The 115,343-nt window shown below is 73.9% G+C and carries 97 protein-coding genes, 1 tRNA gene and 1 pseudogene; 43 read left to right on the top strand and 56 right to left on the bottom strand.

Annotated features, from left to right (window positions below; all coding sequences use genetic code 11):
• Positions 1 to 175: 175 nt before the first annotated feature.
• Positions 176 to 1,063 (bottom strand): YwiC-like family protein, encoded by an 888-nt coding sequence (locus H9623_RS00495; RefSeq protein WP_193718134.1) that lies wholly within the window; start codon positions 1,061 to 1,063, stop codon positions 176 to 178.
• 180 nt (positions 1,064 to 1,243) lie between these two features.
• Between H9623_RS00495 and H9623_RS00490 the strand changes: the two genes are divergently transcribed.
• Positions 1,244 to 1,870: a hypothetical protein gene (locus tag H9623_RS00490; RefSeq protein WP_193718133.1), complete on the top strand. Its 627-nt coding sequence runs from the start codon at positions 1,244 to 1,246 to the stop codon at positions 1,868 to 1,870.
• Between the two features lie 151 nt (positions 1,871 to 2,021).
• Complete coding sequence (locus tag H9623_RS00485) at positions 2,022 to 2,936, top strand: universal stress protein (protein WP_193718132.1); 915 nt, start codon at positions 2,022 to 2,024, stop codon at positions 2,934 to 2,936.
• A gap of 45 nt (positions 2,937 to 2,981) precedes the next feature.
• On the opposite strand, the gene H9623_RS00480 is transcribed toward H9623_RS00485, so the two are convergent.
• From H9623_RS00480 to H9623_RS00455, 6 genes are all read right to left on the bottom strand, one after another.
• The gene (locus H9623_RS00480; RefSeq protein WP_193718131.1) at positions 2,982 to 4,439 is read right to left on the bottom strand and encodes a sigma-70 family RNA polymerase sigma factor; all 1,458 of its coding nucleotides are present in this window, start codon (positions 4,437 to 4,439) and stop codon (positions 2,982 to 2,984) included.
• Positions 4,440 to 4,556: 117 nt separating this feature from the next.
• Positions 4,557 to 5,177, bottom strand: a complete 621-nt coding sequence (locus H9623_RS00475; RefSeq protein WP_193718130.1) for a pentapeptide repeat-containing protein — start codon at positions 5,175 to 5,177, stop codon at positions 4,557 to 4,559.
• Between the two features lie 44 nt (positions 5,178 to 5,221).
• On the bottom strand, positions 5,222 to 5,494 hold the full coding sequence (locus H9623_RS00470; protein WP_193718129.1) for a hypothetical protein: 273 nt from the start codon (positions 5,492 to 5,494) through the stop codon (positions 5,222 to 5,224).
• Between the two features lie 50 nt (positions 5,495 to 5,544).
• Positions 5,545 to 6,474: a ribonuclease Z gene (locus H9623_RS00465; protein WP_193718128.1), complete on the bottom strand. Its 930-nt coding sequence runs from the start codon at positions 6,472 to 6,474 to the stop codon at positions 5,545 to 5,547.
• Positions 6,475 to 6,550: 76 nt separating this feature from the next.
• Positions 6,551 to 8,647 carry an ABC1 kinase family protein gene (locus tag H9623_RS00460; RefSeq protein WP_193718127.1) on the bottom strand — a complete coding sequence of 699 codons (2,097 nt, stop codon included), beginning with the start codon at positions 8,645 to 8,647 and terminating at the stop codon, positions 6,551 to 6,553.
• Between the two features lie 70 nt (positions 8,648 to 8,717).
• Complete coding sequence (locus tag H9623_RS00455; protein ID WP_193718126.1) at positions 8,718 to 9,989, bottom strand: MFS transporter; 1,272 nt, start codon at positions 9,987 to 9,989, stop codon at positions 8,718 to 8,720.
• 112 nt (positions 9,990 to 10,101) lie between these two features.
• Here H9623_RS00455 and H9623_RS00450 point away from each other — a divergent pair, with 112 nt between their 5' ends.
• Positions 10,102 to 11,040: a GlxA family transcriptional regulator gene (locus tag H9623_RS00450; RefSeq protein ID WP_321575181.1), complete on the top strand. Its 939-nt coding sequence runs from the start codon at positions 10,102 to 10,104 to the stop codon at positions 11,038 to 11,040.
• Positions 11,041 to 11,128: 88 nt separating this feature from the next.
• On the opposite strand, the gene H9623_RS00445 is transcribed toward H9623_RS00450, so the two are convergent.
• Positions 11,129 to 11,365 carry a hypothetical protein gene (locus H9623_RS00445; protein ID WP_193718124.1) on the bottom strand — a complete coding sequence of 79 codons (237 nt, stop codon included), beginning with the start codon at positions 11,363 to 11,365 and terminating at the stop codon, positions 11,129 to 11,131.
• 137 nt (positions 11,366 to 11,502) lie between these two features.
• Between H9623_RS00445 and H9623_RS00440 the strand changes: the two genes are divergently transcribed.
• From H9623_RS00440 to H9623_RS00410, 7 genes are all read left to right on the top strand, one after another.
• Positions 11,503 to 12,381, top strand: a complete 879-nt coding sequence (locus H9623_RS00440) for an SDR family oxidoreductase (protein WP_193718123.1) — start codon at positions 11,503 to 11,505, stop codon at positions 12,379 to 12,381.
• A 167-nt stretch (positions 12,382 to 12,548) separates the two neighbouring features.
• Positions 12,549 to 12,881: a cupin domain-containing protein gene (locus H9623_RS00435; protein WP_193718122.1), complete on the top strand. Its 333-nt coding sequence runs from the start codon at positions 12,549 to 12,551 to the stop codon at positions 12,879 to 12,881.
• Between the two features lie 407 nt (positions 12,882 to 13,288).
• Positions 13,289 to 15,583 carry a heavy metal translocating P-type ATPase gene (locus tag H9623_RS00430; RefSeq protein ID WP_227747937.1) on the top strand — a complete coding sequence of 765 codons (2,295 nt, stop codon included), beginning with the start codon at positions 13,289 to 13,291 and terminating at the stop codon, positions 15,581 to 15,583.
• Between the two features lie 5 nt (positions 15,584 to 15,588).
• Positions 15,589 to 15,987 (top strand): hypothetical protein, encoded by a 399-nt coding sequence (locus H9623_RS00425; protein WP_193718121.1) that lies wholly within the window; start codon positions 15,589 to 15,591, stop codon positions 15,985 to 15,987.
• An 83-nt stretch (positions 15,988 to 16,070) separates the two neighbouring features.
• On the top strand, positions 16,071 to 16,685 hold the full coding sequence (locus H9623_RS00420; RefSeq protein ID WP_193718120.1) for a DUF305 domain-containing protein: 615 nt from the start codon (positions 16,071 to 16,073) through the stop codon (positions 16,683 to 16,685).
• A 110-nt stretch (positions 16,686 to 16,795) separates the two neighbouring features.
• Positions 16,796 to 17,371, top strand: a complete 576-nt coding sequence (locus tag H9623_RS00415; protein ID WP_193718119.1) for an alpha/beta hydrolase family protein — start codon at positions 16,796 to 16,798, stop codon at positions 17,369 to 17,371.
• Between the two features lie 218 nt (positions 17,372 to 17,589).
• Positions 17,590 to 18,402 (top strand): hypothetical protein, encoded by an 813-nt coding sequence (locus H9623_RS00410; protein ID WP_193718118.1) that lies wholly within the window; start codon positions 17,590 to 17,592, stop codon positions 18,400 to 18,402.
• A 117-nt stretch (positions 18,403 to 18,519) separates the two neighbouring features.
• Here the strand turns inward: H9623_RS00410 and def are convergent, their stop codons facing one another.
• Entirely contained in the window at positions 18,520 to 19,203 is a 684-nt protein-coding gene (gene def, locus H9623_RS00405) for a peptide deformylase (RefSeq protein WP_193718117.1), read from the bottom strand.
• Between the two features lie 203 nt (positions 19,204 to 19,406).
• Here def and H9623_RS00400 point away from each other — a divergent pair, with 203 nt between their 5' ends.
• Positions 19,407 to 20,174, top strand: coding sequence for a hypothetical protein (locus tag H9623_RS00400; RefSeq protein ID WP_193718116.1), 768 nt, complete (start codon positions 19,407 to 19,409; stop codon positions 20,172 to 20,174).
• A gap of 124 nt (positions 20,175 to 20,298) precedes the next feature.
• Here H9623_RS00400 and H9623_RS00395 read toward each other — a convergent pair.
• The 4 genes from H9623_RS00395 to H9623_RS00380 form a co-directional block, all read right to left on the bottom strand.
• Positions 20,299 to 20,371, bottom strand: a tRNA-Thr gene (locus tag H9623_RS00395).
• A 191-nt stretch (positions 20,372 to 20,562) separates the two neighbouring features.
• Positions 20,563 to 22,101, bottom strand: a complete 1,539-nt coding sequence (locus H9623_RS00390) for an alpha/beta hydrolase (RefSeq protein ID WP_193718115.1) — start codon at positions 22,099 to 22,101, stop codon at positions 20,563 to 20,565.
• Positions 22,102 to 22,215: 114 nt separating this feature from the next.
• A complete protein-coding gene (locus tag H9623_RS00385; protein ID WP_193718114.1) occupies positions 22,216 to 22,788 on the bottom strand; it encodes a hypothetical protein in 573 nt (190 codons plus the stop codon).
• A gap of 55 nt (positions 22,789 to 22,843) precedes the next feature.
• Entirely contained in the window at positions 22,844 to 23,860 is a 1,017-nt protein-coding gene (locus H9623_RS00380; RefSeq protein ID WP_193718113.1) for a LysR family transcriptional regulator, read from the bottom strand.
• A 71-nt stretch (positions 23,861 to 23,931) separates the two neighbouring features.
• Between H9623_RS00380 and H9623_RS00375 the strand changes: the two genes are divergently transcribed.
• Positions 23,932 to 25,176, top strand: coding sequence for an MFS transporter (locus tag H9623_RS00375; RefSeq protein WP_193718112.1), 1,245 nt, complete (start codon positions 23,932 to 23,934; stop codon positions 25,174 to 25,176).
• A gap of 144 nt (positions 25,177 to 25,320) precedes the next feature.
• Here the strand turns inward: H9623_RS00375 and H9623_RS00370 are convergent, their stop codons facing one another.
• On the bottom strand, positions 25,321 to 25,965 hold the full coding sequence (locus tag H9623_RS00370; protein WP_193718111.1) for a LysE family translocator: 645 nt from the start codon (positions 25,963 to 25,965) through the stop codon (positions 25,321 to 25,323).
• A gap of 302 nt (positions 25,966 to 26,267) precedes the next feature.
• On the opposite strand from H9623_RS00370, the gene H9623_RS00365 reads away from it, so the two are divergent.
• The 3 genes from H9623_RS00365 to H9623_RS00355 all read left to right on the top strand — a co-directional run bounded on the left by H9623_RS00365 (position 26,268) and on the right by H9623_RS00355 (position 28,948).
• Entirely contained in the window at positions 26,268 to 27,155 is an 888-nt protein-coding gene (locus H9623_RS00365) for an alpha/beta fold hydrolase (protein WP_193718110.1), read from the top strand.
• A gap of 112 nt (positions 27,156 to 27,267) precedes the next feature.
• Complete coding sequence (locus H9623_RS00360) at positions 27,268 to 27,639, top strand: YybH family protein (RefSeq protein ID WP_193718109.1); 372 nt, start codon at positions 27,268 to 27,270, stop codon at positions 27,637 to 27,639.
• Positions 27,640 to 27,709: 70 nt separating this feature from the next.
• Positions 27,710 to 28,948 carry a low temperature requirement protein A gene (locus tag H9623_RS00355; protein WP_193718108.1) on the top strand — a complete coding sequence of 413 codons (1,239 nt, stop codon included), beginning with the start codon at positions 27,710 to 27,712 and terminating at the stop codon, positions 28,946 to 28,948.
• Positions 28,949 to 28,990: 42 nt separating this feature from the next.
• Here H9623_RS00355 and H9623_RS00350 read toward each other — a convergent pair whose 3' ends face one another.
• The 5 genes and pseudogenes from H9623_RS00350 to tmk form a co-directional block, all read right to left on the bottom strand.
• Positions 28,991 to 29,677 carry a PAS and ANTAR domain-containing protein gene (locus H9623_RS00350; protein WP_193718107.1) on the bottom strand — a complete coding sequence of 229 codons (687 nt, stop codon included), beginning with the start codon at positions 29,675 to 29,677 and terminating at the stop codon, positions 28,991 to 28,993.
• A 140-nt stretch (positions 29,678 to 29,817) separates the two neighbouring features.
• Positions 29,818 to 30,075 (bottom strand): DUF6098 family protein, encoded by a 258-nt coding sequence (locus tag H9623_RS00345; protein WP_227747972.1) that lies wholly within the window; start codon positions 30,073 to 30,075, stop codon positions 29,818 to 29,820.
• 414 nt (positions 30,076 to 30,489) lie between these two features.
• The gene (locus H9623_RS00340) at positions 30,490 to 31,152 is read right to left on the bottom strand and encodes a hypothetical protein (protein WP_193718106.1); all 663 of its coding nucleotides are present in this window, start codon (positions 31,150 to 31,152) and stop codon (positions 30,490 to 30,492) included.
• 114 nt (positions 31,153 to 31,266) lie between these two features.
• Positions 31,267 to 32,403: a DNA polymerase III subunit delta' gene (locus H9623_RS00335; RefSeq protein WP_193718105.1), complete on the bottom strand. Its 1,137-nt coding sequence runs from the start codon at positions 32,401 to 32,403 to the stop codon at positions 31,267 to 31,269.
• 185 nt (positions 32,404 to 32,588) lie between these two features.
• A pseudogene (gene tmk / locus H9623_RS00330) lies at positions 32,589 to 33,209 on the bottom strand (dTMP kinase); the annotation flags it as partial.
• Between the two features lie 67 nt (positions 33,210 to 33,276).
• Between tmk and H9623_RS00325 the strand changes: the two are divergent.
• The gene (locus H9623_RS00325) at positions 33,277 to 34,008 is read left to right on the top strand and encodes an HAD-IA family hydrolase (protein ID WP_193718103.1); all 732 of its coding nucleotides are present in this window, start codon (positions 33,277 to 33,279) and stop codon (positions 34,006 to 34,008) included.
• Between the two features lie 21 nt (positions 34,009 to 34,029).
• Here H9623_RS00325 and H9623_RS00320 read toward each other — a convergent pair whose 3' ends face one another.
• Together H9623_RS00320 and H9623_RS00315 are read right to left on the bottom strand one after the other, a co-directional pair.
• Positions 34,030 to 35,127 (bottom strand): FUSC family protein, encoded by a 1,098-nt coding sequence (locus H9623_RS00320; RefSeq protein ID WP_193718102.1) that lies wholly within the window; start codon positions 35,125 to 35,127, stop codon positions 34,030 to 34,032.
• 66 nt (positions 35,128 to 35,193) lie between these two features.
• Positions 35,194 to 35,706, bottom strand: a complete 513-nt coding sequence (locus H9623_RS00315) for a MarR family winged helix-turn-helix transcriptional regulator (RefSeq protein ID WP_193718101.1) — start codon at positions 35,704 to 35,706, stop codon at positions 35,194 to 35,196.
• Between the two features lie 89 nt (positions 35,707 to 35,795).
• Here H9623_RS00315 and H9623_RS00310 point away from each other — a divergent pair, with 89 nt between their 5' ends.
• Positions 35,796 to 36,020 carry a hypothetical protein gene (locus tag H9623_RS00310; protein WP_193718100.1) on the top strand — a complete coding sequence of 75 codons (225 nt, stop codon included), beginning with the start codon at positions 35,796 to 35,798 and terminating at the stop codon, positions 36,018 to 36,020.
• 107 nt (positions 36,021 to 36,127) lie between these two features.
• Here H9623_RS00310 and H9623_RS00305 read toward each other — a convergent pair whose 3' ends face one another.
• Both H9623_RS00305 and H9623_RS00300 read right to left on the bottom strand, forming a co-directional pair.
• Positions 36,128 to 37,222 (bottom strand): Gfo/Idh/MocA family protein, encoded by a 1,095-nt coding sequence (locus tag H9623_RS00305; RefSeq protein WP_193718099.1) that lies wholly within the window; start codon positions 37,220 to 37,222, stop codon positions 36,128 to 36,130.
• Positions 37,223 to 37,384: 162 nt separating this feature from the next.
• Positions 37,385 to 38,419: a Gfo/Idh/MocA family protein gene (locus tag H9623_RS00300; RefSeq protein ID WP_193718098.1), complete on the bottom strand. Its 1,035-nt coding sequence runs from the start codon at positions 38,417 to 38,419 to the stop codon at positions 37,385 to 37,387.
• Between the two features lie 166 nt (positions 38,420 to 38,585).
• Here H9623_RS00300 and H9623_RS00295 point away from each other — a divergent pair, with 166 nt between their 5' ends.
• Both H9623_RS00295 and H9623_RS00290 read left to right on the top strand, forming a co-directional pair.
• A complete protein-coding gene (locus tag H9623_RS00295) occupies positions 38,586 to 39,374 on the top strand; it encodes an ABC transporter ATP-binding protein (protein WP_193718097.1) in 789 nt (262 codons plus the stop codon).
• Positions 39,374 to 41,956 carry an ABC transporter permease gene (locus tag H9623_RS00290; RefSeq protein ID WP_193718096.1) on the top strand — a complete coding sequence of 861 codons (2,583 nt, stop codon included), beginning with the start codon at positions 39,374 to 39,376 and terminating at the stop codon, positions 41,954 to 41,956. Before H9623_RS00295 ends, H9623_RS00290 begins: the two co-directional genes overlap by 1 nt.
• A 64-nt stretch (positions 41,957 to 42,020) precedes the next feature.
• Here the strand turns inward: H9623_RS00290 and H9623_RS00285 are convergent, their stop codons facing one another.
• Complete coding sequence (locus H9623_RS00285) at positions 42,021 to 43,370, bottom strand: MFS transporter (RefSeq protein ID WP_193718095.1); 1,350 nt, start codon at positions 43,368 to 43,370, stop codon at positions 42,021 to 42,023.
• Between the two features lies 1 nt (position 43,371).
• The gene (locus tag H9623_RS00280) at positions 43,372 to 43,899 is read right to left on the bottom strand and encodes a MarR family winged helix-turn-helix transcriptional regulator (protein ID WP_193718094.1); all 528 of its coding nucleotides are present in this window, start codon (positions 43,897 to 43,899) and stop codon (positions 43,372 to 43,374) included.
• A gap of 155 nt (positions 43,900 to 44,054) precedes the next feature.
• On the opposite strand from H9623_RS00280, the gene H9623_RS00275 reads away from it, so the two are divergent.
• Positions 44,055 to 45,200, top strand: coding sequence for a glycerol dehydrogenase (locus tag H9623_RS00275; RefSeq protein WP_193718093.1), 1,146 nt, complete (start codon positions 44,055 to 44,057; stop codon positions 45,198 to 45,200).
• Between the two features lie 95 nt (positions 45,201 to 45,295).
• On the opposite strand, the gene topA is transcribed toward H9623_RS00275, so the two are convergent.
• The gene (gene topA, locus H9623_RS00270) at positions 45,296 to 48,133 is read right to left on the bottom strand and encodes a type I DNA topoisomerase (RefSeq protein ID WP_193718092.1); all 2,838 of its coding nucleotides are present in this window, start codon (positions 48,131 to 48,133) and stop codon (positions 45,296 to 45,298) included.
• A gap of 192 nt (positions 48,134 to 48,325) precedes the next feature.
• Positions 48,326 to 49,327, bottom strand: a complete 1,002-nt coding sequence (locus tag H9623_RS00265; protein WP_321575180.1) for a phosphatase PAP2 family protein — start codon at positions 49,325 to 49,327, stop codon at positions 48,326 to 48,328.
• Between the two features lie 225 nt (positions 49,328 to 49,552).
• Here H9623_RS00265 and H9623_RS00260 point away from each other — a divergent pair, with 225 nt between their 5' ends.
• Together H9623_RS00260 and H9623_RS19170 are read left to right on the top strand one after the other, a co-directional pair.
• Complete coding sequence (locus tag H9623_RS00260; protein ID WP_321575179.1) at positions 49,553 to 50,380, top strand: response regulator transcription factor; 828 nt, start codon at positions 49,553 to 49,555, stop codon at positions 50,378 to 50,380.
• A 3-nt stretch (positions 50,381 to 50,383) separates the two neighbouring features.
• Positions 50,384 to 52,285 (top strand): sensor histidine kinase, encoded by a 1,902-nt coding sequence (locus tag H9623_RS19170; protein ID WP_321575178.1) that lies wholly within the window; start codon positions 50,384 to 50,386, stop codon positions 52,283 to 52,285.
• Positions 52,286 to 52,362: 77 nt separating this feature from the next.
• Here H9623_RS19170 and H9623_RS00250 read toward each other — a convergent pair whose 3' ends face one another.
• The 3 genes from H9623_RS00250 to H9623_RS00240 are packed head-to-tail and all read right to left on the bottom strand — an operon-like array spanning position 52,363 to position 58,381.
• Positions 52,363 to 55,848: an ATP-binding protein gene (locus H9623_RS00250; RefSeq protein ID WP_193718091.1), complete on the bottom strand. Its 3,486-nt coding sequence runs from the start codon at positions 55,846 to 55,848 to the stop codon at positions 52,363 to 52,365.
• Positions 55,848 to 56,585 (bottom strand): DUF4194 domain-containing protein, encoded by a 738-nt coding sequence (locus H9623_RS00245; RefSeq protein ID WP_193718090.1) that lies wholly within the window; start codon positions 56,583 to 56,585, stop codon positions 55,848 to 55,850. Before H9623_RS00245 ends, H9623_RS00250 begins: the two co-directional genes overlap by 1 nt.
• Positions 56,582 to 58,381 carry a DUF3375 domain-containing protein gene (locus H9623_RS00240; RefSeq protein WP_193718089.1) on the bottom strand — a complete coding sequence of 600 codons (1,800 nt, stop codon included), beginning with the start codon at positions 58,379 to 58,381 and terminating at the stop codon, positions 56,582 to 56,584. Before H9623_RS00240 ends, H9623_RS00245 begins: the two co-directional genes overlap by 4 nt.
• 287 nt (positions 58,382 to 58,668) lie before the next feature.
• On the opposite strand from H9623_RS00240, the gene H9623_RS00235 reads away from it, so the two are divergent.
• Positions 58,669 to 59,394, top strand: a complete 726-nt coding sequence (locus H9623_RS00235; RefSeq protein ID WP_193718088.1) for a hypothetical protein — start codon at positions 58,669 to 58,671, stop codon at positions 59,392 to 59,394.
• On the opposite strand, the gene H9623_RS00230 is transcribed toward H9623_RS00235, so the two are convergent.
• The 7 genes from H9623_RS00230 to H9623_RS00200 form a co-directional block, all read right to left on the bottom strand.
• Positions 59,334 to 59,909, bottom strand: a complete 576-nt coding sequence (locus H9623_RS00230) for a hypothetical protein (RefSeq protein WP_193718087.1) — start codon at positions 59,907 to 59,909, stop codon at positions 59,334 to 59,336. The genes H9623_RS00235 and H9623_RS00230 overlap by 61 nt on opposite strands.
• Before the next feature lie 84 nt (positions 59,910 to 59,993).
• Positions 59,994 to 60,500: an AAA family ATPase gene (locus tag H9623_RS00225; protein ID WP_193718086.1), complete on the bottom strand. Its 507-nt coding sequence runs from the start codon at positions 60,498 to 60,500 to the stop codon at positions 59,994 to 59,996.
• Between the two features lie 155 nt (positions 60,501 to 60,655).
• Positions 60,656 to 61,993, bottom strand: a complete 1,338-nt coding sequence (locus tag H9623_RS00220) for a S1 family peptidase (RefSeq protein WP_193718085.1) — start codon at positions 61,991 to 61,993, stop codon at positions 60,656 to 60,658.
• Between the two features lie 222 nt (positions 61,994 to 62,215).
• The gene (locus tag H9623_RS00215) at positions 62,216 to 63,169 is read right to left on the bottom strand and encodes a LysR family transcriptional regulator (RefSeq protein ID WP_193718084.1); all 954 of its coding nucleotides are present in this window, start codon (positions 63,167 to 63,169) and stop codon (positions 62,216 to 62,218) included.
• Positions 63,170 to 63,318: 149 nt separating this feature from the next.
• A complete protein-coding gene (locus tag H9623_RS00210; protein ID WP_193718083.1) occupies positions 63,319 to 63,747 on the bottom strand; it encodes a VOC family protein in 429 nt (142 codons plus the stop codon).
• 153 nt (positions 63,748 to 63,900) lie between these two features.
• Positions 63,901 to 65,481: a DUF7059 domain-containing protein gene (locus H9623_RS00205; RefSeq protein ID WP_193718082.1), complete on the bottom strand. Its 1,581-nt coding sequence runs from the start codon at positions 65,479 to 65,481 to the stop codon at positions 63,901 to 63,903.
• 53 nt (positions 65,482 to 65,534) lie between these two features.
• Positions 65,535 to 66,113, bottom strand: a complete 579-nt coding sequence (locus H9623_RS00200) for a hypothetical protein (RefSeq protein ID WP_193718081.1) — start codon at positions 66,111 to 66,113, stop codon at positions 65,535 to 65,537.
• 260 nt (positions 66,114 to 66,373) lie between these two features.
• On the opposite strand from H9623_RS00200, the gene H9623_RS00195 reads away from it, so the two are divergent.
• Complete coding sequence (locus tag H9623_RS00195; RefSeq protein ID WP_193718080.1) at positions 66,374 to 67,093, top strand: TetR/AcrR family transcriptional regulator; 720 nt, start codon at positions 66,374 to 66,376, stop codon at positions 67,091 to 67,093.
• 22 nt (positions 67,094 to 67,115) lie between these two features.
• Here H9623_RS00195 and H9623_RS00190 read toward each other — a convergent pair whose 3' ends face one another.
• On the bottom strand, positions 67,116 to 68,105 hold the full coding sequence (locus H9623_RS00190; protein WP_321575177.1) for a LacI family DNA-binding transcriptional regulator: 990 nt from the start codon (positions 68,103 to 68,105) through the stop codon (positions 67,116 to 67,118).
• Between the two features lie 119 nt (positions 68,106 to 68,224).
• On the opposite strand from H9623_RS00190, the gene H9623_RS00185 reads away from it, so the two are divergent.
• The 4 genes from H9623_RS00185 (at position 68,225) to H9623_RS00170 (ending at position 73,936) form a co-directional block, all read left to right on the top strand.
• Positions 68,225 to 70,063: an HAD family hydrolase gene (locus H9623_RS00185; protein WP_321575176.1), complete on the top strand. Its 1,839-nt coding sequence runs from the start codon at positions 68,225 to 68,227 to the stop codon at positions 70,061 to 70,063.
• Positions 70,064 to 70,218: 155 nt separating this feature from the next.
• On the top strand, positions 70,219 to 71,181 hold the full coding sequence (locus H9623_RS00180) for a cell division protein FtsQ (protein ID WP_193718078.1): 963 nt from the start codon (positions 70,219 to 70,221) through the stop codon (positions 71,179 to 71,181).
• Positions 71,181 to 73,004 carry an ABC transporter ATP-binding protein gene (locus H9623_RS00175; protein WP_193718077.1) on the top strand — a complete coding sequence of 608 codons (1,824 nt, stop codon included), beginning with the start codon at positions 71,181 to 71,183 and terminating at the stop codon, positions 73,002 to 73,004. Before H9623_RS00180 ends, H9623_RS00175 begins: the two co-directional genes overlap by 1 nt.
• The gene (locus H9623_RS00170; RefSeq protein WP_321575175.1) at positions 73,001 to 73,936 is read left to right on the top strand and encodes an energy-coupling factor transporter transmembrane component T family protein; all 936 of its coding nucleotides are present in this window, start codon (positions 73,001 to 73,003) and stop codon (positions 73,934 to 73,936) included. Before H9623_RS00175 ends, H9623_RS00170 begins: the two co-directional genes overlap by 4 nt.
• A gap of 72 nt (positions 73,937 to 74,008) precedes the next feature.
• Here H9623_RS00170 and H9623_RS00165 read toward each other — a convergent pair whose 3' ends face one another.
• On the bottom strand, positions 74,009 to 76,312 hold the full coding sequence (locus H9623_RS00165) for a sodium-translocating pyrophosphatase (RefSeq protein ID WP_193718076.1): 2,304 nt from the start codon (positions 76,310 to 76,312) through the stop codon (positions 74,009 to 74,011).
• Between the two features lie 221 nt (positions 76,313 to 76,533).
• Between H9623_RS00165 and H9623_RS00160 the strand changes: the two genes are divergently transcribed.
• The 4 genes from H9623_RS00160 (at position 76,534) to H9623_RS19875 (ending at position 84,199) form a co-directional block, all read left to right on the top strand.
• Positions 76,534 to 77,232 carry an RNA polymerase sigma factor gene (locus tag H9623_RS00160; protein WP_193718075.1) on the top strand — a complete coding sequence of 233 codons (699 nt, stop codon included), beginning with the start codon at positions 76,534 to 76,536 and terminating at the stop codon, positions 77,230 to 77,232.
• Positions 77,229 to 78,716: a hypothetical protein gene (locus H9623_RS00155; protein WP_193718074.1), complete on the top strand. Its 1,488-nt coding sequence runs from the start codon at positions 77,229 to 77,231 to the stop codon at positions 78,714 to 78,716. Before H9623_RS00160 ends, H9623_RS00155 begins: the two co-directional genes overlap by 4 nt.
• A 134-nt stretch (positions 78,717 to 78,850) precedes the next feature.
• Positions 78,851 to 82,315 carry a bifunctional lysylphosphatidylglycerol synthetase/lysine--tRNA ligase LysX gene (gene lysX, locus H9623_RS00150; RefSeq protein ID WP_193718073.1) on the top strand — a complete coding sequence of 1,155 codons (3,465 nt, stop codon included), beginning with the start codon at positions 78,851 to 78,853 and terminating at the stop codon, positions 82,313 to 82,315.
• Between the two features lie 276 nt (positions 82,316 to 82,591).
• Positions 82,592 to 84,199: a M15 family metallopeptidase gene (locus tag H9623_RS19875; protein WP_321575174.1), complete on the top strand. Its 1,608-nt coding sequence runs from the start codon at positions 82,592 to 82,594 to the stop codon at positions 84,197 to 84,199.
• Between the two features lie 7 nt (positions 84,200 to 84,206).
• On the opposite strand, the gene H9623_RS00140 is transcribed toward H9623_RS19875, so the two are convergent.
• Both H9623_RS00140 and H9623_RS00135 read right to left on the bottom strand, forming a co-directional pair.
• A complete protein-coding gene (locus tag H9623_RS00140) occupies positions 84,207 to 85,061 on the bottom strand; it encodes an alpha/beta fold hydrolase (protein WP_193718072.1) in 855 nt (284 codons plus the stop codon).
• Between the two features lie 13 nt (positions 85,062 to 85,074).
• A complete protein-coding gene (locus H9623_RS00135; protein WP_193718071.1) occupies positions 85,075 to 85,860 on the bottom strand; it encodes a DUF998 domain-containing protein in 786 nt (261 codons plus the stop codon).
• A gap of 141 nt (positions 85,861 to 86,001) precedes the next feature.
• Here H9623_RS00135 and H9623_RS00130 point away from each other — a divergent pair, with 141 nt between their 5' ends.
• Complete coding sequence (locus tag H9623_RS00130) at positions 86,002 to 86,604, top strand: SigE family RNA polymerase sigma factor (protein ID WP_193718070.1); 603 nt, start codon at positions 86,002 to 86,004, stop codon at positions 86,602 to 86,604.
• Entirely contained in the window at positions 86,601 to 87,773 is a 1,173-nt protein-coding gene (locus H9623_RS00125; protein ID WP_193718069.1) for a hypothetical protein, read from the top strand. The genes H9623_RS00130 and H9623_RS00125 overlap by 4 nt, the downstream gene beginning before the upstream one ends.
• Before the next feature lie 10 nt (positions 87,774 to 87,783).
• Here H9623_RS00125 and H9623_RS00120 read toward each other — a convergent pair whose 3' ends face one another.
• Positions 87,784 to 88,557 carry a TetR/AcrR family transcriptional regulator gene (locus tag H9623_RS00120; protein ID WP_193718068.1) on the bottom strand — a complete coding sequence of 258 codons (774 nt, stop codon included), beginning with the start codon at positions 88,555 to 88,557 and terminating at the stop codon, positions 87,784 to 87,786.
• A gap of 136 nt (positions 88,558 to 88,693) precedes the next feature.
• Between H9623_RS00120 and H9623_RS00115 the strand changes: the two genes are divergently transcribed.
• Both H9623_RS00115 and H9623_RS00110 read left to right on the top strand, forming a co-directional pair.
• Positions 88,694 to 91,579, top strand: coding sequence for a DEAD/DEAH box helicase (locus H9623_RS00115; protein WP_321575173.1), 2,886 nt, complete (start codon positions 88,694 to 88,696; stop codon positions 91,577 to 91,579).
• Positions 91,576 to 92,418, top strand: coding sequence for an SWIM zinc finger family protein (locus H9623_RS00110; RefSeq protein ID WP_193718067.1), 843 nt, complete (start codon positions 91,576 to 91,578; stop codon positions 92,416 to 92,418). Before H9623_RS00115 ends, H9623_RS00110 begins: the two co-directional genes overlap by 4 nt.
• Positions 92,419 to 92,500: 82 nt before the next feature.
• Here H9623_RS00110 and rlmC read toward each other — a convergent pair whose 3' ends face one another.
• Positions 92,501 to 93,628, bottom strand: a complete 1,128-nt coding sequence (gene rlmC / locus H9623_RS00105; RefSeq protein ID WP_193718066.1) for a 23S rRNA (uracil(747)-C(5))-methyltransferase RlmC — start codon at positions 93,626 to 93,628, stop codon at positions 92,501 to 92,503.
• Positions 93,629 to 93,678: 50 nt separating this feature from the next.
• Entirely contained in the window at positions 93,679 to 94,443 is a 765-nt protein-coding gene (locus H9623_RS00100) for a putative protein N(5)-glutamine methyltransferase (RefSeq protein ID WP_193718065.1), read from the bottom strand.
• Positions 94,444 to 94,493: 50 nt separating this feature from the next.
• On the opposite strand from H9623_RS00100, the gene H9623_RS00095 reads away from it, so the two are divergent.
• Positions 94,494 to 95,873, top strand: a complete 1,380-nt coding sequence (locus H9623_RS00095; protein ID WP_193718064.1) for a M18 family aminopeptidase — start codon at positions 94,494 to 94,496, stop codon at positions 95,871 to 95,873.
• A 228-nt stretch (positions 95,874 to 96,101) separates the two neighbouring features.
• Positions 96,102 to 98,762 (top strand): DEAD/DEAH box helicase, encoded by a 2,661-nt coding sequence (locus H9623_RS00090; RefSeq protein WP_193718317.1) that lies wholly within the window; start codon positions 96,102 to 96,104, stop codon positions 98,760 to 98,762.
• Between the two features lie 31 nt (positions 98,763 to 98,793).
• Here H9623_RS00090 and H9623_RS00085 read toward each other — a convergent pair whose 3' ends face one another.
• The 10 genes from H9623_RS00085 to H9623_RS00040 form a co-directional block, all read right to left on the bottom strand.
• Complete coding sequence (locus H9623_RS00085) at positions 98,794 to 99,192, bottom strand: Rv3654c family TadE-like protein (protein WP_193718063.1); 399 nt, start codon at positions 99,190 to 99,192, stop codon at positions 98,794 to 98,796.
• The gene (locus H9623_RS00080) at positions 99,189 to 99,506 is read right to left on the bottom strand and encodes a TadE family type IV pilus minor pilin (RefSeq protein WP_321575172.1); all 318 of its coding nucleotides are present in this window, start codon (positions 99,504 to 99,506) and stop codon (positions 99,189 to 99,191) included. The genes H9623_RS00085 and H9623_RS00080 overlap by 4 nt, the downstream gene beginning before the upstream one ends.
• Positions 99,507 to 99,597: 91 nt before the next feature.
• Entirely contained in the window at positions 99,598 to 99,810 is a 213-nt protein-coding gene (locus tag H9623_RS00075) for a DUF4244 domain-containing protein (protein ID WP_193718062.1), read from the bottom strand.
• A 175-nt stretch (positions 99,811 to 99,985) separates the two neighbouring features.
• Complete coding sequence (locus H9623_RS00070) at positions 99,986 to 100,465, bottom strand: hypothetical protein (RefSeq protein ID WP_193718061.1); 480 nt, start codon at positions 100,463 to 100,465, stop codon at positions 99,986 to 99,988.
• A 261-nt stretch (positions 100,466 to 100,726) separates the two neighbouring features.
• Positions 100,727 to 101,686, bottom strand: coding sequence for an alpha/beta fold hydrolase (locus H9623_RS00065; protein WP_193718060.1), 960 nt, complete (start codon positions 101,684 to 101,686; stop codon positions 100,727 to 100,729).
• A 187-nt stretch (positions 101,687 to 101,873) separates the two neighbouring features.
• Positions 101,874 to 102,467: a type II secretion system F family protein gene (locus tag H9623_RS00060; RefSeq protein ID WP_321575171.1), complete on the bottom strand. Its 594-nt coding sequence runs from the start codon at positions 102,465 to 102,467 to the stop codon at positions 101,874 to 101,876.
• The gene (locus H9623_RS00055) at positions 102,464 to 103,123 is read right to left on the bottom strand and encodes a hypothetical protein (RefSeq protein ID WP_321575170.1); all 660 of its coding nucleotides are present in this window, start codon (positions 103,121 to 103,123) and stop codon (positions 102,464 to 102,466) included. Before H9623_RS00055 ends, H9623_RS00060 begins: the two co-directional genes overlap by 4 nt.
• Positions 103,120 to 104,277, bottom strand: a complete 1,158-nt coding sequence (locus H9623_RS00050) for a TadA family conjugal transfer-associated ATPase (protein WP_193718059.1) — start codon at positions 104,275 to 104,277, stop codon at positions 103,120 to 103,122. Before H9623_RS00050 ends, H9623_RS00055 begins: the two co-directional genes overlap by 4 nt.
• Entirely contained in the window at positions 104,274 to 105,038 is a 765-nt protein-coding gene (ssd, locus tag H9623_RS00045) for a septum site-determining protein Ssd (RefSeq protein WP_193718058.1), read from the bottom strand. The genes H9623_RS00050 and ssd overlap by 4 nt, the downstream gene beginning before the upstream one ends.
• Before the next feature lie 154 nt (positions 105,039 to 105,192).
• Entirely contained in the window at positions 105,193 to 106,812 is a 1,620-nt protein-coding gene (locus H9623_RS00040; RefSeq protein ID WP_193718057.1) for an FAD-dependent oxidoreductase, read from the bottom strand.
• A 165-nt stretch (positions 106,813 to 106,977) separates the two neighbouring features.
• Here H9623_RS00040 and H9623_RS00035 point away from each other — a divergent pair, with 165 nt between their 5' ends.
• Genes H9623_RS00035 through H9623_RS00020 form a run of 4 tightly spaced genes read left to right on the top strand, consistent with a single transcriptional unit; the run spans position 106,978 to position 110,418 of the window.
• Positions 106,978 to 107,760 (top strand): helix-turn-helix domain-containing protein, encoded by a 783-nt coding sequence (locus tag H9623_RS00035; protein ID WP_193718056.1) that lies wholly within the window; start codon positions 106,978 to 106,980, stop codon positions 107,758 to 107,760.
• Between the two features lie 27 nt (positions 107,761 to 107,787).
• On the top strand, positions 107,788 to 108,168 hold the full coding sequence (locus H9623_RS00030) for an ArsR/SmtB family transcription factor (RefSeq protein WP_193718055.1): 381 nt from the start codon (positions 107,788 to 107,790) through the stop codon (positions 108,166 to 108,168).
• Complete coding sequence (locus tag H9623_RS00025; protein WP_193718054.1) at positions 108,165 to 110,111, top strand: heavy metal translocating P-type ATPase; 1,947 nt, start codon at positions 108,165 to 108,167, stop codon at positions 110,109 to 110,111. Before H9623_RS00030 ends, H9623_RS00025 begins: the two co-directional genes overlap by 4 nt.
• Positions 110,104 to 110,418 (top strand): hypothetical protein, encoded by a 315-nt coding sequence (locus H9623_RS00020; protein ID WP_193718053.1) that lies wholly within the window; start codon positions 110,104 to 110,106, stop codon positions 110,416 to 110,418. Before H9623_RS00025 ends, H9623_RS00020 begins: the two co-directional genes overlap by 8 nt.
• Positions 110,419 to 110,530: 112 nt before the next feature.
• Here the strand turns inward: H9623_RS00020 and H9623_RS00015 are convergent.
• A protein-coding gene (locus H9623_RS00015) for an IS3 family transposase (protein ID WP_193718052.1) occupies positions 110,531 to 111,690 on the bottom strand; the annotation gives its coding sequence in 2 pieces (ribosomal slippage) (positions 110,531 to 111,409 and positions 111,412 to 111,690; 1,158 coding nt in all).
• A 46-nt stretch (positions 111,691 to 111,736) separates the two neighbouring features.
• Complete coding sequence (locus H9623_RS00010) at positions 111,737 to 112,315, bottom strand: hypothetical protein (protein WP_193718051.1); 579 nt, start codon at positions 112,313 to 112,315, stop codon at positions 111,737 to 111,739.
• 319 nt (positions 112,316 to 112,634) lie between these two features.
• On the opposite strand from H9623_RS00010, the gene H9623_RS00005 reads away from it, so the two are divergent.
• Positions 112,635 to 115,343: hypothetical protein (locus H9623_RS00005; protein ID WP_227747934.1), on the top strand; the 2,709-nt coding region annotated here is incomplete at its 3' end.

Here is a 115,343-nt window from a genome sequence, read left to right as displayed (position 1 = left end):
CAACGACTCTATCCGGGACCAACGGGGCCGACCCCACGGATATGCCCTTGTTCGCCAGGGGCGTGAAGCGGGCGTCGCTCCGTGACCTTCGCCGGGGCAGGTGCGGGTCCCGCCAGGCTGTCCGTTGCGTCCACCGATGCCCGTCAGGCGAGGTCGGTCTGCCCGGAACGCGAGGTCAGGAGCCCGCAGCGGCCGACCCGGCGACCATGAGCGTGGCCGGCAGCGCGAGGGCGACCACGAGGAGGAGGACGCTCGCGGCGACCTCCCCCATCCCGAACTGCAACGGCTTGGCGTCGGTCCTCGGCACCCACACCGCACGCGCGGTCAGCCCCGCGAAGAGCACGACCGCGGGCCACCACGCCAGGCCGGCCGCGGCGAGCGCCACGGCTGCGACGACGCCGGCCACCACGTGGTAGACGGCCGACGCCACCAGGTAGGAGCGCTCGCCTCGTTCCCGGATGAGCGTCTTGACGTACAGGATCGTCCCCGCGAAGTAGGCCAGCACGAGCACGAACAGGGCCCACACCTGGGGCCAGCCGATCCCTGCGAGGCCCGTGACGCCGTCGGGCAGGGTCACGCCCGGCCACGGGCCCGGCGCGGGCCCCACCCCCGCCGCGAACGCGACCGGCAGCATGAGGCACGCCGCGAGGACCGTGGCCCCGTCGTTGAGCAGCGACCGCTCGCGCCGCCGGTACGAGCTCCACAGGCTGACCGCGACGAGCGGGAGGAAGAGCGCGACCCAGGCGAGGAGGTCGGGCCGCAGGAGCAGGACCGCGACGGCTGGGACGACCGTCGCGATCCCGTAGGCCCGCACGGGCGGCAGGTAGCGCGGCCGGAAGCGGGACTTCAGCCACAGGCCCGCCGCGAAGAACGCGAAGTAGCCCACGAACCACAGCACCGCGAGCGGGACGTGCACCCACGCCGGCCCTCCGAGAAAGACCCCGACCAGCAGCGGCACGGCAAGCATCGCCCACGCGCCGTGCTGGTCGGGCACCCAGCCGGGGCCGCGGCGTCGTCGACGCGTCGTGGTGCGCCGCTCAGGTCGCGTGCTCCCCTGGGTCATGCAAGGAGCGTGGCACGCGTCCCCGCGCGCAGGAAAGCCGTCCCGGGGGGCGGACCACACGTTCCGCCGACCGGACGGCTGTCCCTCGACGTGCGGGAGAGCGCTGTCACCAGCATCGTTGACCCCAGGCCCCCTGAGCGCAGCCTCGGCCCCGGGGGACATGTCGGACGAGGGAGGACGATGCACAAGCCGGACGAACCAGCAGGAGCCCACGAGTCCTGGGAGCAGATCGTCGCCCGCTTCGCCCGCTTCGCCGGCGTCGTCGGAGAGATCACGGACCCGCTCACGTGGGGGCTGGACCTGGAGGAGGAGACCGTCACCGGGTCGGGCAGCGAGCACCGCGACCCCACCGAGGAGCGGTTCCTGCGCGCCTACGTGTCGTTCGTCGGGGAGGCGGTCGACGTCGAGACGCTCCGGGTCGGCACGGACGACGCGCAGCACGTCGAGGACATCGTGCGGGCCGCTCTCAGCGGGGCGCTCGCCGCGCCCCTGCACAGCGACGTCCCCGACGGCACCGAGGGCCCGACGGGGGCGGACTTCGCCGACGCCTACCAGGACTATCGGTCCGCGATGCGCGCGATCGTCGAGGAGGTCGACCTGGCTCCTCTCCAGCACACGGCCTTCGTGGTCGACGACGTCTCGCACCCCTGCGTCCGGGTCGCGGTCCGGGCCACGGTAGCCGTCTACGTTCCGCTCGCCGACCGGGCCGTGATCGTGTCCGGACCGGCCGACCTCGTGGACCGCGTGGACATCTCCACCGCACCCATCCAGGGCCTCCTGCACGGTGACGGGGAGACCCGGTTCTGAGCCCTGCGCGTCCTGTGCCGGAGCTGACGGTGCCTCGTGACCAACCAGACACGCCCAGGCGTGACGTGGCTCGCCGGAACGGCCAAGATGGAGGTGCGGACGGTGCACAGGAGCACTGGACGGTCGTCGAGCGAGAGAGCAGGTGACGTCGATGAGTGACGTGGTCGTCGGTGTTGACGGGTCGGTCCGGTCCCAGGAAGCCCTCGACTGGGCCCTCGTCGAGGCGGCTTCCCGGGGAGTGCCCCTCACGGCGGTCCTCGCGTGGGAGCCGTCCTGGAAGGACGGTCCGCGCGCGTCGGAGCCCGCCGACTTCAGCCACCTGGCGGACCTCAAGCAGGACCAGGTCCTCACGCTGCTCGACGAGGCGCGGCACCGCACCGGCGTCGACGCCGTGACGCACGCGGAGCAGGTCCAGGGCTCGGCCGCGACCGCGCTCCTGGCGCGCGCGGAGCACTCGGAGATGCTCGTCGTCGGGAGCCGTGGGCTGGGGCGGCTCGGCCGGCTCGTCCTCGGGTCCGTGTCGTCGGCCGTGGTGCAGGGCGCAACCCGGGTGCCGGTGACGGTCGTGCGCTCCGCGGGGGACGGTGGCGAGGACGACGCCGCAGCGGCCCCCACCGGCGTCGACGAGCCGCCGCGGGTCGTCGTGGGCGTCGACGGCTCCCGCACCTCGGTCCATGCCCTGCGCCACGGGCTCGAGGTCGCCCGCCGCACGGGTGCGGTCCTGGACGCCGTGTTCTGCTGGCAGATCGTGACCCTGGCCCCGCTGCCCGACTCGTGGGGGTGGACGCCACCGGTCGACGACTACGAGAAGTTCGCGGCCGAGCAGCTCGACCGCGCCCTGGAGGCCGCGGGCGTGGACCTGCCCGAGGACCAGCTGCGTCGCAGCGTCGTGCACACCCACCCCTCCAAGGGGCTCATCGAGGCGGCACGGGGCGCGGAAAGGCTGGTCGTCGGCAACCGCGGGACGGGTGGTTTCGACCGGCTCCTGCTGGGCTCGGTGAGCCGTCAGGCCGTCGAGTACGCGACGTGCCCCGTGACCGTCGTCAGGCGCCCCGCCGACGCGTGAGCCCGGCGCGCCGGTCCGCCCCCGGGACGGGCGGACCGGCGCGTGTCAGGACCGGGGCCCCCTCCGGCGCCCCGCGGCCCGACGGCGTCGCTCACCCCGTGCCTTCGGCGTCGGGTCGAGGAGCGGCGCCCCCCTGTCGGAGGCGACGGGCGGGTCGAGCGGGAGCGTCGGGTGGACGGGCACGACCGGGCTCGTCGTGAGGGGGCGCAGGACGACGGGGCGCACGACGGCGAGGCTCGCCACGGGCTGGTGAGGCGTCGCAGGCCGCTCAGGCCCCGGTGGCTGCGCCTGCCCCTGGGAGGCGCGCACCGCCGAGCGGTCGCCCGCCTCCTCCCGATCCGCTGCGCCGTCGCCCTCGCCGGGGACGACCTCGGACGGGAGCGCCGCGGGACCCGCCCCGTCGACCTCCGCCACGAGCCCCGGACCTGCGGCCGCCGCGACCTGGGACACCACGCCGGACCACCCCTGCCCGAGCTGCTCGGCGACGACGAGATCGCTCGCCGACCACGGCTGGGTCGCCGCGACGGCGCTGGCCGACACGGTGACGGCCGCCGTGACGAGCGCGAGGATCGCCCCGCTCGAGAACCCTGTCGCCGCGAGCCCGCCGACGCCCACGGCCGCCGCCCCCGACCCGGCCCCCGGGGCGAGGGCCATCCCGGACGCGAGCGCCGTCGTCGGGCCGACGAACGTCCCGACGGCAGCCACCGACCCCGCGCCGCCCAGCGCGGCAGAACCGTTGCCCAGGACGGCCGGGACCCCCAGCACCAGCGGGACGAGGAGGAGCCCCAGGCGCGACGCGACCTGGTCGACCTCCTCGACGAGGATCGAGCACGACAGGCAGCCCGTGAGGTGCTCCTCGAAGCGGTCCTCGTGCCGCGCGCTCAGGGCACCCCGGTTGTAGTCCCCCATCTGCTCGGCCGCCCAGCGGCACTCGACCGGGACCGCGGCCGCGTTGACGTGGGCCTGCAGCCACGAACGACGCAGCCCTTCCTTGGCGCGGTAGGTGAGCGCCGACACGGACCCCGCGCTCAGCCCCAGCAGGGGCGCGACCTCACGGGCGTCCATGCCCTCGACCTGCGTGTACCAGAGCACGGCCTGCCACCGCTCGGGCAGCGCCTTGAACGCCGTGACCGTGACCGAGCCCTCGACCACGACGTCCGCCATGTCCACGGGGTCCACGACCTCCGGCACCTGGTCGACGATGATCGGGTCCGGGGAGTGGGACCACGTGATCGCGACGCTGCGCACGGTCTGGTAGAGGTACGGGCGGAAGGGGCCCGTGGGCCCGTTGCCCGACCGGATCGCGTGCAGGTTCCGCAGGAACGACTCCTGGACCAGGTCGTCCGGGTCGTACGACGACGTGACGCGCCGAGCAGCCCCGCGCCCCGCCCCGGAGTGACGGTTCCACAGCACCGCGTACGCGTCCTGCGAACCCTGACGGACGGCGTCGACGAGCTCCTCGTCGGCCATCGCCTCGAGATCGGTCTCGTTCGTCGTCGACATGGGTGTCCTTCCGCGGCACGCCCCGGACCTCAGGCGTGAGGTGCCTCTCAGGAGGAGAGACACTGCCTCGCGACCGGCATGACGCGAGCGCCCCGCATATCACCCGGACCGCGCCGCTCAGGCGGTGCGCACGTCCAGGCCCAGGGACTCGGCGACGACGAGGGCCTGCGCAGGGTCGACGACGGCCCCCTGCACGACGCTCGCGAGCGGGTCGAGGGACCTGAGGTCGCTGCCCCGCAGGTCCGCGCCCGTGAAGTCGGCCCGGTGCATCGAGGCGCCGGCCAGGTCCAGGTCCCGCAGCGTGGCCCCCTGGCAGCGAGCGCCCGTGAGGTCCGCCTCCCGGAACCTGGCGCCCGTCACCGAGGCTCCGCGAAGGTCCGCTCCCGTCAGGCTCACGAACGACCAGTCGCCTCCCACGACCTCGAGGAGGCCGAAGCTGCACCCGGTGAACACCGATCCCACCGTCTTGCAGCGCGTGAACGTGGCGTCGAAGAACGAGCACCGCGAGAACGTGCAGTTCGTGAACGCCGAGTCGGTGTGGGTCGACGCGTTGAAGCGCACGTTGCTGAACGTGCACCCGACGAACGTCGCGCCCGTCGTGGTGATCTCCGACAGGTCGCAGTCGGTGAGCTCGACGCGCTCGAACGTCTCCCGGTCGACGTCCCGGCCGTACCAGTCCTCGCGGTCGACCGACGAACCAGGGGGCGGGGTGGGGGTTCCGTGCGTGCGATCGACCATGGTGGGGACGGTAGCGGGAGGTACCGACGCGGCGGTCCCCGCGACTACCTCCGTCCGAGCCCCCGGCGGACCGCGTAGATGACGAAGCCCGCCCCGGCGAGGCCGACGAGCCACCCCCCGGTGCCGAGCACGGGACCGCTGGTGCAGTAGGACGCACCGGGCGTGAGGGAGTCGACGCACCGGCCGGACTGCACGCTCACCGCAAGGAAGGACACGACCGCGGCGACCACGGCGAGGAGCAACCAGCCCCAGCGCAGCCGGCGTGGTGCGTCGTCGGGCGCGTCAGGGTCGTCGGGCGCGTCGGGCTCAGCGGGCATGGTCCGAGGGTAGCCGTGCCCCGGACGCCGCAGCACCGGCCCGGCCGGGTTCAGCGGGCGCGCGGCGGGACCTGCACCCGGTCGAGGTCCTCGGCGACCGTGAGCTCGCCGTCGAACACCGTCCGGGCCTCGGCCCAGAACTCGGCCGGGTCCTGGTAGCGCTGCGAGAAGTGCGTCAGGACGAGCGACCTCACCCCGCACGAGGCCGCGACCGTGGCCGCCTGGAGTGCGGTCAGGTGACCGAAGGCCTGGGCCAGGTCGCGGTCCCGGTCGAGGAAGGTCGACTCGATCACGAGCAGGTCGACACCGCGGGCGAGGGAGAACACCGCGTCGCACAGGCGCGTGTCCATGACGAACGCGAACGACTGGCCGGGCCGCGCGACGCTCACGTCCTCGACCCGGACGGTCCGCCCCTCCCCCGTCACCACGACCCCGTCCCGCTGGAGCGCGCCGACCGCCGGCCCGTGGACCCCGGCGTCGGCGAGCAGCTCCGGGACCATGCGTCGCCCCGCGGGCTCGTCGAGCCGGTAGCCGAACGCCTCGACGCCGTGGTCGAGCCGCTCGGCCCGCAGCGTGAAGCCCGGGTCCGGGCGCACGGGCGGGACGACGCCGTCGGCCGACAAGGGCTGGAGCACCAGGTCCGCGCGGTGGTGGTAGGACGTCGCGTCGAGCAGGTGCTCGACCCACGTGGCACCCGACGCCGGGAACGACACGGGGATCGTGTGCGGCACGCCGTCCAGGCTGATCCGCTGCACGACGCCGGCCAGCCCGAGGCTGTGGTCGCCGTGCAGGTGCGTGATCGCGATCCGCGTCAGGTCCGTCGCGGACACGCCCGCCCGCAGCATCTGCCGCTGCGTGCCCTCGCCCGGGTCGAGCAGGACGGCCTCGTCGTCCCAGAACAGGACGTAGCCGTTGTGGTTCCGGGTGCGGGTGGGCACCTGGCTGGCGGTGCCGAGGACGGCGAGCTCGCGGCGGGACATGAGCGCACGGTAGCCGCCGGGCGTCGCCTCGGCACAGGATGACGGCGCGGCCCACGCCGCAGCGACGGACCGCGCGCTACCTGTCGCGGTCGCCGCGCTCCCCCGGCGCCCCGCGGAACGCGAAGATCAGCACCCGGATGCTCAGGACCGCCCCGATGAACAGCATCGTGGCCCCGAAGACCGAGTACCAGCTCAGGTCGTTCGTGAGCTGGGGCCCGTTGTCGGCGACCAGGAGGAACACCCCGCCGACGACGCTCGCCGCCGCGATGACGGTCGAGATGACCTGCTGCACGAGGCTCGTCACGAAGGTCCGGTCGCCCGCGTCGGCGAAGACCCGGACGTTGACGGTGAACCTCCCCGCCTCGAGGTCCGACGTGATCTTGTTGAGCCGCCGGGGCAGCCGCTCGATCGAGGGTGCGAAGGCCAGGAGCTGCGCGCCCGCCTTGGCCCGGATCTTGCGCAGGCTCACCATGTTGCGCAGCAGCTCCTCGCCCTCGTCGCGCGCCGAGGACACCAGCTCGAACGACGGGGAGAGCAGGTGCAGTGTCCCGTCGAGCGCCGCGATCGTGCGGAAGGCCGCCGCGACCTGCGACGGCACGCCCATGCCCGCGTCGTTCACGAGCCGGAACATGGCGGCGAAGAGCGATCCGCTGTTCGCGGTCGCGCCCCCGCGGAAGCGGAGGATGAGGCGTCCCACCTCACGCTCGAACCGGCGCTCGTCGAAGCTGTCGGGCTGGTCGAGCAGCTCGACCAGGGCGTCGGTCGCGGCGATCGAGTCGTCGGCCTCGACCGCGAGCAGCAGGGCGGCGAGCGCGACCCGCTCGGCCTCGTCGAGGCGCCCCACGGAGCCGAAGTCGAGGAGCCCCAGCGAGCCGTCGTCACGCAGGAGCACGTTGCCGGGGTGCAGGTCGGCGTGGAAGACGCCCGTCACCACGATCTGGTCGAGCGTGACGCGCAGCAGGCGGGCCGCGATGTCGTGGCGCGTACCGTCGTCGAACGTCGCGAGCAGGTCGCCCGCCTCGCCCACGGCCGTCCCGTCGAGCCTGTCCATGACGAGGAGCGTCGCGCTCGACAGCTCGGGGTGCACGCGCGGGATCTCGACCAGGGGCACGTTGGCGTCGGGGTCGTCGTCGTGGTGCGCGCCGGGCATCGCGTGGCGGTGCGAGCGCCGGATCGTCGCGAGCGCGCCCTGCACGTTGAGCGTGTTCTCGAGCTCGATCGTGTAGTCGAGCTCCTCACGCAGCGACGCCGCGAAGCCCTCCGCGAGGTCGAGGATGCCGAGCGACGGACCCCACGACGTGTCGCGCTGGAGGCGGCGGGCGATGCGCAGCACGATCCGCAGGTCACCGAGGACCTGGTGGCGGGCCCCGGGGCGCTGGACCTTGACCACGACCTCCCGCCCGTCGAGCAGGGTCGCGCAGTGCACCTGCCCGACCGACGCCGACGCGATGGGGTCCGGGTCGAAGTGCGCGAACACCGTGTCGACCGGGGCCCTGATCGATCCCGAGACCACGCCCTCGACCTGCGACCACGGCACGGGCGGCGCCTGGCTCTGGAGCCGGGACAGCTCCTCGACGTACACCGCGGGCAGCAGGTCGGACCGCGTCGAGAGCATCTGGCCCAGCTTCACGAACGTGACGCCCGCGTCGCTCAGCGCCGCGCGCAGCTCGCGCGCCACGGCCCGCTCCTCGGACTCGGTGGTCCGCTGGTGGCTGCGACGACGCGCACCACGGCCGAAGAACCCGCCCAGCCCGTGCCGCAGCATGATCCCCATGATCTGCAGGTAGCGGAACAGGTCCTTGGACCCGCGGCGGAGCTCGACGACGGCGCGCCACGGCGTGGGGATGCTGCCCGTGGGGACCAGGAGCTCCAGGACGAGCAGCAGCCCGAGCCCGATCACGAACGACCACGCCCACGCGAGGACCACGATCACCAGCACGACGCCCGGGTGGACGGTGAGGGTGCCGTCCTCCTGCAGCACCCCGAGCTGCTGGAAGCCCTCCGTCAGGCCCCAGGACCCGAGCGAGACGACGAGGACCGTCATGAGGATCGACCGGATCCACCCGACCGGCACCCCCAGCACCCTGCGAGCGGTCGCCGCGAGCAGGAGCACCATGACGCCCGTGGCGAGCGCGCCGAACAGCGCCGTCCCGATCGAGGAGAGGATCTGCATGGCCCCTACTCTCCCGCGCGAGGGAGGTGAGTGCAGGAGGAACTGTCGTCGTGGACCGCGCGGGCAGCGGTCAGGCCGTGAGCGAGCTCGTCGAGGCGCCGTGGCGCCCGCCCGCTGCTGCCGCACGCAGCGCGGCCCAGACGAGCAGCGCAGCGCTCAGCACGATCCCGGGCAGGTTGGAAGCCTGCCAGCCAAGAGTCTGGAAGACGACGGCCGCGCCGAGCGACGCGAGGACGGAGGCCGAGCCGGTGACTCCTTCGGCGAGAGCCTGCAGCCTGCTCCCGGCACCGCGCTCGTAGCAGCGCAGCAGGAACGCGGAGCCCGCGAGAAAGAGCAGGTTCCAGCCGATTCCCACGAGCGTGAGCGTGAGGATCATCGGCAGCGCGCCGTCGCTGGTCGCGCCGAGGACGGCGCCGGCGAGCATCACGGTCGCGCCGACCATGGTGGCGGTCGACGGCCCCCAGCGGCGCAGGAGCTCACCGCTGAAGACGGCCGGCGCGAACATCCCCACGAGGTGCCACTGGATCATCGCGGTCGACGTCGTCTCGGAGTGCCCGGCATGGGTGCTCGCCAGCGGGCCGATCGCCATCACGAGCGTCATCAGCGCGGCCGCGACGGGCAGGATGACGAGCGCCGCCACGAAGTCCGGGTTCTTCAGGGCGGTCGCGATGCTGAGGGGGCGCACGGGCGAGGCGGCAGGCCGGCCGTCGGAGGCCGCAGCCGCGGCCGCCGTGGGCTCGCGCGAGATGCTGAGCGCCAGGGGGATCGCGGTGGCACCGATGGTCGCGACCAGGAGGTACGAACCCACGAACTGGGTCTCGAAGGCGTGCGACGCCGCGAGGGCCGTGAACGGCCCGGCGAAGGCGGCGACGAGCCCGCCGTACATCACGGTCGAGAGGGCGCGTTCCTGCTTGCCGTCCGGAGACAGGTCGGCGGCGAGGAAGCGCACGTACCCGCCGGTCGCCGTGTACGCGCCGACGAGTGCGGTTCCCACGCACAGCAGCAGGAACGAGTCCTGCAGGACGGCCAGCGCCGAGAGCAACCCGCCGACCACAGCGAGCCCGGCCCCGGCCGCCATGACCCGGCGGTAGCCCCAGCGGGCCACGAGCAGCCCGGTGAGGACGGCCGCGAGGAGCCCGGCCGCGACCATGAGGGTGAGCGGGAGGGTCGCGAGCAGCGGGGACGGCGCCAGGGCGAGCCCGGCCAGTGCGGTGAGGGTGAGATCCACGCTGAGCACGCCGTAGAAGAGGGCTTGCATGCTCACGAGCCGGGCGATGTCGGCCCGGTGGTGCCGCTCTGTCGAGCGGTTCTCGGTGGGGGTGGCGAGCGGGGTTGCGGACACGGTTCTCCTTGTGGTGAGCGGGTGGTTCTCACTCTCGTGTGCGGCATCCGCCGAGGCCAGTGGCTGAAATGCCACCTTTCGATAGGATCTGGCCATGAGTCCCCACCGGGTCGTGGTCCTGCTGCTCGACGAGGTGCTGCCGCTCGACCTGGGCATCCCCCTGCAGGTGTTCGGGCGCGAGGAGCTGCCGCACTACTCGGTGCGCACGGCGTCGCTCGGCGGGCACCCGGTGGTCATGCTGGGCGGCACGAGCGTGACACCCAGCGCCGGCCTCGAAGCGCTGGAGGGTGCCGACACGGTGATCGTGCCCGGCTCCGCTCACGCCGACAGCCCGCTGGCTGCAGAAGTGCTCGGGGCGCTGCGCTCGGCGCACGCGCGCGGGGCGCGCATGGTGTCGATCTGCTCGGGCGCCTTCGCTCTGGCGCAAGCGGGCGTGCTCGACGGGCGCAGGGCGACGACGCACTGGCAGAGCTGTGCGCAGCTCGCGGCACAGCATCCGTCGGTCGACGTCGACCCGGACGTGCTCTACGTCGACGAAGGCAGCGTGCTCACCTCGGCGGGCGTCGCCGCCGGAATCGACCTGTGCCTGCACATCGTGCGCCGCGACCTGGGTGCGAGCGTGGCCAACCGGGTGGCACGAAGCCTCGTCGCCGCTCCGCGCCGGGAAGGCGGACAGGCGCAGTTCATCGAGCGCCCGACGGCGCCCGCCGGCACCGACCCCCTGGCACGCACGCGGGAATGGATGCTGAGCTCGCTCGCCGAGCCCCTCACGGTGTCAGCCATGGCGGCGACGGCCCGCACCTCGGTGCGCAGCTTCTCGCGCAACTTCGCCAGCCAGACAGGCCAGACGCCGTTGCGGTGGCTGCACGCGCAGCGCATCGAGCTCGCGCGCGAGATGTTGGAGACGAGCGACCTGAGCATCGACGAGATCGCCGAGCGCAGCGGTCTGGGCAGCCCCGCGAACTTTCGCACCCACTTCAAGAGGGCGACCAGCCTCTCGCCGCAGCGCTACCGCGTGGCGTTCACCGAGCGGTCGGAGACCCCGGCCTGAGGTCGGGTCGGCCCTGCCGGGCCACCGGTGCGGGGCGTCCGTTCTTCCGGGACGAGGTACGGACGCCGAGGCTTCGGGCTCCGGGCGGCTACGCCGTCTCGCCGTCGGCCCGGCGCCTGCCGGGCGTGGAGCGTTCGAGCGCGGCCCGGTAGACCCGCAGGCGTTCGACCTGCAGGTCGGAGAACAGGGGCGCGTCGACGTCCTCGACGGGCTGGGTCCGGAGGAAGTCCAGGATCTCGGTCTCGGTCTCGTCGATCTCGGCGAGGCGTTCGCGGTCGGCGTCGGAGAGGAGCTGCCAGACGTCGACGAAGGTGGGCGCTTGCATCACCCCATGCTCTGTCACGGACCTGTGGAGCGCGCGTCGACAGGCCGACGCGTGACGCCCTTCACACGATCTCCCAGGATCGGCGGACCGTGCGAAATGACCTGGAGGCCGCTCGCCGGAGTCGTTACGGTCGCCGCATGACGACCCCTCACCTCCCCCTCGCCGGCCGCACGGCCCTCGTGACCGGGGTCTCCCGGCGCAAGGGCATCGGGTACGCCGTCGCCCGGGAGCTCGCGCTCCAGGGCGCCAGCGTCTTCACCCACCACTTCGCACCGCACGACGCCGACCTGCCCTGGGGCGGCGACGACCTCGGCGCGGTCGCCGACGGCGTCCGGGCGGCGCTGCGCGGCGACGCCGTGTCGGGCTCGGCCCACGCCGACCTGCGCGACCCCGCCCAGGTCGACGGGCTGTTCGACGCCGCCCGCACGCTCACGGGCTCGGTCGACGTGCTCGTGTGCAACCACGCCCGCAGCGGGGGCGACGGCTCGATCCTCGACATGAGCGCCGAGACGCTCGACGCGTTCTGGGAGGCGAACACCCGGTCGACCCTCCTGCTGACGCGGCGGTTCGCGCTCCAGCGCACCACGACCCCCGGCGGCCCCTCGGCCCGGCCGGGCGAACGCGCGAGCCGCCAGGGGCCCGCCGACCCGGCGACGGCGCCCAAGGTCTTCTGGATGACGTCGGGCCAGCAGGACGGCCCGATGCGCGGCGAGGTCGCCTACGCCACCTCGAAGGCCGCGCTCGCCGGCGTCACCGCGACGGTCGCGGCCGAGCTGCTCGACCGGGGGATCGTGCTCAACACGATCAACCCCGGCCCGGTCAACACCGGGTACCTGGACCCCGGGTCGACCGACCGCCCCCTCGCCGAGCTCGACGCGCTGCGCGACGCGACCCCGTTCGGGCGCTGGGGCGAACCGACCGACCCTGCCCGGCTCATCGCGTGGCTCGCCGGCCCGGCAGGGTCATGGGTCGTGGGCCAGGTCCTCACGACCGACGGCGGGTTCGGGCTCCAGTAGGCCGCGCCGGACGCGACCCTCGCGCCACGCCGCGGGCGGCCCGCGCACCACCAGGGCGCGCCGACCGCCCGCGGTGCGCGACGGCGTCGGGCAGACGTGCACACCGGGCGAACCGGACGCCCTGCGGCCATGATGGAAGCCCCGCCACCACCCGAACGGACGCCCCCATGACGAACCTCGACCTGCTCACCGACGCCCACCTGACCCGCGCCCGCGACGGCGACAACGGCCGCAGCGCGGAGGTCGTGCTGCACGACGGCGTCCTGCGCCAGACGATCATCGCGATCCTCGCCGGCGTCGAGCTGGGCGAGCACAACTCGCCCCCGGCCGCGAGCATCCAGGTCCTGCGCGGTCGCGTGCGGGTCACGGCGCTCGAGGGCGACGAGGAGGTCGGGCCCGGCGAGCTGCGCGTCCTCACGCACGAGCGACACGCCGTCACCGCACTGGAGGACTCAGCCTTCCTCCTGACGACGGTGACGAGCGTGCCCGCGGCACAGTGACAACCGTGCCTGCGGCGCAGTGACAACCGTGCCTGCGGCGCGGTGACGAGCGCCGGCTAGCCCCGGCCGGCGGGCCGCCCGTGCCGCCGCCCGGCGGCTGCCTTGGCTGCTGCGAGCCGCCCGAGTCTGCGGGGAGGCTATGAATCGGGGCGGCGAGTCCGGCGGCAAGTCCGACGGCGGGTCCGATGCCAAGCACGGGGTTGCGGTCGTTCCCGGGCTCATGACGACCTCAACCTCGTGCTCGGCACCCGAGGCGCCCTCCACTCCCCTTGACGGACCGGGAATGCTGCGGCAGGATCGTGAGTTGTCGATACCCCAGGGGGGTATCGCCGAGCGAAGGCTCGCCCGGCGCGACCGACCGCCCGGCGCGACCGACCGCCCGGCGCGATACGAGGAAGGACGGGACGATGAATCCCATGGACCACGACGAGCACGGTGGCCACTCCGGCAACGACCAGCCAGGAGACGGCCGACCGGACCGTGCCACGCCGGTCGGCCGCACCGAGCACACCGCGGCGGTCGCGGCGCCGGGGCACGAGCACCACGACGCGCACGCGGATCACGACATGGCGCACGCGGGCCACAGCAACCACTCCGACCACACGGGCCACGCCGGCCATGACGGCCATGACGGCCACAGCGGCCACGACATGGCCTCGATGCCCGGCACGGACCACTCGGGCCACGCGGGCCACGGCGACCACTCGGGCCACAGCGGCCACTCGGGCCACGTCGCGATGTTCCGCCGCCTGTTCTGGATCATGCTCGCCCTCGCGGTCCCGACGGTCCTCGCGAGCGAGATGTTCGCGTCGATCATCGGCTACTCGCTGCCCGACGTCCCGGGTATCGCCTGGGTCTCGCCGGTCCTCGGCACGATCATGTTCGTCTGGGGCGGCCGGCCGTTCCTCACGGGCGCGGTCGACGAGCTCAAGGCCCGCAAGCCCGGGATGATGCTGCTCATCGCGCTCGCGATCACGGTCGCGTTCGTCTCGTCGTGGGGCGCGAGCCTGGGGATCCTGTCGCACGAGCTCGACTTCTGGTGGGAGCTCGCGCTGCTGGTCGTCATCATGCTGCTGGGCCACTGGATCGAGATGCGCTCGCTCGCGCAGTCGTCGTCGGCCCTCGAGTCGCTCGCTGCCCTGCTGCCCGACGAGGCCGAGCGCTTGGGCGGCGACGGCCAGGTGACCACGGTGTCCCCGACGGACCTCGTGGTGGGTGACGTCGTCGTCGTGCGTCCGGGCGGGCGCGTGCCCGCCGACGGCGTGGTCTCCGAGGGCACCGCGGACGTCGACGAGTCCATGATCACGGGCGAGTCGCGCCCGGTGCGCCGGACGGTCGGCGACCACGTCGTGGCCGGGACGGTCGCGACCGACCAGGCGCTGCGCGTCACGGTCGACGCGGTCGGCGACGACACGGCCCTCGCAGGCATCCAGCGCCTCGTGGCGCAGGCGCAGGCCTCGTCCTCGCACGCCCAGCGCCTCGCCGACCGCGCCGCGGGCTGGCTCTTCTGGTTCGCGCTCGGCGCCGCGGTGCTGACCCTGGTTGCGTGGAGCGTCTGGGGCACCCCGGAGAACGCCCTCATCCGGACCATCACGGTCCTGGTCATCGCGTGCCCCCACGCGCTGGGCCTCGCGATCCCGCTCGTGGTGTCCATCTCGACCGAGCGCGCGGCCAAGGCGGGCGTGCTCGTCAAGGACCGCATGGCGCTCGAGCAGATGCGCACGGTCGACGCCGTCCTGTTCGACAAGACCGGCACGCTGACCAAGGGCGAGCCCGTCGTGACGCACCTCGTCGCTGCGTCGGGCAGCGAGGACGACCTGCTCGCGCTGGCCGCGGCCGTCGAGGCCGACTCGCAGCACCCGCTGGCCCGCGCGATCGTGAACGCCGCCGCGGACAGGGACGTGCGCGTCCCGCGCGCCGAGGACTTCCGGTCCTCGACGGCCGTGGGCGTCTCGGGTCTCGTGGACGGTCGCCGGATCGCGGTGGGCGGCCCGTCGCTCCTGCGGGAGCACGGCCTGTCCCCCCTGCCCGACGCCGCCACGTGGGAGGGCGAGGGCGCGACGGTCCTGCACGCGCTCGGGCTGGGCGACGGAGCACCCCGGGTGCTCGGCGCCTTCGCCCTGGCCGACGAGATCCGGGCCGAGTCCCGCGAGGCGATCGACGCGCTGCACCGTCGGGGCATCCGGGTCGTCATGATCACGGGTGACGCGCAGGCCGTGGCGCAGTCGGTGGCCGACGAGCTCGGTATCGACGAGGTCTTCGCCGGGGTCCGCCCGGGCGACAAGGGGGCCAAGGTCTCCGAGCTCCAGGCACGCGGCCACAAGGTCGCGATGGTCGGCGACGGCGTCAACGACGCCCCCGCGCTCGCGCAGGCGGACGTGGGCATCGCGATCGGCGCGGGCACCGACGTGGCCATCGCGTCGGCCGGGGTCATCCTCGCGAGCGACGACCCGCGCTCGGTCCTGTCCGTGATCGAGCTGTCCCGGGCGAGCTACCGCAAGATGAAGCAGAACCTGTGGTGGGCGGCCGGGTACAACCTGGTGTCGGTGCCTCTCGCGGCGGGCGTCCTGGCCCCGGTCGGGTTCGTCATGCCCATGGCCGTGGGTGCCCTGCTCATGTCTCTGTCGACCGTGATCGTGGCCCTCAACGCGCAGCTCCTGCGCCGCCTGGACCTCGACCCGGCTCGCGTGGCAGCGTCCTGATCCCCGTGCGCACCCTCCTGCGGCTCTCGCGAACCTCCGGCCCCGCCCGGCGGTTCGCGGTGCTGCTCGGGACGGCGCTGCTGCTCGGCGGGTTCGTCGGGATGCACCAGATGTCGGGGAGCCCCGTGGCCCACGGCTCCGCGCACTCGGTCACGGACCCGGCGACCGCCGCCGTGGGCGACATGGGCGGGGAGGGGGAGGCGCCGTCGGGCACGGGGCACGGCGAGCTCGAGGCGATGTGCCTCATGGTGCTCGTCGCGATGGTCTCGCTCGGTGGCCCGGCGCTGTGGCGCCGCCTGCCCGACGGCGTCACGCACCGTGCGCGCGTCGTCGCGCCCTGGTGGCGGCTCGGGTGGGCGCTGCGCCCGCCGTCGCTCGTCGCGCTCGGGATCAGTCGGAGATAGGCGCTCGGCCCTGCCGGGGCCGCAGCACACCATCACGGCCGCGAGGACTCTCGCGGCCCACCGACTCATCCGAGGGACGACTCATGAACAAGAACACCCTGACCCGGGCCGCGATCGGCCTGACGCTCGGCTCCACGCTGGTCCTCGCGGGCTGCTCCGACACCGGCGACGACGGCATGGAGGGCCACGACATGGGCGGCGGCGCCGAGACCATGCCCGACGCGGGCGCCGACCCCGCCGCGGAGGCCAACGACGCGGACGTCATGTTCGCGCAGATGATGATCCCGCACCACGAGCAGGCGCTCGTGATGTCGCGGATCGTGCTGGACACGGAGGGCGTGGACCCGGCCGTCGTGGATCTCGCGACCCGGATCGAGGGCGCGCAGGAGCCCGAGATCACGACCATGGAGGGCTTCCTCGACGAGTGGGGCGCCGAGCCCATGGGCGACCACTCGGGCCACGAGATGGACGGCATGCTGAGCGACGAGGAGATCCGGGCGCTCGAGGACGCGGACGCCGCGACGCTCTCGCGGCTGTTCCTCGAGGGCATGATCGCGCACCACGAGGGCGCCGTGGACATGGCCGAGGCCGAGCTCGCGGACGGTGAGAACCCGCAGGCCCTGGCGCTGGCGCAGGAGATCGTCGACGCCCAGGAGGCCGAGATCGCGGAGATGCAGGAGCTCCTCGCGGCCCTGTAGCAGCTCCAGCCAGGTGCCGACCACGGGGTTGAGGTCGTTCTGAGCCGACTGACGACCTCAACCTCGTGGTCGACCGCTGGCAAGTCCCTGGTCGCTGCGAGACTGGAGCCATGACGGGATCACCAGCTCCGGCGGTCGGCGGCCTCCTCCTCACCCCGGGGGCCGGCGCCGGCCGCGACCACCCGACGCTCGTCGCGGTCGCCGACGCCGTCGCGCCGCTGCCCGTGCGCCGGGTCGACTTCCCGTACCGGATCGCCGGCAGACGCATGCCGGACCGGGCGCCGGTCGCGGTCGCGCACCTGGTCGAGGAGGCCGGGCGCTTCGCGACCGAGGCGGGGTTCGCGCCCGACCGGCTCGTGCTCGGCGGCCGGTCGTACGGCGGACGCATGTGCTCGATCGCCGTGGCCGAGGGTCTGCCCGCGGCCGGGCTCGTGCTGCTGAGCTACCCCCTGCACCCGCCGGGCAAGCCCGAGAAGCTGCGCGTCGACCACTTCCCCCGGCTCGGTGTCCCGGTGCTGTTCGTGTCCGGCACGACCGACCCGTTCGGTGCGCCCGAGGAGTTCGACGAGCACGTCGCGGCGATCCCTGGACCGGTCACGCAGGTGCGCCTGCCCGGGGCCCACGACGTGCGGAACGACCACGCGGCGGTGAGCGACGCCGTCGTGCGGTGGCTCGCGACGCTCTGAGCGGCGCGGCTCGCTCCGGGAAGCCACGCGCGACGTCCTGACCTGGGCAAAGGGACGGACCCCGAACCATCTGGCAGCGCTTCCACCGAGCCGTGGGAAGCGGTACCTTGGGCGCGCCCACGTGCCCGACACGAGACGTGAGTCCGACACGTCCGCGGCCATGAGGTGCCTGCCCCGCTCGATCCGAGCCCGGGGCCGCTCCCGAAAGGTCCTCCTTGATGCGCGCAGTGCCCGTCGCCCTCCTCACGACAGCGATCCTCGCGGCCACCCCCGCGATCGCGTTCGCCGGGTCCGACTCCCCCACCCCCTACACCGTGACCGCGGACGGCGTGACCCTGCCGACCGGCCGCGTGTTCCACGAGCACGACCACGTCAACTACCGGGCCACCGCGCTCGACGGGACGGGCGGACGCGACTTCAACCTCCACCTCGAGTCGGGGAACGGCCGGTCGACCGCCACGCACATCGGCGCCGGCTCGCTCGACTTCGCCGACGCGGCCGCCGCGTTCCCCACCGGCTACTGCGTGACGTGGGTGCAGGTCGCGGGCTTCGACGAGCACTTCGGGGAGGGCCGGCAGGAGCCCGTCTGCACGCCGGCCCCGGCCACCCCGGTGACGCGCCCAGCCCCCGTGCCGCGGCCCGCACCCGTGTCGCCCGGCGTCGCGGTGCCCGACGGCGGAGCCCCCGTCGACTCCCCCGTCACCGAGCCGTCGCCCACCTCGCCCGAGACGCCGGCCACCCCCGGGACGACTCCCGTGACGACGCCCGACGACGAGGGGCTCGCGGCCACGGGTCCGGCGCCCGAGGCCACCGCGGTCGAGGTCCCCGACGCCACACCGGTCGCGAAGACGCTCGTGGACACGTCGACCGAGGCGGCGCCCGTCACCGCGGACGGCTCGGCTGCCTCGGCGCCAGAGGGTGGCCTCGCGGCGACCGGGTCGAACGCGCTGCTGCTCGGCGGCGGCGCCGTGGTGCTGCTTGCCGCGGGAACCGGGGCCGTGCTGCTCGGCCGCCGGGCCCGGAGAGCCTGACCGCCGCTCCCCCAGGACGAGACGGGTGGTCCCGTCCGAGACGCGCCCGTACGCGTGCGGCGCAGACGCATGTCTCGGACCGGACCACCCGTCTCGTGGGAGCCCTGCCGGAACGGATCAGCGCAGCGGTTCCGCCGGGTACTCCACAGGCTTCTCACCCAGCGCCTCGGACATCGCGCGACGCTCCTCGAGGACGCCGGCCCGCTCCTCGTGCATCTCGGCGATCACGGCCTCCTGCGCCTCGGGCGTGAGGTGGTCGAAATAGAGCGTCCCGTCGAGGTGCTGCGCCTCGTGCTGGAGCGCCCGCCCCAGGAAGTGCTCGCCGACGAGCTCGACGGGGTTGCCGTGCTGGTCGAACCCGCGCACGACCGCCTTCACGGGGCGCGCGAGCGGTGCGTAGGCGCCGGGGATCGAGAGGCAGCCCTCGTCGCTCACCTCGACCTCGTCCTCGGGACCGTCGAAGACCTCGAGCACCGGGTTGACGACGTGCCCCACGTGGCGGTCCTCCTCCTCGTCCTCGACGTCGTACACGAAGACCCGCAGGTCCACGCCCACCTGCGGCGCCGCGAGCCCCACGCCCTCCGCGACGAACATCGTCGTGAACAGGTCGTCGACGAGCTGCGCGAGCTCGGGCGTGCCGAACGCCGTCACCTCGCGGGCCGGGGTGTGCAGGACGGGCTCGCCGATCTCGGTGATGCGCAGGATGGTGCCGCGCTCGACCTCGGGGGCGATCTCCGGGAAGGACTTGACCGGCTGGCCCAGGACGTAGGTGACAGGGCGACGACGGCCGATGGTGAACATGGGCCAAGCGTAATTGGTGGGGTGCGCGCGGCCCGACCGCGCTACGTTCGTCACGCGAGGCGGTCCGGCAGTGCAGAGAGCACAGCCCAGCCGCCTCGTTCTTCGCCCGGACGACCCGACAGACGTTGCGATCCCGCATCGGTCGGGTCTCCTGACCCGCCCCGCGCGTACCCTGGACTTGGACCCGCAGAAGGTGGTGCGACATGAGAATCGGTCGTGGTGTCCTGGTCAGTGCGTCGCTCGTGACGCTCGTCCTCGCCGGGTGCGCAAGCCCCGGTTCCCCGGACGGACCGACGTCGAACGTCCCGTCCGCGAGCACGTCCACCCCGCGCGAGACGACGCCCTCCCCGACCGACGGGACGTCCGGGACCTCCGACGCTCCCGGCACCGGCGAGACGACGCGCTCGGCGGAACCGCCCGGCACGGCCGAACCCTCCGGGGAGGCCGCAGCACCGCCCGCCTTCGAGAGCCTCGTCATCAGCACGTCCGGCCTCGGCCCCCTCACGATCGGCGTGCCCCCCGAGTCCAATCCCGGCGCCGCGATGATCCGCTGGTCCCCCGACGAGTGCGCAGACATGGGCGGTGGCGACCCCGGGCGCTGGGTGACGACGTACCCCCTGATCGACGGCACCTACCCCCTGGGCGTCGCGACCGACGACTCGGGAGTCTCCTGGATCGACGTGCTCAAGGCCGGACCTCGCACGGCGGAAGGGGTGGGCATCGGCACCGACCTCGCGACGCTGCAGGCCACGTACCCGGACCTGGTCCCCGGGACGCCCGGTCCGCTGTCGAACGTCTGGTGGCTCGCCGACCCCGACGGGTACCTCGTGTTCGAGACCCAGGGCGACGAGGACGGACAGCAGCCGGCAGGGACACCCGAGCAGGTCATCCTCATGCGGGTCCTGTCCCCCGCCGCCGACCCCGACTTCGCGACGGCGAACTCCGACTGGGTCGCGGGCGGATGCCTGTAGCCCTACCGGGACAGGAACGCATGGTCGGGGTTCGGCCCCCATCTGGCCCCCTGACCGCTGGGAGCGACGGAGCGACGGAGCGCAGAAGGCCCGAAACCGTCGAGGTTCCGGGCCTTCATGTCTGAGCCGCCTATCAGAATCGAACTGATGACCTTCTCATTACGAGTGAGACGCTCTACCGACTGAGCTAAGGCGGCGCGTACCGGACATCACGCCTTGCGGCGCTCCGTTTCAGCAAGCGTCGCAACTGTACCCAACGCGAGGGCGTCACGACAAACCGGCCTCCGCGACGCCGTCGGGCCGCCTGCCCGCGGCCCCCGCGAGGCGCCCGCCGACATGCCCGCCAGGGCGCCCGGCCGAGCCCGCCCGAGCGTCTCCCGGACGAGCCTCAGCAGACCTTCCCGTCCTGCGGAACCTCGCCCGCGACCAGGTACGCGTCCACGGCGTCGCCCACGCACGCGTTGGAACGGCCGTAGGCCGTGTGGCCCTCGCCCTCCCAGGTGAGGAGCGAGGCCGAGTCGAGGGTCTTGGCGAGGCCCTCGGCCCAGACGTACGGGGTCGCGGGGTCGTTGGTCGTCCCGATCACGACGATGGGGGCCGCGCCCTCGGCGTGCAGGTCGAACTCCTGCTCCACCACGGGGTAGGCCCAGTCGACGCAGGACATGCCGCCGTAGGTGAAGAACGACCCCATGGTGGGGGCGGCCTCCTCGATCTGGGCGGCCTGCTCGGCCATGACCTCGGGGTCGGGGTTGCCGCGAGCGTCGAGGCAGTTGATCGCGCGGAAGGCCTCGGCGGAGTTGTCGCTGAAGGTCCCGTCGGGGTTCCGGCCGTTGTACAGGTCGGCGAAGCTGAGGAGCGTGGTGCCGTCGCCGTCGCTGAGCGCGCTGTCGAGGCCCGCTGTCAGGGCGGACCAGCTCTCGTTGTTGTAGAGCGGCAGCGCGATCCCGTAGAACGCGAGGGTCGAGGTCAGGCGCCGGTCGCTCGTCGTCCTCAGGGGGCGCTCGGCGACCTGGTCGAGGAACTCCTCGACCTGCGCCATGCCGTCGTCGACGGACCCCGTGAGCGGGCACCCCTGGCCGCCCTGGCAGTCCTCGACGTAGGCGCGCAGCGCGTTCTCGAACCCGACGGCCTGCTGGGCCGAGATCTCGTCGGAGGTGAGCGTGGTGTCGATCGCGCCGTCGAGGACCATGCGCCCGACCTTCTCCGGGAAGAGCCCCGCGTAGGTGGCGCCGAGCTGGGTGCCGTAGGAGAAGCCCAGGTAGTTGAGCTGCGGGTCCCCCAGGACGGCACGCAGCATGTCCATGTCGCGCGCGGCGCTCTGGGTGTCGACGTTGCCGAGGAGGTCGCCCGTGTTCTGGGCGCACGCGTCGGCCCAGGCCTTGAGGTCGGCGGCCATCTCGGCGCGTCCCTCGTCGCTGTCGTCGTACGCACGGGACAGCGAGACGTCCTTGGCCGCGTCGTCGAGGCACACGACGGGGGTCGAGGACCCCACGCCGCGCGGGTCGAACCCGATGACGTCGTACGCCTCGCGCACCGGGGCGCCGATGGAGCCCGCCGCGCTCGTGACGTAGTCGATGCCGGACCCGCCGGGACCGCCGGGGTTGGTCAGCAGCGACCCGATCTTCTCGCCCGACGCGGGCAGGCGCTTGAGCGCCAGCTCGATCTTCCCCTGCGCCGGGTCCTGCCAGCTCAGCGGTGCGGTCGCGGTCGTGCACTCGAAGCCGCCCCCGCAGTCCTCCCACACGAGGCTCTGCCCGTAGAACTCGGCGAGCTCGGCCGGCACGTCCTCGCCGGTGCCCGTGGGCCCCGTGGAGCCGGTCTCCGCCGGGCTCTGCACCTTGGGTGAGGGGGCGCACGCCCCGAGCAGCAGGGCGAGGGCGAGCGTCGCAGCGGACAGCGCTGTGGTGCGGCGGGAGGGCTTCTTCACCCGGCAACGGTAACGGGTCGGGCTGGGCCGGGGAGCCGTTTGCGGCGCCCGGCCCAGCCCTTTCACGCGAACTTCACGGGCGCCGATCCGCGGCGTCGCCGAGCGGGCGGACGGTCAGGACTGCGTGACCCACGCGGCCTCGCCGACCTGCCCTGCGGCGCTGCGCGGGGCCAGCACGACCGTGCCGTCCTCACCGAGCCGGACCGTCACGTCGGCGGACTCGTCGACGCCCTCCGGCGCCTGGACGACCGTGGTCCAGGCGCGCAGGTCCATGGTGCAGGGCTTGCTCGCGTCGAGCTCCTCGAAGGTCACGACGACGTCGCTCCCGTCCAGGGTCGCCTCCCCGTCGGCGATGCGCGGGCACGTGCTCGACCCGAACGTCACGACGTACAGGTAGCCGTCCTCCGCGGTCCAGGCCGCGCCCGTGCCGCCGTTCGTGGGCGCGTCGATCCCGGCGGGGAGCTCGATGCCGTTGGCGCCCGCCTCGATCGGGAGGTCGGCCGCGTCGATCGGCGTCTGCGCGGTCTCCGACGAGTCGTCGGCGGGCGTGGTCTCGTCCGTGGTGCTCTCCTCGGCGCCCGGCGTGCCCGACGAGTCCCCACCCGAGTCGGTGGCCGTGCCGCACGCGGCGAGCGCCAGGACGGCGACGAGCGAGAGGGCGGGGGCGAGGCGGCGCAGGGAAGTCATGGGGTCTCCTTCGTGCTTCGGTGCGGGCGCCGCGGTGGCGCACCCGTCACTCACATCATGTCGTGGGGTGCGGGAATCTTGCGGCGCGGCGCGCGTCGGTCGTGGACGCGGCGTGACGCTCCGCCGTCGGGTCCGTGGCTCGCACGGCCGGCGCGGCGGCGTCGAACCCTTCGTCGAACCCGGCGCGGAGCATCGCGACGAACGCCGCGAGAGTGGGCGAGGTGTTGTCGGGGGACCAGGCCGCGCCGATGTCACGCGTGGTGACGGGCTCGTCCAGGCGGAGCTCGACGCCGTCGTGCACCGGGTGGCGCGCGGGCGGCAGGACGCTCACGCCGAGCCCTGCGGCGACCAGACCGCGCACGGTGTGCAGGTCCTCGCCCTCGAACCCGATGGTGGGGCGCACACCGGCCGCGGCGCACAACGCGTCGACCGTGCCACGCAGGCCGTAGCCCCGCTTGAGGGTGATGAAGGTCGAGCGGGCGGCCTCGCGCAGCGTGGCGCTGGGGCGGTCGGCGAGCTCGTGCCCGGCGGGGACCATGAGGACGACGGGTTCCTGGAAGAGCGTGAGCGTCAGCAGGCCTGCGGGCGCCGGGACGAGGCGCGACACGAGCGCGATGTCCACCTCGCCCGCGGCGAGCGCGGCCAGGCACGAGCGGCGCGCGCCCTGCGTCATGGTGAAGCGGACGGCGGGGTGTTCGGCGAGGAACTCCTTGATGAGGCCCGGGACGACGGACTCGCCGAGCGAGGTCTGGAACGCGACCGACAGGGTGCCGCGCGCGAGCGCCTCGCTCGAGCGGACGGCGTCGACGCCTGCGCCGAGCGCCGCGAGCGCCTGGCGTGCGTGCGGCAGGAGAGCGCGCCCCGCGGCGGTGAGCCGGATGCCGCGCCCGTGCTTCTCGACGACGGGTACGCCCAGCACCTCGCCCACGCGCGCGACCGCCCGGGACACGGTCGGTTGCGGGGCCCGCAGCATCGCGGCGGCGAGGGTCACCTGCTCGACCTCGGCGACCGCGACGAACGCGGGCAGCAGCGGGAGCAGGCGACGGGTCTCCTCGTCCAGGGCGGCATCCATGCCCACAGCGTATGCATCAGCACCTCACCATGCATTGGACGCAAGAGTCCGGGATTCCTACGGTCGAGCCCATGACGACCCTCGGCGCGGGAACGGCCGCAGCACCCGCCCTGCCCGGCCCGCGCGCGCCGTGGACGGGTCACCGGAAGGGCTCCCAGGGGTACCGCCGGACGGTCGTCGCGCTCGTGTGCGCGGGGGTCGCGACGTTCGCGCAGCTCTACTCGCCGCAGGGGATCCTGCCCGCCGTCGCGGCCGACCTCGGGGTCTCGGCCCCCACGGCTTCGCTCACGGTCTCGGCCGCGACGCTCGGCCTCGCGCTCGCGGTCCTGCCCTGGTCCGTGGTCGCCGACCGCGTCGGCCGCGTCCGCGCCATGCGGGCCGCGCTGGTGGCCGCGAGCGCCCTGGGCGTCCTGGTGCCGTTCGCACCGACGACCGAGCTCCTCGTCGCGGGCCGCTTCCTCGCGGGGGCGGCCCTGGGCGGGGTCCCTGCGCTGGCGGTGACGCTGCTGCACGAGGAGATCCGGGCGGCGCACACGGCCGTGGTCGCAGGGCTGTTCGTCGGCGGGGCGTCGGTGGGCGGGCTCGCGGGCCGGGTGCTCGCGGCGTCGGTCGGGGAGGTCGCGGGCTGGCGCGTGGGCCTGGCCGTGGTGTCGGGGCTGTGCGCGGTCGCGGCCGTGGTGTTCGTGGTGCTCGTGCCGCGGGCGCGGGGGTTCGTCCCGGGCGGTGCGAGCCTGCGCGAGGTCGGTGCGCTCGTGGTCGCGAACCTGCGCGACCGTGGCCTCCTCGTCCTGTACGCGAACGGCGCGCTGGTCATCGGCGGGTTCGTGACGACGTACAACTACCTGGGGTTCCGGCTCGAGGCCCCGCCGTACCTGCTGTCGCCCGCGGTCACGTCGCTCGTGTTCTTCGCGTACCTGGGCGGGACCGTGTCGTCACGGCTCGCGGGCAGCCTCACGCTGCGGTGGGGTCGCCGCCGGGTCCTGGCCGTGGCGGGCGGCGCGATGGGTGCGGGGGCGCTCCTGACGCTCGCGCCGCAGATCCTCGTGGTCCTGCTGGGCCTCGTGGTCCTGACGGCGGCGTTCTTCGGGGCGCACGCGGTCGCGTCGGGGTGGGTCGGGCACCGGGCGGTGGTGGGGCGGGCGCAGGCGACGTCGCTGTACAACGTCTTCTACTACGCGGCGTCGAGCCTGCTGGGGTGGCTCGGAGGCGTCGCGTGGGTGCAGGCGGGGTGGACGGGCGTCGCGCTGTTCGTCGCGGCCGCGACGCTCGCGGCACCGCTGCTCACCCTGGGGTCGCGGTCGCTGCGGTCCGCGTGAGGCACGTCGCGGGCCCGACGGCGCAGCGCACCTCGGAGGCTCGTCGCGCCTCTCCGTGCCGACCCGTGCCTGCCCGTGCCTGCCCGTGCGAGGCCTCGGGCGAGGCGGACCCGGGCGGCGAGCGACGACGTCGGGCGTGCGGCCTCACGCCGTCGCCGGGGCCGGGGCGTCGATCGCGAGCCGTACCCCCACCGCACCCAGCAGGGTGCCCGTCGCGCGGCGCTGCCAGCGCATCCACGTGGGGCGCGAGCGCAGGAAGACCGCGATGCTGCCTGCCGCGAGGACGATCGCCGCGTTGACGGCCATGCTCACCCCGATCTGCACGCCGCCCAGCACGAACCCCTGCCCCATGACGCTGCCCGCGGCCGGGTCGATGAACTGCGGGATGAGCGCGAGGTACATGATCGCGGCCTTGGGGTTGAGCAGGTTGGTGAGCAGCCCCATGCGGAACAGCGTGGCGCGCGAGTCGCGCGGGAGGTCCTGCGCCTCGAACGGGGAGCGCCCGCCCGGGCGCAGCGTCCTCCACGCGAGGTAGAGCAGGTAGCACGCGCCCGCGACCTTGAGGCCGACGTACAGCCACGGCACCACGACGAAGACGGCCGCGAGCCCCAGGTTCGCCAGGGTCATGTAGACGACGAAGCCGGACGCTGTCCCCGCGAGCGAGACCATGCCCGCCTGCCACCCCTGGCTGATGCTGCGCGAGACCAGGTAGACCATGTTGGGACCGGGCGTCAGGACCATGCCCAGGGCGACGGCCGTCATCCCCAGGACCGCTGCCGTACCGACCATGTGCGCGGCCTCCTGTCGCGATGCGCCGCCGTGCGCGGCCGTCGAGCTCGTCCTCCTCGGCATTCTGCCCCCGGCGCACGGTGACCACCACCCCTCTCGGGGCCCGAGCCCCGCGAGCGCGCGACGGCCGGACGCGGGAGGGACGCTCGCCGTGCACGACTGCGCACCGCGCGGCAGGGTGGGAGGGGCAGGGGCCGATGAGTTCGGGCGGCGCGGCGGGTCTTCGTCCCGTACGCGGACGACGACCCGCAGAGACGGCCGGCACCCACGCCGCCCCGCTCACCCGATCGAGAGGCACGACCGTGACCGACATCGAGACCCGGACCCTCGAGGCGCCCGGGGCGACCATCACCTACGACGTCCGGGGGAACCTCGCCGACGCGACCCCCGAGGCGCCCGTGCTGCTGCTCATCGGCTCCCCCATGGGGGCCGAGGGCTTCGGCACCCTGGCCTCGCACTTCACCGACCGCCCCGTCGTGACGTACGACCCGCGCGGCGTCTCGCGCAGCCCGCGCACCGACCCGTCGACGCCCGTCACGCCCGACCACCACGCCGACGACCTGCACCTCGTGATCGAGGCCCTGGGGTCCGGGCCGGTCGACGTCCTCGCGAGCAGCGGCGGGGCGGTCAACGCCCTCGCGCTCGTCGCGGCCCACCCCGAGCAGGTGCGGACCCTCGTGGCCCACGAGCCGCCGTCGGGCCCCGCGCTGCCGGACCGCGACGCGGTGCTCGCCGCGATCCAGGCCGTCTCGAGGACCTACCAGGAGCGAGGCTTCGGCGCGGGCATGGCGCACTTCATCGCCCTCACGAGCTGGGAGGGGCCGTTCCCGGACGACTTCGCCGACCAGCCGGTGCCCGACCCGGGCGCGTTCGGCTTCCCCGCCGAGGACGACGGGTCGCGCGACGACGCCCTGCTGGGGCAGAACCTCCTCAGCGGCACGGGCTACGAGCCCGACTACGACGCGCTCTCGCGCGCGTCGACCCGGGTGGTCCTCGCGGCGGGCGAGGAGTCGGGCGAGCAGATGGCGGCCCGGTCGGCGCGTGCCATCGCCAAGAACATCGGGACCGAGGCCGTCGCGTTCCCCAGCAACCACGGCGGCTTCCTGGGCGACGAGTACGGCATGCCGGGCGACCCCGACGGGTTCGCGTCCGCGCTGCGCACGGTCCTGGAGGGCACGGACATCCGCTGACGGGCGGGCCGGGCGTCCCGAGCTGCCGGGAGCGCCCGGGAGCGCCCGGCCGGCAGCCCCCCGGCCGCCCCGACCGACCGACCGACCGACCAACCGACCCTGAGGAGGACACATGGACCGCGACAGCGTCATGGCGTGGGTCGGCGCCTACGAGACGGCGTGGCGCGCGGAGGACCCGCGGGCCGTCTCGGCACTCTTCACCGAGGACGCCGCGTACGCCCGCTCCCCGTACGACGACCCGCTGCGCGGTCACGACCAGATCCGGGACTTCTGGCTCGCGGACGCCGGGCAGACGTTCACCATGACCGCCGAGCCCGTCGCGGTCGACGGGCTCGCCGCGGTCGTCCGGGTCGAGGTCCGCTACGGCGGGCCCGACCCCCAGGAGTACCGCGACCTGTGGATCCTGCGGTTCGCGGACGACGGCCGCGTCGAGGACTTCGCCGAGTGGGCGTACTGGCCGACCAAGCCGTACACGGCGGGTTGAGCCGGGCAGCGGGCCGGGCCGCCGAGCGCAGCCCGCGACGCGTCCCCCGTCGCGTGCGAGGATCGCGAGCATGAGCGCCGACGCTCCCCGCGCCCCGCGCACTCCCGGCACGTGGGGAATGCGCGCGGACGTGCTGCGCCACGGGCAGGGCCACGACTCGGACAAGGTCGGCTACATCGAGCTGTTCTTCGACCTGGTGTTCGTGTTCGCGGTGACCCAGCTCTCGCACTCGCTCATCGCGCACCCCGACGGCACGACCCTGGTCCAGACGCTCATCCTGGGGGCCGCGGTCTGGTACCTGTGGATCGACACCACGTGGGTCACCAACTGGCTCGATCCCGAGCGCCACCCCGTGCGGACCCTGCTGATCGTGATGATGCTGCTGGGGCTGCTCATGTCGAGCGCGATCCCCGAGGCGTTCGGCGAGAAGGCGCTGCTGTTCGCGGGGACGTTCGTCGCGATCCAGGTGGGACGCTCGGCCTGGACGGCGTACGCCCTGCACCGGCACTGGCCGGAGAACGGCACGAACTTCGTGCGGATCACGGTGTGGCAGGTCTGCTCGGGCGTCCTGTGGATCGCGGGGGCGCTCGTCCCGGACGACTCGTGGCGGCTGCTCCTGTGGGTCGCGGCCGTCCTCGTCGACTACACGGGGCCGCGCGCCCTGTTCCGGGTCCCGGTCCTGGGACCGACGGACCCAGCGACGTGGGTCGTGCGCGGCGGGCACATGGCCGAGCGGGTGGGCCTGTTCATCATCATCAGCCTGGGCGAGTCGATCATCGTCACGGGCACGGCGTTCGGCGACCTCGAGCTGACGGGCACGGTGCTGCTGGCGTTCCTCGCGGCCTTCGCCTCGACCGTCCTGATGTGGCTGCTGTACTTCGACCGCTCCGAGCGGCGCGCCACGGCGTACTTCGCGGGGTCGGACTCCCCCGGCATGATCGCGCAGACCGCGTACACGTACATCCCCTACCTGATCGTGGTCGGGATCGTGCTGACGGCCGTCGCGGACGAGATCGTGCTGCTGCACCCTCTGGGCCACGAGGGCTCGGGCCACGCCGAGCCGTGGACCGCAGGGCTGATCTGCGGCGCGGGCACGGTCTACCTCGTGGGCAACACGCTGTTCCGGCGCGCGACGGGCGGCCCGTGGTCGCTGCCGCACGTCGCCGGGGTCGTCGCGCTGGGCCTGCTGTACCTGACGCACCCTGTCCTGTCACCGCTCGCGATCAACTGGGTCTCGAACGGGGTGCTGCTCGCCGTGATCCTCGGGGACGTCGCGGTGTCGCGGCGTGCGGTGCGCACGGAGCGCTGACCGGCCCCGGACCACACGCCTCCCGCCCGACGCCGGAGCACCCTAGATCGTGTGGCTCGCCTGGGGCGAGTGGTGAGGTGCCTCGAAGAAGTGGTCCAGGTCCTCGCGCGTCAGCGACGCACCGTCGGACCCGCTTCCGAGGCTTGCGAGGAGACGGGCCGCCAGGTCTCGCACAGGCTCGTTGGTGATGCTCGAGTGGTGCCGCAGGATCTCGAACGCCTCGTCGTCCGCGAGCCCGTAGACCACCATGAGCGCCCCCTTGGCCTGCTCGATCGTCGCCCTGCGCATCGCGGACGCGGAGACCGCCCGGGTCGCGTGCTCCTGGGCCAGGGCCTCCTGGGACTCGGTGAGGTCCATGAAGTACCCCGTCACACGGGTGACCCGACCAACGGGGTCGTCGATCTCTCCCTGGCCCACGATCCCCAGGACCCGGGTCCTCCCGGCCGCGTCCACGATCCGGTGCACGACGCTGAACGGCGCACCGGTCCGTACGACGTCGGCGAACACGCCCGCGACCCGGGTCACGTCGTCCGGATGCTTGTGCGCCAGCATGAGCTGCGTCGTCGGGACGACTTCCCCGGGTGCGAACCCGTGCATCGCGAACAGCTCCTCCGACCACCACCACCGCCCCGTCGGCACGTCGAGCGCGAAGCGCGCGACCGGCTGGCGACCGCCGGCCAGGAGGACTACCTCGAGGTCTCGGTCGTCGCTGTTCTCGTCCTGTGCCATGGCCACGACACTCCCCAGTACACCCGGGGCTGCCCTCCCCGGGATCCGTTCTCCTGATGCTAGGCCCGGCCGGGCAGGGCGCAACCGCACACGGTCGGGCCGTCGGCGTGGGGGCGCACGGGGTGCCGGGGTGGCGTCCCTCACCGGTCGAGCACCGCCTGGTAGAGCCGCGTCGCGTCGTGCACGACCTGGTCCGTGAGCCGGGCCACGGGCCGGACATCGCCGAGCAGCGGTTCGCAGTCCGGCCCGCGGCCCACGACGACCCCGGTCAGCACCCAGGCGTAGTGCTTCTCCTCGGCGAGGTGCGCGTACCGCTGCAGCTGCCGGGCGACCCACTGCTCGGGTGGTCGGGCCCACCACGGCTCCGGGTCGAGGGGGTTGGCCGGGATCCCCGGCAGGCGGCACCCGCTCTCGTGGTCGACGCGAGCCTGTGTCGCGTCGACCGCGGGCCCCCCCGCTGCACCGCACGTACAGGGGGACGCCCTGCCCCGTGAGCTCGACCAGCTCCTTCAGCGACTCGACCGTGAACACGGCGGCTAGCTCGACGGGCACAGGAGGGCGATGCGGGCACCGTCACGAGAAGGTGGGGACACACGGGCTTCGATGGGCATGACGGGACGACTCCTCGGACGAAGGATGCGTGAGCCGACTGCCTGACCCGTTGCGCCACCGACCCTACCTGCCCGCCCGACGACCTTCCATACGGGCAGGAAGGGGGCACAAGCCGCACCACGCCCGACGGCGCCGCACCCCTCCGGTGGCGAGCGGCGGCGTCGGGCAGGGACCGGGACGTGGCCCGGCCCGCCCGACGATCAGTCGCGACCCCGCCGCGACGCCTTCCGCAGGGCGGGGACCACCAGGGCCACCCCGACCCCCGCCACGACCCAGGCCCATCCCAGGGCCGGGTACGCCGGTGCGAGGACGTCGGAGAGCCCCGCGTCGGCGAGGCGCACGCGCGTCGCCTGCGACTGCGCGAGCGCCGGCACGACGCCCACCGCGACGAGCACGATCCCGAGCCAGCGCGCCGTCGCCGTCCCGTCCAGGACGTCGCGCGCACCCCGGGACCCCTGCCGGGCCAGGAGGAAGGTGAGGAAGCACGCGGTCCCCAGGAGCGCGGAGAACGCGATCAGGTCGATCGTGTCGAGCGGCCGGTGGGAGTAGACGTCGGTCCAGGGGATGGCCGTCCCGTGGACGGCCGTCGTGACCATCGCGTCGACCTGCTCCTGAGCGACCGAGGAGAGGCGCGAGGCGTCGACCACGCGCACGTCGACCAGGCCGAGCGGTCGCGTGAAGCCGTTGACCAGGTGGATCACCGCGACGCCCCAGAAGATCACGGCCCCGGTCAGGGCGAGCGCGCCACCCTTCTCACCCTCCCTGCCGCGCGGGCTGCGCGGCCTGCCGGGGCCGCGGCGTGCGCGGGCGCCACGACCCGCCTCGCGCCGCTCGGTGGTCCGGGTCGAGCCGTCGTCGGACATGGGTTCGCTCTCGTCGAGGGGTGGGTCGCCACATCCTCCCGGACCGCCCACGCGCCGTCCAGCCCGCCCCCGGGCCTCGTCCTCGATGTGCGGCGCGCGACGTGCCGCGCGGGCTCAGCCCTGCGGACGCAGCGCGATGGCCATGGCCTCGAGCGCGAGCAGCGGCGCCACGTTCCCGCCGAGGCGCTCGCGCGCGACGCCGATCGCGTCCATGCGGCGCACGGTCTGCTCCGGGGTCGAGTCCTCCGCGAGCGCCTGCACGGTCTCGGCGAGCTCGGCGTTGACGAGGTCCACGTGGGCACCGAGCTGCACCACCAGCACGTCGCGGTAGAGCGAGAGCAGGTCGAGCATCGCGCGGTCCAGGACGTCGCGCTGGTGTCGGGTCGCGCGACGCTTCTGGTCCTTCTCGAGGTCCGTCACCTGCGACCGGAGCCGGGGCGGCAGCGTGCCTCCCGCCTCGACGCCCAGGGCTCGCAGGAGCTCGGCCTTCTCGACCGCGTCCCGCTCCTCCGTGGCGGCCTTGGCCTCGGCCTGCGCGACCTCGACGAGCTCACCCGCCGCGACCACGGCGTCCCCGACGCCCCGGATCCGGCGGGCGATCGACAGGACCGAGGACCGGCGCTCGCGCGCCTTGCCGTCCCGGGCCAGACGTCGGGCGAGGCCGATGTGGCTCTGCGCGGCGCGCGCGGCGGCCTCCGCCACGACGGGGTCCACGCCGTCGCGCCGGACGAGGAGCTGCGCGACGGCCTCGACCGGGGGCACCCGCAGGGCCACGCCCCGGCAGCGGGACCGGATGGTGACCAGGACGTCCTGCGGGCTGGGCGCGCACAGGATCCAGACCGTGCGCGGCGGCGGCTCCTCGATGGACTTGAGCAGGACGTTGGTGGTGCGCTCGGCCATGCGGTCGGCGTCCTCGACGATGATGACGCGCCAGCGCCCCTGCGACGGGCGACGGCTCGCGACACCCAGCAGGTCCCGGACCTCGTCGATCGTGATGGTGACCTTCTCTGTCGCGACGACCGTGACGTCGGCGTGCGTGCCCGCGAGGGTCGTGGTGCACGCCTGGCACACCCCGCACCCGCCCTGCTCGCACTGCAGCGCGGCCGCGAAGGCCCGCGCGGCGTTGGACCGCCCCGACCCCGGGGGGCCCGTCAGGAGCCAGCCGTGCGTCATCGCGGCAGGGTCGGTCGCCGCGGCCGAGAGGACCTCGACCGCGTGCTCCTGCCCGACGACGTCGTCCCAGACGGTCACGGTGTGCTCGTCCCGGTCGCGTCCGCGGCGACCGTGCCCGTGGCGGGGCCGGAGGCGGGGCGGCTCGCGGGAGGCGTGACCGGCAGGTCGGCGAGGCCGGGCGTGTAGCCGATCGCGGAGTCGGAGTCGTCGAACCCGTCGTCGGGCAGCGCCTCGACCGTGTCCTCCGCCTCCTCGACGACGGGCGTGAGCTCGAGCCGGGCCGCGAGGTCCACCCGGATCTGGGCCTGGATGTCCTCGATCGAGCCGGCCGCGTCGATCACGACCCACCGCTCGGGGTCCGCCGCGGCCCGGGAGAGGTACGCCTCGCGCGTGCGGCGGTGGAAGTCGATCCCCGCGCTCTCCAACCGGTCCGGCTTCCCCTCGATCCGCTCGACCGCGACCGCCGGGTCCAGGTCGAGCAGGACCGTGACGTCCGGCATGAGCCCCTGCACGGCCCACAGCGAGATGAGCTCGACCTCGTCCACGCCCAGCTCACGACCACCGGCCTGGTAGGCGACCGACGAGTCGAGGTAGCGGTCCGTGACGACCACGGCCCCGCGCTCGAGCGCGGGGCGGACCAGGTGCGCGACGTGGTGGGCGCGGTCCGCCGCGTAGATCAGGGCCTCGGTGCGGGCGTCCATGTCCCGGCCGTGCAGCACGGCCTGACGCAGCTCGGCCCCCAGCTCCGTCCCCCCGGGCTCGCGCGTCAGCACGACCTCGCGGCCGGTCAGCTCGCCCAACCACTCCCCCAGGAGGCGGGACTGGGTGGACTTGCCGACGGCGTCGCCGCCCTCGAACGAGATGAAGTAACCGGGTGTGCTCACGCGCCCACGATAGTCGGGCCACCTGACACCGGTCCGCCCCCGCGACACGGCCGGTAGCCTCGGTGGCATGTCCGTCCTCCCCGTACCCGGCCCCGACCTCCCCGAGTCCCCCGCGCTCCCGACGCCCGGCGCCGCGTTCGCCGACCGGACCTTCGACGCGATCCTGTTCGACATGGACGGCACCCTGATCGACTCGGTGCCCGCGGTCGACCGGAACTGGCGCCGCTGGGCGCACGAGTACGGCCTGCCGGACGCGGACACGTTCCAGGTCGAGCACGGGACGCCCGCGCGGACCTTCATCGCGCGCCTCCTACCGGCCGACCAGGTGGAGGCGGCGTACGACCGCATCCACGACCTCGAGCTGAACGACACCGAGGGCGTGCGCATCCTGCCGGGCACGGTCGACGCCTTCGCGTCGATCCCGCCCACGCGCCAGGCGATCGTCACGTCGTGCACGCGACCGCTCGCGGCCGCCCGCATCGCAGCATCGGGCCTCGAGCCGCCCGCGGTCGTCGTGACGGCGGACGACGTCGCGCACGGCAAGCCGAGCCCCGACCCGTTCCTACTCGGGGCCGAGCGCCTGGGCGTGGACCCGGCCCGGTGCCTCGTGGTCGAGGACGCCCCCGCCGGGGTCACGGCCGGACGCGCGGCAGGGTGCGCGGTGCTCGTCGTCGAGGGCACCCACACGTTCGAGCAGCTCGCGGGCGGCGCCGTCGTGCCCGACGCGGGAGCGAGCGGGCTCGACCGGGTGCGCTTCGTCGTCGGGCAGGACGGGTCGATCCGCGTCACCGACGCCTGAGCGTCCGCAGCACCCGACGGGCTACGACGCGTCGAACGCGTCGGCCGCACGCCGGAGCGAGAGCACGGTCGCGCCCGCGACGAAGAAGTCCTCCTCGGACGTGCTGCGGGCGTCCCGGACCGCCCGCCGGAGGCCCTCGGTCTTCTCGTGCAGTCGCTCGAGACCGTCCTGGTCGACACGGCCCGCGGCCGACGAGCGCACGGCCTCCGCGAGCTCCCACAGGGCGTCACGCACCAGGGGGCGCAACGGCTCACCGAAGGCGAGGTCGTCGCGGTCCTGCGTCTCCCAGCTCGTGATGAGCCGTGTCAGGTCCGTCACGACCCCCGACATCGTCGACAGCGCCTCGGACTGCTCGCGCTGCGCGCGCGTCGCGTCCGCGTAGCGTCGCGCGCGCCGGTTGGCCCGGGCCGCCTCACGAGCCTGGTCCGCCGACTGCCGGGAACGGTCGACCACCGGGCCCAGCAGCAGCCGCCGCTCGTCCCACTCCTCGTGCGTGGGGGCCACGTCCCGGTCGAGGCCGTCCGCGAGGTGGTCGAGCTGGTCGGCCAAGGCGTTCTTCAACCGTTCGAGCGCCACGTCCGTGGCGACGAGCGGCAACGGGGGGAAGAGGAGGTTGATGAGGATGCCGATGAGAGCTCCGACGACCACCAGTCCCGCGTACGCGCCCATGTAGCCGATCTTGTCCGTGTTCCCCACGATGAGGACGAACAGGGCCGACGTGACCGCCCACGAGCCCATCTCCCCGAGCGCGACCCAGCCCGCGGCCAGCGTCGCCAGGGCGACCACGATCGCGATCGACAGCGCACTGGGAGCGAGGAGGAAGTCCGCCGCCCGCGCGATGACGACGCCGACGAGGATGGCGCCCACGGCCTGGAACGAGTCCCGGACGGAGCGTGCCACGGTGCTCGTCGTCGCGACCACCGCCCCCAGGGGCGCGTAGTAGGGATAGTCCGAGAACGGCTCGGGCATGGCGATCCCGACGACCCACGCGATGCCGGCCGCCACGGCTCCCCGCAGCGCCATGCCCCACCTCGGGTGCAGACGCCACTGCCGCATCGCTTCGGCGGCGAGACGCCTCGGACGCGGCACGGGCCGGTCGGTCGGGCTGGGGGTGGTCATCCGGACACCCTAGGCACGGGCCGCGGCGGTCGCAGCGGGTCGGGCCCCGTCAGCGGCGGACCGCCCTCAGATCACACCGGCCCGCAGGCCTGCGGCCACGACCTTGGAGGCTGCCGCGTGCACGTCCATGAGCTCGTCGATCGTCAGGCCCGTCGCAGCGGTGATGGCGGGGGGCACCTCCTCCGCCCTCGCCCGCAGCTCGCGCCCGGCCGGGGTGAGGGTCACGTCGACGACGCGGCCGTCGTGCTCGTTGCGGGACCGGGTGAGGTATCCCGTGGTCTCGAGCCGTCGGACGAGCGGCGAGAGCGTGCCCGGGTCCAGGTGGAGCCGGTCGGCGAGCGACGTGGCCGTGGTGCGCTGACCGGTCGCCGCGTCCTGCCACAGGGCCAGCATCACGAGGTACTGGGGATGCGTGAGCCGCAGCGGCTCGAGCAGCGGCTTGTACATGGCGACCATGGCCCGGGCGCCGGCGGAGAGCGCGAAGCAGACCTGGGACTCGAGGGCGAGCGGGTCCGGGCCCGGCGCACGCGCCGCTGCCGACGGTGCGTCGGGCGCGGCGCTCTGGATCGAGGTGGTCATGTCGTCATCGTAGCCAGATCTCCCCTATGCTTGGTACACCAATCATTGGTGCACCATGCATTTGCACCGGTTCTCGTGAGGAGAGGCGCATGGCCGACAAGCAGCGACGACGCCCCCTGGGCCTGCGCATGACCGAGACGTTCCTGCCGATCTTCGGCCCCGCCCAGGTCGGGAAGCAGGGCTCGCCCGGGCGCGGCGTCTCCGCGGCCGAGGCCGAGCGCGACCGCGAGCTCAAGACGCGCTTCGAGTACGTGACGGGCCCCGACGGCCGCAGCTACGTCGTCGAGCACACGGACGAGGCGACCGCGGGCTGAGCCCTCGCCCTGCCGAGAACGGGGTTGCGGTCGTTCTGCACGTCAGAACGACCGCAACCCCGTTCTCGGCACCGGTTGGAGCCGGCAGCCCGGTCAGCCCACCCGGGTCACTCGCCCGGGTAGACCACGCCCACCTGACGACGGACCTCGTCCATGGTCCGCATGACCTCGAGCGTGCCCTCCCACGTCATGCGGGGGCTCTCGGTCAGGCCGGCCTCGAGGCAGCGCGCGACCTCGGCCGCCTGGTACTGCTTGCCCTCACCGCGGAATCCCTCGTAGCGCCACTCGGCGCCGTCGTGGCGGACCACGCGGAACGACGTCGGGGCGTAGAACGTGCCCTCGACCTCGATGCGCCCGGCCGTCCCGGAGATCGCCGCGACGTTGGGCGTCTGCGACCACAGCGTGGTCGACAGCGTGGCCAGGGCCTGCCCGTAGCCGAGCGTGATGCCGAGCTGGCCGTCGACCCCCGTCTCCGTGAGCGCCCCGACCGCGGTGACCGACGACGGCGCCCCCAGGACGTCGTGGGCGAACGACACGGGGTACACGCCCAGGTCGAGCAGCGCGCCGCCTGCGAGCCCGGGCGCGTAGAGCCGGTGCTCGGGGTCGAACGGGAAGAACTGGCCGTGGTCGGCGGTCACGTTGACGATCTCGCCGATCTCGCCGCGCGCGATCACTCCCCGCAGGGCCGCGACGTGCGGCAGGAAGCGCGTCCACATGGCCTCCATGACGAACACGCCCGCGGCCCGCGCGGCGTCGAGGATCTCGCGCGCCTCGGCCTCGTTGCGCGTGAACGCCTTCTCGACCAGGACGTGCTTGCCCGCGGCGATCGCCAGCAGCGCGTGGTCGCGGTGGTGCGAGTGGGGCGTCGCGACGTACACGACGTCGACCTGGGGGTCCTCGACGAGGTCGGTGTAGTCGGTGTGGGTCGTGTGGATGCCGTGCTCGGTCGCGAAGTGCTCGGCCCGGGCACGGTCGCGCGAGCCCACGGCCACCACGCGGGCGCGCGTGTGGTCGCGCACGGCCTCGGCGAACGAACCCGCGATGTTGCCGGCGCCGAGGATTCCCCAGCGCACGGGGGGCGCCGTCCGAGGATCGGGCACGACGCCGGAGATCACCTCGGGGAGGTCGGCGGCGGTCGCTGCGAGACGGGGCAGGGAGTCGGGGCGGTCGGTCGGTGCCGCGGTGCGGGCGTCGTTGCTCATGGGCTCACGCTATCCCCGTGAGAGCGCTACCACGGGTCATTGCCCGAGGTGTGGTCGCAGGACGCGACCAGGTGGCGCGCTCTCGAACCCCCCGATCGAGGTCGTCCCGCCCGCCAGGACGACCTCGCCCCGTCCTCGACCCCGCCCTCGGCCCGCGACCGTTCACTCGCCCGGGTATACGACCCCGAGCTGCGCCCGTGCCGCGTCCATGACCCGCATCAGGTCCAACGTGTCCTGCCACGTCATGCGCGGGCTCTCCGGCACGCCGGCCGCGACGCACCGTGCGACCTCCGCGGCCTCGTACTGCTTGCCCGCCGGCACGAACCCGTCGTACTCGCGCCGCGCCCCGTCGGCCCACACCACGCTGAACGCCGTGGGCACCATGAACCGGTCCGCAACCTCGATCCGGCCCCCCGTACCCGCGACCACGAGCGACGTCGCGGACCGCGCCAGGACCGACGAGGACAACGTCGCCGTCGCCCTGTCCCCGTACCGCAGCACCACGGTCGACTGGGCGTCCACCCCGGTCGGAGCCAGCAGACCGACCGCCGTGACGGCGTCGGGCACGCCCAGGAGGTCCATGGCGAACGCGAGCGGGTAGACCCCGATGTCGAGCAGCGCCCCACCCGCGAGCTCGGGCGCGAAGAGCCGGTGCGACGGGTCGTACGCCGCGGCGGACCCGTAGCCCGCCGTGACCGACCTGACCTCCCCGACCTCGCCCTGCGCGATCAGTGCCCGGATCGCCGCCACGTGCGGCAGGTGCCGCGTGAGCATGGCCTCCATGACGAACACGCCCGCGGCCCGCGCCGCGTCGAACACCTCGCGGGCCTCGGCCTCGTTGCGCGTGAACGCCTTCTCGACCAGGACGTGCCGGCCAGCGGCGATCGCCAGCAGCGCGTGGTCACGGTGGTGCGAGTGCGGAGTCGCGACGTACACGACGTCCACGTCGGGGTCGGCGACCAGCGCCTCGTACGAGCCGTGCACGGCCGCCGAGGGGGCGTGCCGCTGCACGAAGTCCCGCGCACGGTGCTCGTCCCTCGACCCCACGGCCGCCACGTGCCCCTGGGTGAAGACCCGCACCTCGTCCGCGAAGTCCGCCGCGATCCTGCCCGCGCCGAGGATCCCCCAGCGCACGGGCGGGGCGTCCCCCGGGGAGGGCACGGCGTCGAGCACGTTCACCACGGCGTGAGAGACCATGCCTCCACGCTACTGCCGACCGCCGGTCCCGCGGCCGGGCGCGGCCCGCGGGCGGACGCACAGAGCCGACGGGCGCGACCCGCGGGCGGCCGCACCGCGCCGACGTGTCGCACGTCGTGCCCGTCCGGGGTCAGGATGGAGACTCGTCGACCGAAGGGGGCCTCCGATGGAGCCCACGGCTTCCCCGACCAGCCCGCCCGGGTCCGCCCGGCCGGGGGACGCGCCTCCCGGGGCTGCGGCGTGGGCCCGCGGCCTGGTCAAGACGTACGGCCAGGGCGAGACGGCCGTCCGCGCGCTCGACGGCGTCGACGTCGACTTCCGGTCGGCCGAGCTCACCGCGATCATGGGCCCCTCGGGCTCGGGCAAGTCGACGCTCATGCACTGCCTGGCCGGGCTCGACGCGCCCACGTCGGGCAGCGTCGTGATCGGCGGGACCGAGGTGAGCCGGCTGTCGCAGCGCCGTCTCACGGCCCTGCGGCGGACCCGGATCGGGTTCGTGTTCCAGTCGTACAACCTGGTCCCGACGCTCACGGCCGCGGAGAACATCACGCTCCCGCTCGACATCGCCCGGGTCCCGGTGGACCGGGCCTGGTTCGAGGAGGTCGTGTCCGCGGTGGGCCTGGGCGACCGCCTGCACCACCGGCCGTCCGAGCTCTCGGGCGGGCAGCAGCAGCGGGTCGCGTGCGCGCGGGCCCTGGTGTCGCGGCCGTCGGTCGTGTTCGCCGACGAGCCCACGGGCAACCTGGACTCGCGCTCGTCCGCCGAGGTCCTGGGCTTCCTGCGGCGCTCGGTCGACGAGCTGGGGCAGACGGTCGTCATGGTCACGCACGACCCGCGCGCGGCCTCGTACGCGCACCGCGTCCTGTTCCTGACCGACGGGCGGATCACGGCCGACCTCTCCGCACCGACGAGACGCGACATCCTCGACGCGCTCGGTCAGGCGGAGGAGGACTGATGCTGCGGGTCGCGCTGCGCGGGGTCCGGGCGCACCTGGTCCGCTTCCTGCTGTCGACGCTCGCGGTCATGCTCGGCGTCGCGTTCGTCGTGGGGACGTTCACGTTCCGCGCGATGCTGTCCTCGACGTTCGACGAGATCATCGCGACCACGCTCGTCGCCGACGTCTACGTGCGCGGCACGGAGGAGATCGACGACACGACGAGCGCGGGCACCTCGTTCGGGACGCCCCACAGCCCTGTCCCGGTCACGCTCGCGGACACGGTCGCGGGGGTCGACGGCGTCGCGCGCGCCGTGCCCGACGCGTCGGGTCCGATCGTCCTGGTCGCGGCCGACGGCACGGCCGTCACGACGTCGGGCCCCCCGAGCATCGGGATCGCGGTCGGCCCCGACGAGCCGACCGTGACCCTCGCGAGCGGCGCCTGGCCCGTGGGCGGCGCGCAGATCGCCCTGGAGGAGAGCGCCGCGTCCGCCGCGGGCCTGACGACGGGCGACACGACGACCGTGGTCCTCGCGGGCGCCCCGCAGCCCGTCGCGGTCACGGGGATCTTCGCGATCGAGGCCGCCGCGGCGGGCACCATCCTGGTGGGGCTCGACCCCGCCACCGCGCTCGCGACCTACGCGCCGGACGGCACGGTCCCCACGATCTCCGTCTACGCCGCGGGGGACGTGACCGAGCAGGACCTCGCCGAGCGCGTCGCGCGGGTCCTCCCGGCCGGCACCGAGTCCGTCACGGGCGAGGCCGTGCGCGAGGAGGCCCGCCAGGGGGTCGAGGAGATCCTCGGGTTCATCGAGACGTTCCTGCTCGTCTTCGCTGCGATCGCGCTGTTCGTCGGCGCGTTCATCATCGCCAACACGTTCGCGATGTCCGTGCGCGAGCGTCAGCGCGAGTTCGCGCTGCTGCGGGCGCTCGGCGCCTCGCCCGCGCAGGTGTTCGCGTCGATCGTGGCGCAGGCCGTCGCGGTGGGGCTGCTGGGCGCGGCCACGGGCGTGGTCCTGGGACGGGTCCTGGTCAGCGCGCTGCGCGCGGTGTTCGGCTCGACGGGCATGGAGCTCTCGGGGCGGGTGCCCCTGAGCGCGACGTCGGTCGTGGTCGCGATCTCGCTGGGCGTCCTGGTGAGCGTGATCGCGGCCGCGGTCCCGGGCCGCCACGCGGCCCTCACCCCGCCGGTCCAGGCCATGCACGACGACGTCGCACCGGACCGCGGGACCGGCACCCGTGCGGTGGTCGGGCTCGTGCTGGTGGTGGTCGGCGCCGGCCTGCTCGTGCTGGCCTCACGGCTGGGCAGCTCGGCGTCGGCCGACCCGACCGGGTGGGCTCCGGTCGACGACCTCGACCCCCGCGTCGTGCTCGCGGTCGGCGCGGGCGCGGCCCTCGTGGGGGTCCTGGTGCTGTCCCCCGCGATCGCGGGGGCCGTCATCACGGTGCTCGCGGTCCCGGCCGTCGCCGCGATCCGCCCGCTCGGGCGCCTGGCCCGCGGCAACGTCACGCGCAGCCCGCGCCGCACCTCCAACACGGCCGGTGCGCTCCTGATCGGGATGGCGCTCGTGAGCGCGACCGGGGTCATCGCGGCCTCGACGCAGGCCTCGGTCCGGTCGATCGTCGACGAGCAGATGCGGGCCGACTACGTGGTCCAGGCCGCAGCCGCCACGGGCGCGCTCCCGCCAGGGGTCACCGATGCCGTGACCGGGCTCCCCGCCGTCGGGCAGGCGCTCGCGCTGCAGCTCGGGACCCTCGACGTGGACGGCCAGGCCAGCGGCGCCACGGTCGTGCCGCCCGGGTTCTTCACCGAGGCCCTCGACGCGCCCGTGGTCGAGGGCGACCCCGACCGGGCGCTCGACGACGGGGAGGCCGTGGTACGTCGGGCCGCGGCCCGTGACCACAGCTGGGAGGTCGGCGACGCGCTCACCCTCACGAGCGACGACGGCGCACGCACCGTGGAGGTGCGCGTCGGGGCCGTCGTCGACACCCAGGTCATCTCGTCCGACGTGGTGCTCGCCGACGCGACGTACGCGAGCGTGGGCGCACCCGAGATCCCGACGTGGGCGATCTACGTCACGGCCGCTCCCGGCACCACGACCGCCGAGCTGCGCGATGCGCTCACCGACGCCGTCAAGCCCTTCCTCGTGGTCTCGGTCCTGGACCGCGAGGAGCTCGCGAACGCGGCCGCGGCCCAGGTCGACCAGGTCCTCGTGATCCTCTACGCGCTGCTCGGGCTGTCGATCGTCATCGCCCTCCTGGGCATCGTCAACACGCTCGCGCTGTCCATCATCGAGCGCACGCGCGAGATCGGGCTGCTGCGTGCGGTGGGCCTCGGGCGCCTCCAGCTCGCGGGCATCATCACGATCGAGTCCGTGCTGACCGCGGTCTACGGGACCGTGCTGGGCGTGATCACGGGCATCGCGATCGCGGCGGCCCTGCCGGGGGTGCTCGCCGAGCAGGGGCTCTCGAGCCTCGCGATCCCCTGGGGGCAGGTGCTCGCGGTGCTGGGGCTCGCGGTCGTGATCGGGCTCGTGGCGAGCGTGTGGCCGGGCATCCGGGCCTCGCGCCTGCCGGTCCTGGAGGCCGTCACGGTCGACTGACGCGCCTGCGCCCCGGCGCTCGGGGGCCCGGCTCGCGCGTCGGGGCGCCGTCACGTCCACGTCGCTACCGCGCCTCGACGGGCGACTGCGTGACGGCCGGGGTCCGGTAGCGACGCAGGGGAACGTTGCGCCACGCGACCAGCCCGACGGCGACGCTCGCCGCGAGACCGCCCGCCACCAGGGCGACGGGCGCCGAGGTCAACGACGCGAGGACCCCGCCGCGGAAGTTGCCCACCTCGGGGCCCGCGACCCCCACGACGTGCTCGACCGAGGACACTCGGCCGCGGAACTCGTCGGGAGTCTCGAGCTGGACGAGCGCGCCGCGCGTCACGACCGACACCGTGTCCGCCGCCCCCGCGACCGCGAGGCACGCGAGCGCGAGCCACAGCGGTCCGGCCAGCCCGAAGCCCGCGAGCGCGACTCCCCACGTCGCGGCGGCGGCGAGCTGCAGCGCGCCCGACCGCAGCGCGCGCGTGACCGCACCGGACAGCAGCCCGGCACCGATCCCGCCCACCGCGACCGCCGAGAGGAACAGACCGAGGGTCCGCGGGTCGCCGTCGAACCGGATCTCGTTGACGAGCGGGAACAAGGAGACGGGCATCGCGAGCACCGTCGCCGCGACGTCCGTCGCGAACGAGCCCCGCAGGGTCGGCCGCTTCCAGACGATCGACCAGCCGCCCGCCGCGGCCCGACGACGACCGGGCCGTCCGTGGTCCGCCGGTCCGCCGCCCGGCACCTCGACGGGCGCAGGCACGGGTGCAGGCACAGGCGCGGGTGCAGGTGCGGGGCCGGCGTCCGACGCGGGATGCGTGGGCACCGGCGGGAGCGGCGGCAGCCGCACCAGCCCGAGCAGGGCGACCACGGCCGCCGCCACCTGCACGCCGTAGGCGGCCGCGAGGTCCCAGCGCGCGACGACGAGGCCTGCCAGCGCCGGCCCGACGAGCATGGCGACCTGGAACGCGAGGTTCTGCAGCGCGAGCCCGGCCGCGACCTGGTCGGCGGGCAGGAGGCGCGGCGGCACCGTCCGGCGCGCGGGCGAGCCCAGCGCGTTGCACGCCGCACCGAGGCTCACGAGACCGAGCAGCACCCACACGGACCGGTTGCCCGCGAGCGCCTGCGCGGCGAGGCCCACCGCGGAGAGCACCTGGCCGGCCGACGCGAGGCGCATGATCGTGCGGCGGTCGTGCACGTCGGCGAGGTGCCCGCCGACGAGGCCGAGGGCGAGGAGGGGCACGGCGGTCGCGAGGCCGATCGCACCGGTCCACACCGGGCTGTGCGTGAGCTCCCACACCTGCAGCAGCACCGCGACCGTGGCCACCTGGAAGCCGAGGCCGCCGACGGCCGAGCCTGCCCACAGGTCGCGATAGGCGGCACTGGTGCGCAGCGGGCGCAGGTCGAGGAGGTCGTCGCGCACGTCAGGGAGTCTCGGGTCCCGGCGCGCCGGGCGTCTGCACCGGGTGGCCCGCGGCGTCGAGCCGCTCGACGAGCCGGGCGCGCAGGGACCTGCTCGCGAGGACGCGTTCGAGGTCGGCGACGACGGCGCTCAGCGCGTACGGCAGCTCGTCGTCGATCTCGGCGATCGACTCCTCGGTCGCGCGCCACTCGGCCTCGAGGAGAGGGACGAGCGCACGAGCCTTGTCGGTGAGCGCGACGCGGCGCGTGCGGGCGTCCTCGCCGGACTCGGTCTGCACGAGTCCTTCGCTGCGCATCGCGGTGACGGTCTGGCTCATGGCCGAGTGGGTGCGGCCCAGCGACGCGGCGAGCTCGCGGATGGTCAGCGGCCCGGTGTGGGCGAGTCGGATGAGCGGGTAGACGAAGCGCGGTCGCACGCCGTCGACCCCGCGGTCGGTGTAGACGGCGCCGATCTCGTCGTCGAGCCGGCGCAGCAGGGCGTGCAGGGAGTCCCAGCGTCCGGGGACGGCGGTCGGGTCGATGGACGTCACAGCACTGTTATAACAGCACTCATACAAATCTGTCGAGGCAGTGCTCCGACAGGCGGTGGACCGCTCCTCGACATAGCGTCGAGGAGTCGACGGTCCGCCGGAGCGATCCTCCACGCGCGGCCGCGACGTCCCTGTCCCTACCCGAGGAGGTCCCCATGTCCGAGGTCCCGATCCGCACCCTCATCAGCCCCCTGCGCTACGTGCAGTCGCGCGGCGCGCTGTCCCGGCTCGGTGAGTTCGTGGCCCCGATCGGCACCAAGCCGCTGATCGTCACCGACGACGTGGTCTGGGACATCGTCCAGGACACCGTCGCCGAGTCCTTCCAGGCCGCGAACCTGCCGCGAGCACGTGAGGGCTTCGGCACCTACGCGACGGCGGCCGAGGTCGACCGGCTGGCCCGGCGCATCCGCGAGACCGGCTCCGACGTGATCGTCGGGATCGGGGGCGGCAGCACGATCGACGCCGTCAAGGCCGCCGGGCACCTCGAGGGGATCCGCTGGGTCTCCGTACCGACCGTGGCATCGACCGACGCGCCGTGCTCCGCCCTGTCCGTCATCTACACCGACGAGGGCGCGTTCGAGGAGTACCGGTTCTTCCCGCACAACCCCGACCTGGTGCTCGTCGACACCCAGCTCGTGGCCGACGCGCCGGTCAGGTTCCTCGTCGCGGGCATCGGTGACGCGCTCGCCACCTGGATCGAGGCGCGCGCCGTGGCCCAGGCCCACAAGACGACCATGGCGGGCGGACTGCCGCTCATCACGGGCACCGCGCTCGCCGAGCTCTCGTGGAAGATCCTGTGGGAGAACTCGCTCGCGGCGATCGAGGCCGTCAAGGAGCACCTGGTCACGCCCGCGGTCGACGCCGTGGTCGAGGCCAACACCCTCCTGTCCGGGCTGGGCTTCGAGTCGGGCGGTCTCGCGGCGGCCCACGCGATCCACAACGGGCTCACGGCCGCGCCGCAGACCCACGGCCTCACGCACGGCCAGAAGGTCAACATCGGGTCCCTGACCCAGCTCGTGCTCGAGGGCGCACCGTCGCAGGAGATCCGCGACTTCGTCGAGTTCACGACGCGCGTCGGGCTGCCCAACACGCTGACCGAGATCGGGCTCACGACGGCCGACGTGGGCGACCTGCGCCGGGTGGCCGAGGCCGCGACGGCACCGGGAGAGACCATCCACGCCATGCCGTTCGAGGTCCGCGTGCCCGAGCTCGTCGACGCGCTGCGCTCGATCGAGGGCCTGTCGCGCTCGATCCGGGCGGACGCCGGGCTGCCCGAGCCGGTCAAGCACACGCACCACTGAGGACGCGAACGTCGAGGCCCCGGCCTGCTCCCTCCAGGGGCAGGCCGGGGCCTTCGACGTGCGCGGGCCCGGCACGGTCCGCCGGGCAGCGACCGCTACTTCTTCTCGGCCGGCGCCTTCTTGGCCGGCGCCTTCTTCGCGGCGGGCTTCTTGGCGGGGGCCTTCTTGGCCGGGGCCTTCTTCTTCGCCGGGCCCGCCGCGCGCTTCTCCGCGAGGAGCTCGATGGCCTGCTCGGGCGTGATCGACTCGGGCGTCACGTCGCGCGGCAGCGTCCGGTTGGTCTCGCCGTCGGTCACGTAGGCGCCGAAGCGGCCGTCCTTGATCACGATGGGCTTGCCCGACGTCGGGTCGTCGCCCAGCTCGCGCAGCGGCGGCGTGGCGGTCGTGCCACGACCGCGCTTGGGCTGCTTGTACAGCTCGAGCGCCTCCTCGAGCGTCACCGTGAACATGGCCTCCTCCGACGGGAGGGTGCGCGAGTCCGTGCCCTTCTTGAGGTACGGACCGTAGCGGCCGTTCTGCGCGGTGATCTCGACGCCCGTCTCCGGGTCCGTGCCCACGACGCGCGGCAGGGACAGCAGGCGCAGCGCGTCCTCGAGCGTCACCGACTCGAGCGACATGGTCTTGAGGAGCGACGCCGTGCGCGGCTTGGGCAGCGCGGCCTTGGCCTTCTTGAGGGCGGCCGCCGAGAGCCCCTCGTCGAACGTGGGTTCGGGGAGCTGCTCGGTCACGTAGGGGCCGTAGCGTCCCGCACGGGCCACGATCGGGTGCCCCGACCCGGGGTCCGTCCCCAGGATCCGGCCGTCGTCGGCCCCCGCGGCGAGGAGCTCGCGCGCCTTCTCGACCGTGAGCTCGTCGGGGGCGAGGTCGTCCGGGACCGAGGCGCGCGGAGGGTTCTCCCCCTCCTTCACCGGCACCGAGAGATCCTCGACGTAGGGTCCGTAGCGCCCCACCCGGAGCTGGATGCCCTCGCCGATCGGCACCGAGTTGATGTCCCGCGCGTCGATCTCGCCCAGGTCGTCGACGAGCTGACGCAGCCCCTCGCCCTCCTCGCGGCCCGTGCCGTCACCGAAGTAGAACCGGGTCAGCCACGCGACGCGGTCCTTGTCGCCCGCCGCGATCGCGTCGAGGTCCGCCTCCATCTCCGCGGTGAAGTCGTAGTCGATGAGCCACTCGAAGTGCTCCTCGAGCAGGCGGATCACGGCGAACGCGACCCAGCTCGGGACGAGCGCCTGGCCGCGCGGCAGCACGTAGCCGCGGTCCTGGATGGTCGAGATCGTCGACGCGTAGGTGGACGGGCGGCCGATCCCGCGCTCCTCGAGAGCCTTGATGAGACTGGCCTCCGTGTAGCGCGGCGGTGCCGACGTCGAGTGCCCGTCGGCCGTGAGGTCACGGCCGTGGAGCAGGTCGCCCTCGGCCATCTGCGGCAGGCGGGCGTCCTCGTCGTTGCGACGACGCCCCGACTTCGCGGGCGCGCCCTCGGCGGACTCGCTCGCGTCGTCGGTGCCTTCCTCGTACGCGGCGAGGAAGCCGCGGAACGTGATGACCGTGCCGGATGCCGCGAACACGGCCTCGGGGGCCGGGCCGCCCGGCTCGTACGTCGTCCCGGCCAGCGGTGCCACGGCCTGGAGGCGGACGGGGGCCGCCAGCCGGACCGACGCCGTCGAGCCCTTGGCGTCCGCCATCTGCGAGGCGACCGTGCGCTTCCAGATGAGCTCGTACAGCTTGAACTGGTCGCCGCTGATCTCCCGGGCCACCTGGGCCGGGGTGCGGAACGAGTCGCCCGCGGGGCGGATGGCCTCGTGGGCCTCCTGGGCGCCCTTCGACTTCGAGGCGTACACGCGCGGCGAGCCGGGCACGAACTCCGGCCCGTACAGCTCCGCGGCCTGGCGGCGCGCGGCGTCCGTGGCCTCGGCCGACAGCGACGGGGAGTCCGTACGCATGTAGGTGATGTACCCGTTCTCGTACAGCGCCTGCGCGGTGCGCATGGTCTGCCGCGAGTTGAAGCGGAGCTTGCGGCTCGCCTCCTGCTGGAGGGTCGAGGTCGTGAACGGCGCCGCGGGGCGACGCGTGTACGGCTTGGTCTCGAGGCTGCGGACCGCGAAGTCGGCCCCCTCGAGCCCACCGACCACGGCCGACGCCACCTGCTCGTCGAGCTGGACCGCGCCGTCGCGGGCCGCGGCGGGCTTGAGCCGGCCGCGGTCGTCGAAGTCGCGGCCCGAGGCCACGCGCTTGCCGCCGAGCTGGACCAGGCGCGCGTCGAAGCCCTTGTCGGCGTCCTGCGCCCCCTTGTCGGCGAGCGAGAACGTACCGGACACGTCCCAGTACTCGGCCGGGACGAACGCCATGCGCTCGCGCTCACGCTCGACGACCAGCCGGGTCGCGACCGACTGGACACGGCCTGCGGACAGGCCCTGGCGGACCTTGCGCCACAGCACCGGCGAGACCTCGTAGCCGTAGAGGCGGTCGAGGATGCGGCGCGTCTCCTGCGCGTCGACCAGGTGCTCGTCGAGGTCGCGCGTGTTCTCCAGAGCCCGCTCGATCGCCTCGCGCGTGATCTCGTGGAAGACCATGCGGTGCACGGGCACCTTGGGCTTGAGCTCCTCGAGCAGGTGCCACGCGATGGCCTCGCCCTCGCGGTCCTCGTCGGTCGCGAGGTAGAGCTCGTCGGCGTTCTTCAGGGCGCGCTTGAGCTCCGCGACCTTCTTCCTCTTGTCCGCGTAGACCTCGTAGTACGGCTCGAAGCCCTCGTCGACGTTGACCGCGAACTTGCCGAACGGGCCCTTCTTCATGTCCGCGGGCAGCTCGGACGGCTGCGGGAGGTCGCGGATGTGCCCCACGCTCGACTCCACCTCGAAGTCGTCACCGAGGTAGCCCTGGATCTTGCGTGCCTTCGTGGGGGACTCCACGATGACGAGCTTGCGACCTGAGGACATCCGTTCCTGCTTTCCGTTGCTGCTGACTGTGGCTCGTGCCCGGGGCGGTCCCCGGGTGGGCCGAGAGATCACCGGGTCGGCCGAGAGGTGTGACGTGTGCGCGGGGCGTCGGGCACGGCGTGCGCCCTGGATCCCGCAGACCTGTTCCCACCGGCAGCCTATGACGTTACGCCACTCGCGCCGGGCGGCACCTTATCCGCTGTGGACGGCCCGCGGGGTCGACGGGCCGTGGACGAGCCGTGCCGGCCGGGACGTGGCCTGCCTCAGCAGGAGCAGCACCGCGAACGACACCGACGTCACGGCGACGACTCCCAGCGCGCCGCCCACGTAGGCCGTGGTCTCCGCGACGTCCGTCATGTCCCAGCTCGCGGGGTGCACCTCGCGCAGGCACCACGCCGCCCCGAGCGCGGCCGCGGCGCCGCCGAGGATCATGAGGACGGCCAGGACGACCGACCCCGGGTACCCGCTCCCCCGCCCGGCGGGCAGCTCGTCGAGCGCGCTGGACGGCGTGAGCGCGAGGGCGAGCGCGGCCCAGGCCGTCACGACGAGGACCGCCGCGACCACGTCGCTCGGCCGGTGCCAGTGCCCGACCAGGGTCGAGACGCCCGTCGCGACCGTGTACGTCCCGCCGAGCACCGCCACGGCCGGGCGCGCGGCCCGCGGGACGGCGAGGAGCAGCGCGACCGCGACCGACGCCGCGACCGTGGTGTGCCCGCTGGGCAGCGTGTTCCCCACGCCCCAGCCGCCGATCAGGTCCGGCCGGTCGAGCACGGCCTTCTTGAGGAACTGCGTCGTGATGTTGGACCCGACCACGACGAACGCCACCTGGACGGCGAGCCCCCAGCGCCGCCGCAGCAGCGCGATGCCCATCGCGATCCCCAGGCCCAGCACGACGAAGCTCACCGAGACGACGTCGAGCACGGGCTCCGCGACCGCCCACAGCGTGCCCCGCCCGTAGTCGGAGCCGCGCAGCGCCGCCTGGTCCAGGTGCTGGCCCTGCTCGGTCGCGACGAAGTAGCGCCAGACCTGCCACACCAGGACCGCGGAGACGAGGGCCGTGACGCTCGCCGCGACCCTGGCTCCCACGTTCGTCGCCCCGAGGTCCGGCGAGTGCCGGGGACCACCGGCTGCGCCTCGCGGCGAGGCGGGTGGCCGGACGTGCGGCGGGGGCGACGCGGCGGGAGGAGAAGTCACCCGTCCACCGTAGGTCACGGCGTGTGGGGATCCGGCGAAGAGAACGGGCAGGTCAGCGCGTGGCGGTGGGTGGTCCTCGCGTCATCCGCGCAGCTCGGTCGGCACCTTCCCGTGCCCGCAGCGTGGCCGGGACGGGCACCCGCTCGAGGGCCCGGCCTCGCCCCTCACAGGCGATTCATAGGATCGCCACAGGCGCCGCGAAGCCACCGCGCGCACCATGGACGCATGACCACGACCCCCGCGCCCACGGAACCGCTCGTCTCCCCGCGCGCCCCCGAGCGCCTGACCCGGGCCGACGGCTCCCCCGTGCGCGTCCTCGTGGTCGACGACGAGCCCAACCTCGCCGAGCTCCTCACCTCCGCGCTGCGCTACGAGGGGTGGGACGTCTCGACGGCCCTCGACGGCCAGTCCGCGATCCGCACGGCCCGCGAGGTCGGACCCGACGTGATCGTGCTCGACGTCATGCTCCCCGACCTCGACGGCCTGTCCGTCCTGCGCCGCATCCGCGCCACCTCCCCCGACGTCCCGGTCCTGTTCCTCACGGCCCGCGACACCGTCGAGGACCGCGTCGCCGGGCTGACCGCGGGCGGCGACGACTACGTGACCAAGCCGTTCAGCCTCGAGGAGGTCGTGGCCCGCCTGCGCGGCCTCATGCGCCGGGGCGGCGCGACCGCGCGGCGCGAGGACTCGACCGTCGTCGTGGGCGACCTGGTCCTCGACGAGGACTCGCACGAGGTGTTCCGCGGCGGAGACCCCATCCACCTGTCGGCGACCGAGTTCGAGCTCCTGCGCTACCTCATGCGCAACGCGCGCCGCGTCATGTCCAAGGCGCAGATCCTCGACCGCGTCTGGAACTACGACTTCCGCGGGCAGGCCAACATCGTCGAGCTCTACATCTCCTACCTGCGCCGCAAGATCGACAAGGGGCGCGCGCCCATGATCCACACGCTGCGCGGCGTCGGGTACGTCATCAAGCCCGCCGAGGGGGCTTCCGCGCCCGCGGGCGGCACAGGGTCGGCGGGCAGCACGCCCGACGGCGCCGCGAAGGCCTGACGCGTGACCTCACCCCGGACGTCGCTCACCGCCCGCCCGCGGACCCTGCGCCGACAGCTCGTCGTCGTCCTCGTCGGGATCCTGCTCGTGCTCAGCGTCGCGCTCGCCGTGTCCTCGACGCTCGCGCTGCGCACGAGCCTGGTCGACAAGCTCGACCAGGAGCTGACCCAGGCCAGCGAACGCGCCGAGCGCGGACCGTTCGACCGACCCGGCGGGGTCGCGCCGCCCGGGACGTCGGACGGCACCCCCGACGCCACGACCGGCGGCACCTCGGGCGACGGCAGCGGGCAGACCGACGGCACCGCCGACCCGGCAGACCCCGGCACGTCGTCGGACGGCTCCGCCCAAGACCCCGGCGCCGGGACGTCCCCGACCGGTGCTCCGCCGTCGGGCACCGAGTACCAGAGCCCCCTGCCCCCGGGGCAGGGCGCCGGGACCATCAACGTCGTCTACGACGACGGCGAGGTCCAGTTCGCGGGGTACGTCGACGACCTGGGCGACCGCCGCGAGCTCGACGCCGCGCAGATCGCCGACCTCGAGTCCGTGCCCGCGGACGGGCGCCCGCACGACGTCGAGGTCACCGACCTCGGGACGTTCCGCGCCATCTCCACGACGACCCAGCACGGCGAGCCGTCGATCACCGCCATGAGCACCGCGTCGGTCACGCAGACCCTCGAGGGCTACCTCCTGGTCGAGGTGGTGCTCGCGGGCATCGGGATCGCGCTCGCGAGCGTGCTCGGGACGTGGCTCGTCCGACGCTCGCTGCGGCCCCTCGACTCGCTCGCCGACGCAGCCGTGCACGTGTCCGAGCTGCCGCTCGACCGCGGTGAGGTCGAGGAGATCCCCCGCGTCGACGAGCAGTTCACCGACGAGCGGACCGAGGTCGGGCAGGTCGGTGCGGCGCTCAACCGCATGCTCGACCACGTCGAGGCGTCGCTCACCGCCCGGCACGAGTCCGAGACCCAGGTCCGACAGTTCGTCGCCGACGCGAGCCACGAGCTGCGCACCCCCCTCGCCTCGATCCGCGGGTACTCCGAGCTGGTCCGCCGGTCCCCCGACCAGGTCCCGCCCGACACCCTGCGCGCCCTCGACCGCATCGAGTCCGAGGCCGTGCGCATGGGCGAGCTCGTCGAGGACCTGCTGCTCCTCGCACGGCTCGACGCAGGGCGCCCGCTCGACCGCGAGCCCGTGGACCTCGCGGCCCTCGCGATCGACGCGGTCGCGGACGCGCACGCGGCCAGCCGCGACCACGTGTGGGAGCTCGACCTGCCGCTCGCCGCGAGCGACGAGCCTGTGCTCCCCGACGACGGCCCGCCGCACGGCACGGAGCCCACCGCGGGCGACGACGAGCGTGACGAGCCCGGCCCCGGCGACCGGCCCCGCGCCGGCGGCGACACGCTGACGCTCGACGGCGGCGGCATCCTCGCCGAGGGGGACGCCCTGTGGGCCGACGGGGACGACGCGTTCGACATCCCCGACGTCACGGTCGTGGGCGACGAGGCGCGCCTGCGCCAGGTGTTCGCGAACCTGCTGGGCAACGCCCGCGTCCACACCCCGCCCGGCACGCGCGTGGTCGTGGGCATCCGGCCCGACGGCGACGACCACGTGGTCATCTCCGTGACCGACGACGGTCCCGGGATCCCGGCCTCGCTGCGCCCCTCGCTCTTCCAGCGGTTCAGCCGGGGCGACTCTGCGCGCAACCGGGTCGGCGGCTCGACCGGGCTGGGTCTCGCGATCGCGCAGGCCGTCGTCCAGGCGCACGGGGGCGAGATCTCCGTGCGGGACGCGACCGCGGCAGACCTCGCCCGGCCGAGCGCGACCCGACCGGGGGCCGACGACGCGGGGCGCGCTCCGACGTCGGGCACGACGTTCGAGGTGCGGCTGCCGCGGAACGTCGTCCCGTAGCCGGTCGAGAACGGGGTTGAGGTCGCCATTCGTCGGATGGCGACCTCAACCCCGTTCTCGGCACCGGGACGAGCGGCTCAGAGCGCCGCGTGCGCCTCCTTCTCGGCCTGGTACTCCTCGATCGTGAGCGTCCGCAACCTGGAGTTGCGGCCCGTCGGGTTGTCGACGTACCCCACGGCCGAGATGTACGGCTCGATCACGTGGATCTTCTGCAGCGGCGTCACGATGAGCAGCTGGAGACCCAGGCTCTTGAACAGCTCGAGCGCGAACCGCGTCGACTCGTCCGACCCGCGACCGAACGCCTCGTCGATCACCACGAACCGGAACGCCTTGGACCGCACCGCGCCCCAGTCGAGCTTGAACTGGTACGCGAGCGAGGCCGCGAGGATCGTGTAGGCGAGCTTCTCCTTCTGACCACCGGACTTCCCGCCCGAGTCGGAGTAGTGCTCGTGCTCGACGTCGTCCTCGCGCGACCGCTCGGAGGCCGACAGCACGAACCAGCTCCGCACGTCGGTCACGCGACGCTTCCACGCCTCGTCGGCCTCGGCCTGCCCCTCGCGGCCGCGGAACCGCTCGACGATCGCCTTGACCCGCAGGAACCGCTCCTCCGAGTAGTACGCGACCGTCTCCTCGCCCGTGTCCTCGTCGCGGCGACCCTCGAGGTCCAGCCCCAGGACGCCGTCGGTGCACGCCCGCAGGTCCGCGCGGAACTCGCGCACCTCGGTGTTGGGCGTGGGCGCCATCTCCAGGCGGATGTACCGCCCCGGGTTGTAGTCGATCGCGCGCAGCGAGTCGTTGATGATCTCGACGCGCTCGCGGATGAGGTCGGCCTGCTTGGACAGCTCGGCGTGGAAGCCCGCGATGTCGCGGATCGTGTTGGTGTTCAGGTACGTCTTGAAGTCGACCTCGAAGCGCGGCAGGTCGTCGCGCGTGAGCCGCTCGTGCAGCGCCCGGTACTCCGGGGCCGAGCGCACGTCGTTGTCGAGCTCCGTGGTCTCGACCGGGTACGCCGCCCGGAACGCCGTCATCTGGGCCGCGATGCGCGTGCCGAGCTGGCCCTGGCGGGCCTGTGCCTCCTCGACCTGTGCCGTGAGCCGTGTCCGCAGGGCGCTCTCCACCGCGTCGGGCTCGACGTCGCGGGGCCCGTCCGACGCCGACGTGCCCTGCGCGGCGGCCTGTACCGCTGCCTCCGCGTCGAACAGCCGGGCGAGCTCGTCGACCAGCCCCGCGTCGAGCGGCCCCTGCTCGGTCAGGACGCGCGCCGACCGGTCACGCTGCGTGCGTGCGCTGTCGAGCGCGTGCTTGTCGGCGCCCGCCGCCGACAGCAGCGCGTCGCGCTCGGACGCGATGCCCGCGGCGCGGCGCGCGAGGTCGCGGAGCTGGTCGGCGATGCGGCTGAGCTCGGTCGACGCGCCCTCGATGCGCCGCTTCTCCTCGTGGAGCTCGGCGATCGCGCGCACGGGCTCCTCCCAGTCGAGCTCGCGCCACTCGCGGAACACGTCGAGCCGGTTGAGTGCTCCCGAGCGCGAGATCGCCGCGTTCTTCTCCCGACCGACCTCGTCGCGCCGCTCCTCCAGGGCCGTCCGCCGCGTCGCGACGTCGGTGGCCTCCTCGAGCAGCGCGTCGATCTTGGCCTGGTTGCTCCAGCCCAGGACGTAGGCGCTGCGGTCGCGGACCGCGCGGCGGTCGTCCTTCTCGTGGTGGCTGGCCGAGTGCTTGACCTGGCCCTCGCGCGTCACGGCGCGCGGTGCGCGCTGGAAGTCGGCGAGCGTGTCCGCGCACACGTAGTCGGCGCGGCGTTCGAGCTCGTCGCTCAGCCAGGTCGCGAGCTCGCCGTCCTTGACCTCGAGCAGGTCCGCGAGGAGCGGCCCGTCGTCCCGGCTCGCGACCTTCCCGACGCCGCCGCGCGCCGTCCCGGAGCGGCCCCCGGCGGGCGCGGGCACGCGGTGGTAGACGAGCTTGGAGCCCAGGTCGTGCGAGTTGATCCAGGCCGAGACGGCGTCGTAGTGCTGGGCGGGGACGAGCAGCGAGAGCGCGAAGCCTCGCAGCACGCGCTCGGCCGCCCCCTCCCACTCGGCGTGCTCGGCGCGCACCCCGACGAGCTCGCCCGCGAACGGCAGGTCCGCGTCCGTGAGCCCGACGTCGGAGCACAGGCGGGCACGCAGGTCCAGGCTCGCGCGGGGCAGGTTGGACTCGCGGTCGGCCAACGACCGCAGCTCGGCGTTGATCTCGCGGGCCTCGGCCTCGACCGCGCGCAGCTCGGCCGCGACCTCTCCGGCCCGGCCCTCGATCTCGCCGAGGACGTCCTGGGCCGCGGACTGGAGGTCGGCCGCGCGCTCGCGCAGGGCCGTGAACTCGTCGCGCGACGCCACGGGCTCGAGGCCCGCAGCCACCAGGTAGCGCGCGTACTCGTCGGCCTTGGCCCGGCGTTCGGCACGCTCGACCTCACGGCGCGCGACCTCGCCCTCGATCTGCGCGAGCCGGTCACCGCCGTGCCCGGCACGCTCGACCTCGAGGCGCTGGCGCTCGGCGTCGAGCAGCGCGAGCTCCTCCTTGAGGCGGTCCAGGCCGTCGGCGCGGGCCGCGGTCGACGCCTCGAGCTCGCCGATCCGCACGTCGAGCGCGTCGACGCGCCGGCCCGCGGTGAAGCCGCGCAGCGCCTCGCGCTGGGCTGCCAGGGTCCGGACCTGCTCCCCGGCGGCGTCGTAGGCGTCGGCGTCGGCGAGCAGGGGCGCGAGCTGGTCGATCTGCGCGCGGGCCTTGACCACGGCGTCGTGCGCGCTCGTGAGGTCGTCGAAGTGCGCGACGAGCTTCTCGGTCCAGCGCGCCGCGTCGAACGGCTCGAGCATGTGCTCGCGCACGAACTCGTTGAGGTCGCCCACCGACTTCATGGACACCGTCTGGTGGAACAGCTCCATGGCCTGCTCGGACTCGATGCCGAGCAAGCGCCGGAAGTCGCGCCCGTACTCCGGGAAGTGGTCGCGGATCTGCGCTCCCGACTCCCGCAGGCGGCGGCGCAGGACGTTGATGTCCCCGTCGAAGCCCGCGAAGTCGTCGGCGATCGTCATGGGCGAGGTGCTCGTGACGTAGAAGCGCTCGGGCTGCCCCTGCGCCCCGTCCTTGAGCCAGAACACCTGCGCCAGCACGGCGCGGGAGTCGAACCCGCGGTTGGCGAACTCGCCCAGGATGACCGAGTAGGTGTGGCCGCGCCGCAGACCCACGTGCCGCGACGCGCCCGTGACCTCGTTGCGCTCGGACTTGTAGTGCCCGGCCACGTAGGAGCGCAGCGTGCGCTCGCGCGTGTCCGCGCCGGCCGCCTTGTTGTAGCTGATGCGGTTCGCGGGGAGCAGGAGCGTCGTGATGGCGTCGACGATGGTCGACTTGCCCGAGCCGATGTCTCCCGTGAGCAGCGCGTTGCGGCCCTCGAGCTCGAAGCTCCACGCGTACTTGTCGAACGTGCCCCAGTTGAGGACCTCGAGCCGGTCGAGGCGGTAGCCCGACCGCTGGTCCAGGTCCGCTGCCGCGTCGTGCAGCTCGACCGCGCTGAACAGTGCCTCGGCCATCAGACGTCCTCCCTCTCGGTGCCGGGTCCGTCGCCGCTGCCGACCGGGTGTCCGTGGTTGCTCTCGTCGCCGTCACGCGCCACGCCGGCCTGCTCGGCACCGACCAGGGCGCCGCCGTCGCGCGACGCCAGCTCGGCCGCGTACTCCCCGAGGCGTGCGTCGAAGTCCGCGAGCCACTGGCCGTCGACGAACGCCTTGAGGATGCGCCGCACCTCGTACGTGTCCGGGGTGTCGGGCACGGGGCGCAGGAAGCCCAGCTCGACGACGCGCCGCACGTTGGCCTCGACGCGGTCGCGCGCACGGGCCTCGTTGCTGGACCCGGGCAGGAAGACCTTGACGAGGTCCACGATCTCGTCGCGTGTCAGGACCAGGCGCGTGTCGCCGCCCTCGGAGTCGAACTGCGCGAGCCGCTTGCGCAGCAGCGCGAGCAGCAGGCTCACGTCGAACGACAGCTCACGGCGTGCGACGAGGCGTGGGATGAACGTGCCGTCGTGCTCGTCCTCGGGCTGCGCACGCAGGTACGCGTACCCCTCGGACTCGTCGATCACGATCTCCAGGCCGAGCGTCGCGACGAAGTCCCGCGCCTGCGCCTCGAGCGCGAGCAGGTCGCGCCACGTGCGCGTGCCCGCCTCGCGGTAGACGACGCCCTTGACGAGAGACGTCACGACGAGCGAGAGCTCGGGGCTCTGCCCCCCGGGCTGCCCGGGGCGTTCGGTCCGGACGGGCTGCTGGCTCACGGGGTTCCCTCCTGGGGAGACGGCTGGGGGGACGGCTGGGGGGACGGCTGGTCGGTCGTGCCGGGCGGGGCCTGCGCGAGAGAGCGCGCGACCGCGCCCGCGAGGTCCTTGGCGCCCGTGCGGGCGAACGTCACGCGCGGGACGCGGGCGACGCGCACGCGCGGTCCGGCGGGCCGCACGGGGTACCCGTCCTCGTCCACGGCCGCGGCGTCCGGGGAGTCGGGCGCGTCGACGACCCACCGCACCTCGTCGGTGTGCGCGGGGTCGTGCACGACGGCGAAGCGCGGGTCGTCGAGCGACAGGTACGTCACGAGCTCCGCGAGCCCCTGCTCGAGGGGGTTCTCCTCGACGAGCTGCGCGAGCGAGACCTGGCCCCGGCGGCGCAGGGCGTCGCGGACCGTGCGGCTCAGCCGCTCGGGGTCCACGTGGACCTGCGTGAACAGGGCCGACGCGTCGAAGTCCGCGACGCCCGCGGTCACGCCCTCGCTCGCGAGCGGCTCCTGGTGCTGGGGCCGGTACAGGGGGCGCTCGGTCGGCAGGTGCACGTCGACCGAGGTCGCGTCCACGGTCGTCGCGAGCGGCCCGGTCTCGGCGGCCCCCAGGCGCAGGCGGTCCGGCGCGTCGCGCAGCGCGAGGGCGCGCGACTCGATGCTGCGCAGGACGTCGATCACGCGCCGGTTCTCGAGCCACACCTGGTCGTCGAGGAAGCGGCGGAGCTGCTCGGACAGGACGCGCACGGTCGACTGCGTGCGCTCGCCCGCGTCGAGCCAGTCGTAGTGGATGCGGCGCAGGCGGCGCCCGGCAGCGCGACCGGTGATGCCGGGGGCGGCCTCGCCGTCGTCCCCGACCTGCTCCTCGAGCGCGGGCAGCGCCTGGACCTTCTCGACGAGCCCGGCGAACTCCTCCTGGCGCTGGCGGTCCAGGAGGAAGTCGTAGAACGCGTGGAAGCTGCGACCCTGGTCCGAGTCCGCGATCGCGGACCTGCTCCCGACGACCGCGTCCAGCAGGTCCCCCTTGGCGCCGTCCCAGCCCGTGATGCGCTCGCGCATCTCCCGGTCGAGGTTCCGGAAGTTCGCCTCGACCTCGCGGAAGTCGGCGAGCAGGTCGGCGGCCGTCCCCGTGAGCTGCTGGTAGCGGTCGCGCTGGGCGGCGGCGTCGAGCAGCGAGAGCTGGCCAGCGCGCACGCGCTCGATCTCCTCGTCGATCCGCGCCCGCCGCGCCTCGAGCTCACGCAGTCGCGCGTCGGCGTCGGACTCGGTGCCGACGGTGAGCTGGCGCAGCAGCTCGAAGACCGTGTTGAGGCGCGACTCGGTGCCCACGAAGCTGCGCTCGCGCAGCGCGGAGACCCACGAGACGGCCTTCTCGACCGCGGGGGTCGCGTCGTAGTGCGCCTCCTCCGAGCCCGTCGGGTAGAACTTGCGCAGCCAGCCCTGCTCGGGCGCGGACCAGTGGTCGAGGTAGGCCTTGGGCGAGCGGGGATACCTGCGGGGCTCCGTACCCGGGTCGCCCCCCTGCGGCCCGACGGCGTCGCTCCCCTGCGGCCCGACGGCGTCGCCCCCCGCCGCGGGCACGTCCCCGTCGGCCGCAGGCCGGTGCTGCGCGCGCGCAGGCACGGGGCCGTCGATCGCGTACAGCGCGTCGTCGAGGAGCGAGACCAGCTCGGCCTCGCCGATCGAGCGGACGTTCTGCTCGACGAAGACCGTGCCGAGGAAGCTCAGCGCGAGCGGGGCGTTGTCCGAGCGCAGGAGGCGCCAGGCGGGGGTGCGCCGCAGGGCGTCGATGTCGTCGTGCTGCACTCAGGCCCTCTCGTGCGTGTCTGTTCTCGGTGCCGACCGGTGGGTGGTCCGTGCGCCGGATGGAGCGGTCGCTGCAGGGGGACCGCACGATCAGCCGCACGGAGCATCCTAGGCGCCGGGCCCGGCGATCCTCGGATCGGCACGGCCGCCAGGCGCACCGGGTCCGCGGGCGCGTCGCTCCGGGCGCAACCTCCGCCGGGGCCTCCGTCGAACGATGTACGCGTGGCGGGCGAGGATCGGCGGGGTGGGCGACGCCGTCGGGCCCGGACCCGACCAGCATGGACACCATGGCGACCCTCCTGGAGAACCCCCTGGTCCTGCTCGTCCTCGCGTGCGAGGTGGGCTTCTGGGTCGTGCTCGGCGCGGGCCTGTTCGCGCGGTACGTGCTGCGTCGGCAGCGGCTCAGCACGGTCCTGCTGCTCAGCGTGCCGCTCATCGACCTGCTGCTCGTGACCGTGTCCGTCGCGGACGTCGCGAGCGGGTCGCCCCCCGAGGCCGTGCACGGGCTCGCGGCCGTGTACCTGGGGTTCACGGTGGCGTTCGGGCACTCGGTCGTCCGGTGGGCCGACGCGCACGCCGCGCACCGGTCCGGCGACGGGCCGAAGCCCGTCAAACCACCCGGCGACGGCCTGGCGGGCCTGGTCCACGAGGTGCGCGAGCTCGGCAAGGCCGTGATCGCCGCGGTGATCGCGCTCGGGGTGATCGCGACCCTCTCGACCGTCGCGGGCACCGGGCTCGTCGCCCCCGACCGGTGGCCCGACGACCCGCTGTGGACCTGGGCGCTGCGCGTCGCGGTCGTGCTCGGGGCATGGGTCGTGCTCGGTCCCGTGTGGGTGCTGCTCGGGCTCGGGAGCGGCGCGAAGGACACGGGTGCTGGGCGCGGCGAGGGTCCGGCCCCCGGCGGGTCGGCCGGGCCGGACGAGCCCGTGGCACCGGCGGACCCGGCGAGGGGCTACCGGTCGGGCGACGCGAACGGCGACCGGTCGCCGAACCGGTCGAACGTGTCGAGGTAGCGCGACCCCCACGACACCCGGGTGATCTCGTCGAGCCCGAACCACCTCGGCGCCCGTTCCCAGCGCCCGGCCGTGCCGAGAAACCTCAGCCCCAGCCCCTCGGCCGTCAGCTCCTCGACCGCCCCGGGGAAGCACTCGTCGGGCGCCGTGCCCTCCGCGTGCACCGCGAGCACGCGGTTCGCCCGGGCGACCGACCGGACGACCCCGTCGACCGACGCGAGGTCGACGTCGAGGTCCGGGAGCGGCGGGGGCCACGCCCCGAGCCCGGACGCGGCCCGCTCGACGAAGCGCTGGTCCGAGCGCCGCGCCCGACGGACCCGCGTCACGTCCTCGGTCCGGATCGCCTCGTAGCCGTCGGCGTGCGCCCGGTCCGCCAACGCACCGACGAGCGTCCAGGCACCCGTCGCGAGCACCACCCCGTCCAGCAGGTCGACGCCAGGGCCCAGGGCGCGGCGGTGGATCGTGACGACCGCACCGGTCGTGCGCGCCTCGTCGAGGGTGGTCGTGCGGGACATGGCCGGAGCGTACCGTCCGGGCCCGCCACCCGACCGACCGTTGCGGGCCCGGGCCGGACCGGCCCGCGGGCGAGCACCGCAGGGTCAGGCGTCCAGCCAGTCCTTGGCCGCCGCGAGCAGCTCCGCGTCGTCGAGCGACGCGTCGAGCCGCAGCCGCGGGTCGGTCCAGTCCGCGAGCGCCCGGGCCCGCTCGGCGAGCGACTCCCACCCGGGCTCGGGCAGGGCGGGGTAGCGCGTACCGCGGGCCGTGAGGCGCTCGCGGTGCAGGTCCTCGTCCAGGAGCTGCACCTCGACGAACCAGAGCCGGGTCCCGACGCGCGCCGCGAGGTCGACCCACTGCTGCCGGGCCGCCGGGTGGTCGTTGACCGCGTCGACGATGACCGCGTGCCCCAGGAGCAGGTTCTCCTCCGCGACCGACTCCACGGCGAGGTAGGCACCCAGGCCCGTGACGTCGTCGTGCACGGCCCCTGCCCGGAGGTACGCGTCCTCGACGGGGTCGACGCTGAGCACCACGGCCCTCAGGTCGCGCGCGAGCAGGCGCGCGAGTCGACTCTTGCCCGTCCCGGGAAGTCCCGCCATCGCGATCAGCACGATCGTGAGACTAGGCCCTCCATGTTTCCGGGGCGCGTCGAGCGTGCGTGGCGTCAGCCGCCCCCGGTCGAGAACGGGCGTCTGCGCGGTCGAGGACGGGGCCGAGGCCGCCACCGGACCGGTAGCGGCCTCGACCTCGTCGTCGACCGGAGCCGCTACGGCGTCGTCGCTCCCAGGGTGTACGCGCCGGAGCCCGCGTACGCGTGGACCACGTACCGGTAGTACCCGGCCGTCCCCGTGTACGTGAGGGCCTCGGCCGCCCCCGGCGACGTCGACGACGCGACGTTCGCCCACGCGGACCCGCTCCACTTCTGCAGGTACAGGTCCAGGTCAGACCCGGCCGGGCCGCTCAGGCAGACGCGGTGCACGCCGCTGCCCTGGACCGTGACGTAGGAGCCGTTCGGCTGGGCGACCGACGCCCCGGCCGAGACGCTGCCCTGGTAGGACCGCGCGTAGCCCGCGCACCCGACCGGCGGAGGCTCGGTGCCCCCACCACCCGACGTCACGAGCGTGAGCCCGTACGCGGACAGCGCCTCGTTGACGGGCTGGAAGTACGTCGTCCCGCCCGACGAGCAGTTGCCCGACCCACCGGACGTCAGGCCCTGCGCCTGGTTGCCCGCGACGAGCGAGCCACCCGAGTCGCCGGGCTCGGCGCACACGTTCGTGCGGATGAGCCCCGAGACCGTCCCCTGCGGGTACGTCACCGAGCTGTCGTACGCCGCGATCGTGCCGCACCGCCAGCCCGTCGTGGAACCCGACCGGCAGACCGACGACCCCACGGGCGCGGCCGTCGAGCCCGCGACCGCGACGCGGCCGCCGCTGTAGTTGTTGACCGCCCCGACCGGGGTGTTGCCCGCGTCGACCTGCACCCACGCGTAGTCGTTGCCGGGGAAGCTGGACCCGCGGAACGTGCCGCCCGGCCCCGAGGTCCGGGTGCCCGTCGTCCCGCAGTGCCCGGCGGTCACGAACCCGCCGTTCACCGCGAAGCCCACCGAGCACCGGCCGCCCGAGCCCATGGTGTACGCGTTGCCGCCGACCACGTCGATCAGCGGCCGGGGAGCCTCGGTCGTGGTCACGTAGGTCACCGCGTCGGCGGGGACGCCCGCGCTCGCGGCCGCCCGCTCCGCGAGGGCGCGGCCGCCGTCGTGCACGTTGACGACGACCTGGTTGGTCGTGACGTCGACGTACCAGCTCGGGACCGCGGCCGGGTCGGTGAGCTCGCCGTCGAGCGCGACCTTCCACGCGTCGAGCTCGGCGAGCGTGTGGTCGACGACCACGGGCGTCGCCCCGGCCGCCCGGACCTCCTTCGCCTCGGTGCCGTCGGCGACGCCGACGTACAGCCTGTTCCGGCCGGGGTCCACCCAGGCGCCCGCGTAGGCGTCCAGGTTCTCGGCGAGCGCGTCCTCGGTGCTCGCCGCGTCGGACTGGAACGCCAGACGCTTCGTCGCGTCCTTGGCGGTCAGCCCCAGGTCTCGCTGGAGGGCACGGAGCACCTCGGGCGAGACCTTCGAGGAGGTCTGGGGTGAAACGGTCGGAGGAGCGCCGTGGGTCCGGCAACCATCGCCGTCGCGGCGCACGCCGTGGCGAGCGTCCTCCAGAATGATCGTGCCATCTCGCTGTCCCTTCGTCGGGTCCCGGGATCGCCGGGTGAACGAGGCTCACGCTAGGGAGCGGGACGTGGGGCGCACAGATGCCAGCCAGGTCATACCGGGGCGTTATGTGAGGGTCTCCCCGTAGGAGTCGAGCCAGCACAGGTAGCGGGGGCTGCGGCTCACGGCGTCGTGGTGGGACCGCACCGCGGCGTCGACGAGGACCTCGACGGGCAGGTGCGACGCGCCGCCGCGCCAGCCCACGTAGTGCGCCCACCGCAGCGGGGCGTCGTCGAGCGGGACGACCTGCGTCCCCGGGGTGTCGGGGAACGTCGGCTGGACCAGGGCGACCGCGTGGCCGGCCTGGACGAGGTCGATCACCGTCGGCCGGTCGGCCTCGCTCAGGCCCGACGGCGTGAAGCCCGCCCGCGCGCACGCCTGCGCGAAGCACCGCTCGAAGCAGCCCTCGCCCGGACCGCTGAGCCACACCTCGTCGGAGAGGTCGCCGAGCGAGACCGACGAGCGGTCGGCGTGCGGGTGGGCGTCCGGCAGCAGGACGAACACGGGGTCGACGTCGACGCGCCACCACGTCACGCCTCCTGGGGTCGGCGGGCTCGCGTCGGAGCACAGCCCCACGAGGGCGACGTCGAGCGTGCCGACCGCGAGCTGGTGCGCGGTGTCGTCCACCGACCAGCTCGTGGCGGTCGTGACCCGGACCTCGGGCAGCCCCGTGACGAGGCGGTGCACGAACCGCCCCGAGAGCGCGCTCGCCACCGTCCCGACGCGCAGCGTCCCCGGGCCGTCCTCGTCACGGTTCACGTGCTGCTGCACGTCGTCGAGCAGGGACTCCATGGCGGGCAGCACCATGCGTGCCCTGCCCAGCACGAGCTCGCCGAGCGCGGTCGGGTGGGCGCCGCGCTGGTCGCGCGTGAAGACCTGCCCGCCGAGCGCGCGGTCGATGCGGTTGAGCTGCGCGGTCAGGGCGGGCTGCGCGATCCCGAGGGCCGCCGCGGCCCGCGTCACGCTGCCCTGGTCCGCGACGACCACGATGAGCCGCAGGTGACGGAGCTCGAGGTCCATGGGCCTGAAACTAGCGCGGAGGGTGGGTTCCCGCGCCTCGTCGGCGGCCACGGGGTTCCGCGCGGTCGAGCACGGGGTTGAGGTCGTCATCGCTCGGATGACGACCTCAACCCCGTGCTCGGCCGGTCGCGGCCGGTCGCTGGTCGGGCTCAGCCGGCCTGCGCCGAGACCTGCGCCGAGACCTCGGCGTCGCTGCGCAGGATGCAGAGCTCGTTGCCCTCGGGGTCTGCGAGCGTGACCCACCCCGAGCCGTCGGGGCGCCGGTGGTCGGCGAGCTGCGTGGCCCCCAGGCCGAGGAGGCGCTCGACCTCCTGCTCGCGCGTGGCGTCGGTGGGCCGCAGGTCCAGATGGAGCCGGTTCTTGAGCTCCTTGCCTTCCGGGACCTCGATGAACAGCAGGCGTCCGCGAGACTCGGCCGGGGCGTCGGTGCCGCCCGGCGGGAAGATCATGCACTCCTCGTGGCCCGGCAGGTTGGGGTCGTCGGGGTCCTCGACGTAGCCGAGGACACCGCACCACCAGACCGACTGCGCGTAGGCGTCGCGAGCGTCGAACGTCGTGTGCTGGATGCGGGAGGTCATGGGCTCAACCTAGGCAGGCCCGGCGACCGGCGCACGGCCATTCCGGTCGCCGCGGTCGAGCACGGGGTTCCGCGCGGTCGAGCACGGGGTTGAGGCCGCCATCACCCGGATGACGACCTCAACCCCGTGCTCGGCACCTCGCGGCGGAGAGGCTCAAGGCACCAGGAACCCGTCCCGTACGAGGCCCCGCACCGCAGGCAGCAGCTCGCCCGCGAGGTCCCCGACCGGCACCTCGAACAGGGACGCGATCGCCCCGATCAGCTGGCCCACGGTCAGCTCGCCGTCGCTCGCGCCCACGAGCGCGGCCAGCCCGGTCGACGCCTGGAGCCCACGCCCCAGGCCGTCTCCCTGCCGCACGATGACGACGTTCGGGTCCTCGGCGCCGGGCGTCAGGTACCGCTCCTCGGTCACGTCGGGCGCCACGGACAGCCGGGACGACGCGAGCGCGGCGTCGTCGCGGGCCTCGAGCCAGTCGTGCGCGGCGAGCGAGGCCGCGAGGTGCCCGCCGAGCGGCTGGCGCACCGACCCCGTGTGCTCCTCGAGGCGGCGCAGGCTCACGCCGTGGCCATCGGCGGGCTTGCGGAGCGTCACGATCCCGAACCCCACGGCCTCGACGTCGCGCGTCGCGAAGTCGTCGAGCCACGCCTCGTACGACGCTGCCCACGCGGCGGGCTCACGCTCGGGCGTCGTGCCGCCGTCGCGGATCCACGTCTCGGCGTACTCGGCCGGGTCGAGGACCTCGCGCTGGACGACCCACCCGTCGAGCCCGGCCTCGTCGAGCCACGCCCCGACGCGCTCGGTCCACGGCTCGCCGCGCCGGTGCTCCCAGTTGCCGAGCATCTGCGCGACGCCACCCGGTGCGAGCACGTCCCCGACGCCCAGCACCAGGTCGCGCACCAGGTCGTCGCCCGCACGGCCGCCGTCGCGGTACTCGTACTCGGGGATGGTCCCCGCCCCGGCGGCGCGCGGCGTGATGACGAACGGCGGGTTGGAGACCACGAGGTCGAACTGCTCGCCCGCGACGGGGTCGAGCATCGAGCCCTCGCGCAGGTCCAGGCTCACCCCGTCGAGGGCCGCGTTGAACTCGGCGAACCGCAGCGCACGCCGGGAGATGTCGGTCGCGACGACCGACCGCGCGTGCCGCGACGCGTGCAGCGCCTGGATGCCGCAGCCGGTCCCGAGGTCGAGCACCCGCCCCACGGGAGTGCGCATGGTCACCTGTGCGAGCGTGATCGAGGCCCCGCCGGCCCCCAGCACGTGGTCTCCTGCGAGGCGTCGTCCGGTCGCGAGCTCGCCCAGGTCGGAGGCCAGCCACCACTCGACCGGTCCGGCCGCGTCGGCCGCGGCGTAGGGGCGCAGGTCGAGCAGGGCGCGGACGCCGTCGTCGGGCCCGGCGCCCGCCGCAGCGACGAGGCCGAGGCGCGCCGCGCCGTCCGTCCCCACCCCGGGCAGGGCTGCGTCGAGGTCCGCGCGGCGGACCGCGAGGCCCAGCAGGAAGAGCGCGGTGAGCACCGCGCGAGGCTCCCTCCTGCCCGACGGCGTCGCTCCCGTCGCGTCGTCGAGCGCAGCCCGGGCGACACGCAGCGCAGGCACGGCCTGCTCACGGTGCAGGGCCGCGGACGCGAGCGGGCCGAGGAAGTCCTCGACCCCGTCGACCGTGTAGGAGGCGGCCGCGAGGTCGTCGCGCAGGAGCGGCAGGAGGCGTGGGTCGATCGTGGGTTCACCGAGGGGCATACGACCATCCTCCCCCGACCCTGCTCACGCGCCCCACGCCGGGCCGGCTCGGGTCACCCTCCGCAGGTGGTGTCCAGGTACTCCGTCACACGCGCCGACGCGGCCGTCATCGCGTCGGTGTCCAGGTCCTTGCCGGCGTCGTCGAGGGCCTTGACGATCTCCTTCGGGGAGTCGCTGTCGGCCTTCGCGAGAGCCGTGGCGGCCGTCGAGACGTACGACGTCACGGTCTTCCAGTCGGCCGCGACGTCCGCGGGCGGCTCGACGCTCGTGAGCGCGACGCGGGCGTTCTCGAAGCCCGTGACGAGGGTCCGCGGGTGGTCGACGCTCATCGAGACCTGCGCGGTGTTGGCTGCCGCCCAGGCCGCCTCGACCTCCGCGCAGAACGACGTGTCGACCGCGGGGTCCGGCTCGGCCCCCTCCGCGGCCGCTGCCGCAGCCTCCGCGTCGGCGGCCGAGGCGGCGTCGGTCGCGGCGTCGACCGCGGCGCTGTCCGTGCCGGCGTCGGCGGTGCTCTGGGTGGTCGTCGGGGACGAGGCGGGGGTCGCGGCGCCGCCTCCGTCCGAGCATGCTCCCAGGGCGAGGAGTCCGACGACGGCGAGCGCCGCCGTCGGGCGCAAGAACGAGGTACTCATGCCTCCATGATGCGGGCTCGGGCCCGTGCGCCGAAACTCCCCGCCCACCGGAGGTCGGCCCATGGTGTCCACGACGAGCCCGGTGTGCGTGACGGCCGAGCGCGATGAGGCCGGACATGAAGACGACCACGACCATCGGGGGCCACGAGTCGTGAGGCAGCGGGCCCGACCCCGGTCCTCGCCGATAACCATACGGGCGTATCAATTACTGCTGGTGCGCTGCCGTACCGGATTGCGCCTTTTCTCCCTAGGATGGTCACGTGGACGCGACACAGGGGGACCCGCACCGGGGACAATCACGCATCGACGACGACCCGTCCCCCGGCGGGACGGCCCCACCGGCGCCCACCCGGACGGTCGGGCGGGTCGCGCCCGGCGCGCGGCCGCGCAGCAACGACGCACGGACCCCCGTCCAGACGCGCAGCAACGACCGGCAGCGCGCCATGATCAACGCTGCCGCCAGGCTGCTCATCTCCGAGGGGTTCGGCGCGGTCACGCACCGGCGGGTCGCCCGGGCCTCGGGCGTGCCTCAGGGATCGGCCTCGTACTACTTCCCGTCGAGCTCCTCGCTCGTCAAGGCCGCCGTCGAGGCCGCCGAGGACCTGCGCTGCACGGCCGCGACCGAGCGTGCCGAGACCCTCGTGCGACGGGACCGCGGGACGACCACGACCGCCCGCCTGCTCATCGAGACGTTCTACGCGCCCACCGTCGACGACTCGGTCGTCGACGTCCGCCTCGACCCGATGCTCACCGCCATGCGCGACCCCGCGCTGCGCCCCATCCTGCGAGCGTCCCGACCCCGCCTCCTCGCCGCCCTGAGGACGGTCCTCGAGGCGAGCGGCTACGAGCACGTCACCGACGTCGACCTCCTGGGGCACTTCATCGACGCGTCCCTGCTGTCCGCAGCGTCCTACGGGACCGAGGACGTCCTCGACCGGGCGACGGAGACCACGGCGCGGCTGCTCGAGCACTGGCGCTGAGCCTCCGTCGAGGACCTCCGGGTCACCGCTCCGACGGGGACTCTCCCGGCACGGTCGACCCGCGCACCACGAGGCGCGGGGCGAGCACCTCGTGCCGGTCCTCGCCCCGACCGCCCAGCCGTTCGAGCAGCAGCTCGACCGCGAGCTCCCCCATGCGCCCCCGCGGCTGGTGGACGCTCGTGAGGCGGGGGCGGGCCCGCCGGGCGAGCGCCGAGTCGTCGTACCCGACGACCGCGAGGTCCTGCGGCACGCACAGGCCCCGGTCGTGCGCGTGGTCCAGCAGGTCGAACGCCTCGACGTCGTTGCGCGCGAACACTCCCCGGTAGCCGTCCTCGACCAGGTCCGCGACCGGCACGCCGGGGCCGACGACACGGATCTCCTCGGTCAGGCCGTGGCGCCGCATGGCGGCCTCGTACCCGGCCCTCCGTGCGAGGCCCGCGGGGCGGGCGCTCCCGCTCACGTGCGCGATCCGCGAGCGCCCGAGGCCCACGAGGTGGTCGACCGCGAGCGCCGCGCCCCGCGCGTCGTCGTTGGTCACGGTGTCGACGCCGTCGACCGCGCCCAGCGGTCGCCCGACCATCACGACGGGTGCGCGGCGGGCGGCGGCGCGCAGGTGCTCCTCCTCGAGCCAGGAGCTGATCACCACGAGCCCGTCGACGTTGAGGCTCAGCAGCGTGTCGAGGTGGCCCGCGAGGTGCCCACGGTCGCGGGACCCGTGGACGAGGAGCACCGAGAAGCCCGCCTCGCGGGCGGCCTCCTCGACGCCCGTGACGATCTCGGTGTGGTACGGGTTGTCGAGGCTCGACAGGACGGCCCCGAGGAGCATCGTGCGGCCCTGCTTGAGGCTGCGCGCGAGGGCGTTGGAGCGGTAGCCGAGGTCGTCGGCCGCACGCCGGATGCGTTCGCGCGTGCGCTCGCTCACGCCCGGGTCGCCGCGCAGGGCGAGCGAGACGAGCGACTTGGAGACGCCTGCGTGGGCGGCGACGTCGAGGAGGGTCGGGCGGGGGTTCACCGGTCCATTCTCCCCTCCGGACCGCCCTGGTCTGGAACGTTCCATATGTTCGGTCGGCGTTCGCCCGCCGGACACCCGGGGGACGCCGGGCCGTCGCTCCCCGTACCTACGGTCCCACTGTGACCACGACCGACCTGCCTCGCCCCGTGCCCCTCGCCGGCGCCTCCGCCGTCCCCTCCGCCGCAACCGACGCCCCGGCCGACGCCCCCCTGCCCACGCTCCCGACCGTCGAGGTCGGCGGGACGGACCGACGCCCGTCGCCCGGCCTGGGCGTGCGGCCCGACGCGCTGCTCCTCGACTTCGGCGGCGTGATCTTCCAGACGACCAAGCGCCCCGAGGGCTACGGCGAGCTCGCGGCCCACCTCAGCGAGGTGCTCGGCCGCGCGGGCCACCGTCGCTCACCCGAGTCGCTCGAGCCCGTGCTGCGCGGGGGCGTCAAGGCCCTCAAGGACTGGAAGAACGCGTCGAGCCGCCGCCTCGCACCGCTCGAGCTGGACCACCGGACGATCTGGCACGACTTCCTCGCCTCCCCCCTCCCACCGGCCGAGCGCGAGGTCCTCGCGGGCAGCGCGGGCACGCTCCTGGCGCGGCTGACCGCGACCCTGAGCGAGCACTCCGTGCGCCCCGGGATCCCCGAGCTGCTCGCGACCGCGACCGAGCTCGGCGTCACGGTCGGGATCGTGTCCAACGCCCACTCGGGCCGCGCGCACCGCACGCTGCTGGCCGCGCACGGCCTCGACGAGGCGTTCGGCGTGCAGGTCTACTCGGACGAGGTCGGCCTCCGCAAGCCGCACCCGGGCATCATCACGATGGCCGCGCGTGCGCTCGGGACGACGCCCGGGCGGACCTGGTACGTGGGCGACACGCTCGACCGCGACGTCGTCGCCGGACGTCGCGCCGGCGTGGGGGCCGTGATCCTCACGCGCCACCACAGCGACGTCCCGCCCTACCCCGTGACCGACACGGCCGACGCCGTGCTCGACACCCCCGAGGGCATCGGTGACCTGCTGCGGGCGTCGGTGCCCGTCGCGCCCACCAGCACCCTCGACGCGGCGGGGGCGACGGGGGCCGAGACGCGCACGCCGAGCGCACGGCCCGCGGTGCCTGCGCCCGCGGGACGCCCGTCGGCGCTCCTGCTCGACCACGGCGGCGTCGTCGTGACCTCGGTGCCCGACGACGCGGCGCGCCTCGCGTTCGGCCGTCACCTCTCGCAGCGGCTCGCCGTCGCGGGGTACACGCTCTCGCCCGAGGAGGCGGTCGAGGCCGTGGCCGGGGCGCGCGTGCGCCACCGCGCCTGGAAGGACCGGCACGAGGGGGCACCCGCCGCGGGCACTCCCGCGGACCCCGCAGCCGGGTTCGTCGAGGACGTCGAGGAGATCGACGCGACGACCTTCTGGGTCGAGCTGGTCGGCCCGGCCCTCGCCCACCTCGGGGACGGGATCGAGGACTGGCTGCGCGCCGAGGCGTACGCGCTGATCCTCGAGTACGCACGCTCCAAGAGCCTGCCGACCCTGCGCCCGGGGGTGCGCGACGTGCTCGAGGCCGCGCGCGCCGGTGGGGTCCCCGTCGCGATCGTGTCCAACACGGTCTGCGGACGAGCGGTCCGCGAGGAGCTCGAGGCGTTCGGGATCGACCACCTCGTGGGCGTGCACGTCTACTCGGACGAGCTCGGCCACCGCAAGCCCGACCCGGTCACGGCCCGCACGGCCCTGACTGCGCTCGACGCCGACCCCCGGTCCGCGTGGTTCGTCGGGGACAAGCCCCACCGTGACGTCCTGGCCGCGCGGGGTGCGGGCGTCGGGACCGTCGTGCTCGTGCGCGGCGGGTCGAGCAGCGACGCGACCCTCGACGCGGCCGACGGCGCCCTCCGGCCCGACCACGTGATCGCCGAGGTCGGGGACCTCCTGACGCTGTGGGCGCCCGCTGTGCCTGCGGCGCCCGCGCGGCACGGCCGCTGACCCGGCAGCCCAGGCCCTTCCCCTCACCGCACGACCTGTCACCCACCGCAGCACCGACCGCCCCAGGAAGGCACACCATGAACGGCTCCGCGAGCTCCACCGCCCCGGCCCGTCAGTCCCCGCCCCCCTCGTCCTCCCGGAGGCCGGCGGCCCCCGTGAGCGCCCTGCGCCGCCGCCTGCACGACCCGGACGGCATCAGCAGCTCCCAGAAGCTCATGATCCTCGTGCTCTCGATGACGCTGTTCGGGGTCTCCGACATCGTCACCGGGATCGTGCCGAGCATCGAGGTCGGCCCGTTCGAGCTCGAGGTCGCGTACTTCGCGTTCATCCCCGTGGTCCTCGCCGCCCTGTTCTGCCCGCTGTGGGTCGCGATCGGCGCACCGCTCGGTGAGATGGTCTTCTCCGACATGCTGCTCGGCGACTTCGGCGGCCTGGGCGAGCTCGAGGGCTTCCTCCAGCTCCTGCTGGGCATCTACGTCGCGGGCTGCATCGTGCGCGACCCGCGCAACCGTCGCCAGCTCGTCGCGGCGGCGCTCGCCCTGGTCTCGATCGACAAGGTCTCCTCGGGGCTCATCGACCTCGCCAAGGTCGGGATCGGGATCGACCCGGAGACGCTCCAGGAGTCGAACGGGTTGTTCCAGGCGGTGCTGGTGTCCGAGTCGATCGAGCTCGTCATGGCGCTGCTCGTCACGGGCGTCCTGTTCGGCGCCCTGCCGGCCCTGTGGCTCGCTCCGCGCCTCTACGGGAAGATCGAGCCGCTCATGGGCCTGCGCCCGCGCGACCCCCAGAACCCGCCGCGGCTCGTCGGGCCGCGCGGCACGCCGTTCTGGCTCGTCGGTCTCCTGGCCCTGCTCGGGGCCGTGGCGATCGGCGTGGTCTCGCAGTGGGAGGAGTTCGTGGGCCGCGAGGGCGGCCTCATGACGCTGGGCGCGTTCCAGCCCGACTTCGTCGACGAGTACGGCACGGCCTACCTCTGGGTCGCGCTGACGGTGGCCGCGCTCGCGGTCGCCGGGGCGTGCGTGCTGGTCGCGGTCCTGCGAGCCCGACGGCGCCGCGACGCGGGTGCACCGCTCACCCCGTCCTCGCAGCAGCAGGCAGCGGACCGGGGCGAGGCCTGATGCCCGCGCCGGCCATCGCGATCGAGGTCCGCGGGCTCACGTTCCGCTACCCGGGCGCCGACGAGGACACGCTGCGCGGGGTCGACCTGCGGATCGAGGCGGGCGACTTCGTCGCCGTGGTCGGCGGCAACGGGTCCGGCAAGACCACGCTGTGCAAGACGTTCAACGGCCTGGTCCCGCACTTCTGGTCGGGCGACCTCGCGGGCTCGGTCCGCGTCCTGGGCCAGGACACGGCAGAGGTAGGGGTCGCCGAGCTCTCGCACAGCGTCGGGTACGTCTTCCAGGACTTCGGCAACCAGCTCGTGCGCCCCACGGTGCGCGACGACGTCTCGTTCGCCCCCGTGAACTTCGGCCTGGCCGACTGGGAGGAACGCACCACGACCGCGCTCGAGACCCTCGACATCACGTCGCTGGCCGACCGGTTCACCTGGCAGCTCTCCGGGGGCCAGCAGCACCTCACGGCCATCGCGGGGGCGATCGCGCTGACCCCCTCGGTGCTCGTGGTCGACGAGCCCGTGGCCGAGGTGGACCCGCACCGCGCCCAGGAGATCTACGAGCACCTGTCGGCGCTCAACCGGGAGCTCGGCATCACGATCGTCGTGGTCGAGCACCACGCCGAGTTCGTGGCCCGCTACGCCCGGTCGGTGGTCCTCATGGCCGACGGGCTCCCCCGCTGGCACCTGCCCGTGGCCGAGGCCCTGGCGCGGACCGAGGACCTCGAGGCCGCGAACATCCCGGTCCCGCAGGTCACCGCGGTCGCCCGGGCGTTCGAGCCGCACGGCCCGGTGCCCTCGACCGTCCCCGCGGCGATCGGGTGGCTGCGGGACCGGCGGCTCGCCGGCCCGGCGGCGACGGGGCTGGGGCAGGGCCCGGTCGGGGGCGCGGCGACGGACAGCGCCGGGGCAGACGGCCTGGTGGCCGACGACCCGAGCACCAGCGCCCCGGTCGCGACGGCCGTGCACCGCGGCCCCGTCATCGCCCGCGTCGAGCGGGTCACCCGTGCCTACCGCACGCTCGCCGGTCCCCGGTCGGTCGTGATCGACGGGCTCGACCTGGACCTGCACGAGGGCGAGCGCGTGGCGCTCGTGGGCTCGAACGGTGCCGGGAAGTCGACCCTCCTCAAGCTCCTGTCCGGCCTCGACGTGCCCGACGCGGGCAGCGTGAGCGTCGACGGGACCGACACCCGGACCGTCTCGGCCGCCGAGCTCGCCGACACGGTCTGCTACCTGTGCCAGCGCCCCGAGGAGATGTTCCTCAAGGACTCCGTCCGGGCAGACGTCGCGATGCACCCCGCCGGACGACGGGTGCCCGGCACGGCGTCTCTCGTGACCGAGGTGCTCGACCGCGTCGACCTGACCTCGCTCGCCGACCGGGACGGGCGGCTGCTGTCCGGCGGCCAGCAACGGCGGGCGACGCTCGCCGTCGGGCTCGCGATGCGGCCCCGCCTGCTGCTGCTCGACGAACCCACGTCGAGCCTCGACCTGCGCAGCCGCGACGACGTGATCGACATGCTCGCGGCGCTTGCCGAGCACATCCGGTGCACCGTGATCGCGACCCACGACATGCACCTGGTCGCCGAGTGGGCGGACCGGGTGATCGTCCTCGACCAGGGGCGGGTCATCGCCGACACCGATCCCCGGACCCTCTTCTCGCGCCAGGACCTCCTGCGCCAGGCCCGGCTCGTCCCGCCACAGGTCGTCCAGCTCGGGGCGGCCCTCGGGCTGGAGCCCGTACCGCTGTCGGTGCCCGAGCTCGTGGCCCGGCTGTCCCTGCGGTCCACGACCCCCGACACGGCCGCACGCACCGACGGGAGGCTCTCGTGAGCAGCACCGGCGTCACGACCACGCTGTCCGCGGAGGTCCCCCCGCGCTCGGCACCACGCACCGACGCTCCACCTCCGACCGGCGCCGGGCGCGGGCGGTCCTCGCGGCTCCGCCGGGCCGACGGCGAACGGCTCTCGCTCGAGTGGATCAAGCTCGAGCTCATGCGCGTCGCCTACGCGACGCGCGGCGGGTTCCTCGCCCGGCGCGACCCCCGCGCGGTGCTCTTCTGGTACGCGCTGTGCGGGCTGGCCCCTTGGTTCACGTACGACCTCACGGTGCTCGCGATCCTGTCCGTGATCGCGGCGGGCACCGCGCTCGCGGCGAGGATCGGGCCCCTCCTGCTCGGGGTGTTCGCGCTCGGGATCGCAGGGCAGTGCCTCTACCTGCTGGCGCTCGTCTGGTTCCTCCAGGGCGACGCGACCGCGATCCACGGGCTCGCGGTCATCACGCTCAAGCTCGGCACGGTCTCGCTCGTGAGCATGGCCGCGTTCGTCTCGCTCGACCCCGAGAAGCTCTCCGACGCCCTCCTCGCGCTGCACGCCCCCGCGATGCTGGGCTTCGGGGTCAGCTATGGCTACCGGATGCTGCCGCTGCTGATCGACGAGTTCCACACGATCGTCGACGGCCACCGCCTGCGCGGACCACGCGCGACCCGGCACGGCCTGCTCGGCTGGCGCACCGCGAGGCGGGTCTCGCTCATCGTCGTCGAGTCGTTCTACCCGCTCATGCTCAACACGGCCAAGCGGACGCGGACCACGGTCGAGGCCCTCGAGACCAAGGGGTTCACGACCGAGCGGCGCGACGACGCCGGTCGCCGCATCCGCCTCGCGCACCTGGCGTTCGGTGCGGGCGACGTCGTGCTGCTCGCGACCTCGCTCGCCGTCGTGGTCGCGGCGTTCGCGGTGGGCACGGCGTGGCCGGTGCTGGGCTGAGCCGGTGAGCGGCGCGTCAGGAGCGGGCCGGGCGATCGCCCCGCCCGCCCCTGACGAGCCGGCGCACGAGCCTCAGCTCGCACGCACCGCCTGCGGCTCCTCCGCCATCTGCTCGCGGTCCACCCGCGCGGCGCGCAGCCTCGACAGGATGACCGCGCCGAACGCGATGCCCGCCGCGACCACCGCGATGCCGATGCGCAGGACGTGGTTGGCGTCCTCGGGCACGCTCAGGACCACGACCGCGGGCGCGATGAGCACCGCGACCAGGTTCATGACCTTGAGCAGAGGGTTGATCGCCGGGCCGGCCGTGTCCTTGAACGGGTCGCCCACGGTGTCCCCCACGATGGTCGCCTCGTGCGCGGGCGACCCCTTGCCGCCGTACGCGCCGTCCTCGACGATCTTCTTCGCGTTGTCCCACGCGCCGCCCGAGTTCGCCAGGAAGACCGCCATGAGCACGCCCGCACCGATGGCCCCCGCAAGGAACCCCGCGAGCGGACCCACCCCCAGACCGAAGCCCACCGCGATGGGCGCGAACGCGGCCAGCAGGCCGGGCGTCGCGAGCTCGCGGAGCGAGTCGCGCGTGCAGATGTCGACGACCTTGCCGTACTCGGGGCGCTCGTCGTACGTCATGATCCCGGGGTGCTCGCGGAACTGGCGGCGCACCTCGTAGACGATCGCGCCGGCCGCACGCGTCACGGCGTCGACCGCGAGGCCCGAGAACAGGAACACCGTCGCGGCCCCCAGGATGACCCCGACGAGCGTGATGGGCGAGATGATCGAGTACTCGAGCATCGACACGACGAAGCCCGTGCCCGGGTCGGTGATGTCGGCGAGCGCACCGCCCACCGCGTCCGCGTAGGACCCGAACAGCGCGGTCGCGGCGAGGACCGCGGTCGCGATCGCGATGCCCTTGGTGATGGCCTTGGTCGTGTTGCCCACGGCGTCGAGGTCCGTGAGGATCTGCGCGGCCTCCGGGTTTCCGTCGCCCGCCTCCCCGACGGACATCTCGTAGATGCCCTGCGCGTTGTCCGACACCGGGCCGAACGTGTCCATCGCGACGATCACGCCCACGGTCGTCAGCAGCCCGCAGCCCGCGAGCGCGATGAGGAACAACGACAGCCAGACCGACCCGCCCGCGATGAGGAAGACGCCGCAGATCGCCGCCGCGATGATGCCCGCGGTGTACACCGCGGACTCGAACCCGACCCCGATCCCGGACAGGACGACCGTGGCCGCACCCGTGCGCGAGGTGGCCGCGACATGGAGGGTGGGCTTCGACGTCGTGCCCGTGAAGTAGCCCGTGACCCACAGGATGACGCCCGCCAGGACCACGCCGATGAGGACCGCGAGCGCCGCGACCACGCGCGGGTCGCTCGTGACGTCGCCCAGGTCCGCGGTGCCCGACAGCTCGGAGAACGACGACGGCAGGTACACGAACGCCGCGACGCCCGCGAGGACCGCGCCCAGGAGCGCCGAGAGGTAGAAGCCGCGGTAGATGGACCGCAGACCGTTCTCGTCGCCGCGCACGCGCGTGATGAACACGCCCAGCACCGCGACGAACGCACCGATCGCCGTGACGATCAGCGGGAAGACGAGCCCCTGCTCCCCCATGGCGGCCTTGCCCAGGATGAGGGCCGCGACGAGCATGACGGCGTACGACTCGAAGAGGTCCGCGGCCATGCCCGCGCAGTCCCCCACGTTGTCCCCGACGTTGTCCGCGATGGTCGCCGCGTTGCGCGGGTCATCCTCGGGGATCCCCTGCTCGACCTTGCCCACCAGGTCCGCACCGACGTCCGCCGCCTTGGTGAAGATCCCGCCTCCGACGCGCATGAACATCGCGAGCAGTGCAGCCCCGAACCCGAACCCCTCGAGCACAGCCGGAGCGTCCCCTCGGTACAGCAGCACCACGCCGGCCGCACCGAGCAGGCCTAAACCCACGACGGACATCCCCACCACGCCCCCGGTGCGGAAGGCGACGCGCGCGCCCTCGGCCCGGCCGCCTGGCCGGGTCGCAGCCGCCGCGACGCGCACGTTGGCGCGCACCGCGAGCCACATCCCCAGGTAGCCGATGCACGCCGAGAACCCGGCACCGACGATGAACGCGACCGACCGGCCGACCTTGATCCCGGCGTCGCCGGGCAGGAGGAACAGCAGTCCGAACACGATCACCGCGAACAGGGCCAGGGTCCGGAACTGCCGGTTGAGGTAGGCCGACGCCCCTTCCTGGATGGCCTGGGCGATGTCCTGCATCTTCGCGGTGCCCTCCGGGGCGGCCAGGACCTGGCGTCTGAGGACGAACGCGAAGACGAGCGCAGCGAGGCCTATGGCCCCGATCACCGCGACGATCGTGAGACTGGTGGAGCTGAGCGTGAGCATCCGTCCTCCTTGACGACTGCTGGACCGGGGTCACCGGCTGGCCCCCGGCACCCCCGGAGGATGCGCCCGAGTCTAGCCATGTGTGGCATGGGTCACGCGACGGGCAGGACGGCGCGACGAGGCACGTCCGACTTCACCCCCAACGATCCGACGACGCCGACCGTCATGATCAGTGACACCGCCCACCACGGGCGGTCGGGCGAAGGAACGAAGGGGGAACGGTGGCCGACTGGGAAGACGAGCTCGCCGCGCTGACGACACAGCGCGGGACGGCGCTCGTGGGGTACGCCTACCTGCTGTGCGGGAACAGGCGTGACGCGGAGGACGTGGTGCAGGACGCACTCGTCAAGGTGTTCTCGAGGCTCCGCGGGAGGGGCCCGGCAGCGGCACGACAGAGCACGTCCGTCGCGACCGGGAGCGGGACCCGCCTCTTCGCCCTCGAGGACGCCGCGGGGCACGACGGTCCCACCGTCACGCACCTCGAGGCGTACGTGCGCAGGACGATCCTCACGCTCTACCTCGACGGCTACCGGCGACGGCGGCACTGGCTCGGGCTGCGGCACGTCGTCGCGCGGAGCGACTCCGTGCCCGGGCCGGAGTCGCCGGCCTCCGCCCGTGCGGACACCGCCAGGGCGCTCGCGGGGCTGACGCCTCGCCAGCGCGCGTGCGTCGTGCTCCGCTACTACGAGGACCAGACGGTCCCACGCATCGCCGAGGACCTCGGGTGCGCCGAGGGGACCGTCAAGCGACACCTGTCCGACGCGATGGCCGTCATGCAGCGGACTCTCTGGGCGACGCCTCCGGTCGCCGCGGCCCCGGTCCCCGCACCGCGCACGACCACGGTCGTCGCACCGGATCTCTCCTCGACGCGCCCCGTCGAGGCATCACCGAGCACGGCGAACGGGAGGAACCCGAAGTGAGCACCACCGACAACGGCCCCGCGAACCACGAGGACGGCATCGGGCGCGCGCTGCGCGACCTGGTCGACGACGCGTCCCTCTCCGGGATCGGCACCCACCTCGACGTCGTCCGGCGGCGCACGCACCGCCGTCGGGCCGCGAAGAAGGCCGCCCTCGGGGCGACCACGGCGTGCGTCGTCAGCGCGCTCGGCATCGCGGCCTTCTCGCTGCCCCAGGTCACGCAGCCCGCTCCCGTCGCCCCGGCGGAGTCGCCCGCGCCGGCGCCGAAGCCCTCGGAGACGCCGGTCGCGCCGGACGAGACCCCGACGTTCCCCCCGGGCATCACGGACGCGGCCCTCGCGTGCCGGCAGCCTGCCCCGGCACCGACGGGCGACGACCTCCCCGCCCACCTGACCGTCGGGGTGCCGGACCTCACGGTGCGGACCGCCACCTCGGCGGTCGCACCGGTCGTCCTGACCTTCGACGGCGACGCACGCCTGCGCTACGTCGACTCGGCCACCGGCGCCTACGTGGTCGCCCAGGACGGTGTGATCGTCAGCTCCTCGCTGCCCGCCGCGCAGAGCACGGGCGAGGCGACCCCCGCAGCGGGCTCCTCGGCCTCCTGGGAGGTCGGCGTCGCAGCGGTCGCGACGTGCGACCCGGCCGGCACCCCCACCCCGCTCCCCGCGGGCGACTACGAGGTCTTCGCGCTGCACCGCCTCCCGCTCACGGGGTACTCGGCCCTGGGCCAGGACGGGACCTGGGGCGCCCAGACGACCGGGACCCTGTTCGACGGGTGGCTCGTCGGCGCCCCGGTCCCGCTCACGGTCACGCCCGAGCCCGCACCGGTCGTCGTCCGGGACGTCCTGTACGCGGACACCTCGCCCGTCTTCGAGGCGCTGCGGGAGGCCGCGGCGGCGGGCGCTCCGGCCGCCGTCGACCTCTTCGTCGACGAGGCGTCCTACCCGGTCGGGGAGGGACCTGACGGTGAGCTGACGATCACCGTCACCCCCGACGACGACATCGGGGAGCGGTCCCGCGCGACCAGCGACGACGGCTGGGCGCTGATCGTCCGCGGCGGGAAGAAGTTCATGGACCACCCGGAGGACGGCCAGTCGTTCGCCCGACTGGTCGGCACCTACTCCGTGACCCTCGACGACTCCGGCGGCACGCCGACCTTCACCCTCCAGGTGGTCGACGGCGGGACACCGGCCGAGCCTCCGGCGAGCACGGACGAGGCCGTCTGCACGGCCTACTTCGACGTCATGAACGGCGTCGAGGGGGCGTCCGACGCGACGTCCCTCGCCCTCGACGAGGACCTCCTCGCCCTGGCCGCCGACACGGCCCCGGCCGCGAGCTCCGCGATCTACGGGGACGTCCGGTCGCGGTGGGTCGACTCACCCCGCGTCTGGTGGGCCCTGGTCCGCTCTGTCGACCTCATGCGGACGGTCGACCTCGCCGGTGACTCCATCGTCGGCGCGTGCTCGGTGTTCTGGGACCACTGAGCCGTTCCACGGTGGCCACGGCCACGTCCATCCCGGGAATCTCCCGGCGGTGGGCGGGGCCGCTGCCGTCCCACCTCACGTCCACCCCGCTCCTGCGCTTGAATGAGGTCACCGACCTGCACCGAGGAGCACTCATGCCCCGCTCGACCACTCCCTCCCGCACGACCGCCCCGCCGTGGGCGGAGGCGGTCGCGTCGTGGACGGGGAGGATCGTCCAGGCAGTCGCCTTCTGGCTCGTGCTCGCCCTGGTCCTGCTCCTGTTCGCCCCGGGGTTCGTGCGGACCGTGAGCGACTGGCTCGCGGTGCTGAACCTCCCGACGTTCCCGAGCGTGTTCTCGGTGGTCCTGGTGGGGGTCATCGCGAGCGGTCTCCTGCGGCGGCAGCGCGCGGCCCTGTGGTTCGTCGTGCTCGTGTGGCAGTTCCCGGTCGCGGTGCTGGGGCTCGCGGTGGGCCTGCTGTGGGTCTTCGACGACGACAAGGAGGCCCTGCGGGCCGACGGCCTGGTGCTGTCTCCCCTGGAGATCGCGTCGTGGGTCGTGGCGGTGTCGGCCGTGGTGCTGCTGGTCGCGGCCCGGTCCGCGTTCCCTGCCCGGGTCAGCAAGGGCGCGTGGTGGCGCGCGATCCTCGTGCTGGTGGGCGGGGTAGCGGTCTCCGCGTCGCTCACCTTCCTCCTGCTCGAGGTCTTCCCGAACACGCTGCACGGGATCCGCAACCGGGTGAACTGGAGCCTGTCGGTCGCGATGGGGCTACGGCCCAGCGACTACCCGCTCCACGCGGACGGTGCGGGGCCGGCGTGGCTCGCGCTCGTCGCCGGCCTGGTCTCGGCCCTGGCGCTGGTGCTCGCGATCGCGGTCTTCATGCGGTCCACGCCGCACGACGCCAAGGTCGAGGCCGCGGACGAGCTCGCTGTCCGCAGGCTCCTGCTCGAGCACCCGAGCGACGACTCCCTGGAGTACTTCGCGACGCGCTGGGACCGCAGCGCGATCTTCTCCCAGGACGAGCGCGCGGCCGTGTCCTACCGGGTCGTCTCGGGCGTGTGCCTCGCGGCGGGCGACCCGATCGGTGACCGGGCGAGCTGGCCCGACGCGATCGAGCAGTGGCGCTCGCACGCCCGGCGCTTCGGGTGGGTGCCCGCGGTGCTGTCGACGAGCGAGCTGGGCGCCAAGGCGTTCCAGGCGGTGGACCTGCACCCGATCGCGCTCGGCGACGAGGCGATCATCAACACGCGGACGTTCACGCTCGACGGCCCCGCGATGCGGTCGGTGCGGCACGCCGTCGCCCGCCCGGCCCGCGAGGGCTACCGGGTCCTGGTCCGCCGCCAGGCCGAGATCCCGGAGGACGAGCTCGCGGCGCTGGTCGCCGCGGCCGACGAGTGGCGGCACGGCGAGGAGCGCGGCTTCTCGATGTCGCTGAGCCGCCTCGGGGACGCGGCCGACCCGCGCGAGATGATCGTCTCCGCGCACGACGCCGACGGGAACCCGCGCGGCCTGCTGTCGTTCGTGCCGTGGGGCCGCAGGGGCCTGTCGCTCGACGTCATGCGGCGCCACCCGCAGGCGGTGAGCGGCGTGACCGAGCTCATGGTCACCGAGCTGGTCGCGGCCGGGCGCGGCACGGGGATCGACAGGGTCTCGTTGAACTTCGCGATGTTCCGCGGGTCGTTCGAGCAGGGGTCGCGGATCGGCGCGACGCCTGTGCAGCGGTTCAACCGTCGCGTGCTGCTGGTCGCCTCACGGTTCTGGCAGCTCGACTCGCTGTACCGGTCGAACGAGAAGTACCTGCCGGACTGGAAGCCGCGCCTGCTCTGCTACCAGAACGCGAGCCAGCTCACGCAGGTCATCCTCGCGGTGGGGCAGGCCGAGGGCTTCCTGCCGAACACCCCGAACCTGTTCCACCGCCGGGACCGGTCGCCGGACCTTCACCGGCCCGAGGTCTCCGCGGCCTTCGCCGAGGCCGTGCGGGCGCAGGAGACCGCGCTGCTCACGGTGTCCGCGCCGACGCGCCGCCTGACCGAGCAGCAGGCCATGCGGCACGCCAAGCTCGAGGTCCTGCGGGCGGCGGGCATGGAGCCCTACCCCGTGTCGGTCCCGCGCACGGTCTCGGTCGGCGAGGCCGTCCGGATCGGCACGTGGCTCGCGTCGCCCGGCTCCCCCGCGGCGACGTCCCGGCCCGACGGCGCCGCACCGGTCGGGGCCGACGCCTCACCGGGCACGGTGGACGCCCCGGGCACGGTGGACGCCCCGGGCACGGTGGACGCCCCGGGCACGGTGGACGCCCCGGCCGACCTGTCCGTCGTCGGGCGGGTGGTGCGGCTGCGCGACCACGGCGGCGTGATCTTCGCGGACCTGCGCGAGGGCACCGACGAGATCCAGGTCATGTTCACCGCGGACCGCCCCGGCCCGGACCTCGCGCTGTGGCGCCGGGCCGTGGACCTGGGCGACCAGGTGAGCGTCACGGGAGACCTGACCCGGAGCCGTCGTGGCGAGCTGTCGCTGCACGGCACGGCCTGGTGCATGGCGTCCAAGGCCCTGACGTCGCCGCCCGACAAGCACCGCGGGCTCGCGGACGCCGAGGCCAAGGTGCGGCTCAAGCACATGGAGCTGGCCCTCGACACCCGCACGGCGCAGATCCTGCGGGGGCGGAGCGCCGCCGTGCGGTCGCTGCGCGAGTCGCTCGCGGCCCGCGACTTCATCGAGGTCGAGACCCCGATCCTTCAGCGCGTGCACGGCGGCGCCAACGCCCGGCCCTTCACGACGCACATCAACGCGTACGACCTGGACCTGTACCTGCGCATCGCGCCCGAGCTGTTCCTCAAGCGGCTCGCGATCGGTGGCGTCGGGCGGGTCTTCGAGCTGGGCCGCAACTTCCGCAACGAGGGCGTGGACGCGACCCACAACCCCGAGTTCACGTCGCTCGAGGCGTACCAGGCCTACGGCGACTACACGACGATGCGCGAGCTCACGCGCGAGCTCGTCATCGAGGCGGCGATCGCGGTGCACGGCGAGCCCGTCTCGCACCGGGCGGACGGGACGGTCGTCCGGCTCGACGGCGAGTGGCCGGTCCGCACCGTGCACGGGGCCGTGTCCCGGGCCGTCGGCCAGGAGGTCACCCCCGACACCCCGCTGGCCACGCTCCAGGCGATCTGCAGCGAACGCGGGGTGCACGTCGTCCCGGACGCGACGCACGGCGCGATCGTCACCGAGCTGTACGACGCGTTCGTGGAGGGGCAGACCGTCGAGCCGACCTTCTACACCGACTTCCCGCTCGAGACCTCGCCCCTGACGCGCACGCACCGCCGGGACCCGCGGCTCGCCGAGCGCTGGGACCTCGTGGCGTTCGGCGCCGAGCTCGGGACGGCCTACTCCGAGCTGATCGACCCCGTGGACCAGCGCGAGCGCCTCACGCAGCAGTCGCTGCTCGCCGCCGCCGGCGACCCCGAGGCCATGGAGGTCGACGAGGAGTTCCTGTCCGCCCTGGAGTTCGCGATGCCGCCCACGGGCGGCCTCGGGATCGGGGTGGACCGGGTGTACATGATGCTCATCGGGGCGAGCATCCGCGAGACGCTCGCGTTCCCGTTCGTGCGCCCGTCGGGTCGTGGCTGAGCCCGCGGGGACGCACCTGGCCAACCCTCGCGTTCCGGACACGGCGTGACCGGGGGCGCAGTTCCGGTGGGTGGCTCGTCCGGACGAGTTTTCCGCACCACGGTGCCGTCCATGCCGTCTCAGGTGTCGGGGGCGTCACACAGACGGATAACGAACGAGTAACGTAGGCCGCGATCGGGCGCACGACGGACGGCAACGACCACTGGCTCCCGCACCACGAAGTCAGTACCCCGACCTCCTGCCGGAGGCCGTCCGAGAGCACAGGAGTCCCGTCAGGTGGAAACGTCCGCACCGGTCCAGCAGCGCCCGCACGGCGCCGCACCGACCCCCACGCGACGTCAACGTCAGGCCGAGCTTCGAGCACGCGAGCTCGCTGCCGCCGGACTCGACAACCGCTCCCGCCCCGAGCACGCGCCGGTCCCGCACCGCCACACGGCCGGTCGCCCCGCGACGTTCGCTGCGTCCCAGGCCGCCCCCACGGTCCCGGCAGCCCACGCCGCGCACACCGCTCCCTTCACGCCGGTCGCCGAGGCAGCCCCCGTCGCCCCGCGGACCAGCGCGTTCGCCCAGGTCGCGCCGGCCCCTGCGGACGCTGCGACCGCAGCGACCCCGCGCGCCTTCCCCTTCCCGCCCACGGGCATCCGCCGCGCGGCCCCCGAGCCGGTCGGCTCGATGCAGACCCCGTCCGGCGAGATCCCCGTGGTCCTGGTCCCTGCGCCGACGCCGCTGCGCTCGGTCCCCACTCCTGTGGTCGCCCCCGCAGCCGTGGACGCGGCCGCTCTCGCGGCCGACGTGATCTTCCCGCCGCTCAGCCGCCGCGACCGCCGGTCGGGCGCCCCGGCGACCGGCGCGACCCCCGTCGCGCCCCAGACCCCGGCCCGCGGCACCCTGTTCGGGTCCCGCCTCGTGGCACGCGCCGCGACGGGCGTCGCGTTCGTCGGTGCGCTGGCGTGCGTGCCCATGATCGTCCCGGGTACGGCATCGGGAGACCTCGCCCCCGGTGGGCAGCGCTCTGACCTGGCCGACGACGAGAACGACAGCACGACGACGCTCGCCGAGCAGGGCCCCTCGGGGGAGGACGAGCTGCTGGAACGCGCTCAGGCCCTCCTCGCGGGCACCGACGCCGACGCAGCCGTCGCCGGGAACCCGCAGGCCCTCGAAGCCGCCCGTGCTCAGCTCCTCGCACTCACCGACAGCATGCTCGCCCAGCGCAGCGAGGGCTCGCAGCGCGCGTCCCGCTCGTCCGAGCGCACGTCGCTCGAGGACAGCACCACGGTCGCCGACACGACGGTCGGCGAGGGCGGCGCGGCACCCGTGACGGGCGAGGACATCGAACGGGCCATGGAGCAGTTCGCGATCCAGCGCGGGGACTACGGGGAGATCGCGTCCGCGGTCGTCACCCCGGCCCCCGCCACACCGCAGGAGCTCGCGGCCGAGCGTCGCGTGCGAGCCGCGACCCTGCTGGCCCAGTGCGGATCGTCGAGCTACTCCAACGGCAGGATCCCGTCGTCCGCGATGACCTCGCTGTCGTTCGCGTCGGGCCACATGCTGCGCTGCGACGCTGCCGCTATGTTCGAGGAGCTGTCTGCCGCGTACGCGCAGCGCTTCGGCAGCTCGATCCCCATGACGGACTCGTACCGCTCCTACGGGCAGCAGGTCTCGACGCGCGCGGCGAAGCCCGGCCTCGCAGCCGTGCCGGGGACCTCCAACCACGGTTGGGGCCTCGCGGTGGACCTGGCGGCTCCCGCGTCGAGCCCGGGCTCCGCCCAGTACAAGTGGCTGCGCGCGAACGCCCCGCTCTTCGGCTGGGACAACCCCAGCTGGGCCCGTCCCGGCGGCTCCAAGCCCGAGCCCTGGCACTTCGAGTACGCGGCCGGCTGGTAGCAGCGCCTCACCGGAAGGCCGCCCCCGGATCAGGGGCGAGCGTCCCCTCGGGCACCTGACCGCGCAGGACCTGTGCGACGACGTCGGGCCTCGTGAGCGGGAACAGGTGCCCTTCACCCGGGAGGCCGTAGACCCTCGCCCCGAGGTGCGCGCCGAGCTCGCGCGCCTCCCGCAGGAACGGGCCCTGACCGCGTCGTCCCCACCCGACGAGCTGGACGGGCCGGACCGCCAACCGCTCCAGGGCGTCGGCACGGGCCGCGAAGAGGCGGGTGACGCGTTCTGCCTGGGCCCAGCTCTGCTCGTACTGCCCCACCATGAGCCGCCATCCCTCGGGGGTGCCGTAACGGCGCGCGGCCTCGTCGTCGGGCATGGGGTCGGGGCGGTGCGTCCCGTCGTACCAGGCCCGACGACGCAGCGAGGGTCCGCGTCTCGTCACCGCCCGGCAGCGCGAGAGCAGGGCGCCCCCGACATGGATCAGGCGCTCGGCGAGCAGGGTGAGCCCGACCGGGGCGGGACGCTCGGGGCTGCGCGGCAGGAACGGCGTCGTCGGGTCGAGCAGGAGGACCGCACCGAGCTCGTCGGGGTGCGTCAGCGCCCACTCGATCGCGGCCAGCCCGCCCACGCTGTGGCCCACGAGGCCGATGCTGGCAGGTGCGTGCCGACCGGACAGGCCCAACGCCGCCCGGATGCTCGCCACGGGCGCGGTGACCGCGGTCTCCCACGAGTCGAGGACGAGGACGGTCGCGGCCGGGAACTGCTCGCGCAGCACGCGGGCGACGGGCTCCATGTCGGAGGGGGCGAGCAGGAGACCGGGCAGGACGACCCACGTGCCGGGGGGCGGTGCCGCGGTCGCCGGGATCATGCGCCCCAGTCCATCACGCGCGCCGGGGACCTGCCTCGGCGAGGGCGTGGGCGGGCCCGGCAGGCGGAGGTCGGCGAGACGACCGGGGGCGCCGCGGACGCTGCGGGGCCGCCAGGACCTGCGCCGCGAGCACGAGCACGACCGCGAACGCCACGACCTGGACGCGCTGCACGATCCCCGTCCCCACGGGCAGCGGGCTGCCGAACAGGCCGATCGCCCCCGTCACGACCCCCAGGACGGGTCCCAGCGCGCCCGCGAGGCGCGCCGAGAGCCCCAGGAGGCTGCGCCGTCGGGCACGTGCGAGCCACACGACCCCCGCGCTCGCGACGAACGACCCCACGCCCGACGCCACGGACGAGTACGTGTGCGCCTGGTGAGCGAGGCTCACGGACCCCGCGTCCTCGCGCGCGGCGCACTCCCCCAGCGACAGCGCGCAGTCGAGCGGCAGCAGGGCGTCGGCCACGGTCGCGACCCCGAACCCCACCAGCGCCCATGCCGTGACGCACTGCGCGAGGCTCGCGGCGGGGTGGCCGAGCGCACGGCGACGCCGGTGCGCGAGCACGAGCAGGACGAGACCCGTGACGACGAGGATCCCCGCGACGAGGTCGGTCGACCGGAAGAGCCCCGACGTCGGCTGATCGAGCGCCGCGAGCTCGGACAGGTAGGAGCGAGCCGGGTCGAGGGGCCACCCGACCACCGCTTCCAGGACGACCCCCGCATAGAGGACCCCTGCCAGGGTCAGGAGCGCCTGGGCGACCACGACGAGCGGGCACCTTCCGACCGTCGACCGTGCCGTCATCGGTGCACCACTGGTCCTCCCGTCCGTCCGCCGGCCTCCTGTCGGATCACCCCACGAATCCACCCTCGCCCGCTACAACGTTCTGACGGACCTGTTCGTCTCCGGTGACGAGAGGATAGTTCGTCCACCCCGAGGAGCCACATGTCGAGCACCACCCCCAGCGAGGGACGGCGCGTGCACGCGGCCGACGCGCGCCTGACGGAGCTCGTCCGTGCGCGTGGACCAGCCCTGGTCGGCTACGCCTACCTGCTCGTGGGGGACAGGGGGGCAGCGGAGGACCTCGTGCAGGAGGCGTTCGTGAAGGTCTTCGTCCGCATGCGGGACGCCGGTCCGCCCGACGCGATGGAGGCCTACGTCCGGCGGACGATCCTCACCCTGCACATCGACTCCTACCGCAGGTCTCGACGGTGGGCAGGGGTCCGGCACCTGTTCGCGACACCGGAGCGCCACGAGCAGCACGCCGACGTCGAGCAGGCCACGGACATCCGGTCGGCGCTCGCGTCCCTCTCGACCCAGGAGCGTGCGTGCATCGTCCTGCGGTACTTCGACGACCTGACCGTCCCGCAGACGGCCGAGCGGATGAAGCTCCATCCCGGAACGGTCAAGCACTACCTCCACCACGCGGTCGCCAAGCTGGAGTCCGTCCTCGGCCCGTTGGACGACGGCGCGGTCACCCACGACGAGGACCTGACCGTCCTCCCCCTCCTCTCCCGACCCACCAACTCCCGGAGCGCTGACTCATGACGAGGATCGACGACGAGCTGCACGCACTGAGCGAGACCGTGGCGCACGACACCGTCGGCCCGGCCCCCGAGGACGTCGTCCTGCGGGTGCACCGCTCGAGGCGCCGACGTCGGACCGCCCTCGCGGGCGGGGTCGGCGGCCTCGCGCTCGCCGTCGCCCTGACCGCGGGCGCGGTGGAGCGGTCCGCGATCCGGCCGGACGCCACGGGGCCCGCGGAAGCGCCGGTCGCGTCTGGCCCCCTCGCGGGCGACACCGTCCGGTGCGGGACACCCGAGAGCGAGATCGTCCCGACGACGACGCTCACCCTCTCCGACGTCAACCCCTGGGAGGTCGAGGTCACGAACACCTCGCCGGAGCCGTTCTTCGCCGCCTCCAACGGGACCGCCCGCACGGTCCTGGTCCAGGACGGGCGCGTCGTCGCGATGACGCTGGCCGAGGGGCAGCCGCTGGTCCCCGTCGACGTGGGACCTGGCGAGTCACAGGTGCTGGGCGTCGCAGGGGCCCAGGTGTGCACGGGTGGGGAGGACGACGGGACCTCCGTCGTCCCGGCGGGGACCTACACGGCCTATCGCGTGCTCCAGGTCGACGAGCTGGCCGGGCCGGACGCGCTCGACACCTGGGACGGTACCAATGGCACACCGGTCAGCATCGTCTCGGCCCCCTTCGAGCTCGAGGTCGTCGACGGGTTCGCCGCGGGGACCCTCGGGTGCGGCGCCTCGGTACACGATCACCTGGTGGTCGCGGGCGGGCTGCAGCTCGTGTCCGCCTCGCCGTACCCCCTGCCCGGCGAGGACTCGCCCGACCTGTCGCTGTCCCTCGTCAACGGGACCGGGTCGGCGGTCACGGTCGGTGGCGGAGGGTGGGGCGATGTCAGCCTGGTGCAGGACGGCGTCGTGGTGGCTCGGACCGGCGGCTCCCCCGACACCGGCTTCGAGGCGACGCTCGCACCGCACGAGACCGCGCCGGTGAGCTTCGCGGCCCCCGACCTGTGCCCCGGGGTCGGCGCGGCGCAGCTCGACCCGTCGAGGATCGTCGCCTACGGCAGCCTCGACATCAGGCCGAGGACCGGGACCCCGCTCGACGCCGTGGTGGGCGGGCCGTGGCGGGTCTCGGACGCCGACGTCGCCCGGATCGGTACGGAGATCGGTGGCGACGTCCTGGGAGGTTGAGGGGCCGCGTTCAGGCCAGCAGCGCCTCGACACCCGCGACGATGCGGTCGATCCCGAACTCGAGCTCGGCCTCGGCCGAGTACGCGGACTGCTGCAGCTCGCCGACCGTGGCACCCACCCTGCCGGCGACGACGAAGGTGCTCATCGCGCTGATCCGTTCGAGCAGCGGCGCGTTGGCCGTCCACCACTCGTCGTCGGTCTGGCCGCTCTCCTCGTGCGCGAGGCGGGCCGCGCGGGATCGTCGCGCGGCCGTCGTCGCCTGGCCGACGACGAGGGTCACGGTCGCGTCCATCGCGACGTCGCTCAGGCCGACGCCCTCGATCGCGCGGAGCTCGACGTCGTACTTGCGGGTCTCCCCCGGGCCGAGGACGGGGCGGGCGAGGTCGATGTCGAGGAGCCACGGGTGGGCCGCGAACAGGTCCCAGTTGGCGCGAGCCACGGAGCGCAGCCGGTCCTGCCAGGTGTCGCCGGGGGCCTGGTCCTGGGGGTACAGCTCGCCGTAGGCGCGGTCGACCACGAGGTCCACGAGGTCGTCCTTGTTCTGGACGTAGGTGTAGAGCGACATGGTGCCGATCCCCAGCTCGGCGGCGACCTTGCGCATGGACAGCCCGGTCAGCGCCCCCTCGGAGTCCGCGAGCCCGACGGCGGCCCTCGCCACCTCGTCGGGCGTCCGGGACTGCTGGGGTCCTCGCGCGCCGCGGTCCCCGTGCAGGCCCCAGAGGAGGGCGAGGGTGCGCGCGGGGTCGCGGGGGGTGGCAGGGGACGACGGCGTCGGTGTCGGCACGGAGGGCCTCCTCGGGAGCGATCGGGGATGATCGAGGGAGGGCGCGAGTCGCCCGACCTGTCGGGAATGTTCTGCGTACATCGTACGTTGATCGGCTCGGAAGTCCGCCGTACGACGCACCAGGAAGAGAGGTCCCGTGCCGCGACCCGCGCCCCACCCGACAGCCGTGCCCGAGGCCCCGGTCGACACCGTGCTGGGCGTGCTCGACGCCTGGGCCACGGGCGACGGCAGCCCGGCCGAGGTGTTCTGGGGCGCCGTGTGCGCCGAGGCCCTCGCGCACGTGGCGGCGGGCCGCCTCGTACCCGAGGTCGCGGCCCGTCGCGCCGGGTGGAGGGTCGGCCCGCTCGACGGCGGCTCGCTCGACCGCGTGGACGCCCTCGCGGACGCCATGCCCGCCGGCACGACGGACCTCGACGTCGCCCCTGCGGCCCGCGACGCCCGACCGCCCGCGGGGGACGACCGGTCGGCACGCACCGACCGGGTGCGTCACGTCATGAACGCGGTCGCGGACCTCTGGGTCCGGCACGCGGGAGCGGGCGCCGAAGCGCCGCGCGGCCTGGCGGGCCCGCTCGTCGGCGGCGCTCCGGACGAGCCCGGCCGGTCCCCGCACGCTGCCGCCGACGACGCCGCCGCGGTCCCCTCGGACGGGCTGGCCGACTGGGCGCGTGACGCCGCGGCGCTGCTCGACCCCCGGGTGACGGTCGTCCTGCGCCTCGAACCGGTGGCCGGGCCCGGCACGTCCCCCGCCGAGGACGACCTCGCGACCCACGACTGGCTCGCGACCGTGGTCGTGCGCGGTCACGACGGCTCGCGCACGGCCGACGAGCTGTGGTCGGCCGCACGGTCCGACCCCTCGGCCCGCGAGGCGGTCGGCGACGTCCTCGTCCTGCTCCGCGCGGGCGCCGCAGCATGGTCGCCCCTCGACGGGCTGCTCGACCAGCCCGTGCCCCGGGCGCTCGTCCTCGCACCGGCCGACGTGCGTGAGCTGCTGGACGAGGGCGCGGCGGCCCTCGGCGCGACGGGGATCACCGTCGAGTGGCCCGCGAGCCTCGCCGGTCAGGTCCGGTCCGTCGCGGTCTTCTCACCGGGCGAGGCACCGACCGGCGCGACCGGCGCGCTCCCCGCCCTGCTGCGGACCCCGGCACGCGGCACGGAGCACCGCGGCCCGTCGGCACCCATGACGCTCACGCACGAGCTGACGCTCGACGGCGTGCGCCTCACCGCGGCCGAGCGCGAGCACCTGGCGCGCGTGCACGCGCAGGGGCGCTCCGCCGTCGTCCAGCTGCGGGGGCGGTGGGTCCTCGCCGATCCCGCCGTGGCGCGTGCCGCGGCGCAGCGCCCGGCCCAGCCCGTCTCGGCGCTCGACGCGGTCTCGGCCGCTCTCACGGGCGTGGCGCGCGTGGGCGACCAGGACCTCCTGGTCACGCCCACGCCGTGGCTCGACCGGCTGCGAGCCGAGCTCGAGGACCCCGCCCCGGCGCGCGACGTCGTCGCTCCCGAGGGGCTGCACGCGTCGCTGCGCGACTACCAGCTCGACGGGCTGCGCTGGCTCGCGCGCCTGACCGGGCTGGGCCTGGGCGCGTGCCTCGCGGACGACATGGGCCTGGGCAAGACGATCACGCTCATCGCGCTGCACCTGCACCGCGCCGGCGCCCAGCGCACCGTGCCCGACGACGCCGCGCCGCCCGCCGGGGGCGGCACGGATGGCGGGCCCACCCTGGTCGTGTGCCCGGCCTCGCTCCTGGGCAACTGGGAGCAGGAGGTCCGCCGGTTCGCGCCGGGCGTCGCGGTGCGACGCTTCCACGGCGCGTCGCGCGACCTGCGCGGGGCCGCCGACGGGTTCGTGCTCACGACCTACGGGACGATCCTGTCGGACGCGTCGCGCAAGGCCCCGGTGCTCGCGGCGCACCACTGGGGTCTCGTCGTCGCGGACGAGGCGCAGCACGTCAAGAACCCGGGGTCGGGCACCGCGAAGGCCCTGCGCACGATCCCCGCCGAGGCCCGCGTGGCCCTGACAGGGACGCCCGTCGAGAACAACCTGACCGAACTGTGGGCCGTCATGGACTGGCTCGTCCCCGGGCTCCTGGGCACGCGCGGGCAGTTCCGGCGCCGGTGGGCGGACCCGATCGAGGGGACCCGCGACCCCGTGCTGGCGGAGAGGCTGTCCCGCCTGGTCCGCCCGTTCCTGCTGCGACGGCGCAAGTCCGACCCGGGGATCGCGCCCGAGCTGCCTCCCAAGACCGTGACGGACCAGGTGGTTCCCCTCACGGCCGAGCAGGTGGGTCTCTACGAGGGCGCCGTGCGGTCTGCGCTCGAGGAGATCGACCGCGCCGAGGGCATGGGACGGCGCGCCAAGATCGGCGGGCTGCTCACGCACCTCAAGCAGATCTGCAACCATCCGGCCCAGTACCTGCACGAGGAGGAACCGCGGCTGTCGGGGCGCTCGGGCAAGCTCGACGCGTTCACCGAGCTCGTCACGACCATCAGGGCCGAGCAGGGCGCGATCCTCGTGTTCACGCAGTACGTCGCGATGGCCCGCCTGCTCGAGTCCTACCTCGCACGTCGTGGGGTCGCGACCATGCTGCTGCACGGCGGGACGCCCGTGGGCCGGCGAGAGCAGATGGTCGCCCGGTTCCAGGCCACCGAGGGGCTGCCACCCGTGTTCCTCCTCTCGCTCAAGGCCGCGGGCACCGGGCTCAACCTCACGCGGGCCGACCACGTCATCCACTACGACCGGTGGTGGAACCCCGCCGTCGAGGAGCAGGCCACCGACCGGGCGTACCGGATCGGTCAGACCCGGCCCGTCCAGGTGCACCGCCTGACGAGCGAGGGAACCATCGAGGAGCACGTCGCCCGCATGATCGAGTCCAAGCGCGAGCTCGCCGACGCCGTGCTGGGAGCCGGTGGCGTCGAGGGGGCGATCTCCGAGCTCGGCACCGCGGAGCTGGCCGAGCTCGTGTCGCTGCGCGTGGGCGGACCTGACCGCTTCCCGGTCACGAGCGACGAGAGGGGGCGCCCGTGAGCGCCGTCGGCTTCCCGGCCTTCCCTCCGACGGGCACCGCCGCGAAGGGTGCCGTCCGTCGCGGCCAGTCGTGGTGGGCTCGCGCCTGGGTGAGTGCGATGGAGGAGTCCGCGCTCGACGCGGGACCGCTCAAGAAGGGGCGGGCGTACGCGCGGACGGGACGGGTCGGCCCGATCACGGTCAGCCCGGGCGCCGTCCAGGCTCGCGTACAAGATGATGACGGCGAGATGTACCACACGGTCGTCTCGCTCGAGCCGCTGACCGACGACGAGTGGGACCGGCTCCTGCGCGCCCTCGCCGCACGCTCCGGACGCCTCGCCGCGCTCCTCGCGGGCGAGATGCCCCGCGACGTCGTCGCCGCCGCCGCGGACGCCGACGTCACGCTCCTGCCCGGCATCGGCGACCTCGAACCCGAGTGCGACTGCCCCACCTGGGACCTGCCCTGCCTCCACGCCGCGGCGCTCAGCTACCAGGCCGGCTGGCTGCTCGACGCCGACCCGTTCGTGCTGTTCCTCCTGCGCGGACGCTCGCGCGAGCAGATCCTCGACGGGCTGCGCGACCTCTCGACGCCGGGACCGGCAGCCGCCGCGGCAGCCCCCGACCCGACCGACGCGCGGACGAGCGACGCCGGGACCGACGCGCCGCCGTCGGGCTCGCGCGTCCTCGGAGAGCTGCCCCCGCCACCCGACGTCCCCGAGCCCCCGCCCGCCACCGACCTGCTGCCCGGCGTCCCGGACCGGACCCCCGACGGGACGCCCGTGGACCTCGTGGCGCTCCGCGCCGTGCTCGCCGCAGCGGCCCGCACCGCGGCCGAACGGCTCACCGCCCTGGACCGCTGACCACCGGCACGGGTCGGAACGGTCGACGCGGCTGACGCGGCTGGCACGGTCGGCGCAGTCGGCACGGCTGACGCGGCCGGCCTCAGACCGAACGTTCGAGGAGGACCATGACCTCGTAGTGCGTGGTCTGCGGGAACATGTCGAGCACCCGGCCCCGCACGGGGCGCAGCGACGGCATGGCCGCGAGGTCCCGGGCCAGCGACACGGCGTTGCAGCTCGAGTAGACGACCCGCTGCACGGTCGACGACTCGAGCCAGCCCGCGAGCTCCGCACCGATCCCGCGCCGCGGCGGGTTCACGATCACGAGGTCGGGAGCCCGCTCGGCCGAGAGCGCGAACGCGGTCGCGTCCCCGGCCCGGAACGTCACGTCGTCGAGCCCGGCCTGCGCAGCGCTGCGCTCGGCGCTCACGATCGCCTCGCGGCTCGACTCGATCCCGACCACCTCGCGCCCGGGCGCCGCGCAGTGCAGCGCGAACCCTCCCACACCGCAGTACAGGTCCCAGACGCTCGACGGCGCGGCCTCGTCGACCCACTCGCGCCCCTGGCGGTACAGGGCCGCCGCGACCTCGGTGTTGGTCTGGAAGAAGCTCTGCTGACGCAGGTGCATCTCGATCCCGTTGACGCGCATGGTCAGGGTGTCCGCGTCGGTCAGCAGGATCTCCTGGTCGCCCTCGAGCGCGGCCTTGTGCTCGGGCAGGATGTTGACCGACACCACGCGGGCCTGCGGCAGCGCGTCGAGCAGGCTCGGCAGGTGCTTGCGCAGACGCGAGACCGGCTCCTGCGAGCGCAGCACGAAGCGCACCATGAGCTCGCCGTCGGGCGACTGCGTGACCAGCACGTTCTTGAGCTCCCCGCGTCGCGTCGTCACGTCGTACGGCGTGAGGGCGGCCCGCGTGACGAAGTCCGCGAGGACGGGGAAGACGGCCTGGAGGTCGGCCGGGTAGAGGCCGCAGTCCTCGAGGTCGACGCCGCGCCCGCCCGCGTCCAGGATGCCGAGCGTCGGGTGCTCGACCGTGCCGCCCACGACCATCTTGGCCTTGTTGCGGAAGCCCGACTCCCGGCTCGCGACCGGACGTTCCCACCGCAGCCCGGCGTGCGCGGCGAGCAGGTCGCCCGCGTGCCGCTGCTTGTCGGCGAGCTGGGCGGCGTACCCCTGCCCCATGAGGGTGCACGAACGGCACTCGTGGGCGTCGAAGTGGGGGCACTGCATTCCCCCGATCCTACGGGGCGAGGCTGGGAGCGACCGCCGCCGCCCGCGGCCTACGGTCGGTCGCGGCGGCCGATCACGACGGTCGCCCCGAGGTCGTGATCGGACTCGACCCGGGCCGTGAGCCCCGCGCTCTCGAAGAGCCCGACGGCGACGGGCGCCTGGCGCGCGCTCGTCTCGATCAGGAGGTGACCACCCGGGGCGAGCCACTCCGCGGCGGCTGAGGCGACGCGACGGTGCACGTCGAGCCCGTCGTGCCCGCCGTCGAGCGCGACGCGCGCCTCGTGGAGCCGCGCCTCGGGGGGCAGGGTCTCGATCGCGTCGGTCGGGACGTAGGGGGCGTTGACGACGAGCACGTCGACGGTCCCGCGCAGCCGCTCCGGCAAGGCGTTGTACAGGTCCCCCTCGTACACCTGTCCAACGAGGTTGCGTCGCGCGCAGCGGACGGCCGCGGGATCGACGTCCGCCGCGTGCAGGTCGATGCCCGGGTGCCGGTCCCGCAGCACCGCGCCGAGCGCTCCCGTGCCGCAGCACAGGTCCACGACCGTCGACCCATCTCCCGCGAGGCCGGCGGCGAGCGTCGCGAGGGCCTCGGACCGACGCCTCGGCACGAACACCGTGGGCTCGACCAGGATGCGCAGGCCGCAGAACTCTGCCCAGCCGACGACCTGCTCGAGCGGCAGCCCGGCGACCCGGCTCGCGACCATGGCCCCCAGCTCCGCGGGCGACGTCGCCGCCGCGACGAGGACCTCCGCCTCGGCCTCCGCGAACACGCAGCCGGCGGCACGCAGGGTGAGCACGATGTCCGACGAAGTCATGGGAGGACCGACGCTACTCCCCCACGCGCGGGCAGGCGGACAATGGACGCATGCCCGACGACGCAGCCCCCGCCCGCCCGACCGTCACCGCCGCCCGACAGGCCATCGCCGCCACCGTCCCGTCCGCCCAGGCGCGGGACCACGCCCAGGACCTCGCGCGGTTCGTCGAGTCCTCGCCCTCGTCGTTCCATGCGGCCCACGAGGTCGCCCGGCGCGCCGTCGAGGCAGGATTCACCCTGCTCGACGAGGCCGACGCCTGGCCGACCTCGACCGCGGAGGGGCGCTACGTCGTCGTGCGGGACGGCGCGGTCATCGCGTGGGCCACGCCCGCGGGGGCCGGTGCCACGACGCCCTTCGCGATCCTCGGCGCGCACACCGACTCCCCCGGCTTCAAGCTCAAGCCCAAGCCGACCACGGGCCGCGAGGGCTGGTGGCAGGCGGGCGTCGAGGTGTATGGCGGCCCCCTGCTCAACTCGTGGCTCGACCGCGAGCTCGAGCTCGCCGGGCGCCTCGTGACGCTCGACGGCCGCAGCCACCTGGTGCGCACCGGGCCCCTGCTGCGCATCCCCCAGCTCGCGATCCACCTCGACCGCGGCGCCAACGACGGCCTGACGCTCGACAAGCAGCGGCACACCCAGCCCGTGTGGGGACTCGGCGCCCTGGGGGCTCCCGACGCCGACCTGCTGGCGCTCCTCGCCGAGCACGCGGGCGTCCGGGCCGCTGAGGTCGGCGGGTACGACCTGGTCGTCGCCGACACGCAGGCCCCCCGGATCTTCGGCGCGCACGAGGAGCTGCTCGCCTCGGGGCGGCTCGACAACCTGCTGTCGGTGCACGCCGGGCTCACGGCGCTGCTCGACGTCGCGTCCGGTGGTGGCGCGACCACGGCCCGGGGCGGCGAGGCGCCCGTCGCGGTCCTCGCGGCGTTCGACCACGAGGAGATCGGCAGCGAGACGCGCTCGGGCGCGAGCGGACCGTTCCTCGCCGACGTGCTGGCCCGGATCAGCGGCGGGTTCGGCGCGAGCGACGAGGACCGGCACCGCGCGCTCGCAGCGTCGCTGTGCGTGTCGAGCGACGTCGGGCACTCGGTCCACCCCAACTACCCCGAGCGCCACGACCCGGCCAACCGACCGATCGCGGGCGGCGGCCCCATCCTCAAGATCAACGCGAACCAGCGGTACGCGACCGACGCCCACGGCGCAGCGGCCTGGGCGGCGGCCTGCGCTGCCGCGGGGGTGCCGAGCCAGGAGTTCGTCTCGGAGAACACCGTGCCGTGCGGGTCGACGATCGGGCCGCTGACCGCGACCCGGCTCGGGATCCGGACGGTCGACGTGGGCGCGCCCATCCTCTCGATGCACTCGGCGCGCGAGCTCACGGCCGTCGCGGACCCGTACCACCTGTCGCGGGCGATCGCAGCGGTCTTCGCGGGCTGAAGCGCGCGGTGCCGAACCCGAGGTTGGTCAGGCACCCGAGACCGCTTGCCTGACCAACCTCGGGTTCGGCACCCGCGAGGACCAGGTGGGAGACTCGGAGGCGTGCCCAGACCGTCGCGAACCCCGGAACCGGACGACGCGTCGAACCACCCGTCGGACGGCTCGTCGACCGTCGGCCGCCCGGACGCGGGACCCGGCACACCCACCGTTCCGGACCGCCCCGGCGCCCTGCTCGACGTCCTGCTCGCGGGCGGCCGCCGCGCCGACCGGCTGACGCACGTCGAGCACCTGCCCGGGCGCCCCGGTCTGCACGCCGACTGGCCCCGCTGGGCCGACGCCTCGCTCGTCGCGGGCTACCGCTCGATGGGGGTCGAGCGGCCGTGGGCCCACCAGGTCGAGGCAGCCGAGGCCGCGTGGTCCGGCCGGCACGTCGCGCTCGCGACCTCGACCGGCTCCGGCAAGTCCCTGGCGTTCTGGCTCCCGGCGCTCACCGCGGTGCGCGCCGACCGCGCGGCCGAGTCCCTGGCACCGGGCCGGATCGAGAGCGCCCGCTCGCGTGGCACGGTCCTCTACCTGAGCCCGACCAAGGCCCTCGCGGCCGACCAGGTCGACGGCCTCCAGCGACTCCTGGACGCGTCGCGCGCCAACGACGTCAAGGTCTCGACGTGCGACGGCGACACGTCGTTCGAGGAACGCAAGTGGGTCCAGGAGTACGCCGACGTCGTGCTGACCAACCCCGACTTCCTGCACTTCGCGCTCATGCCCAACCACCGGCGCTGGGCGCGGTTCCTGCGCAACCTGCGTTACGTCGTCGTCGACGAGGGGCACTCCTACCGGGGCGTGTTCGGGGCGCACGTGGCCCTGGTGCTGCGGCGGCTCGCGCGGCTCGCGGCGCACTACGCGCCGACGCCTCCTCCCGGGACGTCGGCCGCGGACGGCGCCCCCCGTGGCCGCCTCACGTTCGTCGTCGCGTCGGCCACCACGGCCGACCCCGCGGTCAGCGCCGGGCGCCTCGTCGGGGTCCCGCCCGAGCAGATCGTCACGGTCGACGCCGACACGAGCCCCGCGGGCCGCAAGACGTTCGCGCTCTGGCAGCCCCCCGAGGTCCTGGGCTACGAGGCCGCGCAGGCCCGCGCCGCAGCGGCCGACCCGGCCGCCGACGCGGCCCTCGCCGAGTCCCTGCTGATCGACCCCACGGCCCACGACGAGCTGGGCCTCACGAGCGACCCCGACGAGCCCGCCACCCCGGGCGACTCCCCCGAGCGACCACGACGGTCCGCGACGGCCGAGGTCGCGGACCTCCTGGCCGACCTCACGGCGGCCGGCGCCCGGACCCTCGCCTTCACGCGGTCGCGGCGCGGCGCCGAGTCCGTGGCGACCCAGACGCAGGACCACCTGCGCGTCGTCTCGCCGCAGCTCGCGCGCCGGGTCGCGGCCTACCGCGGCGGGTACCTGCCCGAGGAGCGCCGCGCGCTCGAGCAGGCCCTGCGCAGCGGCGCGGTCCGCGGCCTCGCGACGACCAACGCGCTCGAGCTCGGTGTCGACATCTCGGGCCTCGACGCGGTCCTCATCGCGGGCTGGCCGGGCACGCGCATGTCGGTCTGGCAGCAGGCGGGCCGCGCCGGGCGGGCGGGCGCCGACGGCCTGGTCGCGTTCGTCGCGCGCGAGGACCCTCTCGACACCTACCTGGTGCACCACCCCGAGGCGATCTTCGCGGCCCCGCTCGAGGCCACGGTGTTCGACCCCGCCAACCCGTACGTCCTCGCGCCGCACCTGTGCGCGGCGGCCGCCGAGGTCCCGCTCCGGCAGTCGGACCTCACGACCTTCGGCGACCCCGCCGCGGTGACCGAGCTCCTGGGCGTGCTGGTCGCACGGGGGGCGCTGCGCCGTCGGGCGTCCGGGTGGTACTGGACCCACGCCCAGTCCGCCGCCGCGATGACGGACCTGCGCGGCTCGGGCGGCTCGCCCGTGCGCGTCGTGGAGTCGGGCACGGGGCGCCTGCTCGGCACGGTCGACGCGGCCTCGGCCGACGGCTCGGTCCACGACGGCGCGGTCTACGTGCACCAGGGCGTGAGCTACGTGGTGGAGACGCTCGACCTGCGCGACGGCGTCGCGCTCGTCGCGCGCCGCGACGTCGACTTCGGGACGTGGTCGCGGTCCGTCACGGAGATCTCGATCCACGGGATCTCCGACCGGGACACCGGCGAGGCCCCGGCGGCGGTCCCGGGAGAGGACCCGGGCGACGGGCCGACGGCGGAGCCCGCCCCGGGCGACGACCCGTCCGTCCCGCAGGGCTCGGCACCGAACGAGGTCACGCACCCCGCGATCCACCGGTGGTGGGGCCCGATCGGCTGGGGGTTCGGGCCCGTCGAGGTCACGAGCCAGGTCGTGAGCTTCCAGCGCCGGCGCCTGCCGGACCTGCAGATCCTGGGCGTCGAGCCGCTCGACCTGCCCGAGCACACCCTGCCGACGACCGCCGTGTGGTGGACGGTCCCGGCCGAGGTCCTCGAGGCCGCAGGGATCGACGCCGAGACGGCGCCGGGGGCGCTGCACGCGGCCGAGCACGCGTCGATCGGGCTGCTGCCGCTGCTCGCGACGTGCGACCGCTGGGACCTGGGCGGGGTGTCGACCGCGATGCACGTCGACACCGAGCAGGCCACGGTCTTCGTGTACGACGCGTACCCGGGCGGTGCGGGCTTCGCCGAGCGCGGGTTCCACCTGGGCGCGACGTGGCTGCGCGCGACCCGTGCCGCGATCTCGCGCTGCCCGTGCGCGGACGGCTGCCCCGCGTGCGTGCAGTCGCCCAAGTGCGGCAACTTCAACAACCCGCTCGACAAGGCCGCGGCGGTCCGGCTGCTCGACGCCGTGCTCGCGCACGCGCCTGCCTGACCGTTCGCACGCACTCGACGACCGCAGGTCGTCACCGCGCCGACGCCGGTCCTGCCCGTGCGGCAGCCTGCGCCGTCCCGAGCGCCCCGGCCCACCCCGTGGCCTCGCGCGTGACGTCGACCCGGACGACCCCGTCGCCCTGCTCGACGCACGCCACGACCTCGGCGCCGTTGCGGTCCGCGGTCTCCCGCGCCGTCGGGCACGCCTCCCACCCCCGCTGGAGGGCGGTGGCGGCGGCGAGCGCCGCGAGGTCCGCCGCTGCCTGAGCCTGCCCGCGAGCCGCCTGGGCCGAGGCGAGGGCGGCGAGGGCGAGCCCCAGCACGAGGGCGACCGCGACGAGGCCCAGCGCGAGCACGGTCCCCGAACCGCGCTCGCGCCCCGTCGCGGCGCGGCGAGGCCCACGCCGGTCGGCCGTCGCGCGCCGGCTCACGGCTCGGCCCAGGCGACCGCGGCGCCGCGGGCCTGGAGCGGCGAGCGCGAGAGCCAGCCGCCGACCACCGGCTTGGCGACCCGCACCTCGACCCAGGGGTCGCCGCGCGAGACGGTCACGGTGGCCTCGCTCCCGGCCACCTGCCCGACGACGGCGCGCACCGCCGCGTCGTCCTCGCCGATCGCGACGGCCCGGGCTCCCGCGCGGGCGGCGTCGGCCGCCTGGAGCTGCGCGTTCGCCGCGGCGGCGAGCGTGAGGACGGCCGCCAGGACGAGGACGACCGCGGGCATCGCGAGCGCGAGCTCGGCCGTCACGGTGCCGCGTTCACGGTCCCGCGACCCGTCCCAGGGGCGGCTGCCCGGTGCCCGGCCACGAGGCCGCCCCCGCGTCCTGGCGCCCGCCACGTCAGCCGACCGACAGGGCGCGCTGGATGATGCCGAGCAGCATCTCGCGCACCTCGCCGCTCCGCAGGATCGCGATGAGCAGCCCCGCGAACCCGACGGCGGCGATGGTCGCGACCGCGTACTCGGCGGTCGCGAGCCCTGCCTCGGGGTCCTCGCCGCGGGCGCGGGCGAGCAGCCCCGCTCCTGTCTCTCTCGCTCGGTGCATGACCGTCATGGGTGCCTCCTGGCTCTCGTGGCCCACCCGTCGCGGGCCGTGCTGTCCACTGTGGCGAGCCCGGCGCGGGGCGCGCTGGGCCGGAGACCGCCGCTGTGGAGCGTGGCGCTGGCGGATGCCCTGTGGACGGCCCGCCCAGTTGCCACCGCAAGTCGAAGGCACACGCTTCGAAGGACTACTCGGGACTGATCCACACGTTGTCGTTCTGGATGTTCGCGACGCGCCACAACCCGCCGGGCAGCTTGTCGACGGGCACCGCGATGCACACGTCGCCCGTCGACGTGCCATCCGCGTACAGAGTCCCTGCGTTGTAGAGCGCCCCGTTCGTGAAGCACATCGTGCCCGAGGTGACGTCGAAGCTGGTGCCGTCCGCTGCGACGTACTCGAACCAGACGTGCGCCCAGGCCGCGGCCCCCTCGTTCGCGAGGTCGATGCCCTGGCCTGCCAGGGCATCGGCGTCGACAGTGACGGAGAAGTTACCGATCAGGAACGCCTCGCCCGGGACGGGGCCCGGCAGATACTCGTTCTCGGCTGCGACGACGGCAGCACCGTCGGGATTGCTCGCATTGAGCTGGACCGTCCACGCGGACTCATCGCTGAGTCGGCGAGACTCTCCGATCGCGAGAGGGGCTTCCCTCGTGCCTGTCGACGGCACCGTCTCTTCGGGAGCCGGAGAGGGCTCGGGGCTGGTCGCCTCGGCAGACGCGCTGTGGCTCGGCGTCACCTCCGGCCCGCTCTCCGCGAAGCACGCAGTCAGAACGAGTGCCACGCCTGCACCGCCCACGACGGTGGCAAGTCGGGTACGCATAGGAACCCCTGACATCTATCACGAGCAAGCCTTGACATCCACGGTACTGCCGGGGGCCGTGCTCAGAGGGGTGAAAGTTCGACCCTGCCAGTGCGCCACGCAATTGCTCTAGGTCGCGTCCTGCCGTGCCAGCCAGCCGAGGATCGCCCGGTTCGTCTCCTCGGGCTTCTCCTGCTGGATCCAGTGCCCGCAGTCCAGGCTGACGACGTCCACCTGGGGCACGAGGTCCGCCAGCCGCTCCGATCTCGCGACCGCGTCCCGGTCGCCGTAGATCATGAGAGCGGGCTGGCGGACGAACGGGTCCACGCCCGCCAGCCGGTGCCAGTTGCGGTCCAGGTTCCTGTACCAGTTGATGCTGCCCGTGAACCCTGTCGACTCGAACGCGGACACGAAGACGGCCAGCTCGCCGTCGCTCATGACGGGCTCTCCGAGCGGGGTCTGCGCCCGGGCGAGGTTCATCATGGCCATGCCGGGCTGAGGCTCCGCGGCGGGCTCGTTCTTCCGGTACATGTTGCGCAGGAACTGGAACGTGTTGTCGTCGAGCACGGCGTCAGCGACGCCCGGCCGGCGGTTGAAGTGGACGAAGTAGAAGTCGCCGCCCAGCACGTCCTCCATGACCTCGATCCACGGCCGCTCGCCGCGCTCCTGGTAGGGCAGGCTCAGGTTGACGATCCTGCTGACCCGGCCCGGGTGCAGCAGGGCCAGCCCCCAGACGACGTTGGCTCCCCAGTCGTGCCCGACGAAGGTGGCGTCCTCGTAGCCGTAGTGGTCGAGGAGCGCGACGAGGTCCCCCGTCAGGTGCTGGATGTCGTACGCCGTCACCTCGGTCGGACGGGACGACCTGCCGTATCCCCGCTGGTTGGGGACGATCACGTGGTAGCCCGCGCCGACGAGCGCGGGCACCTGGTGGCGCCATGAGTAGGCGTGCTCCGGCCAGCCGTGGCAGAGCACGATCGGCTTGCCCGCGTTCTCCCGGCCGGCTTCGAAGACTTCGAGCTCGACACCGTTGACGGGCACCAGGGTGGGCGCGGGGAAGTCGGGGGTGGTGGGACTCGTCCGTGGGTTCATGCCGCCATGGTGCACACCGGAACAGGTCAACCCGTGGCCGGTTCTCCGGCGTCCCACCCGCACGGTCGCGCCCTGTGGACGGCCGCCGCCGCTCCGGGTGCCGCGGGCACCGTGGAGGTCGGCTCACCGCTGGGGCAGCGCTCCGCGTGGGCCGCAGCCGCCGGTCTCGCGCCTGCTCGACGACGGCTCAGCCGCCGAGCACCCCGCCGCCCAGGGACAGCAGCACGGGAAGCAGCCCGATCAGCAGGAACGCCGGGAGGAAGCACACCCCGAGCGGCAGCACGAGGTGGACGGCGAGACGGGCCGCGGCCTGGCGCGCGAGCGCCTGCTGGTCGGCGCGCAGCTGCTCCCCAGCCGCTCGCAGCGACTCCCCCGGCGCAGCGCCCTGCTCCCACGCGAGGCCCAGCGCAGACCGCACCACGGCGAGCCGGGGCGGCGCCCCTGCCCACGCCTCGGTCCAGCCTGCCCCGAGCACGATCGCCGCCCCCGCACGGTGGAGCGCGGCGCCGTCGGGCCCTCCGACGGCGCGACCGACGGCCTCGAGCGCGCGCGGCACGCTCGCCCCCGCGCGCACCGCCGCGCCGAGGAGCTCGAGCAGGACCCCGATCTCCACCTGTCCCGCGGGTCCCGTCGCAGGGCCCGACGGCGCCGCCCGCCGAGTGAGGTCGGCGAGCCGCACGCGCACCCCGGCCCGCGCACCCCACCACGGGCTCGACGCGAGCAGGCATCCGCACGCGACGGCCGCGACCACGGCCCAGTCGACGGTCCGAGCGATCGTCACGGCGGTGCCCCTGCCGCTCGGGCCCGCGTCACGAGGCGCCCGGACCACCGTCGACCGATCAGCAGCAGCACCCCGCCGACGAGCAGCCCGGCCGAGCCGGCACCGCCGCCGAGCGCGGTCGCGACCGGGTCCACCCCCAGCGCCGCGCCGAGCAGCACCCCCACGAGCGGCAGCCACAGGAGCATGCGGGCCGTCGCCGCTGGACCGGCGAGGGAGGCCTCACGGTCCGCCCGTGCCTCGGACTCGGCCGCGAGCGCGTGCGCGATCGACTCCAGCACGGTGCCGAGCGGCGCCCCGACGTCGGAGGCCAAGCGGCTCGCGGCCACGACGGCCGCGACCTGCCCGTCCGCCTCGGTGGACCCGCGAGCGCCCACGACCGCGAGGAGGTCGCCGCGGTCCGGCACGCCCTGCGGGTCGACCCTGATCCCCGCGGCGGACACCCATGCGGCACCGGGCGCCGCCCCCGCGCGCAGCAGCGAGGCGACGTGCGCGACGACCAGGCGCACCGAGGTGGGCGCGGCCGACCGGCGCCGCACGGGCAACCGGCCTCCCGCGGGGCCCCGGCCCGCACGGCCGCCCACGACCTCCGCCGCGCCCCGGCCGCCGGGCGCCACCGCGAGCCACACCGCGCACGCGACCAGCAGGCCGACGCTCACGCCCCACCCCACCGGTCCACGAACGCGTCCCACCCGGTGCCGTAGACGGGTTCGCGCACGCCGTCCCACGTCGCGACGGGGTCGACCACGAGCTCCCCGCGCGCGTCACGCCGCACGACGCCGATCTCGGCGAGGTGCCGTACGCGCGCGGCGCGGCGCAGGTGCAGCACGACGTCGAGCGCGCCTGCGGCCTGTGCTGCGACCGCCTCCCGGGGCATCCCGGCCAGGGCGGCGAGCGCCTCCAGCCGGGCGGGGACCACGGCCGCCGCGTTGGCGTGGATCGTGGCCAGCCCGCCGTCGTGCCCGGTGTTGAGCGCCATGAGGACCTCGCGGACCTCGGCACCCCGGCACTCGCCCAGGACGATCCGGTCCGGGCGCATGCGCAGCGCGTTGCGGACGAGGTCCGCGAGGTCGACGGCCCCGGCGCCCTCGACGTTGGCCCGCCGGGCCGTGAGGGGGACGACGTGCGGGTGGTCGGGGACGAGCTCGCGGGCCTCCTCGACGCACACGATGCGTTCGTGCCCGGGGACCAGCGACAGGAGGGCTGCGAGCAGGGTCGTCTTTCCCGTCCCGGTCCCCCCTGAGACGAGCATGTTCGCGCGCTGCGCGACCAGCCGCCGCAGCACGGGGGCCCACGGAGGCGGCAGGCCGCCCGCGTCGACGAGCTCGTCGAGCGTGAAGGCCCTCGACCGGAGCACCCGCAGCGAGATCACGGCCCCGGACTCGCACACGGGCGCGATCGCGGCGTGCAGCCGGGTGCCGTCGGGGAGGCGGGCGTCGACGAGCGGGCTCGCGTCGTCGAGCCGTTGCCCGCCCGCGGCGGCCAGCCGGACGGCGAGCGCGCGCACCTGGGCGGGGCTGCCCAGGTGCACGGGGGCGTGCTCGAGCCCCGCGCCGCGGTCGACCCAGACCTCGGCGGGCGAGTTGACCAGGACGTCGGTGACCTCGGGGTCCTCGAGCAGCGGTTGGAGCGGCCCGGCACCGTAGAGCTCTGCGCGGGCGCGCCGCGTCAGGTCGGCGAGCGCCTCGCTGCCGAGCACCCGTCCCGACCCGCGCAGCGCCGCACGGAGCTGCGTGTCGTCGGCCGGTGCGCCGCCGACGAGCCGACCGCGCACCTCGGCGAGGAGCGCGTCGTCGAGCCCGTCGCCGCTCATGCGACGGCCCGCCCGCCCGGTGCACCACCGACCGCGGCCGCCAGCTCGGCCCCGGCCCGCCCGAGGGGGCGCCGGGCACGGACGTCGGGGCCCTCGCCTCGTTCGACGCGCGCCGCGAGGGTGCGGTCCCACGGGACCACCGCCGCGAGCGGCAGCCCGACGGCGTCGCTCACCTCCCACGGGTCGAGGCGCCCGGGGGCCGGGCGCCGAGCCACGAGACGCAGGGCCCGCCCGGCCCCCAGCCGGGCTGCGAGGTCCGCGGTCGCGACGGCGCCGGCGACCGAGGGGAGGTCGAGCGGTGTCACCAGGAGGAGCGTGTCGCACGCACCGACGAGCGCCGCCTGCTCGGTGCCGCCGGCACCGGCCCGCTCGAGGACGGACCGGGGCAGGTCGAGGACCAGGACGTCGCACGCGTCGGCCAGGGCCGAGCACACGTCGAGGACCACGCCGTCGTCGAGGAGCACCGGGTCGGTGCGACGAGCGCCGAGGACGGGCACGTGGCGCCAGGCCGGGAGGAGGTCGGCCAGGGCGCGGCCGTCGACGGCGCCTCGCGCGTCCCGCAGGTCGGACCAGCGCGGGCCGTCCCGGTGGTCGACGCCCAGCAGCACGTCGTTCCCGCCGCCCCGGGTCTCGAGGTCCACGAGGACCACGCGTCGCCCGGACCGGCGCAGCCCGTCCGCGAGCGCCGCGGCCGCCGTGCTCGTCCCTGCCCCGCCTCGTGCGCCGACCGCGCCCACCACGGCTGCCACTGCCCTGCCCATGTCGTCCCCCTCTCGCGGGCCCGCACCGGGCCGGGTCCATCCTGGGGCGAGGCGGACGCGCGTGGGGGCTGCGCCGTCGGGCCTGTGGACCACCCGCGACGGACCGCTCCTGTGGACGGCCTCCTGCCTTGCCGGACCAGCGACGGGCGGGAGGTCAGAGCGCCAGGTACTGGTGGGCGAACGCGACGGCCATCCCACCCTCGCCGACCCCGGCCGCGACCCGCTTGACCGAGCCCGAGCGCACGTCCCCGACCGCGAACACCCCGGGCGTGCTCGTCTCGAGGGCGAAGGGGCGCCGGTCGGCCGCCCACTGCGGCGCGGCGGCCGCGTCCGCGCCCGTGAGGACGAACCCGTGCCCGTCGCGCGCCACCTGCGGCGGCAGCCAGCCCGTGACGGCGTCGGCGCCGATCATGACGAACACGACGGGCAGGTCGCGGCGGGACGTGGTCCCGGTCGCGGAGTCGAGCACGTCGAGCGTCTCGAGCGCCCCGTCGCCGTGGAGCCCGGCGATCTGGTGGCGCGTCTCGACCCGGATGCCCGGGTTCGCCGCGATCTGGTCGATCAGGTACCGCGACATGCTCGCCCCCAGCGACTCGCCGCGCACGAGCATCGTGACCGACCGTGCGTGCCGCGAGAAGAAGATCGCGGCCTGCCCGGCCGAGTTCCCCGCGCCCACGATGCAGACGTCCTGCCCCTGCGCGAGCGCCGCGTCGCTACGCGCGGCCCCGTAGTACAGGCCGTTGCCCAGGAAGCGGTCGGCCGACGCGAGCGCGAGCGAGCGCCACTCGACGCCCGTCGCGACGACCACGACGGGCGCCCGCAGGGTGTCGCCGCCGTCGAGCACGACCAGGTGCCCGCCCGGCTCGATCGCGCGGACCGTGCGCGTGACGACGATCTCCGCCCCGAGGCGGCGCGCCTGCGTCAGGGCGCGGCTCGCGAGGTCGTCGCCCGAGATGCCGTACGGGAAGCCCGTGTAGTTCTCGATCCGGGTCGACGTCCCGGCCTGCCCACCCGGGGCCAGGCTCTCGACGACGAGCGTGCGCAACCCCTCCGCGGCCGCGTTGACGGCGGCCGTGAGTCCTGCGGGGCCGGCCCCCAGGATCACGACGTCGTACTCGGCCTGCGCCGGGTCGACGGCGAGCCCCACCGCGCGGGCGACGTCACGCATCGCGGGGTTCGTGAGCCGGGTCCCGTCCCGCACCTCGAGGACGGGGTGCGCTCCGCCGTCGGGCTCGTCGCCCGGAGCGGTCACGACCCGGTCGAACGGGACGTGGTTGCGCGTCAGGAACGTCGCGAGGTCCCGGACCCCGGCGTCGAGCCGGGGCCCGAGCACGCGCGCCTCCGCGACGGGCTTCTCGGACGCGTGCGCCTGGAGCGCGTCGAGGTAGGAGCGCGCGAGCCCTGCGACGTGGTCGGGCACCGAGGGGGCCATGGCCGCGAGCGTGTAGAACACGGGAGCCTCGAGCTTGATGACGCGCGACGCCTCGGTCGCGCGGCCGCTCGCGGGGAACGCCGTGCTGAGCGTCATGGGGACCTCGCCGAAGAACATGCCGGGCGTGCGCACCCCGATCACGCGCTCGTCGCCGTTGACGACCTTGGTGATCTCCGCGCGCCCCTCGATCACGACGAAGAACGCCCGCTCGTCGCCCTCGTGCGCGAAGTACTCCCCGGGCAGGAGGTGGATGTCCTCGACCGCGCCCACGAGGAACTCGAGCGGCTCACGCGGCAACGGCTCGAACATCCCGACACGGCGGAGCTCGTCGAGCGTGATCATGCGCGCCTCCAGCGGCCAGGTCCTCGCGGTGGCCGGCGTCGCGGCCGCGGTGCCGTCCTCCGGCGAACGTACCGCGACCCGGCGCTCTCGACACCCGCTCGCGGGGGCACGTCCGAGAACCGGGGGCGGTCTCAACCCACCAACGCACCACAGGGTGGATGATCTGTGGTCGTGGAGGCCGGGATGGGTGTTGGGACGTCGTTGTCGGTGCCGGAGCAGGCTGTGGTGTGGGAGGCGTGGGGTGAGGGTGAGTCGCTGCGGCGGATCGCTGATCGGGCGGGGCTCCATGAGCAGCAGGTGCGCCGGTACCTGCTGCGTCATGGTGGGGTGCGGCCTTCGCTGCCGAGGCGTTCGCTGCGACACCTGAGTCCTGGGGAGCGGGAGGAGATCTCGCGCGGGATCGCAGCGGGCTTGTCTGCGCGAACCAGCGCGGAGGCGGCCATGATCGACATCCCCGGACTTCCGACACCGGCCGCCGGGCCCGTGTTCGACGCGGCGCTGCTCGTGCACATCGCCGCCGGGATCACGTCCGTGGTCGCAGGGATGCTCGCAATGCTGACCCGCAAGGGCGGGCCCTGGCACGTCCGGTCAGGCCGGGTCTTCCTGGGCGCCATCACGGTCCTCTTCACAACGATGCTCGTCATGACCGTCATCCGATGGCCCGCCACCATCCACCTGGCGGCACTCGGCACCATCGCTCTGACGGCAGCCGTCCTGGGCTGGCGCAACCGGCGGCGCGGGCAGAGCGACCGCATCCACATCACGCTGATGGCACTGGCATACGTCGCGATGCTGACCGCGTTCTACGTCGACAACGGCCCCCACCTCCCCCTCTGGGAACACCTCCCGGCTTGGTCCTTCTGGATCCTGCCCCTGGCGGTCGGCACCCCCCTGACACTGCGGGCGATCCGACGTCACCGACCGCAGGCATCGAGCTCGATCCAATAATCGATCAGAAGCGGTTATTATCGACCCATGTCGATCATGGTTGATGAGTGTGCGGCTTCGACAGAGGGCGTGGAGCCGGGAGTGGCCTTGTTCCGATCACTGGGCGATCCGGCCCGGTTGGCGATCGTGCGCAGGCTCGCCTCGGGGGAGGCGCGGGTGGCTGATCTGACGGCCGATCTGGGGCTGGCGCAGTCGACGATCTCCTCGCACGTGGCCTGCTTGAAGGACTGCGGTCTGGTGGCAGGTCGGATGGAGGGGCGACGGGTGTACTACTCGTTGGCCCGTCCGGAGCTGTTGGAGATGCTTGCGGCGGCCGAGGTGCTGCTAGCGGCCACCGGCAACGCTGTCGTGTTGTGCCCGAACTACGGCACCGATGCACCGGTCACGACGGTGGAGGTCGCGCGATGAGCGATGCGTGCGGCTGCTCGGACGAGGCCGAGAGCCCCGAGGGCGAAGAGGAGGCCGTGAGCTTGTGGCGGGTCGGTGAGATCCGGGCCGCGCTCCTGGCCGCGGTCGTGCTGCTGGCCGGGTGGCTGGTGTCCCGGACCGCTGCCCCCGAGTGGGCCGTGCTGGGGCTCGAGGGCTTGGCGTTGGTGATCGCGGCGACCACGTTCGTCCCCGGCACGATACGACGCCTGCTCAAGGGCAAGATCGGCGTCGGGACACTGATGACGATCGCTGCGGTGGGAGCGGTGATCTTGGGGCAGGTCGAGGAAGCCGCGATGCTCGCGATCCTCTACTCGATCTCCGAGGGGCTCGAGGAGTACTCCCTGGCCCGCACCCGCCGCGGCCTGCGCGCTCTGCTGGACCTGGTCCCGACCGAGGCCACCGTCGTGCGCGGCGGCGAGCACGTGAGCGTCGCCCCGTCTGACCTGATCATCGGTGACGTACTGCTCGTGCGCCCCGGCGAGCGCATCGCGACCGACGGCGTGATCCGCACGGGTACGACGGCCCTGGACGTTTCGGCCCTGACCGGTGAGTCGGTCCCCGTCGAGGCCGGGCCCGGGGCGCGGGTGATGGCCGGTTCGATCAACGGGAACGGCGTCCTGGAGGTCGCGGTCACCACGACCTCCGAGGACAACTCCCTGGCCCGCATCGTGCACATCGTCGAGGCCGAACAGGCCCGCAAGGGCGGCGGGCAGAGGCTGGCCGACGCGATTGCGTCCAAGCTCGTGCCCGGCATCTTGATCGCGGCGGCGCTCATCGCGGTCATCGGCTCCCTGGCCGGCGACCCGGTCCTGTGGATCGAACGAGCGCTGGTCGTGCTCGTGGCCGCATCCCCGTGCGCACTGGCGATCTCCGTCCCCGTGACCGTGGTCGCCGCGGTCGGCGCCGCATCGAAGGGCGGAGTCCTCATCAAGGGCGGCGCCGCGCTCGAGGAGCTCGGCAAGATCCGTGCCCTGGCGCTGGACAAGACCGGCACCCTGACCGCGAACAAGCCCGCCGTCGTCGAGGTCGCCCCCGCCCCGGGGCGCACCCGTGACGAGCTGCTTGCGGTCGCGGCCGGGCTCGAGGCGCGCAGCGAGCACCCGTTGGCCCGCGCGATCCTGGCCGCGACCACCGACCGCCCCGAGATCTCTGACGTCACCGCGGTCACCGGCGCAGGGATCACCGGCACGTTCAAGGGCCGCCAGGTCCGTCTCGGCCGTCCCGGATGGATCGAGGCCGGCTCACTGGCCGCACACGTCGCGCGGATGCAGGAGCAGGGAGCCACCGCTGTTCTGGTCGAGGAAGCCGGATCGCTGCTCGGCGCGATCGCGGTCCGCGACGAGCTGCGCCCAGAAGCCGCCGCGGTCGTCCACGCCCTGACCCGGGACGGCTACACCGTGGCGATGCTGACCGGCGACAACGAGCGCACCGCCCGCGCCCTGGCCTCCCAGGCCGGAATCCTCGACGTCCACGCCGACCTGCGCCCCGAGGACAAGGCCACGATCGTCCGTGACCTGTCGAGCCGGCGCCCGGTCGCGATGGTCGGCGACGGCGTCAACGACGCCCCGGCCCTGGCCACGGCGAACGTCGGCATCGCGATGGGCGCGATGGGCGCGGACGTCGCGATCGAGACCGCCGACGTCGCGCTCATGGGCAACGACCTGCACCACCTGCCCCAGGTTCTGTCCCACGCCCGCCGCACCCGCGTCATCATGTGGCAGAACGTCGCGTTCTCCCTAGCGCTGATCGGCGTCCTGATCCCCCTGGCCCTCTTCGGCGTCCTGGGCCTAGCCGCGGTCGTCCTCGTCCACGAGGTCGCCGAGGTCTTCGTCATCGCCAACGGCGTCCGCGCCGGCCGGTACGCAGCCTCGATCACCCAACCCGCCAGCCCCACACCGGCCCAGGAGCGCGCCCATGTCTGAGCACACCCTGACCGTCCTCCTCGTCCCCGACTGCCCCCACGCCGCGCACGCCCTCGACCTCGCCCAACAAGCCCTGGTAGCAATCGGCCTGAACGCCACCATCGAGACGCTCGAGATCAACGACCAGGCCCAGGCCGACCGACTCCAATTCGCCGGCTCGCCGTCCTTCCACCTCGACGGGACAGACCTGTTCCCCACCAACTCGCCACCTGCGATCGCATGCCGCGTCTATCCCACCACCGCCGGACTGAGCGGCACCCCAGACCTACGCGACCTCACAGACGCACTCAACGCGGCAAGTCACTAGAGCGTCGCAAAACCGACGGCGGTCTCAACCCACCAACGCACCACAGGGTGCAGGCCCCAAGGCGGATTGCGCCACGGGTGGGGTCTGCTGCACGGATAGGTGTCAGATGGTCTCAGGCGGCGAGTGCGACCTGAGGGGTGTTGATCGTCTCGTATTCGATGGGTGTCAGTCGACCGAGGCGGGCTTGCCTGCGGCGGCGGTGGTAGGTCCGTTCGATCCAGGTGATGATCGCCAGGCGCAGGTCCTGGCGGGTGGCCCATCGGCGCCGGTCCAGGACGTTCTTTTGCAGCAGGGAGAAGAACGACTCCATCGCGGCGTTGTCGCCGGCGGAGGCGACCTGGCCCATGGACCCGAGCAGGCCGTGGCGGTGCAGTTCGCGTAGGACCTTCCTGCTTCGAAACTGGCTGCCTCGGTCCGAGTGGACCACGCAACCGGTCACGTCACCGCGGCGGGCCGCGGCGCTGACCAGGGCGTTCACTGCGATCCTGGACTTCATCCGGTCGCTGATCGAGTAGCCTACGATCCGGTTGGAGTACAGGTCCTTGATCGCGCACAAGTACAGCTTGCCCTCGCTCGTAGGGTGCTCGGTGATGTCCCAGAGCCATACCTGGTTGGGGCGGTCGGCCTTGAAGACGCGCAGCACCAGATCATCGTGCGCGGGCGGCCCGACCTTCTTACCGTTCTTAGCGCGCTTCTTGCCGAACACGGACCACCACCGGTTGTCGCGACAGATCCGCCACACCCGCCGGTCGCACGCCGCCAAGCCGGCCCGGTGGGCCTCGTCGGCCAGCAGTCGGTGCCCGAACTCGGGGTCCTCGACGTGGGCGTCGAACAGGACGTTGGCCAGATACGCCTCCTCGAGATCGTGCCTGGTCACGGGTGCGGCGAGCCAGCGGTAGTAGGGCTGTCGGGCGAGCTTGAGGACCCGGCACGTCACCGCGACGGGGACCCCGTCGGCGGCGAGCTCACGCACGAGCGGGTAGATCATTTTCCCGGCAGATGCGCCTGAGCGAAGTACGCCGCCGCGCGGCGCAGGATCTCGTTCTCCTGCTCGAGCACGCGGACACGCTTCTTGACCTCGCGCAGCTCGGCCGACTCCGAGGCCGTCACCCCGGGCCGGTTGCCTTCCTCGACCTCGGCAGCATGCATCCAGTTGCGCAGGCATGAGTCGCTGATGCCGAAGTCCTTGGCGATCTGAGACACCGGGGCATCACCACGGCGGGCGATCGCCACGACATCGTCGCGGAACTCTTTGGGATGGGGTCTTGGCACAGTGCACATCCTTCCAGCAGTGCCCTCCGGCACCACAAGTCAGGTGTCACCTATCCGTGCAGGAGACCCGTGATACGTCGGCGAGCAGCGTCAGTGGGGCGGTGGGCAGCGGAGTGAAGCCGTAACGCTGGTAGACGGTGACGTGGCGCGGTGTCGCGGCCTGTACGACGAGGGTGTCACCAGCTGGCAGACTGCGTCGCAGGTGGCGGTCGATGGTGGAGAGGCCGCCGACGGGTAGGCGCGAGGCGACGCTGTCCAAGGTCCATTGTGCGGCGCGGTACAGATCGCGGTCGGTGCGGCGCTGACTAGGGGAGTGAGCCCTGCGTGCGATGGCACCGGCACGGTAGATCCGCGCGTATCCGGGCGCGAGGCGTACGAGGGTGACGGCGACTGCCAGGGCACCCCACAGCGCCAGGACCAGCAGGAAGATCAGGGTCACGGTCGCGGGAAGCCACTGCAGGAGGATCGCGACGAACACCCCAAGCAACGCCGCGTAGACCGCGAGTGACAGGCCGACGACCCGGGCAAAGACCCCCAGCATCGTCGCCGTGGTGCGGCGTGTCACGCGCGCGACGACCAGCCGATTGGCGTGTACGAACCCAGGAAGTGCGAGAACGACGAACAACCACGTTGGCCACGCCACCGCGGCGACTACGGCATGCGCTCGGCGAGAGCGGATTGGGGAGGTGAATCCCCAGGCCAGGGTCCATGTGGCACCGGCGAGTCACGTACTTGGACGCGACCCATCAGAGCGGTCGGGGTGTCCGTCGAGGCGTGGGAGGGTGGGCTGCACGCGTGCCCCCTAGCGTCTAGGACCTTGGTCCCTAGTTTGCCTTTCACCCGGTCACCGTTTCGGTGGAGTGCTTCGCGGTGGGCTATGTTCCGTTCACCTTCGCTGGTTGTGAGCTTGCTGTGAGCCAGGCTGGGGCCCGCCCGTAGGGGGTGTGGGTTTCGGTTTCCGGTGCGCGCTGATGCGTGCCGCGGTTGGATCGGGCTGGTTCGCGATGGCGTCCTTGGTGTCGTTCTCTGGTATTCCTGGCGCCTGGCGCGCGTCCATCGCTACCGTTGCCGGTGCAGTCGCGCTGAGCGTGGGCGTTGTCTCGCTTCCGGCGCCGGCGACGGCCTCCCTAGCACCCGCTGCGACGACGGCCGAGCCGGCCGTGGTCGATCCGGCCGACGTACCGCGTACCGCACCAGATTCGGGTTCGGCGATGGTGAACGCCCGCTTGGCTGGTGTGCCGGTGGAGGACTTGTCTCAGCGCACTGAGTTCGGTTCGGTATGGGCTTTGCCGAATGGGCAATGGACTGTGCAGCAGGGGTCTGGGCCGGTGTGGGTACGCATTGGTGGGAACGGCACTGCCGTGGAGGATTGGGCGCAGGTCGACCTGACGCTTCGGGCGGGCGAGGATGGTGTGGTCCGTCCCGTAGCCGCAGTTTCTGGACTGGAGATCTCCGGTGCCGCCGAGGTAGCAGACGACGGACTGGTGGAGCTGGCCTCGGTGACAGATCCTGAGACCGGCGTGGTCTCGGCGATGCACTGGACGGGCACGTTGCCGGCACCGGTGCTTGAGGGCAAGCGCGCGACCTTTGAGGGCGTGGGCGAAGGCCTGGATCTGGTGGTCGAAGCGACGAACACAGGCTTCGAGCAGTTCTTCGTCGCGCACGACGGCGCGGCGGCGCGGGCTGCGATCGAGGATCCGCTGATCGTGACGACCGATGGTGGCACCGTCCTGGCGACACCGGATGGCGGTTTCGAAGTGAGCGCGCCTTCGGGTGAGGTCGTGGGTGTGGGCGCGACGCCGTTGGCGTGGGACGCGCGCGCGGAGGAGCACCGCCCTGATTCCCTGCTCGAGCCTGCAGCGGTGATCGACCCGGCGGCGCCGCGGATGGCACCTCTGCCTGAGCTCGACGTGCTGTACGGAAAGAAGCCGGGGAGCGAGCAGGCTCCGACGGCCAAGGCCCCGGCAGCCAAGTCGACGGCCAGTGCGTCTGAGCAGGTGGCTGCAGTGGAGGCCGACCCGCTGTCGGCTGCGGTGACTCTTCAGGAGTCCGTGACGGTTACGGACTCCTCGACGGCACAGGTGGAACTGTCCGGGGTGGAGTCCTTGCTGACCGATGCCGAGACGCAGTTCCCAGTGGTGATCGATCCGCAGGTGAACCTCTCCAAGGGCCTGGACCTGTACGTGCAGACCGACACCACGGTCGACACGTCCGCGCGCACGTACATGCAGATGGGCACTTACAACGGCGGCGCCGTGGTCGCGCGCGGCATCGTCAACTTCCCGACGTCGGGGATCGCGGGCAAGGTCGTGTCCGCGGCGACGATGGAACTGTGGAACTTCCACTCCTACTCTTGCAGCGCGAGGAACTGGGAACTGTGGCATACCGGGGGGATCTCGACCGGGACGCGATGGTCGAACCAGCCCGGGTGGTTGACGCGGCAGCTGACGACGTCGCAGACCAAGGGCTACGCCGACTCGTGCGGTGACGGCTGGGTCAAGATGGACGTCAAGGGCGCGATGACGTACGCGGCGAACCGTGGTGACGCGCAGATCACGCTCGGGGTGAAGGCGGAGAACGAGTCGGATTCCTACGGGTGGAAGAAGTTCAACTCCGCCGATGCCGGGGCCTACATCCCCTCGATCTGGGTGACGTACAACTCCTACCCGAACACGCCGTCGAAGTCGTCGCATGGCGCCGGGGAGTACGCGTGGTGGCCGAACTCGACTGATGCGAACAAGGTGCTGTACGTCAAGGTCGCCAAGCCAAAGTTCTCCACGGTTGTGTCGGACCCGGACGGTGGGAACGTCAAGGGCTTGTTCTCGGTACTGGGCGCGAACAACACCGTGGTGTGGAACCAGCTTCCGGGCTCGAACGTGGCCTCGGGGAGTACATCGAGCTTCGTGCCCGCGGCCGCGACGCCGGCACTGGTCAACGGGACGACGTACACGGCAAAGGTGTGGGCGAACGACGGGTCCTTGACCTCGAAAGCGAATGCACCGCAGTGGAACTTCACCGTCGACACGAGTGCCCCGGTCGCGCCGACGATCACGGCGTCGGGGTACACGAACGGGCAGTGGAAGGACACAGCGCCGTCGTCAAACACGTTCACGCTGAAGTCGACGTCGACGGACGCGGTCCGGTTCGAGTATTCACTGGACGGGGGCGCCTGGACCTCGATCGCCGCGACGGGCACGACCCCGACCGCGACCGTCAGTTGGAATCCGGTCAACGGGGCGCACACGCTCAAGGTCCGAGCGATCGACAAGGCCGCCTGGACCTCTGCCGAGACGACCTTCAGCTTCGGCGCTGGCGGCTCCGCACTTTCGTCACCGGCGACCGGGCTCAAGTCCACCGACACGTTCCAGGTCAAGGCCAGTGGTCCTTCGACCGCCTCGGGGACTGTGACACCGTCGATCTGGTGGCGCGCGGCAGGTACCGCGGAGCCAGCCAACTACGACGGGTCGAAGGGCTCGACAACGGGGTGGACGAAGGCGACCGACCTGCCCGCGGTCGCGGCGAACACTGCCGTGTCGGTGAACAAGCGGTGGTCGGCCGCGGCCGCGGCCGAGACGTTGGGTAAGTCGCGGGTGCCGGTGCTGTTGGACGTGCAGGTGTGTTTCACCTATTCCACCTCCTCGATCGTGCGATGC

The organism is Oerskovia douganii, from assembly GCF_015142735.1.
GTDB classification, from domain to species: Bacteria; Actinomycetota; Actinomycetes; order Actinomycetales; family Cellulomonadaceae; genus Oerskovia; species Oerskovia douganii.
Note: the sequence above shows the minus strand (reverse complement) of the source record. Positions and strands in the feature narration are given on the sequence as shown.

What these genes read in the sequence shown, in the direction of transcription:
- H9623_RS00495 (WP_193718134.1), bottom strand. Translation starts at nt 1,063, where the DNA reads ATGACCCAGGGGAGCACGCGACCTGAGCGGCGCACCACGACGCGTCGA.
- H9623_RS00490 (WP_193718133.1), top strand. Translation starts at nt 1,244, where the DNA reads ATGCACAAGCCGGACGAACCAGCAGGAGCCCACGAGTCCTGGGAGCAG.
- H9623_RS00485 (WP_193718132.1), top strand. Translation starts at nt 2,022, where the DNA reads ATGAGTGACGTGGTCGTCGGTGTTGACGGGTCGGTCCGGTCCCAGGAA.
- H9623_RS00480 (WP_193718131.1), bottom strand. Translation starts at nt 4,439, where the DNA reads ATGTCGACGACGAACGAGACCGATCTCGAGGCGATGGCCGACGAGGAG.
- H9623_RS00475 (WP_193718130.1), bottom strand. Translation starts at nt 5,177, where the DNA reads ATGGTCGATCGCACGCACGGAACCCCCACCCCGCCCCCTGGTTCGTCG.
- H9623_RS00470 (WP_193718129.1), bottom strand. Translation starts at nt 5,494, where the DNA reads ATGCCCGCTGAGCCCGACGCGCCCGACGACCCTGACGCGCCCGACGAC.
- H9623_RS00465 (WP_193718128.1), bottom strand. Translation starts at nt 6,474, where the DNA reads ATGTCCCGCCGCGAGCTCGCCGTCCTCGGCACCGCCAGCCAGGTGCCC.
- H9623_RS00460 (WP_193718127.1), bottom strand. Translation starts at nt 8,647, where the DNA reads ATGCAGATCCTCTCCTCGATCGGGACGGCGCTGTTCGGCGCGCTCGCC.
- H9623_RS00445 (WP_193718124.1), bottom strand. Translation starts at nt 11,365, where the DNA reads ATGCAAGCGCCCACCTTCGTCGACGTCTGGCAGCTCCTCTCCGACGCC.
- H9623_RS00440 (WP_193718123.1), top strand. Translation starts at nt 11,503, where the DNA reads ATGACGACCCCTCACCTCCCCCTCGCCGGCCGCACGGCCCTCGTGACC.
- H9623_RS00435 (WP_193718122.1), top strand. Translation starts at nt 12,549, where the DNA reads ATGACGAACCTCGACCTGCTCACCGACGCCCACCTGACCCGCGCCCGC.
- H9623_RS00430 (WP_227747937.1), top strand. Translation starts at nt 13,289, where the DNA reads ATGAATCCCATGGACCACGACGAGCACGGTGGCCACTCCGGCAACGAC.
- H9623_RS00420 (WP_193718120.1), top strand. Translation starts at nt 16,071, where the DNA reads ATGAACAAGAACACCCTGACCCGGGCCGCGATCGGCCTGACGCTCGGC.
- H9623_RS00415 (WP_193718119.1), top strand. Translation starts at nt 16,796, where the DNA reads ATGACGGGATCACCAGCTCCGGCGGTCGGCGGCCTCCTCCTCACCCCG.
- H9623_RS00410 (WP_193718118.1), top strand. Translation starts at nt 17,590, where the DNA reads ATGCGCGCAGTGCCCGTCGCCCTCCTCACGACAGCGATCCTCGCGGCC.
- def (WP_193718117.1), bottom strand. Translation starts at nt 19,203, where the DNA reads ATGTTCACCATCGGCCGTCGTCGCCCTGTCACCTACGTCCTGGGCCAG.
- H9623_RS00400 (WP_193718116.1), top strand. Translation starts at nt 19,407, where the DNA reads ATGAGAATCGGTCGTGGTGTCCTGGTCAGTGCGTCGCTCGTGACGCTC.
- H9623_RS00385 (WP_193718114.1), bottom strand. Translation starts at nt 22,788, where the DNA reads ATGACTTCCCTGCGCCGCCTCGCCCCCGCCCTCTCGCTCGTCGCCGTC.
- H9623_RS00380 (WP_193718113.1), bottom strand. Translation starts at nt 23,860, where the DNA reads ATGGATGCCGCCCTGGACGAGGAGACCCGTCGCCTGCTCCCGCTGCTG.
- H9623_RS00375 (WP_193718112.1), top strand. Translation starts at nt 23,932, where the DNA reads ATGACGACCCTCGGCGCGGGAACGGCCGCAGCACCCGCCCTGCCCGGC.
- H9623_RS00370 (WP_193718111.1), bottom strand. Translation starts at nt 25,965, where the DNA reads ATGGTCGGTACGGCAGCGGTCCTGGGGATGACGGCCGTCGCCCTGGGC.
- H9623_RS00360 (WP_193718109.1), top strand. Translation starts at nt 27,268, where the DNA reads ATGGACCGCGACAGCGTCATGGCGTGGGTCGGCGCCTACGAGACGGCG.
- H9623_RS00355 (WP_193718108.1), top strand. Translation starts at nt 27,710, where the DNA reads ATGAGCGCCGACGCTCCCCGCGCCCCGCGCACTCCCGGCACGTGGGGA.
- H9623_RS00350 (WP_193718107.1), bottom strand. Translation starts at nt 29,677, where the DNA reads ATGGCACAGGACGAGAACAGCGACGACCGAGACCTCGAGGTAGTCCTC.
- H9623_RS00340 (WP_193718106.1), bottom strand. Translation starts at nt 31,152, where the DNA reads ATGTCCGACGACGGCTCGACCCGGACCACCGAGCGGCGCGAGGCGGGT.
- H9623_RS00325 (WP_193718103.1), top strand. Translation starts at nt 33,277, where the DNA reads ATGTCCGTCCTCCCCGTACCCGGCCCCGACCTCCCCGAGTCCCCCGCG.
- H9623_RS00320 (WP_193718102.1), bottom strand. Translation starts at nt 35,127, where the DNA reads ATGACCACCCCCAGCCCGACCGACCGGCCCGTGCCGCGTCCGAGGCGT.
- H9623_RS00315 (WP_193718101.1), bottom strand. Translation starts at nt 35,706, where the DNA reads ATGACCACCTCGATCCAGAGCGCCGCGCCCGACGCACCGTCGGCAGCG.
- H9623_RS00310 (WP_193718100.1), top strand. Translation starts at nt 35,796, where the DNA reads ATGGCCGACAAGCAGCGACGACGCCCCCTGGGCCTGCGCATGACCGAG.
- H9623_RS00305 (WP_193718099.1), bottom strand. Translation starts at nt 37,222, where the DNA reads ATGAGCAACGACGCCCGCACCGCGGCACCGACCGACCGCCCCGACTCC.
- H9623_RS00300 (WP_193718098.1), bottom strand. Translation starts at nt 38,419, where the DNA reads ATGGTCTCTCACGCCGTGGTGAACGTGCTCGACGCCGTGCCCTCCCCG.
- H9623_RS00295 (WP_193718097.1), top strand. Translation starts at nt 38,586, where the DNA reads ATGGAGCCCACGGCTTCCCCGACCAGCCCGCCCGGGTCCGCCCGGCCG.
- H9623_RS00290 (WP_193718096.1), top strand. Translation starts at nt 39,374, where the DNA reads ATGCTGCGGGTCGCGCTGCGCGGGGTCCGGGCGCACCTGGTCCGCTTC.
- H9623_RS00275 (WP_193718093.1), top strand. Translation starts at nt 44,055, where the DNA reads ATGTCCGAGGTCCCGATCCGCACCCTCATCAGCCCCCTGCGCTACGTG.
- topA (WP_193718092.1), bottom strand. Translation starts at nt 48,133, where the DNA reads ATGTCCTCAGGTCGCAAGCTCGTCATCGTGGAGTCCCCCACGAAGGCA.
- H9623_RS00260 (WP_321575179.1), top strand. Translation starts at nt 49,553, where the DNA reads ATGACCACGACCCCCGCGCCCACGGAACCGCTCGTCTCCCCGCGCGCC.
- H9623_RS00250 (WP_193718091.1), bottom strand. Translation starts at nt 55,848, where the DNA reads ATGGCCGAGGCACTGTTCAGCGCGGTCGAGCTGCACGACGCGGCAGCG.
- H9623_RS00235 (WP_193718088.1), top strand. Translation starts at nt 58,669, where the DNA reads ATGGCGACCCTCCTGGAGAACCCCCTGGTCCTGCTCGTCCTCGCGTGC.
- H9623_RS00230 (WP_193718087.1), bottom strand. Translation starts at nt 59,909, where the DNA reads ATGTCCCGCACGACCACCCTCGACGAGGCGCGCACGACCGGTGCGGTC.
- H9623_RS00215 (WP_193718084.1), bottom strand. Translation starts at nt 63,169, where the DNA reads ATGGACCTCGAGCTCCGTCACCTGCGGCTCATCGTGGTCGTCGCGGAC.
- H9623_RS00210 (WP_193718083.1), bottom strand. Translation starts at nt 63,747, where the DNA reads ATGACCTCCCGCATCCAGCACACGACGTTCGACGCTCGCGACGCCTAC.
- H9623_RS00205 (WP_193718082.1), bottom strand. Translation starts at nt 65,481, where the DNA reads ATGCCCCTCGGTGAACCCACGATCGACCCACGCCTCCTGCCGCTCCTG.
- H9623_RS00200 (WP_193718081.1), bottom strand. Translation starts at nt 66,113, where the DNA reads ATGAGTACCTCGTTCTTGCGCCCGACGGCGGCGCTCGCCGTCGTCGGA.
- H9623_RS00175 (WP_193718077.1), top strand. Translation starts at nt 71,181, where the DNA reads ATGCCCGCGCCGGCCATCGCGATCGAGGTCCGCGGGCTCACGTTCCGC.
- H9623_RS00165 (WP_193718076.1), bottom strand. Translation starts at nt 76,312, where the DNA reads ATGCTCACGCTCAGCTCCACCAGTCTCACGATCGTCGCGGTGATCGGG.
- lysX (WP_193718073.1), top strand. Translation starts at nt 78,851, where the DNA reads ATGCCCCGCTCGACCACTCCCTCCCGCACGACCGCCCCGCCGTGGGCG.
- H9623_RS00140 (WP_193718072.1), bottom strand. Translation starts at nt 85,061, where the DNA reads ATGATCCCGGCGACCGCGGCACCGCCCCCCGGCACGTGGGTCGTCCTG.
- H9623_RS00135 (WP_193718071.1), bottom strand. Translation starts at nt 85,860, where the DNA reads ATGACGGCACGGTCGACGGTCGGAAGGTGCCCGCTCGTCGTGGTCGCC.
- H9623_RS00130 (WP_193718070.1), top strand. Translation starts at nt 86,002, where the DNA reads ATGTCGAGCACCACCCCCAGCGAGGGACGGCGCGTGCACGCGGCCGAC.
- H9623_RS00125 (WP_193718069.1), top strand. Translation starts at nt 86,601, where the DNA reads ATGACGAGGATCGACGACGAGCTGCACGCACTGAGCGAGACCGTGGCG.
- rlmC (WP_193718066.1), bottom strand. Translation starts at nt 93,628, where the DNA reads ATGCAGTGCCCCCACTTCGACGCCCACGAGTGCCGTTCGTGCACCCTC.
- H9623_RS00100 (WP_193718065.1), bottom strand. Translation starts at nt 94,443, where the DNA reads ATGACTTCGTCGGACATCGTGCTCACCCTGCGTGCCGCCGGCTGCGTG.
- H9623_RS00095 (WP_193718064.1), top strand. Translation starts at nt 94,494, where the DNA reads ATGCCCGACGACGCAGCCCCCGCCCGCCCGACCGTCACCGCCGCCCGA.
- H9623_RS00075 (WP_193718062.1), bottom strand. Translation starts at nt 99,810, where the DNA reads ATGACGGTCATGCACCGAGCGAGAGAGACAGGAGCGGGGCTGCTCGCC.
- H9623_RS00065 (WP_193718060.1), bottom strand. Translation starts at nt 101,686, where the DNA reads ATGAACCCACGGACGAGTCCCACCACCCCCGACTTCCCCGCGCCCACC.
- H9623_RS00050 (WP_193718059.1), bottom strand. Translation starts at nt 104,277, where the DNA reads ATGAGCGGCGACGGGCTCGACGACGCGCTCCTCGCCGAGGTGCGCGGT.
- ssd (WP_193718058.1), bottom strand. Translation starts at nt 105,038, where the DNA reads ATGGGCAGGGCAGTGGCAGCCGTGGTGGGCGCGGTCGGCGCACGAGGC.
- H9623_RS00040 (WP_193718057.1), bottom strand. Translation starts at nt 106,812, where the DNA reads ATGATCACGCTCGACGAGCTCCGCCGTGTCGGGATGTTCGAGCCGTTG.
- H9623_RS00030 (WP_193718055.1), top strand. Translation starts at nt 107,788, where the DNA reads ATGTCGATCATGGTTGATGAGTGTGCGGCTTCGACAGAGGGCGTGGAG.
- H9623_RS00025 (WP_193718054.1), top strand. Translation starts at nt 108,165, where the DNA reads ATGAGCGATGCGTGCGGCTGCTCGGACGAGGCCGAGAGCCCCGAGGGC.
- H9623_RS00020 (WP_193718053.1), top strand. Translation starts at nt 110,104, where the DNA reads ATGTCTGAGCACACCCTGACCGTCCTCCTCGTCCCCGACTGCCCCCAC.